The sequence below is a fragment of the Methylobacterium sp. Leaf456 genome (genome assembly GCF_001425465.1).
Classification (GTDB): Bacteria; Pseudomonadota; Alphaproteobacteria; order Rhizobiales; family Beijerinckiaceae; genus Methylobacterium.
Genome location: NZ_LMQV01000040.1, coordinates 1 through 113866, shown reverse-complemented (window position 1 = coordinate 113866; position 113866 = coordinate 1). Strand labels below are relative to the sequence as shown.

Here is a 113866-nt window from a genome sequence, read left to right as displayed (position 1 = left end):
CCGCGCCTGCCACAGGCAGAGCAGCGGCGCGAGGCCGAGTTCGAGCACCAACGCGGCCAGCATCGTGAACGAGGGAACGCCGGTCAGCGCCAGCCCGAGCAGGCGGGCGAGCCCACCGAGCACGACGACGAGGGTGAGGAACCGGAACAGCGTGGTCTTGCCCTCGATCCCCGGCACGCAGGTGAGGAACAGGAGTCCGAGGCCGGTCTGGAGCCCCGAGAGATAGCGGAAATGGCTGTCCGCCGAGACGTTGACCGTCGGGTTGGTACTGACGCCGTCGATGCCGGTCAGCACCCCGTAGAGCCCGGCCGCGACAGGCAGCAGCGCGACGAGCGCGACCGTGCGCTGGAGGAGACGGCGCTCACGCTGCATGCGTCTGGGACTCTTCGATGCGACCGAACCGGCTCCCAACCCGCGCGGATCGCGTCCGGTTCACGCGAGGCACCGAAGCGCGCCCGTCAGGCCTTCTTCTCCTTCAGGCGCTTGACGCATTTGCTGTAATATTGCGGCCACTTGGGGCCCTGAGCGGTCTTCTCGGCGGCGGTCAGCGCGCGCCACTCGGCGCCGCACTTCTTCTGCCGCTCGCGCGCCGCCGACTGGGCGACGCTCGGCTCCTTCGCATTCTCCTTGGGCGCGTCCTTGGCGGCCGGCGCCGCCGTCGGCGCGGCTTGTGACAGGACAGGCGTCAGCAGGAGCGGGGCCGCGAGCGCCAGCGCGGCGAAAAGGCGAGAGAGCATCGGGAAACTCCGGTGGTCCGAGCCGGCACAATGCGCCGCCCGTAGGACGCATCTCAGCCGTATCCGGGTTGAAAGCGCAAGCGCCCGCCAGGCTTGCGCACGACGATCGTTTTCGCGTGAAGCGTAGCCGGACTCTTGGGCCGGTGCTTGAGCCCTTGGCCCGAACCGCGCTACGTCCTGCGGTGCGCCCGCGATCGCGGGTGGGCGCCTTCAATCCGGGATGCCAGCATGGCGGTGACGACGGGCCAGCCGATCGAGGTCCACACCTGGAGCACCCCGAACGGGTGGAAGATCCCGATCATGCTGGAGGAGTGCGGCCTCCCCTACCGCATCGTGCCGGTCAACATCGGCAAGGGCGAGCAGATGGCGCCCGACTTCCTAGCGATCTCGCCCAACAACAAGATCCCGGCCATCGTCGATCCCGACGGGCCCGGCGGGCAGCCGATCTCGGTGTTCGAATCGGGCGCGATCCTGCAATATCTCGGGCGCAAGACCGGCTGCCTCTACCCCGCCGACGAGCGCGCCCGCGTGGCCGTTGACGAGTGGCTGTTCTGGCAGGTCGGCGGACTGGGGCCGATGCTGGGGCAGGCCCACCATTTCCGCATCTACGCGCAGGAGAAGATCCCCTACGCGGTCGATCGCTACACCGAGGAATCCAAGCGCCTCTACGGCGTGCTCGACCGGCGGCTGGAAGGCCGCGCGCACGTGGCGGACGCCTACTCGATCGCCGACATCGCCTGCCTGACCTGGGTGAAGTTCCACGAGAAGCAGGGCGTGGCGCTCGACGCGCTCCCCAACGTCCGCCGCTGGCGCGAGGCGCTGCTCGCCCGCCCGGCGGTGCAGCGGGGGTTTTCGGCGATCTGAGCGCGTTTCCGGTCGTCCGTCCCAGGCCACCCTCCCCATTCTGAGGTGCCCGCCGCAGGCGGGCCTCGAAGGAAGGCTCCAGTACGCACGCGATCCCTGGAGCCCTCCTTCGAGGCTTCGCTACGCTGCGCACCTGAGGATGAGGGTGAGGCTTGGAGCGATCGCAGCCTCGGACCGTCTCGCCCTCGAAGAGCGAAGCCGAACAAGCTCCGGCAGGATTTGGAGAAGCAGACGGGCCGGCGTCTCTGCCGAGGGGATATCGCATCGCGCCGGCCCGCCGGCCTGCCCCGCCTTCGGGGGAGAGGCAGCGGGGCCAAGTGGGAACCTGCGCCGCCAATGATGCTGGAATGTTTCGGGTCCATCGGCTTTTGAGCAAAGCCGCGTGACCACGCGTTGCCTCCATATCGCGCCCCAGTCGAGGGCGATCCCGGGAGGATTCTTCATGATGCATGCCCTGTCGTTGCCGGCCGCCGTCGGTCTGGCCCTCCTGCTTGCCGCCGGTCCCGTCCGGGCCGAGCCCGAGAAGGCCGCGGTGTTCGATTTCCAGTTCGCCCATGGCGGGCCGACCGCGCCGACCGAGGAGGATCGCGCCCGCCTGCGTCGGACCAGCGACACCCTGCGCACGCTGCTCACCGAGAGCGGGCGCTACAGCATCGTCTCGACCGATCCGGTGCGTGAGGACGTGGCGAAGAGTTCGGACCTGCGCGCCTGCAACGGCTGCGCCGAGGATTTCGCCAAAAAACTCGGCGCGGACGCGGCGATCACCGGCGAGGTCCAGAAGGTCTCGAACCTGATCCTCAACATCAACGTCTACGTGAAGCCGCTCAAGGCAGGCGCCCCCGAGCAGGCCTACAGCGTCGATCTGCGCGGAAACACCGACGAATCCTTCGACCGCGGCATCCGCTACCTCGTGAAGAACCGCATGCTGGACGGGCGGTGAGCCCTCGCAAAAAATCGCGTCGACCAAGTCGTTGCCGGCTCACGGTTTTCGCGCGTTCGGCCTGTGCAGGGCGAATTCTTAAGAGCGTGGCCGCGGATTTCCATCTTGACGCCGGGTTGATCCAGTCGCAACCTCATCAAGTGCTTCGCGACGCAAAGCACATCGGCCAGGAAACGGCGTTGTCCGCACGTGGTTGCTTGGCGAAAGCTTGGAGGAGACAGGGATGACTCCACCGCAGCAGGATGCCGCAACGAAGGCCCGGGATTGAGTTCGGTCCCGGACTGAGCGGCCCCATACGAGCACCGGACGGAAGCGGCTCCCTAGGGGCGCAGAAGCGGCCGCCACGGCACGTCTTCGAACACGCACCAGCCCCACCTGTGGAGCGCTTCCGCCGCGGTTGTCACCGCGGCGGTTTTCGTTTGGATTGGATCAGACGATCAGGAAATCGTGGGCGGCGACGTAGGGGCGCTCCCCGTCGATCGCGTCGAGCACCGCGAAGGCGACGGCCTTCACGCCGCCCTTGCCGTCCGCATCGTAGGACAGTTGACCGGTCTTGCGATCGTAGAGGATCCGGTCGTCGGCATCGATCGCCCCCTTCGACAGGTCCTTGAAGGCGCTCTCGGCAAGCTGACCCGTGGCCAGCCCGCGGAAGATCGCGTTCTCCAGCCGGATCGTGTCCGCCAGCGACGAGAAGTCGGTGATGCGATCGACGTTGCCTTTGCCGAGGGCGGCGTCGAAGGAGAACGTGTCCCGCCAGCCCGAGCCAGTCAGGATGTCGGCCCCTTCGCGGCCGTTGAGGATGTCCTCGCCGTAGCCGCCGACCAAGGTATTGGCCCGGCTGTTGCCGGTCAGCTCGATCGGCTTCTCGTAGGGCTTCACCGGCTGCTCGACCTGCACGATCTCGATCGATTGGCCCTCGCGCAGGCGGAAGCTCACGGTGGTGAACACCGTGTCGGTGCCCTGCCCGTCCAACTCGATGACGAAGTCGCGGGCGTCGTCCACGTGGTAGATGTCGTCGCCAAGCAGGCCGCGCATCGCGTCGCCGCCCGTGCCGCCATTGAGGAGGTTGCCGCCGTCATTGCCGATCAGCACGTTGTCGAGCGCGTTGCCGCGCCCGTCGATCGCGGCCGTGCCGGTCAGGATCAGCTTCTCGACATCGTCGCCCAGGGCGTAATCGATCGAGGAGCGCACCGTATCGAAGCCGCCCTTCGACGCCTCGATGACGATGTCGTCGAACTGGTTGACGTAGTAGATGTCGTCCCCCTTGCCGCCGACCATGGTGTCGCCGCCCTTGCCCCCGACGAGGACGTCGTTGCCGTCGCCGCCTTCGAGTCGGTCGTTGCCACCGTAGCCGAACAGCTGGTCGTCGCCGTCTGCGCTCTTGATGAGCTCGGCGCGATCGCTGCGGGCTTCGCCCTTGATGAGGTCGCTCCCGTTCGTGGCGACCCCGACCTGCGTCAGGGGCTGCGACGACAGCGAGAAGATCTGGACGCTGCTGTGCACGCCCTTCACGGCGTTGTCGAAATCGACGATCAGGGCGAAACGGCCGCCTTCGAGCGCGACCGCCCTGACTTGGTCGATTAGGTTCCAATGGAGGCTGTAATCCTCCTTGAAGTGGAACAGATCGAACGTTTCGCCCGAGTAGTTGCCCTTTGCGTCGTAGAGATGCCCCTTCACGACCATGTCGGGAAAGCGCTCGCCTTCGAGGAGGCCGTCGTTGCTGTATTGCACGATCTGCAGCATGCGCCCGTCGGACAGCGTGATGAGCGCCTTCAGGTCGTCGATCTGGAAGTCCTTGTCCTGATGGAACTCCCCGCTCGCCTTGAAGCCCTCGGTCCCGTTCGGGACCCAGGTCTGGCCGTAGAGGTACCGGACGTCCGGCTTGGGCTCGGTGCCGGGGAAGCGCGGATAGCTGTCCGAGATGGTCTGGCCCTGGTAGCTGAGGGCGAAGGCACCGTCCGGAAGGGCCGTGATCTCGTATTCGATGGCGCGCGGGCTGCCGTCATCGACGGTGCCGGCCACGAACTTCGCGCCGACCGGTTGGCCGGTGGCGGTGAGGATGCGGGCGACGATGTCGGCCCGGCCCTCTGTCGACTCGATCCAAGTGACCACGAAGCGGCCGTCCGAGAGCGCGGTTACGACCGTCGAGCCGGGCTCGTCCGTCCTCAGGTCGCGGTCGAGGACGACGGTGCGGGTGATCTTGAGGTTGGAATCGAGCAGATCGACGGCCCGGAACTTCCCGGCCGCATCCTCGTCGATGCGGGCGACGGCGATCGAGCCCTTCTTGCCGTAGGCGACGCCCCCGTCGCTCGTCGACATGGGGGGCGCCATGATCTGCGTCAGCTCGGTGTCGTAGAGCGTTGCGACCACGCCCTTCTTATCGACCGTGCCGATGGTGATGTGCGTCCGCATGCCGAACGACACCAGCAGCGTCCCGTCGGTACCAAGTGAGGAATGGCCGAATCTCAGATCTTCGGCGAGTTGCAGAAGGGAGCCCTTCTGCCCACCCGTCGCGCCGACCGTGGCGACGAAATCTTCTTCGAGCGGCTCCTGGCCGTCCCTCAAGGTGAACCGCTCGAAAATGGCCTTGTATCCGCCATCCACGGTCGGAATGAGTTCGTCGATCTGACTGTATTTCCCGAACTTGCCGGTGTCGTATACTTCGCCGACGTGGACGAGTTGCACAGCCATCAGAGCGGTCCTTCGATAAAGGCCGAAGATGGTTAAGTGATTTGCCTCACGTTCTGCAAGTCGAGAATGTCATATCATAGTTATTGCTCGTCTTCGTTGCAGGGCCGCCACAGCCACGGCGGTACAGCTTGGCCGGCATCGCCTGCGATGGCATTCGCGGCCAGGGCCGCTGCGGCGTTCAGCGCCCCGCCAGCAGCGGCGACCATGTCGGGTCGGAGGCGAAGGACGGGGTCGGGACCGGCTGCTCGACCTTGCCGGTGATGTCGACCATGTAGAGCTTGCCGCCGCCCTGGCCGCCGGGATCGCGGAAGAACATCACGTACTGGCCGTTGGGCGCAAACGTCGGGCTCTCGTTGTGGAAGCCCTCGGTCAGCACCCGCTCGCCCGAGCCGTCGGGCCGCATCACGCAGATGGCGAAGCCCCCTTTGCGCTGGCGGGTGAAGGCGATGAGGTCGCCTTTGGGCGACCACGCCGGCTGCGAGGCCGAGCCCTCGCCGAACGAGACGCGGCGCGGGTTCGAGCCGTCGGCGCCCATCACGTAGACCTGCTGCGAGCCGCCGCGGTCGGATTCGAACACGATCTGGCTGCCGTCCGGCGCATAGGAGGGCGAGGTGTCGATGGCGAGCCCCTGGGTGACCGGGGTCTGGGCCTTCGAGGCGATGTCCACCGTGACGATGTCGGCGTTGCCGCCCTGCTGCACGCTCATCACGAGGCGGCGCCCGTCCGGCGAGAACCGGGGGCTCGCACTCATGGAGGCGAAGTTGCCCACCGTCTGGCGCTGGCCGGTCTCGAGGTCGATCATCTGCACCTTGGGCTGCTGGCCGGTCGCCTGGGTCATGAAGGCGATGTCCTGGCCGGCCGGCGAGTAGCGCGGCGCCACCACGGCGACGTCGCCGCCGCCGGTGAGCGCGCGCACGTTGGCGCCGTCCTGATCCATCACCATCAGCCGCTTGCGGCGGTGCTCCTTGGGGCCGGATTCGTCCACGAACGCCACGCGGCTGTCGAACCACGGACCGAGACCGGTGATCTTGGTGTAGACCGCGTCCGACACGAGGTGCCCGGTGCGGCGCGCGTTGGCGACGTCGGTGCCGTATTGCTGGCCGGCCATCTGCTGGCCCGAACTCACGTCCCACAGCCGGAACGCCACGGTGAGGCGGCCCGAGGCGTCGCGCCCGACCCGGCCGGTGACCAGCGCCTGCACCCCCGTGCCCTTCCAGGCCTCGAAGTTCGGCGCGGCGTCGAAGCTCGGTGTCTCGGGGAAGCGCGCCTTCTCCAGCGGGGTGAAGTAGCCGGAGCGGCGCAGATTGTTGGTGATGACGCTGCCCACCAGGGTGCCGAGGCTGGCGTCCCCCGAGAAGTCCGCGACCGCGATCGGCATCGGCTGGAACGCGCCGCTTCCGATGCGCAGCTGAAGCTGGGCATGGGCCGGGGTCGCGGCCGGCAGCGTCAAGGCGAGGATACCGAGCGCGGCCGAGAGCGCCGGCAGGAGGGCGCGCCGGGTAATGGTTTTTCCAGGCATGGGAAGTCGTCCGAAGAGGTTCGCTGGGAAACGGTAAGGCGCCGGGCGTTCTGGCTCAGACGGGCGAGAACTCGAACTCGGCGTTGATGGCTTTCCAGTCGTTGTAATACGGCGCGTACTGGGCCGGGATCTTGTAGGGCGCGCAACGCCGCACGGCGCGCAAAGCCGCCTGGGCGATCGACTGATCGACGGCGTTGGCGCCGCCGCGCATGATCCGCGGCTCGTTGGTGAGCGAGCCGTCGGGGTTCAGGCGGATGTCGAGCATCGGCAGCACCACGCCCTGCGCCGCGCCGGGGGGCGCCGAGTAGCACCGCTCGATCTGTTGCTGCAGCATGCCGACCAGCGCGTCGCGCAGCGACGGCGACAGCTTTTGCGCGTTGCCGCTCGCCGCCCCGAGCGAGGCCGTGCGCTGCACCTCGCGCCCGGTCGAGCCGGTCGATTGCGAGGCGGCATTCGAGGCCAGCATCTGGCGGATGTCGCCCGCGTTGAATTTTTCGGCGAGCGCCGCCTGCTGGCGCGCCTTGGCTTCGGCGTCGGCCTTGGCCTTCGCGTCGGCCATCGCCTTGGCCTTGGCTTTCGCAGCCGCCTCGGCCTTCGCCTTCGCGTCGGCTTCCGCCTTGGCGGCCGCGTCCGCCTTGGCGTCGGCGAGCTGCTTCTGATGCTCGGCCTCGCGGGCCTTGGCCTCGGCTTCCGCCTTTGCGGCTTCTTTGGCCTCCGCGTCCGCCTTGGCCTTCGCCTCGGCCTTTGCCGCTTCCTTGGCTTTCGCGTCGGCCTTCGCCTTGGCTTCGGCCCTGGCCTTCGCTTCCGCCTTTGCGGCTTCCTTCGCCTCGGCCTCGGCCTCCTCGCGCTCGATCAGCTTCTGCAATTCCTCGCGCTTCTCGGCCTCGGCCTTGGCCGCAGCCTTCGCGACTTCCGCCTTGGCGGCGGCGTCGGCCTTGGCTTTCGCCTCCGCCTTGGCCTTGGTCTCGGCCGCTTTCGCGGCTTCGGCCTTCGCGGCCTCTGCCTTGGCGGCAGCCGCCTTTGCGGCGGCGGCCTCGGCCTCGTCCTTCACCGGGTCGGCGGTGTCGGAGCGCAGCGGCATCGCGTCGGCGGAGGCGACCTTCATGTCCGCGGTGCGGGTGGGCGCGGTCGGCGCATCCACCTTCGCGTTCTCGGGCTCGCGCTCCTCGATTTTTTCGGAGATGCGCTCGGCGCGGTTCGGCGTGTTCTCGGGCTTCTCGGCGTCGCGCTGTCCGCGCGTCATCTGCGAGAATTCCTGCTCGGTCATGACCTCGACCGGCACGCCCTCCTGCGCGTCGGGGAGCGCCGGCGCGGCGACGGCGAACAGGGCCGCGCCCAGCACCGCGGCATGCGCGGCGCCCGAGATCCAGACGCCCGGTTCCCGGCGATCGAAGTCCTTGAACGGCCAGCGCAGAGCCACGGGTCCGCGAACTCCCTAGTTGTCCGGCTCGGTGACGAGGGCGACCTTCTTGAAGCCGCCGCCGGTTACGATCGCCATCACCTGCGCGACGCGGCCGTAATCGACCCGCTTGTCGCCGCGCACGAACACGCGGTCCTCGGTGCCGGACTTCGCGTTCTGCATGAGCTGGGGGATGATGTCGTCGTCGCGCAATTCCGACTCGCCGAGATAGACCTCGCCGGAACGGCGGATCGACAGCGTGATCGGCTTCACGTCGGAATTGAGCGGGCTCGCCTTCGATTGCGGCAGGTCCAGCGGCACGCCGACCGTCATCATGGGCGCCGCCACCATGAACACGATGAGGAGCACCAGCACGACGTCGATGAACGGCGTCATGTTGATCTCGTTGATCGCTCCGGTGCCGCGGCGACCGCGGCGGCGGCGCTTGCCGCCGCCCTTCGCGCCGTGCGTCATGGCCATGGAATTGGCTCCGCTTCGGACGGGATCAGGCGGCGAGCGACATGCGCTCGTCGATCTGGCGGGACAGGATCGCCGAGAACTCGTCGGCGAAGCCCTCCAGCCGCGACTGCGACTTGGCGACCGAGGCCTGGAGCTTGTTGTAGGCGAGCACCGCGGGGATCGCCGCGAACAGGCCGATGGCGGTGGCGAACAGCGCTTCGGCGATGCCCGGCGCCACGACGGCGAGCGAGGTGTTCTTGGAGGCCGCGATCGAGGTGAAGGCGGTCATGATGCCCCACACGGTGCCGAACAGGCCGATATACGGGCCGGCCGAGCCGATCGAGGCGAGGAACAGGAGCCGGGAATCGAGCCGCTCGACCTCGCGCTGGATCGTCACGTCGAGCACCTTGTCGATGCGCTGCGACAGCGAGTGGATCTGCCGGCCCGAGCCCTCGAACGAGCGCTTCCACTCGCGCATGGCGGCGACGAACAGCGCGCCGAGCCCCGTCGGCTGGCGGTCGTTGAACGAGCGGTAGAGTTCCTCCAGCGAGCGGCCGGACCAGAACGCCTCCTCGAAGGCGTCCATCTCGGCCTCGACCCGGCGGAACAGCAGCGTCTTGTCGACGATGATCGACCAGCACCAGATCGAGGCGCCGAGCAGCCCCACCATCACGAGCTTGACGACGAAGTGGGCCTGCCAGAACAGGCCGAACAGGCTCATGTCCACGGCTGGGGCGGCCTGCATGGCGTCGGCTGGCGTCATCGAACGATCCCTCGCGTCGTCGGGGCCGCGCAGGTGCGCGCCGGACTGCCCGACCGATCCGTGGAGTGATGCTTTGAGATCACTCGCGAATCTGTCGAAAGTAAGGGTCGGATCGCGCCCTTTCGGGGCACCGTGCCGCCCTCACTGAGGGTTCGTTCAACACTCATCAAGGTTAAGAATCGGTTGCGATGCTGCGGTGCGTCCGCGACAGCGCCGCCCGCAGCCCCTCGGGCAGCCGGATCGCCCGGCCGTCACGCACGCAGGCGACGACGACCTCGGCCCGAACCAGGGTCTCGTCCCCGCGCCGCACTTCCTGGGCGAGATGCATGGAAGCGCCGCGCAATTCGCTCGACCACGTCACCACGTCGATCAGGTCGTCCATGCGGGCGGGCTTGAGGAAGTCGAGATTCATCTTTCGCACCACGAAGACGATGCCGGCGCCCTCCTGGTGCATCTCCGACTGGTCGCCCGCGAGGCCGCGCAGGAGTTCGGTGCGGCCCCGCTCCATGAAGCGCAGGTAGCTCGCGTGATAGACGAAGCCCGAGAAGTCGGTGTCTTCGTAGTAGACGCGGAGCGGCAGGCGGTGGGCGTAGGCGGGAGGCGTCGAGGTCATCCGGGTCCGTGAGGCGGCGCTACGTTGCAGGTCCGTGTAACGGGTCGATTATCGAAGAGCGACCGACGCACGGTGTCTCTTCTCCTCTCACGCCGTCATTCCGGGGCGCCGTAGGCGAACCCGGAATCCACGACTGGACGCGACGCCAAGATTAGGCCGCGTACCCTGGGTGGATTCCGGGTTCCGCTCCTCGGTCCCGGAATGACGGCAGGGGTGGTGTGAAATGACAAAAGGGCCGCCCCGAGGGGCGGCCCTGCCGTCGGCCGTACGTCTGAGAAGAATCAGCCGCCGATGCGGCCGGCGAGGCTGGCCGAGTGGGCGTGCTCATCGGCGATGTAGGGCAGCGCCTCGTTGGCGAAGGTGCGGCCGGCGGCGCTGTCGCCGTTGCGGGCGTAGGTCTGGTAGAGGGCGAGCGTCCGGGCGTCCGAGCGGGCCTGCTGATCCACGTAGGTGCGGTCGAACTCGCGGGCGGTGCGGGCGGAGCGCAGGCGCTCCAGGCGGTTCTGGCCGTTCGGGCCGATCGCCACGCGGCGGCCGGGTTCGGCCGGGCTGTTGTCGATCAGGCCGACGCCGCCGAGCACGCCGCCGACGATGCCGGTGCCGATGTTGGCCGCGATCGTCACCGGGGCGAGGACGAGACCGACCGGGTTGTCGAAGCGGGTCTCGATGCCCTGGTTGTCCGGGACGACGCGGCCGGTGGCCGAGAGCGAGGTGCCCTGCGGCAGCAGCGCCTTGGTGGTGGCCTCACGCTCGGTCAGGACCCGGTTGGCGTAGTTGCGCACGCGCGGGTTGCGGGAGCGCTCCAGGGCGATGCGGCTCGCCTCGATGCTGGTGGCGTCCGAGCGCAGGGCCTCGGCGCGGAAATCCGGGGTCGAGGTGGCGGCGGCCCCGATCGGGGCGTCCGAGCCGATGCGCAGCGGTAGGGCGTCCTGCGCGAGAGCGGGCGTGGCGAGGGCAGCGACGGACAGGCCGAGGGCGGCGAGCACGGTCGTCTTCATGGCGGGTTCTTTCTTCGAAGATCGGTGTCTGGTGTTCGTTTGCCAGCGCTTCCGAAACAGCGCAGTCGGGCCCCCAACCGGTGCGTGCCGTGCGTGTTCCGCATGCACACAAACCTGTGATCACAGGATCGTGAGAGCTTGGCCGCATGGGCCCCTCCCCCGTAATCTGCCGCAAACGCATTTTTCTCCAGTTACTTGTTCGTAGGGAAGGCGATACGCCGACCGAAGCCGCTACACGCAATACGGTTTCCGTCCTGTCCTGATCTCCGGTGAGTCATGCATTTTCGGCATGGGCTCAGGCCGCATCGTCTCCGAGATCGACCACGACGATCTCCGGCGGCACGCCGAGCCGCACGGGGGCGATGCTCATGCCGAGGCCGCCCGAGACGATGAGGTCGGCCTGCTCGCGGACATGGCCGTAGGCGTAGCGGGCGCCGTAGCGCGAGGGCACGACCGGCGCCCGGCCGAACAGCCGCACCTGCCCGCCATGCGTGTGGCCCGACAGCGTCAGGGCGATCCGCGGCGGCACTTTGGGGAAGATGTCGGGCTCGTGCGCCAGCAGGATCGCGGGCGCGCCGTCGGGGATTTTCGCCAATGTGCCGGGCAGGTCGTCGAGGCCGATACCCGCCTTGCCGCGGCGCTTGCGGCTCGGCTGGAACGCGAGCTGGTCGCCGAGCCCTGCGAGCCAGATCGTCTCTCCGCGCACGGTCAGCGGCAGCGCCTCGTTCTCCAGCACGCGGATGCCGTTGCGGGTCAGCGCCGCCCCGGCGATGGTCGGGCCGGCGCCGCGGCGTTGCGCCGTGCGGTCCTCCCACCAATCGTGGTTGCCGAGGATGGCGTAGGTGCCGAGCGGCGCCTTCAACCCGCCGAGGACGGGCGCCCACTCGGCGGCGTCCACGTAGCGCGTGACCGCGTTCATGCCCGACACGTAGTCGCCGAGCAGCAGGATCACGTCGCCGCCGAGCCCGTTGGCGGTGGCGACGATGCCGGCGATCCGCGGGAGCGGCATCCACGGCTCGCAGGCGTGCAGGTCGGCGAGCGCGACGATCCGCAGGCGAAACCCTGCCGGCCAGGGCCCGAGCGGACGCAACGCGTAGCGCGTCACGACGAGCCGCATCGGCTCGATGCCGACGGCGTAGGCGCCCGTGCCGAGGCCGGCGAACGCGCCGCTACCGATCCCCGTCAGCACCGTGCGGCGGGTGATGCGGACCGACACGGCTCGCTCACGCCTCCGGATCGTCCGAGCCGCCGAACAGGCCGAACTGGGTTGCCGGATCGCGCCGCGGTTCGGCAAAGCCCATGTGGCGGAAGGCGTGCGGGGTCAGCACGCGGCCGCGGGGCGTGCGCTGCACGAAGCCCTTCTGGATCAGGTAGGGCTCGATGATGTCCTCGATGGCGTCCCGCGGCTCGGACAGCGCCGCCGCGATGGTCTCGATCCCGACCGGGCCGCCGCCGAACGATGCGGCGATCAGCGTCAGGTACTTGCGGTCCATCACGTCGAGGCCGACGGGATCGACGTCGAGGAGTTGCAGCGCCCGGTCGGCGATCTCGCGGGTCACCGTCGGGGCATCCGCGACGATGGCGAAGTCGCGCACCCGGCGCAGCAGGCGCCCGGCGATGCGCGGCGTGCCCCGCGCCCGCTTGGCGATCTCGTTGGCGCCCGCCTCCGACATGCCGAGGCCGAGCACCCGGGCGCCGCGGCGCACGATGAGTTCGAGCTCGTCGATCTCGTAGAATTCGAGCCGGATCGGGATGCCGAAGCGGTCGCGCAACGGCGTCGTCAGCAGGCCGGCGCGGGTGGTGGCGCCGACCAGCGTGAACTTCGGCAGCTCGATCTTGACCGAGCGCGCCGCCGGGCCCTCGCCGATGATGAGGTCGAGCTGGTAATCCTCCATCGCCGGATAGAGGATTTCCTCCACCGCCGGGTTGAGGCGGTGAATCTCGTCGATGAAGAGCACGTCGCGCTCTTCCAAGTTGGTGAGCTGCGCCGCGAGATCGCCCGCCTTGGCGATGACCGGGCCCGAGGTCGAGCGGAAGTTCACCCCGAGTTCGCGGGCGACGATCTGGGCGAGCGTGGTCTTGCCGAGGCCGGGTGGGCCGACGAACAGCACGTGGTCGAGGGCCTGGGCCGTCTTCTTCGCCGCCTCGATGAAGATCTGCATGTTGGCGCGCGCCGCCCGCTGGCCGATGAACTCGGACAGGCTCAGGGGGCGGATCGACTGATCGGCGTCGTCCGGCCGGCGCTCCGGCGTCAGCAGGGTCTTTTCCGAGGGGCGGGCTTTGCTCACGGGGGTCTCGCGGGGCGGCCGGTGAGCCGGGTTTTGCACATCCCGGACGCGGGCACCACCGCGGCGGACGGCGCGTCGCGGCACAGTCGCGGATGACCCTCCGCAGGAAGATGGTAACCAACGCAGCCGACAATCGGTGCGTGACCCCGACGAGATCCGCGATGCCGCACGTTACTTTCGCTCCGCGCGGCGTTTCTTGCGCCCCACGCGGCTTGACCCGCGCCCGGCTCCTCGGCGGCACGGGCGCCGCCCTCGCCCTCCTGCTCGCCGCCCCGCTGCGGGCCGAGCCTGCGGAATCCCGCATCAACCTGCGGATCGAGCCCCGCGCCGAGAGCAAGGCGGAGCCGAAGCCCGAACTCAAGGCCGAGCCGAAGGCCGAAGTAAAATCGGACGCCAAATCGGACGCCAAGCCCGAGCCGAAGCCGGACCATAAGCCGGCGACCGACAAGGCCGAGGCCGTACCAACAGAGGCCGCGCCTGCGAAAAAGGTGTCGCGCGAACTGCCGCCGACCGTCTACGCGCGCGTCTCGGAGGACCCGCTGCCGACCTACACGGCGCAGACCTTCATGGACACGATGCGCGCCGCCGAGCGCTACCAGATCTACGCCGAGGCCGGCGGCTGGAAGGTGCTGCCCGGCGATTTCGCCCCGAAGCCCGGCGACAGCCATCCGGCGATCCCGTCTTTGCGCCACCACCTGACGCTGACCGGCGACCTGCCGCCGGACGCGCCCCCCTCCGACCGCTACGACCCGCCGCTGGTGGCCGCCGTGCGGGCATTCCAGGCCCGCCACGGCCTGCCGGATGCCGGCGTGTTCGGGCGGCTGACGCTGAATGCGCTGAACGTCCCGGCGGATGTGCGCCAGCGCCAATTGCGCGCCTCGGCGCAGCGGCTGATGGGCTCGGCCTTCCCGTTCGGCGAGCGCTACGTCGCGGTCAACATCCCGTCCGCCACCGTCGAGGCGGTGGAGAACGGTGCCGTGACGCGCCGCTACGTCGCGGTGGTGGGCAAGACCGACAAGCAGACGCCGACGGTGGAAACCCGCATCACCGACGTGAACCTCAACCCGACCTGGACCCTGCCGATCTCGGTGATCAAGAACGAGATCATCCCGACGATGCGCAAGAACCCCGGGTATCTCGCCAAGAACCGCATCCGCATCCTCGGCCCCGGCGGGGTCGAGGTCGATCCGACTACCATCGACTGGTCGACCGAGAAGGCCGCCAACTACACGCTGCGCCAGGATTCCGGCCTCGACAACTCGCTCGGTCAGGTGCGGATCGACATGCCGAACCGCCACGCGATCTACATGCACGACACGCCGTCCAAATCGCTGTTCGCAGGCTCGGGGCGGTTCCACTCGCATGGCTGCGTCCGCGTGGGCCAAGTCAAGGAGTTCGCCGCGTGGCTGCTCCAGGGCACCGAGGGGCCGAACGGGTCGGGCTCGGTCTGGGGGCCGATCGAGATCGAGACCGGCATCGCCATGGGGGATCGCCGCGACATCAAGCTGGTGAAGCCGACCCCAGTCGCCTTCGTCTACCTCACCGGCTACGCGACCTCGGACGGGCGCGTGCATTTTCGCGACGACATCTACGGCCTCGACAGCCCGGCTCCCGCCGCTGCGGCGGCGCCGGACGTGGCGACCACGGGGGCGATCGCGCCGCGGGCGAACCCGGCCCCACGCAAGCCCGACGCGGTCCCGGCGCCGCGCCCCATCCTCGCCAAGCCGGAAGCGCCCAAGCCCGCCGCCGCGCCGGTCGCGCCGCCGGCCCCGGTCGCCGTCGCGCCGAAGCCGCAGGTCCGAAAGGTGGCGCCGCCGGTGGAGCGCGCGCCCGCCATCGAGCCGGGCCTGATGCCGCCGGGCTTCGTCGGTGGGCGGACCTGACGGCTCACCCAAAAAGCCTGCGGCGCGGCGTTCCGTCCATAGGGGGGCTGCCATGCGTGCCGGAACAATCGCTGTGAATTCCTCATTCTGCCCGATGAGCGCCGGCGCTGGTTCGCCGGCCGCATGTCATGAACAGTTTCGAGGATTTTCCCGATGGCCAAGGCTAAGCTGCGCGTCGCCAGCGACCGTCTCAACACCCCGACCGATCTGAACCCCGAGGACGTGACGAAGATCTCTCACGGCCTGACGGTGCTGCTGTCGGACCTCTTCGCGCTCTACATCAAGACCAAGAATTTCCACTGGCACGTCAGCGGCCCGAACTTCCGCGACTACCACCTGCTGCTCGACGAGCAGTCGGAGCAGATCTTCGCGATCATCGACGCGGTCGGCGAGCGCGCCCGCAAGATCGGCGGCACCACGCTCCGCTCGCTCGGCCAGGCCGAGGGCCTGAAGCGCATCCAGGACAACAACGCCGACTATGTCGGCCCGCTGGAGATGCTCAAGGAACTGCGGGACGACAACAAGACGCTGACCGCCAACATGCGCGAGCTGCACGCGATCACCGACGAGGCCAACGACGTCTCGACCACGAGCCTGCTGGAGGAATGGATCGACCAGTCCGAGGAGCGCACGTGGTTCCTCTACGAGTCGACCCGCGAGGCGACCGAGAGCGGTCACTAATCGCCTGTTTTTAGTGTGAGACAGGGGCCGCCGATCCGAGAGGGTCGGCGGCCCCTTGTCGTTCCAGCATCGCCTCGATCCGGGCGACGGCGCCGGGCAGGCCCGACTCGCGGGTGAGCATCGCGCCGAGCCTGCGGGCGGCGTCGCGCATCGCCGGATCGCTCGTCGCCTGCGCGATGCGGGCGGCGAGCGTCGCCGGGTCGATCTTCGTGATCGGCACGGGCGCCTCGGCGGCGGCGCGGGCGGCCACCGCCCTCCCCCAGAACAGTTGGTCGGAGGCGACCGGCAGGATCACGCAGGGCAGCCCGCAGGCGAGCGCCTGCGCTGTGGTGCCCGCGCCACCGTGATGGACCGCCGCCGCGACGCGGGGAAACAGCAGGGCGTGCGGCAGGCTGCCGACGAACAGGATATTGGGCGGGACGATCTCCGGCCGCGCCAGCCCGCCGACCCCGGTCGCGACGATGGCGCGACCGCCCCAGAGTGCGAGCGCTTCCATGACGAGGCGGGTGTTGCGCCGGGCGCCCCACAGCATCGAGCCGAACCCCACGTAGACCGGCGGCGGCCCGGCGGTGAGGAAGGCTTCCACCGCCTCCGGCAGCCCCTCGCCGGGGCGCGGCGGGCGCAGCCAGAACCCGGTCTCGGTCGCGTCAGGAGAAGGGATCGGCTCGGCGAGCGTCGGGCTGTAGGCGCGGATCTGGTGCGACTGCGCCAGCGCGAGGCCCACCGGCGAGGTCCAGGGCCGGAGCCGCCGGCCCAGCCCGGTCTCGCGCCGGAAGCGGCGCACGGCGCCCCAGGTGAGGAGCGAGGCGCCGCGCATCAGTTCGTAGGACAGGCGGTTGAGCGGGGCACCGAAATCGCGCCCGCTCATCAGCACCGAAGAGAAGCGCCCGGTCGGCTCCAGCGGCTGGTAGGCGACGAAGACCGAAGGGACGCCGGCCTCTGCGGCCAGGGCGCCCGCGAACCATCCGAGCGTGGTGTAGACGACGAGGTCGGCGGCGCGCACCTCCTCGGCCAAGCGCGTCAGCACCGCCGGCATCCGCTCCGACATCCGCTCGCCGTAGCGCCGCACCGCCTCGAGCAGGGCGAGCGGCCGGCGATGGCGCTCCGTGAAGGCCTTCTCGAACGCGGCCTCGCGAAAGGTCTCGCCGAAAGAGAGGCCGACATCGACGTAAGGCACGCCGTAGCCCGCCACCGTGCGGGCATAGTCGCCGTTGGTCGCGACCCGGACGGCGTGTCCGGCCTCGGCCAGGGCATGGGCGAGCAGGCAGATCGGCTGAACGTCGCCGCGCGTGCCGAAGGCCACGAGCAAAATCTGGTTTCGCGGCGCACTCTGCATGCGAAACCGCGATAGAGACTGACGTCCGAAATGGAAAGTCACAATCACGGGTTCCCAAAGGACGTGTCCTTTGGCGGGGTCTCGGGGCGGAGCCCTGAGGATGGCTTTGCCGACCAGGGCTCCGTCCTGGACCCGCGAAAGGACTTGTCCTTTCGAAACCGGACTATCCGGCGACGCGGAGCTTGACCTTGATCAGGCCCGGCTCGTCCGGTGCGGGGCGCTCCTCGAAGCCGAGATGACGGCAGACCACGCGCATCGGCCGGTTCTCGGACAGCACGTCGCCCTCGACGCAAGCGATGCCCTCGGCCCGCGCCCAGTCGATCATCATCCGCATCAGCGCGATCCCGAGCCCGGTGCCCTTGATGTCGGAGCGCACGAGGATCGCGAACTCGCCGCGATCGTGGTTGGCGTCGGCGTGCAGGCGCACCGCGCCCAGCATGCGCCGGGCCTCGTCCGCGCCCTCCTCGGTCGCCACGAAGGCGATGGCGCGGGAATAGTCGAGCTGGGTCAGCCGGGCGAGGAAGGCATGGCTGAACTCGCGCACGGGGGCGAAGAAGCGCAGGCGCACGTCCTCCGGGTCCACCTGCCCAAAGAAGGCGTGGAATAGCCCCTCGTCCTCCGGCCGCACCGGGCGAACCAGCACGCGCCGGTCGCCCGCCACCATCCGCCGCTCCCACTCGATCGGATAGGGCCGGATCGCGAAGCGCGGATGCCAGTTGCCGCGGCTTTTTCCGGCACCGGTCTCGGCCTCGACCCGCACCCGCGCGTCGAGCGCGACGACGCCGTCCGCGTCGGCCAAGAGCGGGTTGATGTCGAGTTCGCGCACGGCGGGCAGGTCGGCGGCGAGCTGCGCCAGCTTCACCAGGGTCAGCGCGATGGCGTCCGAGTCGGCGGCGGGCACGTCGCGGTAGGCCGCGAGCCGCCGGGAGACGCGGGTGCGGCCGATCAGTTCTTGCGCCAGAGCGAGGTCGAGCGGCGGCAGGGACAGAGCCCGGTCGTCGATGACCTCGACCGCGGTGCCGCCGCGGCCGAACACCACGACGGGGCCGAAGACCGGGTCCTCGGCGAGCCCCGCGATCAGCTCCCGCGCCTGGGCGCGACGCACCGTCGGCTGCACGGCGAAGCCCGCGATGCGGGCCTCCGGCTGCATCGTCCGCACCCGCGCGATCATGGCGGTCGCGGCTTCGCGCACGTCGGCCTCGGAGGTGAGGCCGAGGCGCACGCCGCCGACCTCGGACTTGTGCACCACGTCCGGCGAGACGAGCTTGAGCGCCACCGTGTCGCCGGCCGCGATCAGCGGCCACGCGGCGGCGGCCGCGCCGTCGGGATCGGGGGCGAGCGTGCTCGGCACCGAGTCGATGCGGTAGGCGGCGAGCAGCGCCGCGACCGAGGCCGGATCGAGCCAGCTCTTGCCCTCGGACAGGGCAGCCTCGACGATCCCGCGGGCGGCGGCGACATCGGGTGAGAAGTCGCGCGGCAGGGAATCGGGCGTTCGCATCAAATCGTCCTGCGCCTCGCGATAGCGCACGAGATGCAAAAAGCCTTCGACCGCGTCGGCGTCGGTCGCGAAGAGCGGGATCTTGGCCCGCCCGTAGATCGCGCGGATCGCCTCGTCCTCGCCGATCGAGACGGCGAAGACGGGCTTGCGCCGCCCGGCGGCCCGGCCCGTCGCCACCGTGTCGGTGACGGTCTTGGCGACGTCCTGCGCCCCGGCCCGCGCGGTGGGGACGTGGATCGCCAGGAGCGCGTCGCTGCCGCGGTCGGCGAGCAGGGGTTCGAGGGCGCGGGCGAAGTCGCGCGGCAGCGCGTCGATGCCGAGATCCAGCGGGTTGGCGTGCGATCCGTGCCGCACCGGGTCGAGCTTCGATAGGGTCTCGTCGGAGGGTGCGCAGAGCGCTCCGCCGCGATCCGCCAGGGTGTCGGCGGCGAGCGCCCCGATGCCGCGCCCGTTCGAGACGATCATCAGCCGCTTGCCCGGAAACGGGCGTTGGCGCCCGAGCGTCTCGACCGCCGAGAACATCGCGTCGAGGCCGTCCACGGTGAGGATGCCCGCCCGCCGGAAGGCGGCCTCGTAGACGGCGCCGGGCCGAGCCAGCGCTCCCGTGTGGGTCTTGGGCGCATGGTCCGGGCCGTCATGACGGCCGGTGCGCAGGACCACCACCGGCTTGGCGCGCGCGGCGGCGCGGGCCGCGCTCAGGAATTTGCGGGCATCGGCGACGTGGTGGAGCGAGAGGATGATGGCGCGCGTCCGAAAGTCCTCGGCGAAATGGTCGAGGCAGTCGGCGACGTCCACGTCGGCCGAGCGGCCGAGCGTCATCACCGCCGAGAAGCCGACGCCGCGCCGCCCCGCCCATTCGGCGATGGCCGAGGCTACGGTGCCGGATTGCGAGATCAGCGCGAGGTCGCCGGGCGCGGGCGGGCGGGCCAGCAGGGTGGCGTTGAGGCCGTGCGCCGGCACGCTCAGGCCGACGCTGTCGGGCCCGATCAGGCGCAGGCCGTGGCGCCGGGCCGAGGCGCGGGCGGCACTGAGCGGGGCGGCCTCGCCGTGGCCGAGATGGGCCGAGAGCACCACCGCCGCCGCGGCGCCGACGCGGCCGGCCTCCTCGACGATGTCCGGCACCGCGAAAGGCGGCGTCGCGATCATCACGAGGTCGGGGGCCGCAGGAAGGTCGGCGATGCGGGGGACGCAGGGCAGGCCGTCGACGCTGGCCTCGCGGGGATGGACTGGCACCACCTCTCCGGTGAAGCCGCCGGCCCGCAGGCCGTCGATGATGGCGCGCCCGACCGAGCCGGGGCGGTCGCCCGCCCCCACCACGGCGATCCGGCGGGGGGCGAGCAGGGCATCGAATCGGTAGGTGCTCATCGCTCGCCAGCCGTTGGGACGCTCGGCGAGGGGTTACACCATCCGGCGGTGCGTTGGCACCGGCAAGCCCGCAGGATCAGGTGCCGCAGCTCGGGGCCAGCACGAAGGTTTCGTGAAGCCGGAACACTTTCGGCCAATGCTCGCGATCGGCCAGCGCGCGGGCCTCGATCACCGAAATTCCGCGCGCATCGGCCAGATCGACCAGGCTCATCCACGCGTTTTGCATCGTACGCTCCCCTGAATATTTGTTATGGGGCCAAGCTATCGATCGCCGACCTAACGGGACCTGAACGGAGAGGTTCCCGGCCCGGATCGCTTCCACCACCGTTAATCGCGAGCAAAACGGAGACGCACGTGGCCCCCTTCGCGACCCGCCAAGCCATCGTCGAGGCCATGCGCAGCCTGCTCACCACCGGGCTGAGCCAGGGCACGTCCGGCAACGTCTCGGTGCGCTGGGGGGGCGGCCTCCTCGTCACGCCCTCAGGGATTCCGGCCGAGCAGCTCGGCCCGGACGATCTCGTGGCGATGGACATGGACGGGGGCTACGACCACCCGCTCGCGCCCTCCTCCGAATGGCGGTTCCACCGCGACATCCTCGCGGCCCGGCCCGAGATCGGCGCCGTGGTGCATGCCCACCCGCCCTACGCCACCGCCTTCGCGATCTGCGGGCGCGAGATCCCGGCGGTGCATTACATGATCGCCATGGCGGGCGGGCCGAACATCCGCTGCGCCCCTTACGCGCCCTACGGCACGCAGGCGCTTTCCGAGCATGCGCTCCGCGCGCTCGACCGGCGCAGCGCGTGTCTGCTAGCCAACCACGGCATGATCGCCACGGGGCCGAACCTCGCCAAGGCGCTGTGGCTCGCCGTCGAGGTCGAGGCCTTGTGCCGCCAATATGCCCTCGCCCTGCAGGTCGGCGCGCCGGTCGTGCTGTCGGATGCCGAGGTCGCCGAGACGGTCGAGCGCTTCAAGTCGTACGGGCCGCGCGACAAGTCCGGTCACTGAGCAACGATCCGACGAGGTGGGAGTCGGTCTGTCGGAGAAAGCCGATGCGGCATTGTTCCAATTGCCTAAAAGAGTGACATTAGCCCGTTTGGCATTACAAAAAACAAGCAAAGGCATCGCCGGGCGCGACAGTGGCACTGGCGCCCGCGACGACCTTCGGCAAAGCCTAAGCCTTCGACCCGCAAGAGCCCGTTTTAGAACCGGCGGATTATGCCGTTCGGCCGATATGATTGAATACACCCCGTTGTGAGAAATCCAGCTTGCGAGCGGCGCAAACGACGTTTAAGTCATCAAGCAATCATGCAGTGACTTCGTCTCCGTCAACGGCCGCGTCGTCCTGATGACGCCGGCTGAAGACGGCGTTCGTGTGCTCGAACTGGAGGGTTGCTGCGGATGTCTCTGGAGGACGGCCTCGACGACGGCTATGTGTCGCTCACCGTCGACATCGTGGCAGCTTTCGTCGGGCACAATTCCCTGGCGGCCGGCGAGCTTCCGGGCTTGATCGTGGCGGTCCACGGGGCGCTCGCCGCCCTCGCGAGCCGCGCCGCCGAGCCGGAAACGCCGGCGCTGACGCCCGCGGTCTCGGTCAAGCGCTCGATCCAGCAGGATTATCTGGTCTGCCTGGAGGACGGGAAGAAGTTCAAGTCGCTCAAGCGCCATCTGCGCACGCGCTACAACCTCTCCCCCGACGAGTACCGCGCCCGCTGGAACCTGCCCGACGATTACCCCATGGTCGCGCCAAGCTACGCCCAGACCCGTTCCGAACTCGCCCGGACGATGGGGCTGGGCCAGCAGCGCCGCAAATGGCCGGGCAAGGCGAAGACGGCCGCCAGCGAGGGCTGATCGCTCGTCTTCTGTCCACAGGCGATCCTGGCGCACCCTACCCCATCGGCCCGGCCCGTTAGAGGTCGGGCAACCCTTGCCCCCAAGAGTCGCGGCTTCCGCCGGGCCGCGCGCCCGGCTCCCGTCAGGAGCCCCGATGTCCGGCCGGTCGCCCACTGCCGTCCGCCTGTTCTGGACGCTCGTCGCCGGCTCGTCCGCCGGCTTCTGGTACGGCGCGCCCGCGTTCGCAGCCACGGGGGCGGCCTGCCTCGCGATCCTGATCCACCGCCTCGACCGGCCGCGGCGCTTCCGTGCCCTCGTGCGCCGCGTCAGCCGTCGGCATGCCGAGACCCTGGCCTTGCGGCGGCGCCAGGAGCGCTTCGTCGACGCCTACGGCAACACCATCGAGGACGGCTGGCTGCGGGAGCGCGACTACTTCGTCGAGCGTACCCTGATGCCGCGGATCGAGGCGCGCGGTTTTTCCGATTACGCCGAGGCGCGATTCGAGGAGATGGCGGAGATCGTCGAGCGGGTCGCCCGCCGCCACGCCCTGCCCGAGACCGACGACAGCCCGGAGGACGGCATCGCCTACGAGCGGTACTGCGCCGAGCTGTTGCAGCAGGCCGGCTGGCGGGCGCGGCCGACGCAGGCCAGCGGCGACCAGGGCTGCGACGTGATCGCCGAGCGCGACGGATTCCGCCTCGTGATCCAGTGCAAGCGCTACGGCCGCCCCGTGGGCAACGCCGCGGTGCAGGAGGCCGCCGCGGCCGCCCTGCACTGGTCGGCCGACATGGCGGCCGTCGTCTCGAATGCCGGCTTCACGCCGGCCGCGCGCAAGCTCGCCGGCACCACCGGCGTGCGGCTGCTGCACCACGACGCGCTCGCCGACCTCGAACCCCCGCGGGAGATCGGCCGCCGGCTCCTGCCGGCCCATGGGCGCTGATCGCCCCGGTCCGGTTCGGTTAACACCCCCTTAAACCCGCCGCATTTAGGCTGCGGAAACGACGACGGAACCGCTCCGCCGCGAGGCGATGGTCCGCCCACCCGGAATGGAAGCGGGGACGCGATCTCGTTGAGATCGCTTTGCCCCACGCATGGATCGCATGGCGAAGACTGGCGGACGCAAACCCCGCAGCGAACCGAGCTTCGACATCCCGGAAGGGAGCGATCCGGCGCGCCTCGACGTGCGCCTGTCGCGCGGCGACCGCACCGGCGGCGGCACGCGCCAGGGCAGCGCCAAAGCCTCGGCCCCGCGCGCGACGGCCCGGCGCAAGTCGTCCGGCGGCGGGGGCAAGCCGCCGCGGCGGCGGCGCTCCTGGCTCGGGCGGATCGTCCACGGCGTGGTCGTGCTCGGCATCTGGGGCGTCATCGCGCTGGCCGGCCTCATCGCCTACCACGCCTCGCAACTGCCCCCGATCGATCAGTTGGCTGTCCCGAAGCGTCCGCCCAACATCGCGATCCTGGCCAGCGACGGCTCGCTGCTGGCCAACCGCGGCGAGACCGGCGGGCGCGTCGTCTCGATCAAGGAGCTGCCGCCCTACCTGCCGCGCGCCTTCGTGGCGATCGAGGACCGGCGCTTCTACGACCATTTCGGCGTCGATCCGGTCGGCATCGCCCGCGCCATCACCCAGAACCTGACCCGGCGCGGGCTGGCGCAGGGCGGCTCGACGCTGACGCAGCAGCTCGCGAAAAACCTGTTCCTCACCCCGGAGCGGTCCGCCTCGCGAAAGATCCAGGAGGCGATCCTGGCGCTGTGGCTGGAGCACAAATACTCGAAGGACGAGATCCTCGAACTCTACCTCAACCGCGTCTATTTCGGTGCCGGCGCCTACGGCGTCGAGGCGGCCGCCCAGCGCTATTTCGGCAAGCCCGCCAAGAACGTGACGCTGGCGGAAGCCGCGATGCTCGGCGGCCTCGTCCAGGCGCCGTCGCGGCTCGCGCCCAACCGCAACCTCAAGGCCGCGCAGGCCCGCGCCGCCCACGTGCTCGCCGCCATGGAGGAACTGGGCTTCGCCAAGGCCCCCGACGTGAAGGTCGCCTTGGCCCAGCCCGCGCGGCCCGCCTCGACCCGCGGCGGCGGCTCGCCGAACTACGTCGCCGACCTCGTGATGGACGTGCTCGACGACTTCCTGCCGAAGTTCGAGGACGACATCGTCGTCTCCACCACCGTCGATGCCGGCCTGCAGGCGACCGGCGAGCGCGCGCTCACCGACGAGCTGAACGCCAAGGGCGCCCGCTACAACGTCGCGCAGGGGGCGCTGGTCTCGATGCGGCCGGACGGGGCGATCCGCGCGCTGATCGGCGGGCGCGACTACGCGCAGAGCCAGTTCAACCGCGCGACGACCGCCAAGCGCCAGCCGGGCTCCTCGTTCAAGCCGTTCGTCTACCTCGCCGCGGTCGAGAAGGGGCTGACGCCCGACACGGTGCGCGACGACGCACCCGTGCGCATCGGCAACTGGGCGCCGGAGAACTACTCCCACAGCTACAGCGGCGCGGTGACCTTGCGCGAGGCGCTGGCGCAGTCGCTCAACACGGTGGCCGTACGGCTCGGCCAGGAGGTCGGCCCGAAAGCCGTGGTGCAGACGGCTCAGCGTCTCGGCATCTCCTCGCCGCTCCAGGCCAACGGCTCGATCGCGCTCGGCACCTCCGAGGTGACGCCGCTGGAGATGGTCGGCGCCTATTGCGCCTTCGCCAACGGCGGCACCGGGGTGATCCCCTACGTCATCGCCAGCATCAAGTCGGCGGGCGGCAAGGTGCTGTACAAGCGCGGCGAAGGCGGGCTCGGCCGCGTCATCGATCCGAACGCCGTCGGCATGATGAACGCCATGATGCACGACGTGTTCACCATGGGCACGGCGAAGAAAGCCGACATCGCGGGCTGGGAACTCGCAGGGAAAACCGGCACCAGCCAGGATTTCCGCGATGCGTGGTTCATCGGCTATTCGGGCACGCTGGTGACCGGAATCTGGCTCGGCAACGACGACGGCGAGCCGACCAAGAAGGCCTCGGGCGGCAGCCTGCCCGCCGAGATCTGGAAGACCTACATGAGCGTCGCGCTCAAGGCCGACAAGCCGGTCGGCCTGCCGGGCATCAACCGCTGGCGCCCCCGGCCCCAGGTGGCGAATGCGGGCGAGCGCGAGGGCCCCGGCGGCCTGATCGGCGCGCTCATCGGCGAGCCCGACCGCACCGCCTCCGTACCGCCCCCGCCGCGGCCGACCGGGCGCGGCCAGGGACCGAGCCAGGACGACCGCAACTTTCTGGAAAAGCTGTTCGGGGTGGGCGAGTAGGCCGACCGCTTCCGGATCGTCCCGAGGGTCGGGGCGACTCTCACCCGCGGGTGCCGGGCGTCGCACCGGCATGATCGCTTGCCACATTCGCGCCATGTTGCGGGCATGAGCCTTGGATGGCACGGGCGGTCGCGCCGCCCGTCGCGAGAGAAGGAGCCTCCGTGTCCTCCCCCCTGCCCGACCGCAGCCGCAGCGGCCTCCAGGCCCCCGCGCGCGGGCCGGGCGTGCCCCCCGCCGGACGCCGGAGCCGCGCCTGATGCTGCCGCACCATCGCTGGTTCTGGTTCCTGATCCTGCTCGCCACCGGCGGGGCGGGCCTGCTCTACAACGTGATCTTCGCGGGCGGCGCGAGCCCCGCGGCGGGCTTCACCTACGGCCTCTGCGTCGGCATCGCCGCGCTGGCCTTCGACCGGGGCGTGCTGCTCGCCGGCCTCCAGGCCCGTATCCGCCAACTGCCCGCCGGCTTCTACGTGGTGGCGGCCGAACTCTCCTACGTGGCGATGATCGTGGCCGGCAACGCGCTCGGCGGCCTCGTCGTCTGGCTGCTCGGGCTCACCACCGATCCGCTGGTGGAAGCGGTGCGTACGACGCCCCGCGTGCTGGCCTACGCGCTCGCGGTCTCGGCGCTGCTCGTCTTCGTGATCCGCATGCGCGACCTCATCGGCGGCGAGGTCTTCATCAACTTCCTCGTCGGGCGCTACCACCGCCCGGTGGAGGAGGAGCGCATCTTCCTGTTCCTCGACGTGGTCGGCTCCACCGCCTTCGCCGAGACCCACGGCGACCTGCGGGCGCAGGAATATCTCAGTGCGGTCTTCGCGACGATGGCCGAGCCGGTACGTCGCTTCCACGGTTCGGTCGACGACTATATCGGCGACCTCGCCATGATCACGTGGCCGATGGAGCGCGGCCTGAAGGATGCGCGCTGTGTCGCCTGCCTGTTCGCCGTGCGCGACCGGATCGAGGCCGACGCCGCCGCCTGGGAGGCCCGCTTCGGCACCGTGCCACGCCTGCGCGCGGGCCTGCATGGCGGCCCGGTGGTGACGGCGGAAGTGGGCGTGGATCGGCACAAGATCGCCTATTTCGGCGACGCGGTGAACGTCGTCGCCCGGGTCGAGTCGCTGTGCCGCCCGCTCGGCGTCGACATGCTGATCTCCGAGGATCTGCTCACGCGCCTGCCGGGCCTGCCGAAGGGGATCTCGGCGCGAGGGTTGGGCAACCACGCGCTGCGCGGGCGCGGCCGGCGTCTCTCGGTCGCGACGCTGGAACGGGCGGCAGCCCTGCCCAATTCGGAGGCACGCCCGCTGGCTCGCTCCCGCGAGGCCACCGGCTGACGCTCAAGTCTCGGGCAGACCGCCGTCTCGAAACGCATCTGCCCGCAAAAGCAGCCGTCTGGCGCGCGCCTTGCGTGCCGGTCCCGTGTCACGCGACAGCGAGGAACACGGGACCCCATGAAGCGCGAAGACCTCACCAAGAAGCTGCTCGACATCAAGCGCGAGAAGGGTTGGACCTGGAAGCACATCCAAGACGAGATCGGAGGGATCTCGCCGATCCTGATCACCGCCGCCTGCATGGGCCAGATGAAGCTGCCCAAGGCGCAAGCCGCCAAGGCAGCGGAGCTGTTCGGCCTGTCGAAGGCCGAGGAGCGGATGCTCAACGAGGCGCCCTATCGCGGTTCGATTCCGCAGATGCCGCCGACCGACCCGCTGATCTACCGCTTCTACGAGCTGGTGATGGTCTACGGCACGACGTGGAAGGAGCTGATCCAGGAGGAATTCGGCGACGGCATCATGTCGGCGATCGATTTCAACATGACGATGGAGCGCGAGCCCAACAACAAGGGCGACCGGGTGAAGATGAATCTCTCGGGCAAATTCCTGCCGTACAAGTATTACGGCAACGACGAGGGCGTGCCGGAATACGGCTTCAAGGAGCCGTAGGGCGGCGCCTGCTCGATCGCGCCAGGATGTACGCATCCCCTCTCCCCGCGTGCGGGGAGAGGGGGGAGCAAGCTCAATCTTCGAAGTGCCTCCGAACCCGTTCCAAATTCCGCGCGATCGCCGCCCGGCCGCTCGGGTGATGATCCAGCAGGTGGTTGTAGGCGATCCAGCGTTCGAGGTCGTCGCGGAGCGCGGCGCGGTAGCGGCGCTCGTCCCATTGCGCCGACAGGTCGATGCCGAAATCCGTAAGCCGCGCGATCAGCGCGCGCGGATCGAACAGCGTCAGCGCCCGGTCCCATTGCGGGCGGCCGTGGCGGTTGCGGCCGGTCATCTGGTCGAGGGTGCAATCCCAGTAGGCGAGCGAGGCCAGGCGGGGGCGCAGCGTCGCGCGGGCGAGGCGTCGGCCCGGCCGGCGCACGAGGATGGCGATGCGCGCCGGCAGGCGGCCGAGCAGTTGCAGGGCGTGCACCGCCGAGCCTTCGGAGAAGACGATCCGCTCGGCCCGCCGGTAGGCGTCGATCTGCTCCGGCAACGGCAGAGCCTCCGGCCGCATCACCGTGACGCCCGCCGCCTCGAGCCGCTCGGCGAGGTAGGGCTCGGCGGCGAGCCGCCCGTCGGTGAGGCCGGCCCGCGTCACGAACAGGCAAGGGATCGGCGCACCGGGCGGCCCGAGGGCTGCCGCCACCGCGTCCATGCGATCGAGGTGCCGTCGGCTCGGGCCCGTGCCGCCGAGGCGCTCGGCCTGCGGCGGCACGGCGAGTGTTTCGAAATGCGTCGCCTCGCCGACCAGCACGACCTGCTCCGGCGGGACCCCGAAATGTGAAAGGATGTCCCAGAAGAACGGCGTCGGCTCCGGCCGGGCCGCCGGCCCGACGCTGAAGACCAGCGGCCAGTCGGTCTCCGCGTGCGCGGCCTCGGGCAGGCGCATGGCGAAATCCGCGATCATGTGCCCGAAATGCGGGGAGGCCGGCCCGCACCAGATGCCGGCCGTCTTGTGATGGACCACCGGCTCCGACGTGGGCCGCAAGTCGTAGGGGAACGGGATCGGCCCGCGGCAATGGCGGGCGCGGACTTGCAGCGTGAAGAACGGCCAGATCGGGCCGCCGCGAAACAGGCCGCGGGTGAGGCGACCGGGCAATCGGCCCATCCCGTGCCGCAGCCCCTGCGTCGGCACCACGGTGATGTCGCGGAAGACCCGCATCCTGGGCGGCGCGTCCTTCATCGTCGGCACGCCGAATCCGCCACCGTCATTCCGGGGCCGCGCAGCGGAACCCGGAATCCACCTGTGATGCGCGGTTGCGGCCAGTCGTGGATTCCGGGTTCGCCTTCGGCGCCCCGGAATGACGGCGTGCTTTCATTGAGACCGCATCGATATCGCGTTGGCACCGCTCTTCATCCCAACTGCGATAGGCCCGAACGCCCTCCTACCACTCCCACTCGGCGCCGACGCCGACCGCGGTGCGGCCGTCGCTGCCGGCCTCGCCGTTGAGCTTGATCCGGCGGGTGACGTCGTAGTTGATCGTGGCGGCGGTGTCGGCGGGCTTGGCGCCGGCCTTCACGCCGACGCTGATGCGGTCGTTGATGTAGCGCGACGCGCCGACCGCCGGGCCGCCGCTGGCCCCGGTCGAGACGTCGAGGCTGTCGAGGCCGAGCCCCTTGCGGGCGGCCTCGAACACGTCCGGCCCGCCCGCCCCGCCGGAGAGCTGCGCCACGGCTTGGGCCAGTTGCAGCGCCTGGAACGGCGAGAGCCCGCCCGCCGCCTTCTTGAACAGGATGCGCGACAGCACCTCGTCCTGCGGCAGGCTCGGATCGGAGGACAGCGCGAAGACCGGCTGCGAGGCCGGGCCGCTGACGGCGACGCGGGCGGTGACGTCGCCGGCCTTGGTCTCGGCGACGAAGTCGAGATCGGGCTGGGCGAGGTCGCCGGCGAACGCGATGCGCCCGCGGGTGAAATCGAGCCGCTGGCCGACGAGGCTGAGGCGCCCGCGCCGCATCTCGAAATCGCCGTTGGCGCGGGGATCGCGCGAGGAGCCGGTGACGCGGAGTTCCCCGCCGAGTTCGGCGTCGATGCCGCGTCCGCGGACGAAGATGCGGTTCGGGGCGCTCACCAGCACGTCGAGGCTGGCGTCGAACGGCGCCGCGGATTTCTTGCGGCTCGCGGCCGCGATCTGCGCCTTGCGCTCGCCGCGCTTGGCCAGCCGCGCGCGGATCTCGGGCGTGGTGTTGACGTGGCGGATGCCGGGCAGCGGCTGGACGGTCGCCGGGAGCCGGTCGGGCACCGACACGTCGATCGAGACCACATCGACCCGGCCCGACACCTTCGGGGTGCGGGCGAGCGGGCCGGACAGCGCGAGGTTGAGGCTCGTCACTGCGGTCATCAGCGGGCTCGACACCAACTCGGCCTTCTCCGCGGTGATCCGGATCGAACCGGGGAAGCCCGAGGCCGGCTCGACCGCGACGCGGCCGTCGATGGCGATGCGCCCGCCGTTGCGGGTCGCGGCGGTGATCCGCTCGATCTGGATCGCGTCGCCGCGGCCGGTGATGCGGCCGCCGATGTCGGTGAGGCGGATGCCGTTGAGCGGATCGGTGAGGCTGCCGCCCGAGAGCGTCGCCGCGCCCTCGACGCGCGGCGCCGCGATGGTGCCGGTGACGCCGGCATCCAGCGCGACGCGGCCGGCCACGCGCTGGCCGCCGGTGCTGAGCAGCGAGTTGGCGAGCGCTGCGTCGAGGTTGCCGCGGGCCTTCAGGTTGAGCGCGCCGCCGGGCTCGACCGGAATCGCGCCGGTCACCGTCACCTCGGCGCCGCGACCGGCGGAGACGCGGCCGTCGATGGTCGCGGAGCCGTCGGCGAGCGTGCCGCTCGCCCGCGCATCGATCGGCGGCAGGCCGGCCTTGCGGGTCTCCGGCGTCACCAGCTTGGCGACGCTCAGCGCGTAGCGGCCCTCGGGACGGGCGGCGGTGCCGCGCACGTCCGCGTCGCCCTCGACCGTGCCGGAAAGCGCGAGGCTCGGGGAAGCGATGCGGGCGAGCGCCAGCGGCAGGGCGCGGATGCCGACCTTGAGGTCGAGGTCTTGCCCCGCCCGGCCCTGGACGCTGACCCGGCCGGAGCCGGCGGCGATGACTAAGTTCTCGATCAGCGCCGAGCCGTCGTCGAGGGTGATGGCGGCAGGGCCGGCCAGCGCGAGGCGATCCCCGCCGCGCTGGGCCGAGAAGCGGGCGATCTCGACGCGGGTGCGCTCGGCCGGGATCAGCCGGGCGGCGCCGTCGAGGTTGAACCCGCGGGCCTGCGCCGTGAGGACGAGGTCGCTCGCCTGCGCCGTGCCGGCGGCGGTGAGCCGCACGGTGTCGATGGTCTGGCCGGCGGCGACGATCCGGTCGAGGCTGGCCCGCCCGTCGAGGACCGGATGGGCGCGCAGATCGCGGCCGGTGAGGTCGGCGTCGAGCTTGTTAAGGCCAAAAGAATCGTAGCGCAGGTTGGCGCCGGTCGCGCGGATCGCGGCGTCCTGGCGTCCGCCCTCGCGCGACAGCGTCACGGTGGCGTCGAGGCTGCCGCCCATGCGGCCGAGCGCCAGAGCCGAGAGGTCGGCGAGGTCGCTGGCTCGCACCGTCAGGGCGCCCTCCCCCAGCAGGGTCTTGGCATCGACCACGGCGCGGCCGTCGATGGCGACGGAGCCCAGCGCGAAGGCGAGGCGGTCGAGGGCGTAATCCGCCTTGTTCGGCCGGGCGACATGCGCGTCGGCCTTGAGCGGCTTGCCGGCCACGTCGCCGGCGAGCCGCACGGTGCCGTCGAGCGCACCGGTGAGGTCGGTGAGCGTCGCGTCGAGGCGCAGATCCTGGATCGGCTTGCCGTCGGCCTGGGCCGCGGGGGCGCGCAAAGCCGCGGTGAGGTCGGGCTTGCGCAACGATCCGGTGAGCCGGGCGTCGGCGCTCGCTGCTCCGGTGAGCCGGGCGTCGAGGGCGGAAAGGTTCTTGAGGTCGAGGCGGGCCGCCACGTCGGCGCTGCGGGCGGTCGCCTGCCCCTGGAGCGTGGCGACGAGTTCGGCGCCCTCGAACAGCAGGCGGTCGAAGCCGTAGCCGTCATAGGTCTGGAACACCCGGCCCCTCAAGGACGGGGTGCGGCCGACGAGGCGGTCGGCCACGTCCTGGCCCAGCACCAGCCCGCCGCTGCGCAGGTCGAGGTCGGCAGCAAGCGCCTTGCGGGCCGGGTCGCCGCTTAAGCTCGCCTTGGCGTCGAGACGGCCGGCGAGATCGCGGCCCGTGAGGCCGGAGAAGGCGGCGAGATCGGTGAGCGCCGCCTGGAGCGTGCCACTGAGCGTGTTCTGGCCGACCTTGCCGACATAGGAGACGCGGGCGGTGTCGGCGTCGAGGGTGAGACCGGCGATATCGACGACGCCGTCGGCGCCGGCATTGGCCCGCAGCGTCAGCTTCGCCCGCTCGCCGATCGCCCGGTGGAGCGCCGGGTCGGCGAGCGACAGGCCATCCACGGTGCCGTCGGCGCTGATGGCGAAGCGGCGGGCCTTGTCGGTGCCGGTCGGCTCGACCGCGAGAAACGCCTCGACGCGTTCCAGGGTCGATCCCTTCGTGCGCAGGCCCGCGGCCTTGAGGGCGCCCTTCACCTGCGGGGCGGTGAGCGGACCTTTCAGGCTGCCGTCGAAGTCCAGCGTCCGAAGCTCGCTCTCGGCGGCCTTGGTCACGCCGCCCTCGGTCGGAACCGCGCGGGCCTCGATGCGGAAATCGGCCTTGCGGTCGGCGCTCAGCGTGCCGCCGATCCCGAGGCGGGCGGTGCGCGAGGTCAGATCGAGCCGGTCGATGCGGAAGGCGCCGGAATCGGCGAACGCCAGCCCGCCGTCGAGCTTGGTCGTGCCGGAAAAGATCGCCGCCAGCGGGCCCGGCACGAGGCCTTCGATCCGCGAGGCGAGGTCGAGGCTCAGGCGCCGGTCGCTGCCGATGCGCGACAGGTGGGCGCCGCCCTTGGCGCCGATCTCGGGGCCGGCATCGAAATCGAGCCGGGCGTTGAAGCTGTCCAGCGTGCCGCGGCCGTCGAGGTCGAACTGGATCGGCGGCGTGCCGGGGAGGTTCGCGGCCTTCGACAGCAGCCCGCCTTCGGGCTCGGTCAGAGCGGCCTTCAGTTCCAGCCGCTCGCCCTTCGGCACGAACAGCAGCTTGGCGTCGAACAGGCCGGCGGCGTCGAGGCGCCGGGCCGTCACCGCGAGGTCGAGACCTTCCGAGGGGCTGCCGAGCTTAGCCTTGCCATCGGCCGAAAGGCGGGCCGGCTGGCCGGCGACGGTTTCGCCGAGGATGAGTTCCGCGAGCCGGAAGGCCTTGATCTCGACCTTGACCGGGAGATCGGGCAGCAGCGAGCCGTCCGGCGGCTCGGCATCGACCGGGGGGATTCCGGGGACGGGCCGGCGCAGCACTTCGAGCCGGCCGAGTTCGAGGCTGTCGACTTCGAGGCGGCCCGACAGCAGGGCGAGGCGGCGCCACGCGAGGCGGGCGCGGTCGAGCTTCAGCCAGGGGCCGTCCGCGTCGCTGATGACGACATCGCGGATGGTCGCGTCGGAGGAGAGCGCACCATCGACCGCGCCGATGGAGACCTGGGAGGAATCGCTGGACAGCGCCTTGGAGAGGATGCCGCCGAGCACGGTCTTCTCGCCGTCGGCGGCGCGGAGGAAGTCGGTGGGTGTCAGCGTGGCGGCAAGGAGCAGGACCAGCACGGCGAGCGCCGCGAAAACTCCGCTCCCCCGCTGTGGGAGGAGGGCTAAGCCGCGAACCCGACAAAAGAATCCCATTCAGAAGGCCTGTCCGAGACTGATGTACAGGGCGACCGGGCGCTCGTGGTATCCCTTGATCCGGTCGAGCGGGAAGGCGACGTCCACGCGGATCGGGCCGATGCCGGTGTAGTAGCGGAGCCCGAGGCCCACCGCCTTGCGGATACGCTCATCGAAATCCGGCAGGGTCGAGGCGAAGGCGGTGCCGGCGTCGAAGAACGGCACGATGCCGATGGTGTCCGTGACCTTGATGCGGGCCTCGATCGACGCCTCCAGGAGGCTGCGTCCGCCGATCGGCAGGTTGAACGGCCCGCGCGGCCCGAGCGTGCGGAAGGCGAAGCCGCGCACCGAGCCGCCGCCGCCCGCGAAGAAGCGGAAATTGTCCGGGATCTCGTCGAGCCGTGCCCCGGAGACCGAGCCGAAGCCGACGCGACCGGCGAGCACGTAATTGGCGTCCTCGTCGAGCGCGTAATAGGTCGAGCCCTGGGCTTTCGCGACGAAGATGCCGGGGTCCGAGCCGAGGAAGCCCGGATAGGGCGCGGCCGAGGCCTGGAAGCGGAAGCCCTGCGTCGGGTCGAGCAGGTTGTCGGTCGAATCGTAGGTGACCGAGACCGGCACGCCGATCAGCCGGTATTTCACCGTGCCGAGCGCGTCCTGCGAGCGGCCGACCTGCCCGTCGAGGCCGACCTGCGCCGAGAAGGTGTCGGAGAAGCGGTGACGCACGGCGACCGAAGCCCCGGCGGCATCGACGAAGTAGCTCTGTTGCACCTCGCGGGTGACGAAGAGGTTGGCGAGGAGATCGTTGCGGCTGCCCCACAAAGCCGGCTTGACGAAGGTCGCCGACACGCGCCCGCCCAGCCCCGTGGTGTCGATGCCGGCGGCCTTGCGCTGCTGCGCGAACGGATCGTAGCCGAGGCCGAGATAGTAGATGTCGGCGTCGAGCCGGAGCGTCTCCATGCCGCCGAACAGGTTGCGGTTGGCGTAGTAGGCGCGGATGCCCGGCCCATCGACGGTGGAGTAGCGGGCCGAGACGCCGATGAGGTTGCGCTCGCGCTCGCTCACCTCGACGAAGATCGGCAGGTTGCCGGCGGCGTCCAGGCTCTCGCCCTCGCGCACGCGCACGGCGCCGAGCCCTTCGAGGCGGGCGACGGAGCGGCGGATGTCGGCGACCGCCTTCGGCGAGTACGGATCGCCAGGCTCGGTGTAGATGAAGGAGCGGATGACGGCCGGGTCGATCCCCTCGGACGCCTTCACGGCGACCTCTCCGAGCCCCGCCTTGGGGCCCGGATCGATGGTGAAGGTCACGTCCATGACGTGGGCGGCGTCGTCCACCACCGGATCGCGGGAGACCGCCTTGGCGAAGGGATGGCCGAGCGCGCGGAAGCGATCGACGATTCGCGCCTCGCGGGCCAGCACGGTGGCGGAGCGGGCCGGAACGTCGTCGCCGGGGCGCACGAAGCGCTCGGGCAGCACCTCGTCCGGGAACGGACGCCCTCGCGGATCGAGGGCGCGCACGGAGCGGACGGTGTAGGCGGGGCCGAGATCGACGACGATCTTCACCGGCACCAGGGCGCGGGCGCGCGAGCCTTCGGCCGCGCGCGCCGCGGCCAGGAGCGAGGCCTCGCCGGTCACAGGCACGCCGTCGATGCGGATCGAGACCGTGCCCTGGTAGTAGCCATAGCCGGAGAGCACGTCGGTGAGACGGCGCAGGTCGGCCTCGGCCCGGCGCACCAGTCCCTCGCCGTCCGGCGGAGCCTCCTGGCGCAGGCGGTAGAGGGTCGAGGTGTCCTGCAGGGCGGTCAGGACGTCGGAATCGTCGGTGCCGGTGATGCGGATGCTGTAGGGCAGCGCGCCCTGCGTCGGGGCGGGCGGCTCCTCTTCCGAGCCGAACAGGCCGAACAGATCGAAGGCAGCGGCCGGCTGCGGTAGGCCCGCGGCGAGGACGGCCGAGAGGAACACGCCACCGATCACGGGCGAACGCAGGGGGCGGTTCTTCCGGACGGTCATACGATGGGGCGGGTCCGTCTCTTCCGGCGGGGCCGATGCCTCACGAGAAAAGCATCGTTCGGTAAACTACCCGTCGATGACGGCCACGGCTACCCGGCCACGCTTGGGACGCCTCAAGATCGGGTTAGAACGTCAGCGCTGTCCCGCGCCTCGGTACGCCGGCCTCCTTACTCCTCGTCCTCAACCAGCCTGATCTGAGGCGGCAGCGGCAGGGTGATGGTGCAGCGCAGGCCCCCCGGCGCGTAGGCGAGGTCGGTCTCGGCCTTCAGCTCGTAGCGCAGGCTGCGCTCCAGCACCTCGCTGCCGAAGCCGCGGCGCGGCGGTTCGGGCGGCAGGTTGTCCAGTCCGGTCTCGGTCCAGACGAAGGTGAGCTGCCCGCCGACTGCCGGCGGCACCACCGCCCACGTCACCGCGATGCGTCCGTGCGGCACCATCAGGGCGCCGTGTTCGAGGGCGTTGACGGTGAGTTCGTGGATCGCCAGCGCGACGATCTCGGCTGCGCCCGGGCGCAGGCGCAAGTTCGCCCCGGAGATCGCGAATTGATCGCCCTCGCGGGCGAGATGGGCCAGCAACTCGTCGGCGATGAGCGCGTGGAGCGCCACGCCGTCGGGCACGCTGCGCATCAGCGCGCCGAGCACGCGGGCGATGGCGTCGAGCCGCCCGTCGAGATGCGCGGCGTAGGTCTCGACGCTGTCCGCGGTCTCGGCCGAGCGGCGGATGATCGCGCGCAGCATCGCCAGCGTGTTGCGGACCTGGTGGCGCTGCTCGGCGGGCAGGCCCTTCTCGTCGAGGAAGCGGCGCAGGCGCCTGTTCTCGGCCTCGAGTTCCGCAATGCGCGGATCCTGATTGTCCTGGGTCATCGACTCGCCATCCACCTCGCGCGCATGTGGCTGGCCCTCCCGCTCTGGCTCAAGTGTCGCCGACTACGGACGCTGCGATTTCACGCTCGTGATGCAGATAGGACGGATCGAACAGGGAAGCGGATTGCAACGCGGCGAAATCGGGAATCGTCAGCTGGCGCCCGCGCAGGCGGATCAGCCCGGCGGCGCGCAACTCCTTCAGGGTGCGGTTGATGTGCACCGTCGAGAGCCCCATCGCGTCGCCGAGGTCGGCCTGGGTGATCGGAAATTCGCAGGAGGTGCCGTTGGTGAGACCGACCGCTTCGAGGCGCTTGAACAGCTCGCAAAAGAGATGCCCGAGCCGCTCCGTCGCGAGGCGCTGGCCGAGGCTGACGGTCCATTCCCGCTGGATCGCCGCCTGGACCAGCATCTCCCACCACAGGGCCTCTTCGAGCCTGCGGCTCTCGGCGGTCACCTCGCGGATCGAGGCCTCCGACACCTCGGCGACGAGGCACGAGGTGAGCGTGCCGAGCGAGTGGTCCATGTTCTTCAGGACGAAGACGTGCGGATCGCACATGTCGCCGGGCAGGAAGATCGAGATCACCTGGCGGCGCCCGTCCTCCAACTGCTTGTAGCGGCAGGCCCAGCCTTCGAGGATCAGGTTGACGTGGCGCGGCCGGTCACCGTCGCGGACCACGTCTTCCCGCGGCCCGAGCCTTCGCGTGTTCTGAATGACGCGGTCGAGGGAATTCCGCTCCTCCGGCGAGAGGCGGACGAAGTTCTCCAACTTGCGAACGAGAGGGTTGACCACGACGCTTCCTTACGAATTCGCGGCAACCTAGCCGTCATCGCAGCCGTGGAAATTCAACAAAGTTATATCTTGCCGGCCGCCATAAACAGCGAATTCCGGTAACAGGTTCGGGAGCGCAGACTCATCCCGCGGCGCCGGGGCGCAGTCCGACCGTCATAGCCGAATAGGTGGGTTTGGTGGGGGAAGTAGGACTCGAACCTACGAAGCTTACGCAGCGGATTTACAGTCCGCCCCCTTTGCCGCTCGGGACATTCCCCCAAACCGCTGTCACCGCGGGCCAGAGACTGGCGCTCCGCAGCGGGCGTCGTCCTTATGGTGACGCCGCAGGCAGGTGTCAACAAGAGTTCTCGCCCGGCCCCAGGTGTGTGCATCCCCTCGGGCTTGTGCCGTTTCGGGGGGCGCCTTCCTCTTCGCGGCTGTCCCCTCCCCGCAAGGGGGAGGAGAAACCCGGCGGCGATCGTTCGAAACGGCCTCAGCCGCACGGCGCCAGATCGCAGATCCGCAACTGCGCCCGCTCGGCCCCGCGCCAGCGGTCGCAGGAAAGGGTGCCGGCGGCGTGGAAGGTGCGGCCGATGCCGCCGAGCAGCGCCGTGCCGACGGGCGCTTGCGCCGCCCGAAAGGCGATGGCGCCGAGCGTCTGGCCGTCGCCGCTGGCGAAGCGTGCGCGGACATGGCCGTTGCCGACGATGGCCGCATCGACGAGGCGGTGGCGCGGCAGCGCCATCACGGGCTCGGGCGCTCCTTGCCCGAACGGCCCGGCCCGCTGGATCAGCCGCACCAGTTCCGCCGTGGCCCCGCCCGCGCTCACGGTCCCGTCGATGAGCAGGGCCTCCGCCGCGCGGGCGCGGGCGACGGACTCGGACAGCACCCGGTCGAGCCCTGCCCCGAAGGCGTCGAGCCGGTTTGCCGCCAGCGTCACGCCCGCCGCCATGGCATGGCCTCCGCCCTTGATCGCCAGCCCATCCTCGACCGCGGCCCGCACCGCCGCGCCGAGGTCGGCGCCCGCCACCGAGCGGCCGGAGCCGACCGCGGTGCCGTCGGGCTTGACCGCGAAGGCGAAGGCCGGGCGGCCGAACCGCTCCTTGAGCCGGGCGGCGATCAGCCCGACGATGCCCGGATGCCATTCGGGCGAGGCGGTGACCAGCACCGGCCGGTCGGGATCGCGCGTCAGCCTCCGGTCCATCTCGGCTTCGGCTTCCGCCACGGCGACCGCTTCGATCGCCTGCCGCTCGCGGTTGAGCCGGTCGAGTTCGGCGGCGATGCCGCGCGCCTCGATCGCGTCCGTGCTGGTGAGGAGGCGGGCGCCCAATCCCGCATCGCCGATGCGCCCGCCCGCATTGATGCGGGGCCCGAGCAGGAAGCCGAGATGCCACGATTCCGGCGGCTCGCTGAGCCCGGCCGCATCGAGGAGCGCGGCCAGACCCGGTCGTCCGCGCGCGCGCATCACCGCGAGCCCCTGGACCACGAAGGCGCGGTTCAAACCTTTCAGCGGCACCACGTCGGCGATGGTGGCGAGCGCCACGAGATCGAGCGAATCGGTGAGCCGTGGCCCCTCGCCCGACCCGAAGGCGCCCTCCCCCCTGAGCCGACGCGCCAGCGCCACCAGCGTCATGAACACCACGCCCGCCGCGCAGAGATGGCCGAGGCCGGACAGGTCGTCGAGGCGGTTGGGGTTCACCACGGCCCGCGCCGTCGGCAGCTCTTCGGGGGCGCCGTGATGGTCGAGCACGATCACGTCGAGGCCGAGACCCGCCGCCGCCGCCAGCGGCTCGTGGCCGGCGGTGCCGCAATCGACGCAGACGAGGAGTTTTGCGCCCTCCTCCGCCAGCGCGGTCACGGCGGCGACGTTCGGGCCGTAGCCTTCGGTGATCCGGTCCGGGATGTGGATCCGCACCGGCACGTCCAGCGCCCGCAGATACTCGGCGAGCAGCGCCGCGCTCGCGGCGCCGTCCACGTCGTAATCGCCGAAGATCGCCACCGGCTCGCGGGTCCGCACAGCGTGCGCGAGGCGCTCCACCGCCGCCTCCATCGCCACCAGCACGGACGGGTCCGGCATCAGGTCGCGCAGGCGCGGCGCGAGATAGGCCTCCGCCTCCGCCGGCCGCACGCCGCGCCCGGCGAGCACGCGGGCGAGCAGGTCCGGCAGGCCGTGCGCTTGCGTCATCGTCGTGGCGAAGGCCTGCAGCCCGGCATCGCCGCAACGCTCGCGCCAGGGCCGCCCCAGCACGGAGGCGTCTACGCCGAGGATATTTCGGTCGGATTGGATGAGGGCTGCGGCGGACACGGGCGGGAGCATAGCGGCTTCTAGGCGCGAAGGCTGCGCCCTGTGGGCGACAGCAAGGCTCGTCATGTTGGCGGGCATCCGCCTGCCGTTTGACCGCCTCGGTGCGGCACGCTTCCCCTCTCACCGCATGCGGGGAGAGGGCTTCGGCGACCTCGTCGTCGCCGAAGCGAGGCGGCAGCCGATGGTGAGGGGGCGCCTCCGAGGGAGCCTCTTTCGTCGAGTCCCCCTCACCGCCGCTCCGGCTTCGCCTCTCGCTTCCTCCAGGGACGACGAGGTCCATGCAGGCCTCTCCCCGCGTGCGGGGAGAGGGGGAACGCGGCTGGTCTCGATGCGATCAGAGGGCCGGCGATCAGGCTCCGAAACGAAAAACGGGGCGGGCGATTCCTCGCCCGCCCCGCCGATTGTTCGACTGATGTGTCGCTCAGAGGTTCTTGAGGATCGAGTCCACGACCTTCTTGGCGTCGCCGAACAGCATCATGGTGTTGTCGCGGAAGAACACCTCATTCTCCACGCCCGCGTAGCCCGAGCCCATGCCGCGCTTGATGAAGAGCACGGTCTTGGCCTTCTCCACGTCGAGGATCGGCATGCCGTAGATCGGCGAGGCCTTGTCGGTCTTGGCGGCCGGGTTGGTGACGTCGTTGGCGCCGATCACGAAGGCGACGTCCGCCTGCGGGAACTCGCCGTTGATGTCCTCCAGCTCGAACACCTCGTCGTAGGGGACGTTGGCTTCGGCGAGCAGCACGTTCATGTGCCCCGGCATGCGGCCTGCCACCGGGTGGATGGCGTACTTCACCTCGACGCCTTCCTTCTTCAGCATGTCCACCATCTCGCGGAGGCTGTGCTGCGCCTGGGCGACCGCCATGCCGTAGCCCGGCACGATGATGACGCGCTCGGCGTTCTTCATGATGTAGGCCGCGTCGTCGGCCGAGCCCTGCTTGACGGGGCGCGTCTCGACCTGACCGCCGCCGGCCGCTGCGGCGGAATCACCGCCGAAGCCGCCGAGGATGACCGAGATGAACGACCGGTTCATCGCCTTGCACATGATGTAGGACAGGATCGCGCCCGAGGAGCCGACCAGCGAGCCCGTGATGATGAGCGCGAGGTTGCCCAGGGTGAAGCCGATGCCGGCTGCCGCCCAGCCCGAGTAGGAGTTGAGCATCGAGACGACGACGGGCATGTCGGCGCCGCCGATCGGGATGATGAGCAGTCCGCCCAGGGTGAAAGAAAGGAGCACGATCAGCCAGAAGACGAGCTTGCTCTCGTTGCCGATGAACACGGCAATCAGCACCACCAGGGCGATGCCCAGCGCGATGTTGATGGCGTGCCGCTGCGGCAGCATGATCGGCTTGCCGGACATGCGGCCGTCGAGCTTGGCGAAGGCGATGACCGACCCGGTGAAGGTGATCGCGCCGATCGCCGCGCCGAGCGCCATCTCGAACAGCGACTCCTTGTGGATGTGGCCGTTCTCGAGGATGCCGACCGCCTGGGGGGCGTAGAGGGTCGCTGCCGCACCCGCCACGGCGGCGAGGCCGACGAGGGAGTGGAAGGCCGCGACCAGCTGCGGCATCGCCGTCATCGGCACGCGCTTGGCGATCACCGCGCCGGCGCCGCCGCCGATGCCGAGGCCGAGCAGCACCAGGATCCAGGCGCCGAAGCCCGCCGGCGGATGGCCGACGAGCGTGGTGAGCACGGCGAGCGCCATGCCGATCATGCCGTACAGGTTGCCCTGTCGCGACGTGGTGGGGTGCGAGAGCCCCCGCAGCGCCATGATGAACAGGACGCCGGCGACGATGTAGAGAAGGGAAGAGACGTTTTCCGACATCGCCTCAGGCCTTCTTCTTGTACATGCCGAGCATGCGCTGCGTGACGAGGAAGCCGCCGAAGATGTTCACGGAGGCCAGCACGATACCGATGAAGCCGAAGAACCGGGCCCATCCGGTGCCCTTCTCGATGAGGGGCACGCCGGCGGCGAGCAGCGCGCCGACGATGATGACCGACGAGATTGCGTTGGTGACCGACATCAGCGGGGTGTGGAGCGCCGGAGTCACCGACCAGACCACGTAGTAGCCGACGAAGATCGCGAGCACGAAGATCGCGAGCTGGAACACGGTGGGATCGACCGCGCCGTGGGTGGCCGCCGACACGCCGTGGGCGAGGGAGTCGGCGATGGATTGCGCCTGGGCGGCGTTCTGCTGGGCGATTTCGGCCGCCGTCCTGGCGGCGGCCGCAGCGGCCTGGGCCTGCTCCGCGGCAGGAAGAGGTACGTTAGCCATGTCTCAGATCCTCCGCGATCGTCAGGCTTTGGGCTGGAAGTTCGGGTGAACCACCTGACCGTCGCGGGTGAGGTTGGTCGCCTTGACGAGTTCGTCGTCCCACTTGATCGCGAGCGCCTTCGCCTCCTTGTCGATGAGGGTCTCGACGAAGGCGTAGAGGTTGCGGGCGTAGAGGGCGGAGGCGGTGGCCGCGAGGCGGCCCGGCACGTTGGTGTGGCCGACGATCTTCACGCCCTTGTCGGTGGTGACGATCTCGCCCGCCTTGGCCCCGGCGACGTTGCCGCCGCGCTCGACCGCCAGATCGACGAGCACCGAGCCGGGCTTCATCGAAGTCACCATCTCCTCGGAGACGAGCTTCGGGGCCGGCCGGCCGGGGATCAGCGCCGTGGTGATGACGATGTCCTGCTTGGCGATGTGGCCCTTGACCAGCTCCGCCTGCTTCTTCTGGTACTCCGCCGACATCTCCTTGGCGTAGCCGCCGGAGGTCTCGGCCGACTTGAACTCCTCGTCCTCGACCGCGACGAACTTCGCGCCGAGCGACTCGACCTGCTCCTTGGTGGCGGGGCGGACGTCGGTCGCCGTGACGACGGCGCCGAGGCGGCGGGCGGTGGCGATGGCCTGGAGGCCGGCGACGCCGACACCCATGATGAAGATGCGTGCGGCCGGGACCGTGCCCGCGGCGGTCATCATCATCGGCAGGGAGCGGCCGTACTCGGCGGCGCCGTCGATCACGGCGCGGTAGCCCGCGAGGTTGGCCTGGGAGGACAGAACGTCCATGACCTGGGCGCGGGTGATGCGGGGCATCAGTTCCATGGAGAAGGCGTTCACGCCCGCCTCGGCCATGGCCTTCAGCTCGTCCTCATGGCCGTAGGGGTCCATGATGGCGACGACGGTGGCGCCTTTGCCGATCTTGCCGAGTTCCTCGGCATTCGGGCGGCGCACCTTGAGGACGAGGTCGGCCCCCGAAAGCGCCTCCTCGGCCGACGAGGCGATCTTGGCGCCCGCCGCCTCGTACTCGGAATCGGGGACGCCGGCCGTCGCGCCGGCCCCCGATTGCACCACGACCTCGCCGCCCAGACCGACGAATTTCTTGACCGTTTCCGGGACGGAGGCGACCCGCGGTTCCGCGGGATCCGCCTCCGTCAAGACGGCGATGCGCATTCGGTTTGCTCCCGTTCTTACAGCCGCCCATTCGGCGTGCCGGTATCCGAGCTATGTGGACGGCTAGACTGATATGCAAAGACCGGTCCGTGTCCGGACCGGCCCTCGATGGAAGGAATTCAGCTCAGGAAGAGGATAGCGAGAAGGACCAGGAAGAGGCCGGCCTGCGCCTTCCAGCCGATGGCCGGAACGAGGGCGCCGAGCGCGGCGAGGCCCCAGGAGACGAGGACGCCGATGATCGCGGTGATCCAGGCCTCGTGCACGCCGCCGATGGCCAGCGCCAGCACCCAGCAGAGCACCGTGACGGTGCCGATCTCGACGAAGCGGACGAAGCCGCGATAGGTCTGCTCGTGGGTCTTCTCGTCCATCGCCGGGCTGTAATGCAGGCCCGTGAGGGTCTTGGTGTCCGCCATTTGCGCGCCCGTTCCCTGACTTCGTTTTGCTTGTGTCGCGCGGATTTAGCGCAAGGCCAAGCGGGGAGCAATCAGCTTGACCGCCAGGGTGACATGCGGATGACGGGTTTTTGCCAAGATCGTCAGGTCGGTCGCGCGGCTTGCGCCGGTTGCGGCAACGCGGCTCGCGCCGGCTGCGGCAACGCGGCCTAGGCTGGCTGCGGCAACCCGGCCGCCTGGAGCGCGCTCGTCTGGCGTTCCGCCAGGGCGTCGAGGGAGAAGCGCTCGATCTCCGCCTCGAACAGGCGGTGGTAGTTCAGCTCCGAGCGCAGATGCAGGAACACCGCCCCGAGACCGACTGCCGCACGGTCCATGAACACGAATTCTTGAGGGATCGTGACCGGCCCGCGCTCCTTGAGCGCCTGATGCACCGAGAACGCCTCGCGCCGGCCGTAGGCGCCGGGCTCGATTCCGTCGGCGACGGTGCGGGTGCGATCCTCCAGCAGCGGGCCGTAGATGAAGCGGGCCCAGATGTTGAGGATGTCCACCGTCTCGCGGTCGAGCTTCTTGAAGCCCCAAACCTCGTAGGCGTGGACGACCCGGTCGCGGTCGCCTTCGAGCAGGCCGCGGTAGAGATCGACCACGCCGCCGACGAAGCGCGGGTGGAAGATGCGGACGCAGCCGTAATCGAGCAGGTTGATGCCCTGCGCCTCTCCCCCTTCGGCGAATACGGTGTAGTTGCCCAAGTGCGGATCGCCGTGGATGACGGCGGCGCGGCTGAACGGGTGCCACCACGCCTTGAACATCGCCTGCGCCAGCCGGTTGCGGACCTCGATCGGGCCTTGCGCAAAGTTCAGGATCCTCTCGCCATCGAGCCAGCCGAGCGTCAGCAGCCGCTTGGTCGAGAGGTCGGTGTGGACCCCCGGCACGCGCACCGCATCGATGTCCTTGAGGACGGCGCCGTACAGCGCGGCATGCTTGGCCTCGCGCTCGTAATCGAGTTCCTCGCGCACCCGCGCGCCGATCTCCTTGGCGATCTCGGTGGTGTCGAGCCAGGAATTCATGCGGCGGTGGAAGGCGAAGGCGACCTGAAGCTGCTTGAGGTCGGCCTCCACCGCCGACTGCATGTCCGGGTACTGGAGCTTGCAGGCGAGCGGCGTGCCGTCGAGCGACGTGGCGCGGTGGACCTGCCCCAGCGAGGCCGCGGCCGCGGGCTTCAGGTCGAAGCTTTGGAACCGGCTCTGCCAGTCGGCACCGAGTTCGGCCATCATCCGGCGCTTGACGAAGGCCGCGCCCATCGGCGGCGCATCGGCCTGGAGCTTTTGGAGTTCCGCCGCGTATTCAGGCGGGAGCAGGTCGGGGACGGTGGCGAGCAGCTGCGCCACCTTCATGATCGGGCCCTTCAGCCCGCCGAGGGCCTGCGCCAGCGCGGCGGCGTTGCTCGGCGCGGCGCCGTCCTTGCCGCCGAACAGGCGCGCGGCGGCCATGCGGGCGGCCACGCCCCCGACATTGGCGCCGACGCTGGCGTAGCGGCTCGCGCGGGCGGTGAAGCGGTTGGCTTCGCGATCGGTCTCGGCCATGGCCTCGGGATCAGTCCTGATGAGGATGTGATCCGAGATAGGCGCGCGGCCGCCCCGCGGCGAGGGCGCTGGGACGGCGCGCCGCGGTGGTTACGCCGACGGCCCCTTGTCGCGAATCCAGCGGGTGAGGCCGGCCCGGCCTGAGCGAGGCGGCTCGCTCACCGCAACGATCCTCACTTCTTCAGTTCGGTGAGGGCGACCCGATAGGTGTCCATCGCCTTCTCGGCGATCTTCATGCCCTTCCCGAAGGTCGGATCGTGCGGCGTGAGATCCAGCGAGCCATCGGCGTTCACCGTCGCGTAGAGCGAGGCGCCCTGATCCAGTTTGAGCCTGCCGACGAGGTCATCCGGCAGGATCACACCGAGGGAATCGCCGATCTGCTGAACTTCGAGCTTCATGGTCTCGGCTCCGTGCCTATCCGATCGAGCATAACACGCACGGAGCCGCCTTCATCCCGTAAAGGTTAGGCCGCCTCCATCGCCTCCAACTCGGCGATCATCCCCTCGATCATCCCCAGTCCGATCTGCCAGAAGCCCGGATCGCTCGCATCCAACCCGAACGGCTTCAACAATTCGCCGTAGGGCTTCGAGCCGCCCGCCGAGAGCAGCGCGAAGTAGCGCTCGACGAAGCCGGGCTCGGCCCGCGCGTAGACGCCGTAGAGCGAGTTCACGAGGCAATCGCCGAAGGCGTAGGCGTAGACGTAGAACGGCGAATGGATGAAGTGCGGGATGTAGGCCCAGAACGGCTCGTAGCCCTTGTCGAGGGTGATCGCCGGCCCGAGGCTCTCGGCCTGCACCGACATCCACAGGGCGTTGATCTCGTCGGCCGTCAGCTCGCCCTTGGCGCGGGCCAGATGCACCTTCCGCTCGAACGAGTAGAACGCGATCTGCCGTACCACCGTGTTGATCATGTCCTCGACCTTGGCGGCCAGCATCGCCCGGCGCTGGGTCGGGTCGGTGGTCTCGGCGAGAAGCTTGCGGAAGGTCAGCATCTCGCCGAACACGCTCGCGGTCTCGGCGAGCGTCAGCGGGGTCGGGGCCATCAGGGCGCCGTTGGGAGCCGCCAGCACCTGATGCACGCCGTGGCCGAGTTCGTGCGCGAGCGTCATCACGTCCCGCGGCTTGCCCTGGTAATTCACCAGCACGTAGGGGTGGGCCGAGGGCACGGTCGGGTGGGCGAAGGCGCCGGGCGCCTTGCCGGGCCGGGTCGGCGCGTCGATCCAGCCGCCGTCGAAGAACCTTTTGGCGATCCCCGCCATGTCCGGCGAGAAGGCGTTGTAGGCGTCGAGCACCGTGTCGCGGGCCTCCGCCCAGGGGATCGTGCGCTGCTCGACCTTCGGCAGCGGGGCGTTTCGATCCCAATAGGGCAGAGCGTCCACACCGAACCACTTGGCCTTGAGCCGGTAATAGCGATGCGACAGGCGCGGATAGGCGGCGCGCACCGCCTCGACCATGGCGGCGACGACCTCGGGCTCGACGCGGTTCGAGAGGTGGCGGGCGTCGGCCACGTCCTTGAAGCCGCGCCAGCGGTCGGAGATTTCCTTGTCCTTGGCGAGCGTGTTGGTGATCAGCGCGAAGACGCGCAGGTTCGCCCGGAGCGTGTCGCCGAGCGCGACCGCCGCCTCCTGGCGCACCGCGCCGTCGCGATCCTGAAGCTTGTTGAGGGTCGGCTCCAGGGTCAGCTGTTCGCCCTGCACCGAGAAGCGGAGGGACGCGATGGTCTCGTTGAACAGCCGGTCCCAGGCAGCGTTCGCCGTGACCGACTTCTCGAGGAACAGCTTTTCGGTGCGGTCATCGAGCTGGTAGGGCTTTTCCGCCCGCAGATCCTCGATCCAGGGGCGGTATTGCGCGAGCGGCCCTTCGGCCATGGCGCGATCCATCACGGCGTCCTCGACGCGGTTCAGCTCCAGCCCGAAGAACAGGAGGTCGCCCGAGGCCGCGGTCAGGCGCTCGCGGGTGTCGCCGTAGAACTTGGCGCGGGTCTCGTCGGTGGTGTCGCCGGAATAGACGAGGCCGGCGAACGACATCAGCCGGCCCATCAGATCCTCGATCGCTTCAAAAGCCGCGACCGCGCGTCCGAGTTCGACCGAAGCGTCGGGCCCCGCGGCGATTGCGCCGATGCGGCCGGCGTAACGCTCGGTGAAGGCGCGGGCCTCGGTCTCGGCCCGTTCGAGATCGTCGCGGAAGGCCGGGGCATCGATGCCGGAATAGAGGTCGCTCAGGTCCCATTCGGGCAGCGCGCCGAGGTCGGCCGCCTGCGCCGCGCTGCGGAGCGCCGCGAGACCGTCCGGAATCCGCACCGGTTCCGGGGACAGGGCAGCGGTGACGGCTCGGCTCGACATCGATGGGGCTTCCTCACGAAGAGACGGGTCAAGGCCGGCGAGCCCGCCCGTGTTCCGGATGCTTGATATCGAGCGCCGGGCGCCGCCGATCAACTCGGGTCCGCCATCGGCCCACAAAGCGGGCGGGACGCCGCCCGAAATTGCCTCGCAAGCCCCCCGAAAACCCTTTTGAACGGAATGTGAGGGCGTCGTTAAGCGCCGCTTTACGCATCTGGGCGACCTTGTGCGCCGAAACGAAACAGCCCGCTCCGCGCCCGATCGGCCCCGCTCACGCGGTGCGCCGCGCGCGGTCGGCCGGGAAAAGCGGAAAGCGAGGCGCCCCGCATGTCCACCACCGTCCTGATCATCGACGACGATCCCGTCCAGCGCCGCCTCGCCGAGGCAATGGTGCGCCGCCTCGGCTTCGAGGCCAGAATCGCCGAGAACGGTCTCGACGGTCTCAACCTGCTGCGCGCGGGCGAGGGCATCGACGTGGTGTTGCTCGACCTCGTCATGCCCGGCGGCATGGACGGGCTCGGCGTGCTGGCCGAGATGCGCAAGGCCGGCATCGACACGCCGGTCATCGTCCAGACCTCGAACGGCTCGATCGACGCTGTCGTCAACGCCATGCGGGCGGGCGCCGTCGACTTCGTGGTCAAGCCCGCGGGCGCCGAGCGGCTTCAGGTCTCGATCAAGAACGCGCTCCGCGTCGATCAACTGGAGGAGGAGGTGCGCCGCATGCGCCGCCGCGCCTCCGGCTCGCTCGGCTTCAAGGATCTGGCCTCGAAGAGCCCGGACATGGAGCGGGTCATCCGGCTGGCCGAGCGTTCGGCGAAGTCGAACATCCCGGTGCTGATCGAGGGCGAATCCGGCGTCGGCAAGGAGGTGCTGGCCCGCGCGATCCAGGGTTCGGGCGAGCGGCGCGGCAAGTCGTTCGTCACCGTCAATTGCGGCGCGATCCCCGACAACCTCGTGGAATCCACCCTGTTCGGCCACGAGAAGGGCGCCTTCACCGGGGCCACCGAGCGTCATGTCGGCAAGTTCGTCGAGGCGTCGGGCGGCACGCTGTTCCTCGACGAGATCGGCGAACTGCCCCTCGACGCGCAGGTGAAGCTTTTACGCGCGCTCCAGGAAGGTGAAGTCGATCCCGTCGGTGGCAAGCGGGCGGTGCGGGTCGACATCCGCCTGATCTCGGCGACGAACCGCTCGCTGCTCGACCTCGTCAAGCAGGGCAAGTTCCGCGAGGACCTCTATTACCGCCTCAACGTCTTCCCGATGACGCTGCCGCCCTTACGGGCGCGGCGCGAGGACATTCCGGACCTCGTGCGCTCGTTCTGCGCGCGTTTCGCGGCGGAAGAAGGCAAGCGCCTGCGCGGGATCACCCAGGAAGCGATGGCGCTGCTCTCGCGCTACCCCTGGCCGGGCAATGTGCGGCAACTGGAGAACGCGCTGTTCCGCGCCGTGGTGCTGGCCGACGGCGACGAGCTGACGGTGGCGGAGTTCCCGCAGATCGCCGCGCAGGTCGAGGGCTTCGACGTGCGCATCCCGCCGGCCCCGCACCAGTCCGCCCTGCCGGCGGGCGGGATGGAGCCGGTGCGCGAGATCGTCCGCGTCGAGGTGCGCGACCCGCACGCGATGTCGCTCGTCGTCGAGGACACCGGCGAGATGAAGACGATGGAGGCGGTCGAGGCGGAGACCATCCGCTTCGCCCTGCAATTCTACCGCGGCCGAATGTCCGAAGTCTCCCGCCGCCTCGGAATCGGCCGATCCACCCTCTACCGCAAGCTCAAGGAGTTGGGCCTCGACGAGGAGGAACGCTCCGAAGACGCGGCGTGAGGTCAATACAGCCGGCGCGACCACCGCACCGGCTGGCAAAGCCAGACCACGTTCCCGCCCGGATCGTGCGGCAGCCCCGTATCACCGGGCGCGAAGAGCGCTCCGCTAGATGCCTCGGCTCTCAGCCGAGGCATCTAGCGGAGCGAGAAGCCTAAGCCCGCGAACGCAGGCGCCGGCGCTTGAGGCCGACAAGCAGGAAAACCCGTGCGGTTGCGCACGGTCTCGCTTGGACCGATGATCTTTAACGACGGTAGCGGCAAACTCGGCCGTTTCCAGGGAGTGGCCGCCATGCACGCTGAAACCGGAGCCGGATCGAGCGTCCTGCGGACCCTGTCCGTCGCGTTCGCTGCCCTGCTCGCCCTGGCCCCGGCGGTGCGCGGCGAGGAGGCGGGTGCGCCCATCCGCAAGGCGGCGGTCGAGGCCCCGGCCGTGCCGGACGCGCCCGCGCCCGCCGTCGAGACGCCCCCCGCCGACGCCCCGGCTCAAGCCCCGACCCAGAGTTCGAACCCGGCTGAACCCCCCGCCACGGCCGCCGAGACCCCGGCCCCCGCGGCGGAAGCCCCGCCCGCGCCGGTGGCGCCGAGCGAGCCGCTGCCGGCCGCCGTGTTCGCCCGCCTCAACGATGCCGCGCCGCTGCTCGCGCGCCTCTCGGGCAAGGAGCGGGAGGCGATGCAGGCCTTCTACGCGCTCGGCAACTTCAAGCCGGCCTGGATCGAGAACGGCGCCTTCAACGCGGCCGCCACCGCGGCAATCGCGCGCCTGCGCGCGGCCGCCGAGGACGGGCTCGATCCGAACGCCTATCCGGTGCCGGTGCTGGGCAAGCTCAGCCGCCCCGACACCGACGCGGAACTGGCGGAAGCCGACCTGAAGCTCTCGGCGGCGATCGCCCTCTACGCCCGCGACGCGCGGGGCGGGCGGGTGAACCCGGCCGCGATCTCGAAGCTCGTCACCCCGACCCTCGACCTGCCGACGGCGGATGCGACGCTCGCCCGCGTGGCGAGCGCGGGCGAGAAGGCCGGCGAGACGCTGCAAGCCTACAACCCGCGCCAGCCCGGCTACCTCGCCCTCAAGACCCGGCTCGCTTCCTTGCGTGCCGGCCACGTGCCGGACGCGCCGTCATCCAAGTCGCCCAAGCGCCCGAAGGTGGCAGGCGGCGAGGCCGAGATCCTCGTCAACATGGAGCGCTGGCGCTGGCTGCCGTCCGAACTCGGGCCGGACTACGTCTTCGTCAACGTGCCGGAATTCAAGCTGCGGGTCTTCCGCAACGGCACTGTCAAGGACGAGACCCGCGTCATCGTCGGTAAGCCCGAGAGCCCGACCCCGACCTTTTCCGGGATGATGGAATACGCCGTCGTCAACCCGTCCTGGTACGTGCCGCCCTCGATCCTCAAGCAGATGCTGGCCTCGGGCCGCACCGCCGGGTTCGAGGTGGTGCGCCGCGGCGGCCAGATCTCGCTGCGCCAGCCGCCGGGCGAGCGCAACGCGCTCGGCTTCATCAAGTTCATGTTCCCCAACCAGCACGCGGTCTACCTGCACGACACGCCCAACCGCTCGCTGTTCTCGGCGTCCACGCGGGCCTTCAGCCACGGCTGCGTGCGCGTGGACGACCCTTTCCGCTTCGCCGACGCGGTGCTGCCGGACTGGACCGAGGAACGGCTCAAGAAGCTGATCGGCAAGGGCGAGCGTACGCTCCGCCTGCCGGCCAAGCTCCCGGTCCACCTCGCCTACTTTACCGCGTACGTGGACGATTTCGGTTCGTACCGCACGCTCAACGACCTCTACGGCTACGACGGCCCGATGAAGGTGGCGCTCGGCCTCGCTGCCCGCTCCGACGCGGTGGCCCGCGCCCCCGCGGGCAAGGCGAAGCCGGCGGCGGAGGCCCGCTCGGTGCCGACGCAGAACGCGGTGCGCGACATCCACCGCCCCGCCCCGCGCCCGGCGCCGCGCGAGGCCGTGCGGGCCGAGCCGCGGCGCAACGTCGACATGTTCGGCGAGCCCTGGCCGTCCGAGCCGGTGCGGCGGGAGACCCGCAGCTTCTGGTAGCCACAGGTCCGACAATTCACAGGAGCGTCGGCGCCCGCGTGCGCCGACGCTCTTGCGCGGCACTTTTCCGCCACGGTTGGCCCCCAGCATCGCCACGGTTGCCTCTTAGCCGTCAGTCCGACGGTCGGCGTGCGGCCCAACAGGGTGGGCGCGACCCGTCCCGGCGGAGGTGAGGACAATGCTGCAGGGTCGCTTGCGGAACCGCGTGCCTGCCCTCCCCGGCCTTCGTCGGGCGCGCCTCGCCGCGATCCTCGCCTCGGTCGCCGCCGCGCTCGTCGCCGGCACCGCCGACACCCAGGACGCGGTCGCCAACGGCGACACCCGCGAACTCTCGATGGTGCACCAGCACACGGGCGAGACCATCACGGTCACGTTCAAGCGCGACGGGCGCTTCGACCGGTCCGCCCTCGACCGGCTCAACTGGTTCCTGCGCGACTGGCGCGAGAACGAAGCCACCAAGATGGACCCGCGCCTGTTCGACGTGGTCTGGGAAGCCAAGCGCTCGATCGGCTCGACGGGGCCGATGTACATCGTCTCCGCCTATCGCAGCCCCAAGACCAACGGGATGCTGCGCCGCGCCTCCTCGGGCGTCGCCGAGACCAGCCAGCACATGGCCGGAAAGGCCATCGACTTCTTCCTGCCCGACGCCAGCATCGACCAGCTCCGCGGCGCCGGCATGCGGCTCCAGCGCGGCGGCGTCGGCTGGTATCCGCGCTCCGGCTCGCCCTTCGTCCATCTCGATGTCGGCTCGGTCCGCGCATGGCCGCGGATGACCGGCGACCAGCTCGCCCGCCTGTTCCCGGACGGCAAGACCGTCCACCTCCCCGCCGACGGCAAGCCGCTCGCCCGCTACGAGGAGGCCCGCGCCGAGATCCTGGCCCGCGGCGGCACCGTCTCCGGCCAGACCATGGTGGCGAGCGCCGACGAGATCGACGACGGCCCCGGCCTGAAGGGCTTCTTCGCCTCGTTGTTCGGCGGCGGCGCGGCGCAAGCGCCCGCCGCGACCGTCGCCAGCGCCCCCGCTCCGGCCAAGGGCCGCAAGGCGAGCGTCGTGGTGGCGAGCGCCGACCCGTCGGCCGCCATCGGTGCGGCGCAGCCCCCCGCGCAGGCGCTGGCCTATGCCGCGCCGAACGCCTCGGAGGCCCTGCGCGACGCCGCGCTCAAGCCCGGCACGCCCTCGGCCAAGGAGCTTCTCACCGGCATGAGCGTCCCGTCCGGCTCGGTCGTCGCGCCGCTGCCGCCGCGCCGCCCCGCCGACTTCGCCGCGGTCGCTGCCCTGCCCAGCGTGCCGCTGCCGCCGCGCCGTCCGGTCCAGCTCGCCTCGCTCGACGGCGCGGGGCTCGCCGGCATCGCCACCCTCGCCTCGGCCGAGGCGTCGCCCGTCGTCCCGACCACGGAGGCGTCCCCCGCCCCGCTCGTTCCGGCCGATGCCGACCTGCGCGAGCAGGTCCGCAGCCTGTTCGTCGCGACGGTCCAGCCCGCCGCCGCACCGAGCGCGCCGGTGCGCGTCGCCCAGGTGCGTCCGCTCCCCGACGCGACGCCCCCCGGCGCGCTCTGGACGCCGGACGGCGGCACGACGGCCGGACGTTTCTGGAAGGCGCTCGCGCCGAGCACCGTCCCGGCCGCTCGTTTCGACTATCCCGCCACGCAGCCGGTGCACCTGCGGCACTGATCGGCGTCTGACTACCCTCTCAGGGTACCGCCGCTCCCCCTCTCCCCGCCTGATCCTGGGCTTGCCCAGAATCAGCAAGCAAAGACCGACGTTGGGCCTGCCCAACTTCGGGCGGGGCGAGGGGATGCGCGGCGGCCTAGGCGGTCAGCCGGAAACCCGATCAATCCTTTCCCCGCACGAAGGTGACGATGCTGCGGGTTTCGCCCTTGTCGGCCCAGTTGGGCATGACGCGCCAGGGCGTCAGCACCCGCAGGCGCTCGCCCTCCAGCGTGAACATGCGGGTCTGCTCGGTGCCGACCCATTTCGGGTCCCAGGCCGTGTCGACCTTGGCGGTCCAGCTGTCGCCCTCGGTGCGGAAGGTGCCGCTGTAGGAAACCAGCGTTCCCATCAGGGCGGCGCGCTGAGCCTCGTTCTCGGCGGGCTTGCGGCCTTCGCCGGTGAGGACGAAGAAGAGGCGGTTCTCGGGAGTGAAGTAGGCGTGGCCGGTGGGTTTTTCGCCCATCACCGGCGCCTTGCTGCCGTCGGCGCGGACCTCGACCTCGTAGGAGACGAGCTTCCACAGCTCGGTCAGCCGCGGATCGGATTCCGCCCGTGCGAGGCCCGGCGCGGCGCAGGCCGCAAGCGCGAGGATGGCGGTGAAAGGACCCGAGTGGCGCATGAAGATTTCTCGTCCGATGTGCGGCGTGCACATCAACTCCGGACGAGGGCGTTCGAGGCCGCCGCTCTGAGACGGACGGCCCCGTTCGTAACCGGGTTCTACGCCATGCCGAGCGCCTGGAGGTACAGTTCCAGGATCGCCTCCTCCTCCTGGCGCTCGTCGTGGTCGCGCTTGCGCAGGGAGATGATCTTGCGCAGCACCTTCACGTCGAAGCCGTTGGCCTTGGCCTCGGCATAGACGTCCTTGATGTCGCCCGCGATGCCGGCCTTTTCCTCTTCGAGGCGCTCGATGCGCTCGATGATGCTCTTGAGCTGGTCGGCGGCGACCGAGGACGGGTCGACGGCGGGGGCAGGCGATGCGGCCATGGCGGCGCTCCTTCGTGCGGCAGGCGGACCGACCCCCACGGGCCGGCGCACCGGATCGTCCGGGGTTAGCCCATCAACCTTACCCAGCCGTTGATGCCGCCGCGCGACCCGCTCGAGCCCGCAGCGGATGCAGGCTGAACGCGCCTTCCCGGCCGAGGGCCAGGAGCGCGTCGGGGCGTGCATCCCGGCGCGCGTCGCCCGCGATGGGATCGGTGCCCGAGAGCATCGTCAGCCCTCCATCTGGTCCGCCAGAAAGGCGCCGGAGCGCAGGTCGGCGGCGATCTGCTGGGCGTCGTAATCCGGGGCGCCCGCCTGCCGGTGATAGGGGCAGACCCAATCCTCGGGCACCGCCCGGCCGCTGAACTGGCGCGCGGCGGAGCGCTCGCCGTGCTGGGCCAGCATCGGGTTCATCGAACCCGCCCAGGCGACGTCGCGCTCGACAATCGAATCGCGCAGGCGCTCGTAGCGGCCTTCCTCGCGCAGACGCTCGAACTGGTCGTGCAGGTTGAACACCAGCACCGGCGCCTCGAAAAGCCGCGCCTTGCGGCTGGCCCCCGGATGCAGGCCGACGATGAAGAAGCCCTCGCCGCCGAGACTCATCGAGAAGTGCGGATCGTCCGGATCGGCGGCCACCCGCGGGTCGTGGACATGGCCGAGCCCGCTGTCGCGGTCGGACAGCGACTGCATCCGCGCCCAGAGCGCCGCCTCGAACGCCTCCTCGGAGAGCGGGGACGTGTTCTCGAACAGGACGGCGAAGCTCTGGAACAGCTCGGGCTGGCGCCGGTATCGGGCGATGAAGGCCAGAAGGGCCGGGTAGAGGCGTCCGTCGTCGCGATCCGAGGCGATGTCGCGCGCGACCAATACCCGGAGGCGCCCGCGGGACAGGGCGGATTTGGCCCCGACACAGGGGAAGGGCTGTTGCCGGATGAAGTGCCGGAAGCGTTCGGCGAGCGGATGGCCGGCGTCGTCGTTGGGCAGAAGCATGGCACCTCGTGCGAGCAGGCAAGCGTCGTCACCGGACCGGGTGGAACGGCCGCGATGAAGCGATGGGGGAAGTCCTCCGACGGGGCCGCACGGCCGGCGGCCGGCTCGGGTCGGAGTGCTGGGGGAACCGCACGATTCTGCGGATGTTCCTCGTTTGATCGATTGTCCACAGGGTAGCCGCGACGCCGCGCGACGCTGCGTCGATCGTCTCGGATCCTGTCCGAAGCGGCTCCGCTCGCAGCGCTTGTTGCCCGCCTCCAACCGGTGTAAGACGCGCGCTCATCACGCATATCGTCCGTTCTGCCCGAGGAAGGAGCCGTTCGCATGGCTCGCGTCACCGTCGAAGACTGCATCGAGAAGGTCGAGAACCGGTTCGAGCTGGTTCTCCTCGCCAGCCACCGCGCCCGCCTGCTCGCCGCCGGCGCTCCGCTGACGATCGACCGCGACCGCGACAAGAACCCGGTCGTGGCGCTGCGCGAGATCGGCGACGAGACCATCACGGCCGAGGATCTCAAGGAACAGCTCATCCACTCGATGCAGAAATACGTCGAGGTGGACGAGCCCGAGGCCGAGACCGTTCCACTGCTCTCCTCCTCGCCGGCCGCCGCCGCGGTGGCGCCCCAGTCCTCCTCGGACGACAAGGACGTGCAGTTCGACCGCATGAGCGAGGACGACCTCCTCCGCGGCCTCGAAAACCTCGCCCCGCCGACCGAGACGGACGACGACGCCGAGTAGTTTTTTCGCATTCCTTGCGACGCGCGCCCGCCCTCGGTTTCCGAGCGGCGGGCGCTTCTCGTTTCGGCCCCATGCGTCACATGCGGGTTCTGGAACGCCGCCGCGCGCGTTCTGCGACGCCTTGCATCTGGCGCGCGGGGCCCCGATGCGGGACAGTGAAGCCTGGACGGCGCGGCCATCCCGGCCGCCTTGCGTGAACGCGTTTCGAGGAACCCTCGGCGGATGATGCGCCAATACGAGCTCGTGGAGCGGGTCAAGCGCTACAACCCGGCCACGAACGAGGCGTTGCTCAACCGCGCCTACGTCTACGCCATGCGCGCGCACGGCACCCAGAAGCGCGCCTCGGGCGATCCGTTCTTCGCCCATCCGCTCGAAGTCGCCGCCCTCCTCACCGACCTGCATCTCGACGACGCCACCATCGTCGCCGCCGTGCTGCACGACACGGTGGAGGACACCGCCGCCACGCTGGACGAGATCCGCGGCATCTTCGGCGACGAGATCGGCGCGCTGGTCGACGGCCTGACCAAGCTCAAGCGACTCGACCTCGTCTCGAAGCGGGCGGTGCAGGGCGAGAACTTCCGCAAGCTGCTGCTCGCCGTGGCCGAGGACGTGCGGGTGCTGCTGGTCAAGCTCGCCGACCGCACCCACAACATGCGCACCCTCCATTTCATGCCGCCGGAGAAGCGCACCCGGATCGCCGAGGAGACGCTGGACATCTACGCGCCGCTCGCCGGCCGCATGGGCATCCAGGAGATGCGCGACGAGCTGGAGGACCTGTCCTTCCGCGTGCTCAAGCCTGAGGTCTACGCCACCATCACCAAGCGGCTCGAAGACCTCTCGGCGAAATCCAGCAACGTCATCGAGAGCATCGAGCACGATCTCACGGCACGGCTGGCCGCGCAGGGGCTGACCGCGCAGGTGAAGGGCCGGCTGAAGCGCCCCTACTCGATCTGGTCGAAGATGGAGCGCAAGTCGGTCGCCTTCGAGCAACTCTCCGACATCGTCGGATTCCGCGTCATCGTCGGGACTTTGGCCGAATGCTACGCGGCGCTCGGCGTCGTCCACACCAGCTGGCCGATGGTACCGGGCCGCTACAAGGACTACATCTCGACGCCGAAGCAGAACGATTACCGCTCGATCCACACCACGGTGATCGGGCCGAAACAACGCCGCGTCGAGTTGCAGATCCGCACCGCGGCGATGGACGAGATCGCCGAATACGGCATCGCCGCGCACGCGCTCTACAAGGATGGCGCCCCGGCCGGCGAAGGCGAGGTACATCCGCGGCTCTCCACCGAGAGCGGTGCCTTCCAGTGGCTGCGTCGGACCATCGAACTCCTGGCCGAGGGCGATTCGCCGGAGGAGTTCCTCGAGCACACAAGGCTCGAGCTGTTTCAGGATCAGGTCTTCTGCTTCACCCCGAAGGGCCGGCTGATTGCGCTCCCGCGGGGCGCGACGCCGATCGATTTCGCCTACGCGGTCCACACCGATATCGGCAATTCGGCGGTCGGCGCCAAGATCAACGGCCGGCTCTCGCCGCTGCTGCACGAACTCGCCAACGGCGACGAGGTCGAGATCGCCTGCTCGGACGGCGCCGCCCCGCCCGCGGCCTGGGAATCGCTCGTCGTCACCGGCAAGGCGCGCGCCGCGATCCGCCGGGCGACGCGGGCCGCCGTGCGCCGCCAATATGCGGGGCTGGGCCGCCAGATTCTCGACCGCGCCTTCGAGCGGGCGGGCAAGAGCTTTTCCGAGGACAAGCTGCGCGGCGCCCTCCCCCGGTTGGCCCGCGCCTCCGCCGACGACGTGTTCGCCGCGGTCGGTCGCGGCGAGATGTTTTCCGGCGACGTGGTCAAGGCGGTCTATCCCGACTTCAAGGACGAGCGCCGCGGCAGCGGCCCCGCCGCCAACGGCGCCGCCGGGCGCCTGACCAGATCCGGCGACCAGACCATGCGCCTCAGCTTCTCCGGCGACGGCTCGGCGCAAGGGCCGATCCCGATCCGGGGGCTGGCGGGCGACCTGCCGGTGAGCTTCGCCCCCAACGGTGGCGCGCTGCCCGGCGACCGCATCGTCGGCATCCTGACGCCGGGCGTCGGCGTGACGATCTACCCGATCCAGTCGGCGGCTCTGGCCGCCTTCGACAACGAGCCCGAGCGCTGGCTCGACGTGCGCTGGGACGTGGAGGATTCGAACGAACGCTTCCCCGCCCGCATCGCGCTCGAATCGATGAACGAGCCCGGCACGCTCGCCCAGATTGCCCAGGTCATCGCCGAGCACGACGGCAACATCGACAACGTCTCGATGAAGCGCCGCACCCAGGACTTTACGGATATTGCCATCGACCTGTCGGTACCGGATCTGAAGCACCTCACCGCCATCGTGGCGGACCTGAGGGGGAAGCGCTCGGTGAGCCGGGTGGAGCGGATCAACGGGTAGGGTTTCTGGGGGCGATCGACGAGACGGCGTCCAGCCAGTCCTCCCACTGGGCCGGGTCGAGGGGGCCGATGCCGGCTTCGCGGTTTCGGTTCAGCGAGCCGAGCAGGACAGCGATGTCGTCCGACTTTGCGTCGCCCCGGTTCCAATAGGCCTCCAGGAAGACGCGCATCGCCTCGAACGCGTCATCGACAGTGATCGGGTCGCTCCCCTTGACGTCGCTGCGCTCGCTCGCCCGACGCACCAGCAGGAATGCCGGCGCGGCGCGACTTAGGACATCCAAGCATCCCCAGCCTGTGATGAAGCGATAGTGTTCGACCGGCTCCAAGCCGAACATCCAGGCTTCCGATTGGATGCGCGCGAAGCGTGCGCCCTCAACGCGATAGGCGAAGTTCTCGGCGATCAGTCCCTCATTCGGCGTGTCGTCGTCTTCGGTGCTCAATGGCATTTCGTCCAATAGGCGGACGATACAGGCTTGATCGAACGAGACGCGAAGCGCGAAGTTGGCATAGTCCGGCACGATGAAGTCGGCCGCGATCCCGTTCGTTCGCCACTGGAACGTCAGCAGATCGCTCTCACTTGAGCGGATCGGAACGCCTGTCTGGATCGGTATGTAGCGCGGCATCCCTTCACATTGGCTCCGCCGGGGAATGCTCGCAATCCATCAGCCTGACCGTATCCGCGTATGATGGAACGTGCCCGCATCAGAATCATGGACGCCGGCTTCACGCGGCTGAAACTTTTCCTCCCCCGGTCTCCGTAAAGGCCCATGACGCCCCCGCCGGAGGGGCGCTTTCATGGGAGACATCATGTCCAAGACCCTTCTTCGCCTCGCGCTCGGCCTCGCGCTCGCCACCGCCGCGGTCCCGGCGCTCGCCAAGAACCCGATGGTCGGCGGCGCGCCGATGTACGCCTCCAAGACGATCGTGGAGAACGCGGTCAACTCGAAGGACCACACCACGCTGGTCGCGGCCGTGAAGGCCGCGGGCCTCGTCGAGACGCTGTCGGGCCCCGGCCCCTTCACCGTGTTCGCGCCGACCAACGCCGCCTTCGCCAAGCTCCCGCCGGGCACGGTCGAGACGCTGGTCCAGCCGCAGAACAAGGCGCAGCTCACCGGCATCCTGACCTACCACGTGGTTCCGGGCGCCCTCACGGCCAAGGATCTGATGGCGATGGTCAAGGAAGGCGGCGGCCAGGCCACCCTCAAGACCGTCAACGGCGGTGCGCTCTCGGTCGAGGCCAAGGGCAAGAAGATCTACGTCACCGACACCAAGGGCAACACCGCCACGGTGACCGTGGCGAACGTCATGCAGTCGAACGGCGTGATTCACGTCGTCAACACCGTGCTCATGCCCTGATCCCGCTGATCGGGCTCCGGCATTCGCCGGGGCCCGGCTCGCCGACGATGCGCAGGCGCTGTGACGGGTGCCTGAGCCCCGGCTTGCGCCCCGCTGCGACAAGCGCTGGCCTCGGCCGCCAGATCCTGGATCGCGCCTTCGAGCCGGCCGGAAAAAGCTTTTCCGAGGAGAAGCGTGGTGCCCTCCCCCGCCTCGCCCGTGCCTCCGCGGACGACGTGTTCGTCGCCGTCGGGCGCGGCGAGATGTTCTCCGGCGAGGTGGTCAAGGCGGTCTATCCCGACTTCAAGGACGAGCGCCGCTACGGCGGCGCGATGCCGGGCGACCGCATCGTCGGCATCCCGACGCCGGGCGTCGGCGTGACGATCTACCCGATCCAGTCGGCCGCGCTCGCCGGTTTCGACAACGAGCCCGAGCGCTGGCTCGACCTGCGCTGGGACGTGGAGGATTCGAACGAGCGCTTCCCCGCCAGGATCGCGCTGGAATCGATGAACGAGCCCGGCACGCTCGCCCAGATCATCGCCGAGCACGACGGCAACATCGACAACGTCTCGATGAAGCGCCGCACCCAGGATTTTACCGACATCGCCATCGACTTGTCGGTGCCGGACCTGAAGCATCTCACGGCGATCGTCGCAGACCTGCGGGGGAAGCGCTCCGTGAGCCGGGTGGAGCGGATCAACGGGTAGGATCTTCGGCGCACAGTGCATGGAGATGGCCGCCCCGTACCGGTCCCAAGCGTCGGGCGATCCTCCGTCATCGGACCGATTTCGCGAGAGGCGGCCCGCCCCCGGCAGAAGGCGGCTCATCACAAGAGTGTCTCTCCCGGCTGCGGTCGGCCCTGGACAAAGGCCGGATACAAATCGGATGGCACAAGTCGATGGGCCGTTCGGATGAAATCTGGATCAAGAACCCCCGAGAGCCGAACCAATATTATAGTTGGGTCGAGCTGGATGCAGGGAAATCAAATCTCGCTTTGTGGCTTTTTAGCAACATTCGTCTCGCTTGCGACTAAAAAAATGATCTTTGAGTGTGGAATCCCTACATATGATAATCCGCACCCGCTAAGGCTTCGAACGTTGGCGCCGGTAGCTTCCTCGATCCAGCGGGAAGCGACATGACCCTCACCAACGCGTCGATCACGGCCGACGGCACGCAGGGCAATGGTTCGAGCTCGACTGTCGCGACCGGCCGCGTCCTCTCGGACGATGGGCGGTACGTCGTCTTCCAGAGCGCTGCCACCAACCTCGCGGGCACCGATGCAAACGGCACGTCGGTCGACATCTTCCGCAAGGATCTGACAACCGGCGAACTCGTCCGCGTCAACGAGACCGCCGCCGGCGCTCAGCCCAACAACGCCAGCGGCAATCCCACGATCTCCAGCGATGGCCGTTATGTCTTCTTCCAGAGCTCCGGCTCCAATCTCACGGGAAGCGACACGAACAATCAAAACGACATCTTCCGCAAGGATATGACCACCGGCGAACTCGTGCGCGTCAGCGTGACCGCTACGGGAGCCGAGGCCAACAACTTCAGCATCAATGCCTCGAGTTCGGACGACGGGCGCCACATCGTCTTCCAAAGCAACGCCACGAATTTTACAGCCACCGACGGAAACGGGACGACAACAGACATCATCCATAAGGATCTGACCACCGGTGCCGTCACGCGCGTCAACCAGACCGCCGCCGGGGTCCAGTCCAATGCTTCGAGCACCAATGCCGCGATCTCGGACGACGGGCGCTACGTCGTCTTCCAGAGCACTGCGACCAACCTCGTCGGCTCCGACACCAATGGCGTGTCCGACGTTTTCCGTAAGGATCTGACAACAGGCGAACTCGTCCGCGTCAGCCAGACCGCCGCCGCAGGGCAAGCCAATAGCGGCAGCTTTTTCGCAACGATCTCGGGCGACGGACGCTACGTCGTCTTCCAGAGCAATGCCACGAACCTCGCGGGAAGCGACGGAAACGGTTCGCTGAGCGACATCTTCCGCAAGGACTTGATCACCGGCGAAGTCGTCCGCGTCAACGACACTGCCGACGGAGTTCAGGCGAACAATACCAGCAGTAACGCCACGATCTCGGAGGACGGTCGCTATATCGTCTTTCAGAGCTCTGCGACCAACCTCGTGGGCAACGACACGAACGGCACGAACGATGTCTTCCGCAAGGACATGGTCACCGGCGAACTCGTCCGCCTCAGCAACGCCGTCGATGGCACGAGTTCGGGAAACGGTCAGAGCACCTCTGCCTCGATCTCCGGTGACGGCTCGCACGTCGCCTTCTCGAGCTCTGCGACCAACCTCGTGGCCAGCGACACCAACGCCATCCAGGACGTGTTCGTGACCAGCGCTGTCTGCTTTGCGCAGGGCAGCGCGATCCGCATCGTGCGAGACGGCGTCGTGCGAGAGGTGCCGGTCGAGGCTCTCGTCAAGGGCGATCTCGCGATGACGGCCTCGGGCGCACACCGTCCGATACGCTGGCTCGGCCATCGTCGCATCGACTGTGTGCATCATCCCGAACCGACCCAGGTCAGGCCGGTGTGCATCGCGGCACATGCGTTCGGCGCGGACCGTCCAATGCGTGACCTCTTCGTGTCGCCCGCTCATGCCATATGCGTCGACGTGCTCGGTAACGTGCTGATCCCAGCCGTCCACCTCGTCAACGGCACCACCATCACTCAGGTAGAGGTCGAGAGCGTCACTTACTGGCACGTCGAACTCGACAGCCACGATGTCCTGCTGGCGGAGGGACTGCCGGCCGAAAGCTATCTCGATTGCGGCAACCGCCGATTCTTTACCGGCGAGAACGTGATTGCCCTCGATGCCATGCCCGATCTTCGGGCGGAGGGGCCGCTTCCGTTCTGCCATCCGTTCCACGACGACGGCCCGGTGGTCGACCTCGTACGCGCCCGCCTTCGGGAGCGGGCGACGGCCAGCGGCTGGCGGCTCGTCGCGGATGCCTTCGCCGACCTCCACGTCGTCGCCGACGGTGAGATCATCCGACCCGACAAAGATGGACTGAGCGCCCGTTTCGTCGTTCCGGCCGACGCGCGCGCAGTGCGCGTCGTCTCGACCGTCAGCGTGCCAGCCCATGTCGTGCCCGGTGCGCGCGACCAGCGCCGCCTCGGCGTGCCGGTCGCCGCTCTCACGATCGACGACGGTCTGACCGGCGCCCGCATCATCGCCCCTGACGACGGGCGGCTCTCGCGAGGATTCCATCCCGCAGAGGGCGACGCAGCGTCCTGGCGCTGGACGAACGGAGTTGCGGAACTGCCGCCCGACCTGTGGGCCGACTGCCGGGGCGTCTTCTTCCTGCGGCTGGATCTGTCCGGGCCGGCCCTGCCGCGCTGGGTCGCGCCGGAGGTGGCTGGGCTGCTGGAGGTAGCCCCTTCGCGGCGGCGCATCTGAGAAGCCGCAGAGATCAAAACGGAAGACGGCAACCACATTTCGAGACGTCTCGCGCATCGCCTCGGCTCTCAGACAAAGGGGCTTCCCACAAGAAGCCCCCCGGCTTGCGCCCCGCCCGCCCCGCTGCGACAAGCCACGGCACGAGGGCTTGCAGGCAGGCGACGATGACCGCGAACGACGTCTTGGAAGAATTCCGCTCGGCGGGCGCGCTGCTCCAGGGGCACTTCATCCTGAGTTCGGGCCTGCGTTCGCCGACCTTCCTTCAGAAGATGACGATCTTCTCCGATCCGGTGCGGACCGAGCGGCTGTGCCGCGCGCTGGCCGAAGCGATCACGGCGCGGTTTGGAAAGATCGACATCGTGGTCTCGCCCGCCATCGGCGGCATCGTGCCGGGCTACGAGACCGCGCGGCATCTCGGCGCCAAGGCGATCTTCGTCGAGCGCGATCCCAGAGGGCCGTTCACCCTGCGGCGCGGCTTCTCCATCCCGGCCGGCACCCGCGCGGTGATCGTCGAGGACATCGTGACGACCGGCCTGTCGGCACGCGAATGCCTCGCCTCGCTCAAGGACGAGGCCGGCGCGGTGGTGGGCGCCGCCTGCCTGATCGACCGCTCCGGCGGGCGCGGCGAGATCGGCCTGCCGCTGGTGTCGCTCGCCGCCCTCGACATCCCGACTTACCCGGCCGACGCCCTGCCGCCCGAGCTGGCCGCCATCCCGGCGACCAAACCGGGCAGTCGTGCGACAATCAAGCCCTGATCGGATCGACTCGCGCGCGACAACCTGAAGTCAACTTCGGCTCTGCGCGCGATCATCGACGGTACGGTGAACTACAAAGCCGCAACCATGAGTGGGGCATTGTCGGACCCATTTCGCAAAAACGCCGCCGATACGAATTGCTTACCTTTTGTTGTTCTTGACACTTTGTCCAAGCTCGGCCAGACGAATTAGGTCAATTCCGTCGCGGATCGTCCGGTCTTGGAGTAGGCTGCTCCGGAGCCGGCGCGTCGGCGCCTCCGCGAGCGGTCCCACCGGGTCGCGAACGGTGTCGCGGAAGCGGCGGTTTTACGGAGGCCTGAGCGTCTTCTACGTTATGCGATTTGATCACGGACATTCTTTGCCGCGATTGCGGTCGTAATTCTTCTTTCAGCTCCAACGTATGGACAGTCCCATGAGTGAACGACAACGCACCGCGATTTTCATCGACGGTGCCAACCTCTACGCCACCACCAAGGCGCTGGGCTTCGACATCGATTACAAGCGGCTTCTGAAGGACTTCCAGGCCCGCGACAACCTGATCCGGGCGTTCTACTACACCGCGATGATCGAGGATCAGGAATATTCCTCGATCCGGCCGCTGATCGACTGGCTCGACTATAACGGCTACCGGGTCGTGACCAAGCCGGTCAAGGAATTCACCGATTCCTCGGGCCGCCGCAAGATCAAGGGCAACATGGACATCGAGCTGGCGATCGACGCGCTCGAACTCTCGGCCCATCTCGACCACATGGTGCTGTTCTCCGGCGACGGCGATTTCCGCTCGCTGGTCGAGGCGGTGCAGCGCAAGGGCGTGCGCGTCTCAGTGGTCTCCACCATCCAGACCCAGCCGCCGATGATCGCCGACGACCTGCGCCGTCAGGCCGACGAGTTCGTCGAACTCGCCCATCTCGCCGGCCGCATCGGCCGCGACCCGAGCGAGCGCACGATCCGCGCCCCCGGCGACGGCCCCCGCCGCGATTTCGCCGACCGCGCGCCCCGCGGCGACTTCGCCGAGCGCGGCCCCCGCGCCAATCCCGGCCTGGAAAGCCGCTACGGCATCCGCCCGCCGGCCCCGCCGTCGGACGATTCGGAGGTTTGATACTGAGTGCATGACACAGGACCGATGGTCCTGTGTCATGCGTCCGGCGGACGCCCGCCGCCGTGCAGTCGCACGGGCAATCGACGATGAGCGGTCATCGTCGATTGGGATGAGGTCCCGTCAGGCCGCGGCGTCGAGCCAGGCGATGACGGCCTCGGCGCTGCGGTCCGGCGGGAAGACCGGGTAGAACACCTTTGCGACGACGCCGTCGTCGATCACCAGCGTCAGCCGCTTCAGCAAAATCTCGCCGCCGGCCTCGAAGGTCGGCAGGCGCAAAGCCATCGCCAGCGCCCGCGAGCGGTCCGAGAGAACCGCGTAGGGCAGGTGCAGCCGTTCGGCCGCCTCACGCTGGTGCGGGCCGTCCTGGGTCGAGAGCCCGAACACCCGCGCGACACTGCGGCCGAGCAAGTCGGCATGGGCGTCGCGGAAGGCGCAGGCCTGCGGCGTGCAGCCGCGCGCGCCGGGGATCCGGTCCCAGTCCGCCGCGAGGTTCGGCTGGCCCGGCACGCCAGTGCGCGGGTAGGCGAACACCACCGTCCGGCCGGGCAGCCGCACCAGCGAGACGAGGCTGCCGTCGGTCGCCCGCAGGGCCACGTCCGGCAGCTTGAGGCCGGACAGATGATCGGCTGCACCGTCGTCGGAAGGCGCCGGAAGGTCGTCGGGCAATCGGGTAAAATCGGGTGCGGTCATTGAGTGCGCTCGATCAAGGCTCAGCCCTTGTCGCGCATCAGCCGGGCCTTGTCGCGCTGCCAGTCGCGCTCCTTCACGCTCTCGCGCTTGTCGTGGAGCTGCTTGCCCTTGCCGAGGCCCAGTTCGACCTTCGCCCGGCCCTTGTCGTTGAAGTAGATCTTCAACGGGATCACCGTGTAGCCCTGGCGCTGCGTCGCGCCGATCAGCTTGTTGATCTGGCGGCGGTGCAGCAGCAGGCGGCGGGGCCGCTTGGTGTCGTGGTTGAAGCGGTTCGCCTCCAGGTATTCCGGGATGTAGGCGTTGAACAGCATCAGGTCGTTGCCCGACGGGCCGGCATAGGATTCGCCGATTGTCGCCTTGCCGCCGCGCAGGGATTTCACCTCGGTGCCGGTCAAGGCGATGCCGGCCTCGAACACGTCCTCGATGGCGTAGTGGTAGCGCGCGGAACGGTTGTCGGCGACGACGCGCCGGCCGGGTTCGGGTTTGGGTGCCATTTTTTTCGTTCGGAGCCGTCAGGCGGTGGCTTCCCGATATGGGGAGCGCACCGCCCGGTGGCGAGGCTTCAGATCAACCCGGCATGCGCCAGCGCGGCATCGACCGCCTTGCGGCAGCCTTCGGTGGCCGGCACCAGCGGCAGGCGCACCTCCTCGGACATCAGGCCGAGGCGCGACAGGGCGTACTTCGCCGGCACCGGGTTCGACTCGTAGAACATGGTGACGTGCAGCGGCATCAGCCGGTCCTGGATCGACAGCGCCTTGACGTAGTCGCCCTTGAGCGTCGCCTCCTGTAGGTCGGCGCAGAGCCGGGGCGCGACGTTCGACACCACCGAGATGCAGCCGTGCCCGCCATGGGCGTTGAAGCCGAGCGCCGTCGCATCTTCGCCAGAAAGCTGGATGAAATCTTCTCCCAAAGCCTGCCGCTGGAGGCTGACACGGTCGATCTTGGCCGTGGCGTCCTTCACGCCGGCGATGTTCTTCAGTTCGAACAGCCGCTTCATCGTGTCGACGCTCATGTCGACCACGGAGCGGCCGGGGATGTTGTAGATGATGATCGGGATGCCGACGGCGTCGTTGACGGCCTTGAAGTGGGCGAAGAGCCCCTCCTGGGTCGGCTTGTTGTAGTAGGGCGTGACCGTGAGAACCGCGTCCGCGCCGACGCTTTCCGCATGACGGGCCCGCGCGACGGCCTCCGCGGTCGAGTTCGAGCCGGCGCCCGCGATCACCGGCACCCGGCCGTTGGCCTCGCGGATGCAGGTCTCGACCACGCGGTCGTGTTCGGAATGGCTCAGCGTCGGGCTCTCGCCGGTGGTGCCGGTGGGCACGAGCGCGTGAGTACCCTGCTCGATCTGCCAGTTCACGAACTTTCGGAAGGCCGCCTCGTCGAACGCGCCGTCGCGGAAGGGGGTCGCGAGCGCGGTCATCGAACCGCGGAGGCGGGCATGGGTCTCGGTCATCCTGGCGTTCCCGGCCGTAGGTCTCGTGCCGTCGCGCAAAGGCGGCTCAGGGGCCGGGTGCCGACGGGACGCGCAGACATAGGCGGTCCCTCGCGCGGGCGCAAACGCTTCGCTTCCGCGCCCGGCCGCCGAAGCGGGGCCGACGGGACGCGCCAGGGCTATGCGTCGATCCGCACGGGTCGGCACCCAATTCCCGGCGTGGTTTATCCCTTCTTAACGACCGTGGGCCCAGCTTGGGGCTTGGCCCTTCTTTCCCTTTGGCCTCACGAGTCGGGGTGTCTTCACACATGGCGTTCCCCGCCCGCTCCCTGCCCCTGCTTTTCGGTCTCGCGCTGACCGGCAGCGCCGTGCTGGCCGCCCAGCAGGGCGAGATCCGCAACCCGAACCCGGCCTCCGCCCCGGCCGTGCCTTTGAGCGACGCCACGGCGCCCGCCGCGCAGATGAAGGACGAGGCCAAGCCCGCCGCCGACCCGGTCGCGGCCGACGCGCTGCGCCTCGACCCGAAGGGGACCGGCGAGGCCACGCCCGACAAGGCGCTGCCCGCTTCCGCCTCCGGCTACGCCTCGACCGATACGGACGCGCCGGTCGCCTTCCCGCTGCCCGACGCCTCGGTCTCGCCCGCGGCGCCCGCCCCGGAGGTGCCCGATCCGAACCGCCCGGTGATGTCCGGCGACACCGATCTGAGCCAGTTGCGGCAGGCGATCGATCTCTACCGCAAGGGAAAGGTCTCCGACGGCGACCGGCTGGCCGCGGGCTTCACCGATCCGGCGGCGCGCGCGCTGCTCGAATGGGTGGCGATCCGCGCGGGCGCCGGCATCGGCTTCGAGCGGGTGGTGGCCTTCACCCGCGCCAACCCGGATTGGCCTGCGGGGCCGCTGCTGCGGCGGCGCGCCGAGGAGATGTTGCTCTCGGAGAAGAAGAGTCCCGCCATCGTGCGTGCCTTCTTCGCGACATCGAAGCCCGCGAGCGCGCCGGGCAAGTTCGCGCTCGCCCTGGCGCTGCGGAGCGAGGGCCTCGATGCGGATGCCGCCGCGCTGGTGCGCGACCTCTGGCGCGAGGAAAGCTTCGGCAAGACCCTCGAGTCCCGGGTGACCGACGCCTTCCCCGGCGTGCTGACCGTGATCGATCACCGCGCCCGAATGGAGCGCGCCCTCCTCAAGGAGGATTACACGGCCGCAAGCCGCGCCGCCGATTATGCGGGCGGCTCCTATGCCAGCCTCGTGCGGGCGCGCCGCGCCGTCGAGAACAAGTCCGGCGGGGCTTCCGCGCTCAACGCCGTGCCGCCATCGCTTCGCAACGACGCCTCCTACCTGCTGTCGCGGGCGCAGTATTTCCGGCGCGCCGAAAAGACCGAGGAAGCCGCCAAGGTTCTGCTCGCGGCGCCTTCCAACCCCGAAATCCTGATCGACGGCGACGAGTGGTGGGTCGAGCGGCGCATCGTCGCCCGCAAGCTGATGGATGCCGGCGACGCCAAGACCGCGCAGGCCGTCGCGGCGGGCCATTCCGCGCGCACCACGGAAAAGCGGATCGAGGCCGAGTTCCACGCCGGCTGGATCGCCTTGCGCTACCTCAACGATGCGGGCGCGGCCGAGCGCCACTTCGCCCAGGCCGCCACGGTCGCCGAGACGCCGATCTCGCTGGCGCGCGCCGCCTACTGGCAGGGCCGTGCCGCGGAAGCGGCCGGCAAGGCGGCGGAGGCCAAGGGGTTTTACGAGCGCGCCGCGCTCCAGCCGATCGCCTATTACGGCCAACTCGCGCGGGCCAGGCTCGGCCAGAACAGCCTGCCGCTGCGCACGGCCGCGACGCTGTCGGCGACGGCGCGGGCCGCCTTCGACGACCGGTTTTTCGTGCGCGGCCTCAAGCTGCTCGCCGCGGCGAGCCTGAAGGAGCTGGCGCTGCCGCTCTACATCGACGCGGCGAAATCGCTGGCCGACGAGGCGCAGGTGAACGCGCTTGGCGAGACGGCGGTCGAGGTGAAGGACGCCCGCGCGCTGGTGGCCATCGGCAAGCTCGCGACGCAGCGGGGCTTGGCGCTCGACACCCACGCCTACCCGACCATCGGCATCCCGGATTACGAGACCTTCACGGCGGTGCCGCAGGTGGAGCGGGCGATGGTGTTCGCCATCGCTCGCCAAGAGAGCCAGTTCGATCCCCGCGCCCAGTCGGGCGTCGGGGCGCGGGGGCTGATGCAGATGATGCCGGCGACCGCGCAGCGCACGGCGCGGCGCGTCTCGACCTCTTACGACACCGACCGCCTCACCAGCGATCCGGCCTACAACGCGCGGCTGGGGCAGGCCCATCTCGGCGAGCTGATGGAGGACTGGAAGGGCTCCTACATCCTCGCCTTCGCCTCGTACAACGCGGGCGGCGGCAACGTGAAGAAGTGGATCGACGCCTACGGCGATCCGCGCCGGCCCGAGGTGGACGCCATCGACTGGGTCGAGCGCATCCCCTTCACCGAGACGCGCAACTACGTGCAGCGGGTGATGGAGAACCTGCAGGTCTACCGCAACCGCCTCGACGGCAAAAGCACGCTCGCCATCGAACGGGACCTCGCCCGCGGCGCCCGCGCGGCGGTCAGCGCCGAAGCGCAGCCTTGATGTAATGGGATTCCGAAGGGCAAGCCCTTCGGCGGGGCGTCGGGGCAGAGCCTCGACATGACGGCGAAACGTTCCTTCCACTACAGTCCCGCCACCATGGCGCCCCCATCGATCCACCCGTCCGCCCTCCACGCCGTCCAGACCCGGCTGATCGCCCGGGCCGTCGCCTCTAACGCGGGTGAGGCCATCGTCACCGAACTGTGCGAGGGCCTGATCGCCGCCAGGATTCCGTTGTGGCGGTTCAGCCTCTCGGTGCCGGCGATCGATCCGCTGTTGCGCGGCATGAGCCTCGCGTGGCGGCGCGGCGAGGGGCTGGCGCTGTTTCCGGCGGCGCACGGGCCCGAGGGCGAGAAGAGTTTTGCCGACTCGCCGATCGCATGGCTGAAGGACAACGACCGGGAGGCGGTGCGCTGGCGCCTCGACGGCGCCGAGGTGCCGAACCTGCCGCTGCTCGCCGAGCTTCGGGCGGCCGGGGCCACGGATTACCTGCTCCACCTCGTCGGCTTCGCGCCGGGCAGCGCGATCGAGGGGGCCGGACTCTCGTTCGCCACCGACCGGGCGGGCGGCTTCGCGCCGGACGAACTCGACGCGCTGTCCGGGCTGGTGCCGACCATCGCGCTGGCGACGGCCAAGCTCACCGTCAGCCACACCCTGCGGGAGGTCGCCTCCACCTATCTCGGGCCGGCCGCCGCGGAGCGGGTCCTGTCGGGCGAGACGCGGCGCGGGCAGAGTGCGGTGGTGCCGGCGGCGATCCTGCTCGTGGACCTGCGCGGCTTCACCGCGCTCGCCGACCGCGACGACCCGCTCAAGGTGGTGGGCTGGCTCGACGAGCATTTCGATGCGCTGGGCAAGCCGGTGCGGCGCCACGGCGGCGAAATCCTCAAGTTCCTCGGCGACGGCTTCCTGGCGGTGTTTTCCGTGGCCGCTTCGGACGCGCCCGCCTGCCCGGCCTGCGCCGGGGCGCTCGCCGCCGCGCAGGAGGCTTTGGCCCGCAACGACGCACTCAACGCAGGCCGTCGGCGGCAGGGCCTGCCAGTGCTGGAGGCCGACATCGTGCTGCATTTCGGGCCGGTGGTGTACGGCAATGTCGGCACAGACCGGCGGCTCGACTTCACGGTGATCGGCCGGGCCGTCAACGAGGCGAGCCGGATCGAGCGGCTGTGCGACGCGCTTGAGCGGCCGCTGCTGATCTCCGATGCCTTCGCCCGCCGCTGCGCCGCCCCGCTGACGGAGGTCGGCGCGTTCGAGCTGCGCGGGATCGAGCGGGCGCAGCGCGTGTGGGCTCTGCCTCAGGACTGACGGCGGACCAGGGTGCGGCCCAGCGCACTGAACGCGCAGCCGGCGAGGTAGGCGGCGAGCACCAGCGTCGCGATCTCGATCCGCAGGCCGGCCCGGCCCGGCACCGTGCCGGTCGCGGCGAGCCCGACCAGAGCGGCGAGCGCCAGCAGCGGCAGGCTGGCGCCGAGCTGCGTCGCGCGCGTGCGCGGAAACCCGGCGAGCGCGCCGACACCCAGGCCGAGCGCGAGGGCAGCCGCAAGGCCGGGCCAGAGCGGGAGGACGACGATCACGAGCGGAGGGCGACGCCGACGCCCTGGCGCTCGCTCAGCGGCGCGGCGCCGTCCGCGGCGGTGGCGCGGTCGAGCGGCACGCCGGCCTTCTGCAGGTAATCGACCACGGCGAGCGCTCGCGCACGGGCGAGGTCGGCGCCGGTCTCGGCCGGGCTGGGCTCGGGCGTCGCAGGCGCGGCGGGCTTGGCCTCGGCCTTTTCGGTCTTGCCCGCCTTCTTGTCGTCCTTCCCCGCCTTCTTCGGGGGGGCGGGCTTGGGCTTGGGGGCCGATTCGCGGGCGGCGTCCGCGGCGACCGGATCGGGCTCGGCCGGCTTGGCGTTCGGCAGGTCGAGATGGCCGACGATCTCGATGCGCTCGGACGGGCAGTCGCGGGCGAGTGCCGCCACCGCATCGAGGACGGGGTAGAAGTCGGCGGCGAGCGCGGTGCTGCCGGGGGCGAAGCGCAGAGGGTGGGCGGCGACCCGCTCATTGATGCGGCGCCCGCATTCCCCCGCATCGAGCCGCACCGACGCCTCGCCGCCGGCGAGGGAGACGGTGGCGCTCCAGCCCGCGGGCATCGAAGCCGGCAGCGTGCGCGACAGGCGCGCGGCGGCCTCCGGGTAGAGGCTGGTGCCGGAGAGGCTCAGCCGCGTGCCGGAGACGGTGAGTGCGCCGCCCGACAGGGTCGTCAGCGCATCGAGCCCGGCTCCGGTCGCGGTCACGAAGCCGTCGGGCGCGCCGGGGGCGAGGCGCGACTTGTCCTGCACCGCCTCGCGGAACAGGCGCGCGCGAAGGCGGGCCAGCAGGGTCTCGCGGGTGGCCGCGTCGGGCAGGTGGCCGCTGACGCTGACCCGCTCCTCGCCGCGGCGGATGCGCAGGACGTAAGGACTGATCGGCTTGGAGGTGAGCGCGACCGATCCGGCTTTGACGCCGGCGGGGAGCCCGTCGCGCATCAGCGCCTCGATCTCATCGACCGCGCCGGCATCGAGCGCGTTGCCGGAGACCGAGACGAGGCCGCCCTCGTAGGCGACGCGGCCCTCGTGCAGCAGCGCGGCGAGCTTGAGCAGCGCGGTGGCGAGCGTCGGGGCGTCGAGCCCGAGGCCGCGGGCGTCCTGCATCCGGTCGTCGATGGCCGCACCCTCGGCGGCTTCCGCGGCGGCCGCGCGAATCGCTTCGCGGGCCTCGGGCGAGGCGACGTGGCCGCCGAGTTCGAGGCTGCCGTCGGGCCGGCGCTCCACCGTGAGGCGGATGTCGGCCACGACCGGCGGCAGGATCTCGATGGCGCCGAGGCTGAAACCTTCGGGCGGGCGGCTCAGCGCCGCGCGGAGCGCATCGTAGGCGGCCAGACTCGCGGCGGCGCCACGAATCGAGATCACGGTATCGTTGACGGTGGCGACCGAGCCAGTGGTGAGGTCGCCCATTCGCTCGACCGCGTAGGCCGCCGCGTCGGGGAAGTCCGGCGGGGCGCCGCGGGCGGCCCGCGTCCGGTCGTCCAGGGTCGCCTCACGGGGCAGGACGGGTTTGAGGCGCTGCGCCAACTCGAAGGCGCCGATCTCCGCCGGGCGGCTGCCGGCCGATTCGAGCCGGTCGGCGGCGGGACGCTCCACGGTCCAGACGAAGGGCGAGGCCTCCTCGATGATCCCGGTACGGTCGATCAGGCGGCGCGCGCCCTCGATGCCGGCGAGCCGCCCGAGGGCGGCCTCGCGGTCGGGGGCCTGCGGCGCCTCGCCCGCGGCGACGAGGTCGCGGCCCTCGACCTGGACCCGCAGCCACGGTTCGGGCTGCCCCTCCCCCGTGGTGCGGGCGACCTCGGCCGCCGCACGGGCGATCTGATCCTCGATGCTCGGCACAGCGAGATAGGCCGTGCCCACCCCGATCAGCGCGAGCGCGGGCAACCCGGCGAGCCAGCCGAGGCGGGTGCGGAGAAGCGTGAGCGGAGAAGGCAGGGACAAGAAAGCCGACCTCGCGTGCCGGCGCGGGCGCCCGGAAATGCACGGATGCGCGAGGATACGGGCCATCGGGGCGACTTGAAGGCCGCGCGTCCCGCTCTCGCCGGTATCCTCGGTGAAAGCGACGGACCGGTCGCCGAGATTGGGGACAAACGCAAAAACCCGGCCGCGAGGCCGGGGTTCGGAGGTTTGCCATCGAAGGCTCTCCCGTCCGCGAGGACGGGAGAGTTGTTCGGAATCCCCTTAGAAGTCGCGCTGGACGCGGAAGCGGGCCTGGTAGACGTCCTCGGAGGAGACCGTGAACGGGTTACCGCCGCGGTTCGCATCGAAGACGCGGCCGTTCTTGACGCCCGTCTTGATGTACTGACCTTCGACGCCGATATCGAGATCCTTTACCGGCGACCAGATCAGGCTCGCGCCGGTGACGACCTGGTAGGTGTCGCGGAGCGCGGCGCTGTTGGCGTAGCCGAACGGGTTGGTCAGGTAGGACGGTGGGGAGTTCGCCGCGCTCTGGTTGACGAGGCCGCTGGTCAGGCTGACGGCCTGACGGGCGCCCTGCGAGAACCAGATCTCGCCGTAGCTGGCGTAGAAGGCCGAGCGCCACTCCGGCGACCAGTAGTGCAGGAACGAGGCGACCGCGGTGAAGCTGTTCGACAGTTCGATCCGGCCCGACAGCGGGTTGACGATCGCGTCCGAGAAGAACTGGTTGAACGGGTTGCCGGTGTAGACGGCGGCGTTGCTTAGGTAGCCGGCGGTGAAGCGGTTGATGCCGGTGTAGAGCGAAGCGCCCTCGCCGTAGGCGCCCTGGAGGTACAGGCCGTCGCCCGGGGCGATGAAGGGCAGGTTGAACTTCGCACCCGCCTGCACGGCCCAGCCGTACTCGGTCTGCGAGCCGGCCGCGACGCCGCGAGCGGCCGTCAGGGCGGCGATCTGCGCGGTGGTGAGACCGCCGTTGCCGGTCACCAGACCCGTTGCCGGGTTCACCGGCGCACCGAGGGCGGCCGAGTTGGTGATGCCCGAGTTGGCGATCGGACCGCCGATGTTGATGTCCTTCACGGCGGCGGAGAGCTGAGCCGAGCCCCAGGGTGCATCGTAGCGAAGCGAACCGACGAAGTCGGGCATGCGCGAGCGCTGCACGGCATCGACGAAGTAGACCGCGGTGGCGTTGCCGGCGGCGTTGGTGGCGAGGATGATCGGGGTCGGAGCCGTCGTGAAGACGTTGTTGACGCCCGCGCCGCCGCCCGCGCCCGGCTGCGCCGTCGCCGCGAAGGCGTCGGAGAAGAGCGGGTTCTTGCGGTAGTTCGGGTCTTCCATCGAGATCGTGGCCGACCAGCCGCCGTCGAACTTCTGCGTCCAGGCGAGCAGGTTGGTGGAGGGCAGGTTGGAGCCCAGCGACGAGCCGATGATCTCGTAGTCGGCGGCGTAGAAGTCGAAGAACGAGGAGGCGCGACCGGCGGTCAGGCCGGCGAACTGCACGAACGCCTTGTCGACGTTGATGAAGTTCTGCACGCGGCCGCGCTGGTCCTGGCCGGTGCCGGAGAAGGCGTAGCCGATGCGCTCGTTGGTGCCCGAGGAGAACTTGGTGTGGCCGGTGCGGCTGGCGGCGTCGAGGCGCAGGAAGGCGCGGAGCGTGCCGTAGCCGGTCTGGGTGCGGGCGTCGATGTTGAAGCGCGCGAGGCCGTTGAAGCCCGAGAGGTCGCCGCCGCCTGGAACGTTGCGGCTGTCGGAGCCGATGTAGCCGTACTCGGCGCGGGCGCGGCCCGAGACGCGAAGGCAGGTGTCGGTGCCCGGGATGTAGAAGAAGCCGGCACCGTAGGCGGTGCAGACGCGGACGTACTCGATCGGGACCGCCTTCTTCACCGGCAGGTCGGCGGCCTGAGCCCCGCCCACGACGGTCAGCCCCGCCGCCGTCCCCAGGAGAAGGCTCTTGACGAGCTTCATAGTGAAACCTCCAGAAGTTTCGAGACCCACGGGATCGGACTTCTTCTGGGGCGCCCGCCTTCACGGCGAACCACACCCGCTTCGTCCTTATTTCCCTTGGTGCTTGGCCCTCCCCGCCGGGACATCGACCAAGCTCGCGCCGGGGTTCTCCCGTCCGCCGAGGCACCATGAGCGAGCGGGGCCGTACGGGCAACCGCGTCGAGTGCCCTAACCGCCTCCTAGACCGGCTTCGTCGGGGGCTGTTGCAGAGTCGCAACGTATTGTCCGGCTCAGCGACCGGGTTTTCCCCAAAACACGGAAGTTACAGGAGAAGTTTGCTGTCTAACCGACCGGCTTGACGTTGCGTCCGGGCATCACCGGGGGGGCGGCGAATCCCCCGGGCGGCGTCACGACTCGCGCAGCATCTCCAGGGTGAGCCAGCGATCCTCGGCGCTTGCGAGTTCGGTCTCGGCGGCGCCGAGCATCGCGGTCGCCTTGCGGAAGCGCTCGGGATCGCGGGCGTAGAGGCCGGAATCCGACAGGACCTCGCGCAGCTTGGCGATGCCCGTCTCCAATTCGGCGATGCGCTTCGGCAGGGTCTTGAGCTCGTGCTGCTCCTTGAAGCCGAGCTTCGCCTTCGATTCCTTCGGTGCCTCTTTCAGCGAATCGGTCTTCGGTGCCCGTTCGCGCGCCTTCTCCTTGGTCTCGCGCGCCTCGACGCCGCGCCCGCGCTGGGCCAGCATGTCGGTGTAGCCGCCGGCATACTCGACCCAGCGCCCCTCCCCCTCGCTCACCAGCACGCTGCCGGCGACGCGGTCGAGGAAGTCGCGGTCGTGGCTGACCAGGATCAGGGTGCCGGCATAGTCGCCGAGCATCTCCTGCAGCAGGTCGAGGGTCTCGAGGTCGAGGTCGTTGGTCGGCTCGTCGAGGACGAGGAGGTTCGAAGCCTGGGCCAGCGTCCGGGCGATCAGCAGGCGGTTGCGCTCGCCGCCCGACAGCACGCTCACCGGCGTGCGGGCCTGCTCGGGGGCGAACAGGAAGTCCTTGAGGTAGCCGACGACGTGGCGGCTGCGGCCGCCGACATCGACGGTGTCGCCGCTGCCGCCGGTCAGCACCTCGGCCACCGTGGCGTTCGGATCGAGCGAGGCCCGGCGCTGGTCGAGATGGACCATGTTGAGCCCGGTGCCGAGGCGCATCTCCCCGGAATCGGGGGCGAGCGCGCCGGTCAGCAGGTTGATCAGCGTGGTCTTGCCCGCGCCGTTGGGGCCGACGATGCCGAGGCGGTCGCCGCGCACGACGCGTAGCGACAGGTCGTCGACGATCGTCCGCTCGCCGTAGGATTTCGACACGCGCTTCGCCTCGGCGATGAGCGTGCCGGAGGATTCGCCCTCGGTCGCCGTCATCACCGCCTGGCCGACCGGGCGGCGGTGGTCGCGGCTCTGCTTGCGCAGGGAGTGCAGGTCGGACAGGCGGCGGACGTTGCGCTTGCGCCGGGCGGTGACGCCGTAGCGCAGCCAGTCCTCTTCCGCGGCGATCTTGCGGTCGAGCTTGTGCTTGTCGCGCTCCTCCTCCTCGAAGAAGGCGTCGCGCCATGCCTCGAAGCTCCCAAAACCCTGCTCGATCCGGCGGGTGACGCCGCGGTCGAGCCAGATCGTGGCGCGCGAGAGCGCCGTGAGGAAGCGCCGGTCGTGGCTGATGAGGATGAGTGCCGAGCGCGCGCGCTTCAGCTCGGTCTCTAGCCACTCGATCGCGGGCAGGTCGAGATGGTTGGTGGGCTCGTCGAGGAGCAGGATGTCGGGCTCGGGCGCCAGCGCTTGGGCCAGCGCGGCGCGGCGCGCTTCGCCGCCCGACAGCTGGGACGGGTCCTCTTCGCCGGTGAGGCCGAGGCTCTCCAGCAGGTAGCGGGCGCGATACGCGTCGTCGCCCGGCGCGAGGCCGGCCTGAACGAAGTCGAGGGTCGAAGCGAACCCGGAAAAGTCCGGCTCCTGCGCGAGGTAGCGGAGAGTCGTGCCGGGCTGGAGGAAGCGTTCGCCCTTATCCGGCTCGGCGAACCCGGCGGCGATGCGCATCAGGGTCGACTTGCCCGAGCCGTTGCGGCCGACGAGGCAGGCGCGCTCGCCCGGCGCGATGGTCAGTTCGGCCCGCTCGATCAGCGGGGTGCCGCCGAAGGTGAGCGCGACGTCTTGCAGGGTGAGGAGCGGGGGGGCGGCCATGCCGGGCTTATGGCAGCAGCCGCAGCCCGGAACAAACCCGATTCGGGTATGCCGCCCGCGCGCGTCAGGCGACCGGGTTGGCCGGTCCGGTCGGCGTCGAGCCCGGCAGGCCGGGGGCCTCCACAGGGATTTCCGTCGGCGTGTCGCCGGGCGCCTCGGCAGGCGCGTTGCCGGGAATCTCCGGCCCAGGGCCGGGCGGAGGCGCCTGCGGCGGCTCGACCGGCGGGGCGGGATCGGGCGTCGTCGGCTGCGGGGCTTCCGGGATCGGTCCGGGATTCGACATGAGCGGCACGCTTTGAGTTCGGCGGCCCGGATCGGACCGCGACCGGGGCCAACAGCCCCGGCTTCGCGCGAGTTCCGCTACTTCTTCGTGATGAGGAGGTTGTTGCCCTCGCGGCCGACGATCTTCTGGAGCTTGGACGCGAAGACCGAGAGCAGCAGCGGCAGGCGCACCTCGACCCGCACGCTGTCCTGTCCGACATCGATCTGGCCGGTCACCGTCTGATGCAGCGCCGTGACCGAATAGTCGAGGCGGTCGCCGGTCCAGTCGAGGGTGTTGATGGCGATGCCGCTCTTGCCCAGCGCGTCGCGCGCCTTGGCGGTGCCCTCCGCGATGCGGCGGCGGGCTTCCTCGCGGCCGAGCTCATGCGGAATCTCGACCACCATCGGCTTGGCCATCGCGACTTCTCCTCCTCAGTCCCAACACTCGTTGCGCCGGATTATGGGAAGAGGCCGTCCCCTCGGCAACGCCGACCGGGCCAAGTGGCCGCAAACGGGGTTGCCGAGGGGCTCCTAATCAGGAGCTGATCCGTTGGCGCGTCAGCGCACCACGGCGAGCGAGACGTAGCTGACGCCGCCGATGCCGATGGCGCGGGCCGAGCCGCGGGCCAGATCGATCACGCGACCGCCGACGAACGGACCACGGTCGTTGATGCGCACGACGACCGAGCGGCCGTTGGACCGGTTGGTGACGCGGACGCGGGTGCCGAAGGGCAGGCTGCGATGGGCGGCGGTGAGACCGTTGGGGTTGAACCGCTCGCCGTTGGCCGTGCGGTGCCCGCTTCCGTACCAGGAGGCCCGGCCCCCTTGGGCCTGGGCGGGCAGCGCCGCAGCGGTGCCGATCACGGTGGCGAGGCAGGCGGCGGCGGTCCAGCTGGTGACCTTCATCTTCGATCGCATTCCCTTGTTGTTGCCGTTCGTTGCGAGCCCCGCGGAAAATGAGCCCGAACCCGGCCAAAATAAGACAGGGATGTTGCGTCGCACAAACGCCCCGAATGTGACTACAGCCAGGGGTTTTCCGGGCGAGACTGCCGGAGAAGCATTGATTATTTGCCGATGCATGGGCTCGCCAGCGCGCCAAATCATCGTTGCTTGCCGCGAAAGCATTCGGCGGGCGGTGCGGGCGCACCGCTTGAGCCTGGATGTGCCGTCGCGCGGCCGGCCGCTCGCGGCGGATCAGCCCCGCGCTCGCCGCATGGCAAAACCCGGCAAAAACTGCCGCCCCATAGTGAGACGCGACTTTCCGGGAACGGCAAACGCGACCTTTACCGTGACCGCGGCATTGTCCAGTGGTCAGTTGCGTAACCGGTGTTTGCCATGGCTTCCCCGCGTACCGCGGTTGCCGGCGCCACCGCCCGGAAACAGGTCTCGCATACCGGGCGGATCGCGTCGGCGCCGCGGATGGGTCTCGCACCCTCCGTCCAGCGTCTCCCCAAGCTACCCCTCGACGAAATCCTCATCGGCGACTGCATCGCCGCCATGGAGCGCCTGCCGGCGGAAAGCGTCGACTGCGTCTTCGCCGACCCGCCCTACAATCTTCAGCTCGGAGAAGCCGGTCTCACGCGCCCCGACCACAGCGTGGTCGATGCGGTCGATGACGACTGGGACAAGTTCTCGAGTTTCGAAGCCTACGACGAGTTCACCCGTGCCTGGCTGAAGGCCGCGCGCCGGGCGATGAAGCCGAACGCGACCCTTTGGGTGATCGGTTCGTACCACAACATCTTCCGGGTCGGGAGCGCGTTGCAGGATCTCGGTTACTGGATCCTGAACGACATCGTGTGGCGCAAGGCCAACCCGATGCCGAACTTCCGCGGCAAACGCTTTACGAACGCCCACGAGACCCTGATCTGGGCCTCGCGTTCGCCCCAGGCCAAGTACACCTTCCACTACGACGCCCTGAAGGCCGGCAACGAAGACCTCCAGATGCGCTCCGACTGGTTCCTGCCGCTCTGCACCGGCGAGGAACGGCTGAAGGACAATTCGGGCCGCAAGGTCCATCCGACCCAGAAGCCGGAGGCGCTCGTCGCCCGCACGCTGCTCGCCGCGACCAATCCCGGCGACGTGGTGCTCGATCCTTTCTTCGGCTCCGGCACCACCGGCGCGGTCGCCAAGCGGCTCGGCCGTCACTTCATCGGCTGCGAGCGCGACACGACCTACGCTGCGGCGGCGCAGGCCCGGATCGACGCGGTCGAGACTCTGTCCTCCGCCTCGCTCGCTCTGGCGACGCCGAAGCGGGCCGAGCCGCGGATTCCGTTCCTCAGCGTGGTCGAGGCGGGGCTGGTGCGCCCCGGCGAGACGCTGACCGACGAGCGCCGCCGCTTCAAGGCGGTCGTGCGCCCGGACGGACAGCTCGGCATCGGCCCGGCGATGGGCTCGATCCACAAGGTCGGCGCCCTGGTTCAAGGCCTGCCCGCCTGCAACGGCTGGACCTTCTGGCACGCCGAGCGCGGCGGCAAGCTCGTCTGCATCGACGATTTCCGCACCAGGATGCGCGCGCAGACGCAAGGATAAGGATACGAAAGGACAAGTCCTTTCGCGGGTGCAGGGCAGAGCCCTGCGCTTGGTTCTTACCGGACCTTCGGAGGCCTCTTCACAACCCGCGCCAAGTCCGAAGGCCGCAACGACGGTGGCTTCGGAATAGGCCCGCGCCGCTTGACCGGCTCGGGCTCCGGCGGGGTCGCCAGATCGGGCTCCCGTACCGGCGGCGGCGCTGGTGCCGCGACCGGCACCGGGCCGGCGAGCGCGTGGGCCAGTACCTTCTTCATCGCGCCGGGAATCGGCTCCTCGTCGAGCTTTTCGCGCGGGGTGAAGCGCATGCCGTCCGGTGCCACTGTCCCGGCGGCGACGCGGGCGAAGAACACCGTCAGCTCCAGCGGGAAATGGGTGAAGCCGTGCTTCACCACGCCGGGCAGGCGCTTCCAGCGGGCATCGAGCGGCGCGTCGAGTAGGCCCTTGGCCGGATCGTAATCGGGCAGCCACGGGCTTCCCGGCGGCTCTGCCATCGCGCCGAGCAGTCCTTCCGGGGCGCGCGTGCGCAGGAGAACCGCCTCGTCGCCGGCCCGCAGCGCGACGAAGGCCGCGCCCTTCCGCAGCGTCCCCTTCTCCTTCTTCACCTTGCGCGGGAAGGTGTCCTGCAGGCCTTCAGAACGGGCGCGGCAGGGGCGCATCCAAGGGCACAGGGCGCAGGCCGGGCGCTTCGGGGTGCAGAGCGTCGCGCCGAGGTCCATCACGGCCTGGGCGAAGTCGCCGGGCCGATCATGCGGGACCATGCCTTGCGTCAGCAGGCGGATTTGCGGGCGGGCGGCCGGCAGCGGGGTCTCGATGGCGTGGAGCCGCGTCATCACCCGCTCGACATTGCCGTCCACCGCCGCCGCGGGCCGGTCGAAGGCGATGGCCGCGATGGCGCCCGCCGTATACGCGCCGATGCCGGGGAGTTTTCGCAAGCCCTCCTCGGTGTCGGGGAAGCGCCCGGCGGCGGCGACCGCCTTGGCGCAGGCATGCAGGTTGCGCGCGCGGGAATAGTAGCCGAGCCCGGCCCAGGCCGACATCACCGCCTCTTCCGGCGCGGCCGCGAGCGCCGTGACGTTCGGGAACAGCGTCAGGAACTTTTGGAAGTACGGCTTGACCGCCGTGACGGTGGTCTGTTGCAGCATCACCTCGGAGAGCCAGACCCGGTAGGGGTCGGGCCGCACGCCGGGGAGCGCACGCCAGGGCAGCGCCCGGCGGTGCCGGTCGTACCATGTCAGGAGATCGGCGGCCGTGGCGGCGGGCATGAGCCAGTCCATAGCGGGGCCGGACGGGCGGCAAAAGCGGCGCTGCGCCACGCCGGGGCGAGAAAGCCGCGCTTTCGCGATGAAGAGATCGGGAAAGGAACGTGCGGTATCGTCAGCGGAGCTGCAACGACTCCCGGCGCAGCCGACGCTCCGCTACACTGACACTCCATTCCCATTCGGGCAGCCGATGGCGCGCGCAAAACCCCTGGCCGACCTGATCGGTGCCTGCGTCGGCCCGGCCTTCGCGGCGCAGGGGTTCGCCTCGGCCGACATCATCGCGGTGTGGCCCGGCATCGTCGGGGCGCGGCTGGCGAACGCCTGCCAGCCGGTCAAGCTCGAATGGCCCCGCCGCGCCCGGCGCGATGCCGAAGGGCGGCCCGAGCCGGGCACCCTGGTGGTGCGGGTCGAGGGCGCCTTCGCGCTCGAACTCCAGCATCTCGCGCCCGTCGTGATCCAGCGGGTCAACGCGCATTACGGCTGGGCCTGTGTCGGCAAGCTGGTGCTGCGCCAGGACCGTCTGCTCCGGGCGCCCCGGCGGAAAGCCGCCCCGCCGCTCGATCCGGTGCGGCGCGGCGAGGTGGCGCTCGCGGTCTCGCGTATCGAGGACGATCCGCTGCGCGACGCCCTCGACCGACTCGGCATCGCCGTGGTGGCGGGCGATCCCGGTCGATAGGCAATCCCGGTCGACAGGGCTGCCTCGCGCGGCCTCCCGTGATAAGGGGCGCGAAACCCGTGCGGCGACGTGTGCGCGGTCCGCGCGACGCCGATCCGCCTATACCTCGACGCCTCTGGCCCTTCGTGGCCTCAACGGAGCCCGTCCCAGCCATGATCACCCGGCGCGACGCCCTCAAGACCACCGGCCTCGCCCTCGGCGCGGCTCTCCTGATGCCCCGCCTCGTCGCCGACACGCTGGCGCAGTCGGCCGACACGGCGGCCCTGCTGCAGCCCGGCCCGCTCGGCGACGTCTGGCTCGGGCCGGCGGACGCCAAGGTCACGATCATCGAGTACGCCTCGCTGACCTGCTCGCACTGCGCCCACTTCCACAAGGAGACCTATCCGGTCCTGAAGGAGCGCTACATCGACACCGGCAAGGTGCGTTTCACCCTGCGCGAATTCCCGCTCGATCCGCTCTCGACGGCGGCCTTCATGCTGTCGCGCTGCGACGGCAACGAGAAATACTACCCGATCTCCGACCTGCTGTTCGACCAGCAGCAGAACTGGGCCTTCGTGCGCAAGCCGCAATCGCCGGTCGATGCCCTGGAGCAGATCGTGCGGCAGGCGGGCTTCTCGAAGGAGAAGTTCGAGACCTGCCTCAAGGACCAGAAGACCTACGGGGCCATCAACGCGGTGAAGACCCGCGGCCTGGAGACCTTCAAAGTCGAATCGACCCCGACCTTCTTCATCAACGGCACCAAGTATAGCGGCGCGCTGTCGATCGAGGAGCTGGAGAAGATCATCAAACCGATCATCGGCGCGTGAGCCCATCCCGCGAAAGAGCCGTTGAAAGAAGTGGATTATGAAGCACCATCAACGGCTTAAGCTATGCGCTGCGCGCCTTGACTCGCCAGGATGGCGAAACTATGGTGCGCCGCGCCGAGGGGGCAGGCCTTATCCCTCCGCTCCCGACGACGTGTGGGGTCGCCCGTGAGCGGCAGCCCTTCAGGCGGCGGGAGTGGGCCGGGCGGGCCTCCCGACGAAGGCGATCTCTCCGCGAGGCTCAGACGTCTCGAGACGCAGCTCGAGGGCAAGCGGCCCAAGGCCGCCCCCGCCGGGCCTGCGCGCGCCGGCACGCCCGGCGGGTCGGCCCAGCTCGGGCAGGCCATGCGCCTCTCGACCGAGTTCATCGCGGGTGTGATCGCCGGGGGAATCCTCGGATACCTGTTCGACCATCTCCTCGGCACCAAGCCGTGGGGGATGATGGTGTTGCTGATGCTGGGCTTCGTGACCGGCATCTACAACGTCATGCGGGTCAGCGGCTTCAGCGGCCAGAAAGCTGAGAAAGATCGTCGGGATGGGTCTTGAGACTCGCCCGGCATCGTGTAAGGGCGACGCGCGACATGGGAGCCGCCAGGCACCCGGCGCGACTCGAAGAAGGGCGGAAGCGAGCCAATGGCGGTCAGTGTCGACCCGATCCACCAGTTCGAGCTGCAGCCGCTCGTCTCGCTGGGGCATATCGGCAACCAGCAGATCGCGTTCACGCAATCGGCTCTCTACATGTTCGCGGCGGTGGGCGTCATCGCGCTCCTGACCATCGCGGCCACCTCCAGCCGGTCCGTCGTGCCGGGCCGGCTCCAGGCTCTGGCCGAGACGCTCTACGAGTTCATCGCCGACACGGTCCACCAGGCCACCGGCGCCGACGGCAAGCGGTTCATGCCGCTCGTCTTCTCGCTGTTCATGTTCGTGCTCATCCTGAACCTGTTCGGGATGATCCCCTACGCCTTCGCGGTGACGAGCCATCTCATCATCACCTTCGGCCTCGCCCTGATCGTGATCCTCACCGTGGTGATCTACGGCGTCGCCAAGCACGGCAGCCACTTCCTCGGAGTGTTCGTGCCCTCGGGCGTGCCCAAGCCCCTGCTGCTCATCATGGTGCCGATCGAGATCGTGTCGTTCCTGTCGCGTCCGGTCAGCCTCTCGGTCCGTCTCTTCGCCAACGTCCTGGCCGGCCACATCGCGCTGAAGATCTTCGCCTTCTTCGTGGTGCAGCTGCTGGTGGCCGGCGCCTGGGGCGTGCTCTCGCCCCTGCCGCTCGCGCTGACCGTGGCGCTGACGGCCCTCGAATTCCTCGTCGCGGCCCTCCAGGCTTACGTCTTCGCGACGCTGACGGCGGTCTACCTCGCCGACGCCCTTCACCCCGGCCACTGATCCTCATCGGCCGGACCTTCCCCTCGAGACCATCGTTCGAACCTCAGGAGTGTTTCATGGATCCCGTCGCTGCGAAGTACATCGGCGCCGGCCTCGCCTGCCTCGGCATGGCGGGCGCCAGCATCGGCCTCGGCAACCTGTTCGGCCAGTTCTACTCGGGCGCCCTGCGCAACCCGTCGGCCGCCGATAGCCAGCGCACCAACCTCCTCCTGGGCTTCGCGCTCACCGAGGCGCTCGGCATCTTCTCGCTGCTCGTCGCCCTGCTGCTCCTGTTCGCCGTCTGACGCGTCGCCGATCGGGGGAGCGGGAGGCGGTCCGCGCGGCCGCTCTCCCCTCCCCCGCTTACTGATCCGGCCGCTCCGCCCGCGGAGCCGGCCTTCCGACGTCACCGGACAGGGCCATGGCCGAGAAGAATCCCCTCACGACTCCCTCCCCGAACGCGGACACCAAGATCGTTCCGCCCGGAAGCCCCCAGGCCCATACCGAGCAGGCGTCCGGCGGGCATCACGCCGCCTTCCCGCCCTTCGAGAGCCACACCTTCCTCTCGCAGCTGATCTGGCTCGCCCTGGCCTTCGGCCTGCTCTACTACCTGATGTCCAAGATCGCGCTGCCCCGCATCGAGGCCATCCTCGGCGATCGCGCCCGGCGCCTGTCGGCCGATCTCGACGAAGCCCAGCGGATGAAGTCCGAGGCCGACGCCGCCGGCGCCGCCTACGAGACCTCGCTGCGGCAGGCCCAGGCCAAGGCTCAGGCCATCGCCCAGGACACCCGCAACGCCCTCTCGGCGGAAGCCGACGCCAAGCGCAAGACCCTCGAGGCCGAGCTGAACCAGCGCCTCGCCGCCTCCGAGGCGACGATCCGCGCCCGGACCACCGAGGCGATGGGCAACGTCCGCGCCATTGCCGGCGAGACGGCTGCCGCGATCGTCGAGCGCCTGACCGGCCAGGCCCCCGACCAGGCCACCCTGGACCGCGCGCTTTCCGCCACCCCGGCGCTGAACTGATCCCGCGGGTCGGCCCCGAGCCGGCCCCGCTCATCGAACCGGACCCGCGCCGCCGCGCCGGGACAGGCCGACCAAGGGTTTGAGACCGACATGCTGTTGACCGCGGAATTCTGGGTCCTCGTCGCCTTCGTGGCGTTCCTGGCCATCGTGTGGAAGGTCGGCGGCTTCGACATGATGACCGGCGGTCTCGACACCCGCGCCAAGCGCGTGCGTCACGAGCTCGACGAGGCCCGTCGCCTGCGCGAGGAGGCCGCGAGCGTCCTCGACGATTACAAGCGCCGCCGCGCCCAGGCCGAGAAGGACGCCGAGGCGATCGTGGCCGGCGCCCGCGAGGAGGCCGAGCGCCTCAACGCCGAGGGCCATGCCCGCCTCAACGAGTTCGTCGCCCGCCGCACCAAGTCGGCCGAGGCCAAGATCGCCCAGGCCGAGGCCCAGGCCAGCGCCCAGGTTCGCGCCGCCGCCGCCGACGCCGCGGTGAAGGTTTCGGAGACGATCCTGAAGGAGCGTCTTCAGGGCGCCGCCGCCCAGGATCTGCTCCGTTCCAGCCTCGGCGACGTAAAGACGCGCCTCTCGGCCTGATCCGACTTTCGACGATCCGTTTTCGCGAACGCCCGGCCCCGTGCCGGGCGTTTTGCTATGCGCAAGAAGCTGTGCCGTGCTGCATCCGATGACGCTCCCGTGAAAATTTTTGACGGAAGGCGCAAAATCAGCTGCGCTTGGCCTGTCATGCTCCGCCGTGTAGGAATGACCCCGAAAAACACCCCCGTGCACGCAGACGAAAAACGGGCGGGTTTAATCAGGAAACATCAGAAGAGGCTCCTCACATGAGCGCCGGTACCGCGACCGACAACACCACCCTCGACACGTTCTTTTCCGCGCACCTGGAGCAGACCGATCCCGAGATCGCCAAGGCGGTCGCGCAGGAACTCGGACGCCAGCAGCACGAGATCGAGCTGATCGCCTCCGAGAACATCGTCTCGCGGGCCGTGCTCGAGGCGCAGGGCTCAGTGCTGACCAACAAGTACGCCGAGGGCTACCCGGGCCGTCGCTACTACGGCGGCTGCCAGTTCGTGGACATCGCCGAGGAGCTGGCGATCGACCGCGCCAAGCGCCTGTTCGATTGCGGCTTCGCCAACGTGCAGCCGAATTCCGGCTCCCAGGCTAACCAGGGCGTCTTCATGGCCCTGATGCAGCCCGGCGATACCTTCCTCGGTCTCGACCTCGCGGCCGGCGGTCACCTGACGCACGGCGCGCCCCCGAACGTCTCGGGCAAGTGGTTCAAGCCGGTCTCCTACACCGTGCGCCGCGACGACCAGCGCATCGACATGGAGCAGGTCGCCGCGCTCGCGGCCGAGCACAAGCCGAAGGTGATCATCGCCGGCGGCTCGGGCTACCCGCGCCACTGGGACTTCGCCAAGTTCCGTGAGATCGCCGATTCCATCGGCGCCTACTTCTTCGTCGACATGGCCCACTTCGCCGGCCTCGTCGCCGCGGGCCTGCACCCGTCGCCGTTCCCGCATGCGCACGTCGCCACCACCACGACCCACAAGACCCTGCGCGGCCCGCGCGGCGGCATGATCCTGACGAACGACGAGGCGCTCGCCAAGAAGTTCAACTCTGCGATCTTCCCCGGCCTCCAGGGTGGTCCGCTCATGCACGTCATCGCCGGCAAGGCGGTGGCCTTCGGCGAGGCGCTCAAGCCCGAGTTCAAGATCTACGCCAAGCAGGTGATCGACAACGCCAAGGCGCTGGCCGACACGATCATTTCGGGCGGCTACGACATCACCTCGGGCGGTACCGACAACCACCTGATGCTGGTCGACCTACAGAAGAAGAGCCTCACCGGCAAGGCGGCGGAAGCCGCGCTGTCGCGGGCCGACATCACCTGCAACAAGAACGGCGTGCCGTTCGACCCGCAGAAGCCGACCATCACCTCGGGCATCCGCCTGGGCACGCCGGCCAGCACCACCCGCGGGTTCGGCGTCGCCGAGTTCAAGCAGGTCGGCTCGCTCATCGTCGAGGTGCTCGACGGTCTCGCCGCCAAGGGCGAGGGCGGCGATGCCGCGGTCGAGGCCGAGGCCAAGAAGAAGGTCCACGCCCTGACCGACCGCTTCCCAATCTACCAGTAAGCGCATCCTCACCGGTGTGAGGCGCGGCCGCGGATCTCGTCGATCCGCGGCCGCTGCCGTTTCAGCTCGCTTCTGGCAATCCGGCGCCGGCTGGGGCACAGAGGCGTCCCGGCCCGCCTGGGCAGAGCAAGGGTGTCGAAACGCGCGATGCGGTGTCCGTTCTGCGGGGGTCCCGACACGCAGGTGAAGGATTCGCGGCCGAGCGAGGATTCCGCGGCGATCCGGCGGCGCCGCGTCTGCCCGGATTGCGGCGGCCGCTTCACCACATTCGAGCGGGTGCAGCTGCGCGAGCTGACCGTGCTCAAGCGCTCCGGCAAGCGGATGCCGTTCGACCGCGACAAGCTCCAGCGCTCCATCGACGTGGCGCTCCGCAAGCGCCCGGTCGAGCCCGAGCGGATCGAGCGCCTCGTCTCCGGCGTGGTGCGCCGCCTGGAGAGCACCGGCGACGGCGAGGTCACCAGCGAGGCGATCGGCGAGGCGGTGATGGAAGGCCTCAAGGGCCTCGACGACGTCGCCTATGTCCGCTTCGCTTCCGTCTACAAGAACTTTCGCGAGGCCCAGGACTTCCAGGATTTGCTTGGGACGCTGGGTGGGCGGCTCGCCGAGGACGGCGAACCGGCGCCCGAGCCCGTCGAGGAGATCGAGTCCCCTGCCCCGCCGCGCCGCCGTCCGGCGCGCTCGCGAAGCTGAGGGAGCCGCTTGTGAGCGAGTGGGACGCCCTCGACCATCGCGCCATGCGCCTCGCCCTGGCGCTGGGGCGGCGCAACCTCGGTCGCACGTGGCCGAACCCGAGCGTCGGCGCCGTGGTGGTGGCCGACGGCCGCATCGTCGGTCAGGCCGCGACCGCGCCGAGCGGGCGCCCGCATGCCGAGCCGCTGGCGCTGGCCATGGCCGGCGCGGCGGCCCGCGGCGCCACGCTTTATGTCAGCCTGGAGCCCTGCTCGCATCACGGCCGCACCCCGCCCTGCACCGACGCGACCATTGCCTCGGGCATCACCCGCGTCGTCAGCGCGATGGAGGACCCTGACCCCCGCGTCGCCGGCCGCGGCCACGCGCTGCTGCGTGAGGCCGGGATTGCGGTCGAGACCGGGCTGTTGCGCGAGGAGGCCCGGCGCGACCATCGCGGCCACGTCTCGCGCATCACGCGCGGGCGCCCGAGCCTGCATCTCAAGCTCGCCCGCACCCGCGACGGCTTCGCCGCGCCGTCCGGCGGCGAGCGGCTGAAGATCACCGGCCCTGTCGCCGACGGCGTGGTGCATCTGTGGCGGGCGCATGCCGACGCCATCATGGTCGGCATCGGCACGGCGCGGGCCGACGACCCTTCCCTCACCGTGCGCCTGCCCGGCCTCTCCGACCGCTCGCCCCTGCGGATCGTCCTCGACTCGACCCTGCGGCTCACGCCCTCGACCCACTTGGTGCGCGGTGCCCGCGACATCCCGACCCTGGTGGTCACCGGAAGCCACACCCCGGCCCATGCCCGGCGGATGCTAACCTCCTTCGGCGTCGAGCTTCTGCCGGTCGCCACCGACGCGTCCGGGCGCATCGATCTTCAGGCCGCTATGATCGCACTCGCAGAACGCGGCCTGACCCGCATCTGCAGCGAGGGCGGGCCGGCGCTTGCGGACGCGCTTGCCCGCCACGATCTCATCGACGCCTGCACGCTCGTCACCGGTCCGGTCGAACTCGGCGGCGCGGGCGGCCTGCCGGCGATCGGGCAAAACCTCGCCCGCCACCTGTCCGACGGCACGCTCCGCGAGGTCGAGGCGCACGACCTCGGTCCCGACACGGCGATCACCTACGAGAGGGTTTGAGATGTTCACCGGGCTCGTCACCGATGTCGGCCGCGTCGTCTCGATCGAGGGCGGCGAGCGACTCGTTCGCATCGTCATCGAGAGCGCCTACGATCCTGCCGGCATCGCGCTCGGCGCCTCCATCGCCTGCTCGGGCCCCTGCCTCACCGCCGTCGCCATCGAGCCGCACGGCACCGGATGCCGCTTCGCCGTGGACGCCGCCGCCGAGACGCTGGCGCGCACCACCGTCGGCGCATGGCGCGAGGGCACGCGGGTCAACCTCGAGCGCTCGCTCAAGCTCGGCGACGAGATGGGCGGCCACCTCGTCACCGGCCATGTCGACGGCGTCGCCGAGATCGTCGCCCGCGAGACGGTGACCGGCGAGGACAACCCGTGGGGCGCCAGCGAACGCTTCACCCTGCGGGCGCCCGCTTCACTTGCCGGCTTCATCGCCGAGAAGGGCTCAGTCTGCCTCGACGGTACCTCGCTCACCGTCAACACGGTGGACGGCACCGACTTCTCGGTGCTGCTGATCCCGCACAGCCTCTCGGTCACGACCTGGGAAGACCGCCGCGCCGGCGACCGGGTCAATCTCGAAGTCGATCTGATCGCCCGCTACGCCGCCCGCCTCGCCGAGGCGCGGGGGTTGATGCAGGGTTGATCCGACCGCTCCACAAATCCCCTCATCCTGAGGTGCCGCGAAGCGGCCTCGAAGGAGGGCCCCAGCGAAACGCGCGATCCGCTGGAGCCCTCCTTCGAGGCTTCGCTTCGCTCCGCACCTCAGGATGAGGGGGATGGGTGGGAGAGGCGTTCGATCAGCCTCCGCTGCTCACGTTCCGCAAAAAGTCCGATACCCCACCCCGCCGTTCTCCGGCGCCTCGGCGTAGCGGGCGTGCTCGGGCTGGTCGTCGTAGGGGCGCGCCAGCACGCTCAGCATCGTCTCGAACGGCACAAAGTCGTCCCGCTCGATCGCCGCCGCGATCATCTCCTCGACCCGGTGGTTGCGCGGGATGAAGGCGGGGTTGACCGCCCGCATCGCCGCCGCGCGCTCCGATGCGCTCTGCGGGTCGTCGGCGAGCCGGGTGCGCCAGCGCGTGGCCCAGGCGTCGTAGGCGGTCGGATCGACGAAGCCCTCGCGCACCGGGCCGTCGCCCTCCGACGATTCGGCGGCCGCGCACAGGCGGCGGAAGGTGAGCGTGTAATCGGCCTGATTCTCGGCCATCGCCATCAGCAGGTCGCCCGCGAGTTCGGCATCGCCCTCGCGCACTTCGAAAAATCCGAGCTTGCGCGCGAGCCCGCCGCGATAGGCGGCGTCGAAGCGGGGGCCGAAGGTGGCGAGTGCGGCCTCCGCCTGCTTCACCGCTTCGTCCTCGTCGGCATCGAGCAGCGGCAGCAGAGTCTCGGCGAAGCGGGTGAGGTTCCACAGGGCGATGCGCGGCTGCTGGCCGTAGGCGTAGCGGCCGTTGCGGTCGATCGAGCTGAACACCGTGCGGGGGTCGTAGGCGTCGAGAAAGGCGCAGGGGCCGTAATCAATGGTCTCGCCCGCCACCGACATGTTGTCAGTGTTCATGACGCCGTGGACGAAGCCGACGTGGAGCCAGCGCGCCACCAGCTCGGCTTGGCGCGCCGCCACCGCCTCGATCAGGGCACGGGCGCGGTCCTCCCGCCCCGCCAGCTCGGGGTAGTGCCGGGCGATCACATGGTCGGCCAGCGTGATCAGAGCATCGGTGTCGCCGCGGGTGGCGAAGAACTGGAACGTGCCGACGCGGATATGGCTCGCGGCGACTCGAGTGACGATGGCGCCGGGCAGCACCGTCTCACGGATCACCGCCTCGCCGGTCGCCACCGCGGCGAGTGCCCGCGTCGTCGGGATGCCGAGCGCGGCCATCGCCTCGCTGACGAGATATTCGCGCAAGACCGGCCCCATCGCGGCCCGACCGTCGCCCATGCGCGAGAACGGGGTGGGCCCCGAGCCCTTCAGCTGGATGTCGCGGCGGCGCCCGTGCCGGTCGATCACCTCGCCGAGCAGGATCGCCCGCCCGTCGCCGAGCTGCGGCACGAAGTTGCCGAACTGGTGCCCGGCATAGGCCGCCGCCAGCGGCTGCGAGCCCTCCGCTACAATGTTGCCGGCTAGCATCGCCAGCCCGTCGGGCCCGGCGAGCCAGTCGGGATCGATGCGTAGCTCCTCGGCCAGCGCCCGGTTGAGCCGGATCAGCCGCGGGACCCCGACCGGCGTCGGCGCGAGGCGCGCATGGAAGCGGTCGGGCAGCCGGGCGTAGCTGTTGTCGAAAGGGATCATGGCCGGGTCTTCGATGCGGGATGTCTCTGAAGGCGAACAGGCGCAGGCGCCGCGGGTTCACGCAAGCCCGCACCGCGCGTCGTCGCGGGCGCTTTTGTCGACTCCGCACCGGCGCGGTGCTAAAAGCCGGCTCGTTCAAGCCTAAGCGCCTGTCACACAAAAGTTTTGTCCGGGACGGGCCGGCGGCCCTCCCCCAGCCCGGTGCCTCCTTGCGGACCCTCCTCGATCTCCTGCGGGTGATGCGTCCGCGCGACCGCAGTCGCCTTGCGTGGCTCGGGCTCGGCCTGGGGATCGCAGCGCTCCTCGAAGTCGTCGGCATCGCCTCGGTCATCCCGTTCCTGACGCTGGTCGGCGATCCGGCCGCCGCCGCGCGGGTGCCGGCGCTGGCAGCGTTGCGCGAGGCGCTGGGCCTCACCGAGGAGCGCAACTTCCTCCTCGTCACCGGCTTCGCGGCGCTCGGCGCGATCCTGATCACCAGCGCGGTCAATGCCGGGCTCGCCTTCGGGCAACTGCTGTTCGCCCATCTCGTCGGCTACGATTTCGCCCGGCGGCTGCTCGCCCGCTACGTCGATCGCGAGCGGCTGTTCTTCGCCCAGGCCAACAGCGCGGAACTGGCCAAGAACGTCCTGTCCGAGACCGACCGCCTCGTCGTCGGCGTGCTGAGCCCGGCCCTGGTGATCGCCTCGCGGGCGACCTCGGCGCTCGCCGTCATCGCCTTCCTGATCGCCTACCAGCCCCGGCTGGCGTTGATCCTCGGCGGCGGCTTCGGCAGCCTCTATGTGGGGATCTACCTCGTGGTCCGGGCCCGCCTCGCCCGGATCGGCGCGCGGGCGGTGGCCGGCAACGAGGGCCGCTACCGCGTGGTGCAGGAGACGTTCGGGGCGCTCACCGAACTCAAGCTCTACGGCCGGGCCGAGACCTTTTCCGCCGGGTTCGACGCCCCGGCCCGCAGCTACGCCCGCGCGCTGGCCGAAGCCATGCTCACCGGCCAGCTTCCCCGCTTCGTCATCGAGGCCCTGGCCTTCGGGGGCGTGATCGCGGTGGTGCTGTTCGCGCTGACGCAAGGCATCGACACCGCCGGCATGCTGCCGCTGCTCGGCCTGTTCGCGTTCGCCGGTTACCGCATGCTGCCGGCCTTCCAGAACATCTTCACCTCGGTCTCGCAGCTGCGCTTCCACCTCGCCGGGGTGCGCCTGATCGTCGAAGCCCTCGACGGCGAGCGCCCGCCCGTTCCGCGCACGGCGGAGCGCCTGCCCTTCGCGAAAGACATCCGGGTGGAGGGCGTCGCCTTCGATTACGAGCCCGGCCGCCCGACGCTCCACGGCATCGACCTGACGATTCCCGCCCATAGTACCATCGGCCTCGTCGGCCGCACGGGTTCGGGCAAGTCGACCCTCGTCGGCCTGATCCTCGGCATCCTGACGCCGACGCGCGGGCGCATCCTGATCGACGGGGTGAGGCTCACCCCCGACACCCTGCCGGCGTGGCAGAACCGCATCGGCTACGTGCCGCAGGACGTTTTTCTGATCGACGGCACGGTCGCCGAGAACATCGCCCTGGGCCTCGCGCCCGAGCGGATCGACCGGGCCGCGGTCGAGCGCGCGGCGCGGCTCGCCGGCATCCACGAAACGATCACGGGCCTGCCTGACGGCTACGATACCGGCGTCGGCGAGCGGGGCGCGCGGCTCAGTGGCGGTCAGCGCCAGCGCGTCGGCATCGCCCGCGCGCTCTACCACGACCCCGACGTCATCGTGTTCGACGAGGCCACCAGCGCGCTGGATGGCGAGACCGAAGCCGCGGTGATGAGCGCGCTCGGCGCGCTGTCGGGCACCCGCACCATCATCATGATCGCCCACCGCCTGTCCTCGCTGCGCCGGGCCGACACGGTCTACGTGCTGGACGCTGGCCGCTTCACCGCTGCCGGGCCGCCCGCGCAGGTGATCCCAGGCCTGGAGGAAGCCGGCGCCGCGTCGTCGGGCGCCTGAGGCGGCTGGCCGATCCGCTGCGGCCCCGCTATCGATCGGGCAAGCGAAGCGGGGAGCGCAGATGAGCGAGACCATCGAGATCCAGGCCGAGGACGGCACCACGGCACGCATCGCGCTGCTCGGCGCCGAGCCGGTCTCCTGGCAGGTCGGGGGCCGCGACTATCTCTGGAGCGGCGATCCCGAGCACTGGAATCGGCACGCGCCCTGGCTCTTCCCCGTCGTCGGCGCGTCGGCGGGGGGCACGGTGCGCGTCGACGGTCGGCCCTATCCGATGGCTCAGCACGGTTTCGCCCGCGACCTGCCCTTCACCGTGGTGGCGCGCGGCGACGATTCCGTGACCCTGCGGCTGACGGACGATGCCGGCACGCGGGCGCATTATCCGTTCGGTTTCCGGCTCGACGTGACGGCGCGCGTCACGCCGCGCAGCCTCGCCTTCGATCTTGCTGTCACCAATTCCGGCGACACGCCCCTGCCCTACGGGCTCGGCTTCCATCCGGCCTTTCCCTGGCCCTTCGCCGGAGGCGAGCGGCGGGCCGGCGGCGGCTATGCCGTGGAATTCGAGGAGCCAGAGCGGCCGTTCGTGCCGGAGGTCGGCGAGGGCGGGCTGCTGGTGCGCTCCGAGCGCGAACTGCCGCTCGACGGCGCCCGCCTCGATCTCGACCCGGCCCTGTTCACCGAGGCGCTTGTGTTCCTGAACGCCAGGAGCCGGGCGCTCCGCTTCGTCGCGCCGGGCGGCGAGGCGATCGCGATGCGGGTGGAGGATTTCCCGCATCTCGCCGTGTGGACGCGCCCAACCGCGCCGTTCGTCTCGCTCGAAGCCTGGACCGGCCATGCCGACTGGGCCGGCTTCGCGGGAGAGCTGTCGGAGCGCGATTCGCAGCGCCTGCTCGCGCCCGGCGCCAGCGCCGGGCACGGGATCGTCCTGAGCCTCGAGGATTAATCGACGGCGATGATGACGTCGGAGCTCTTGATGACGGCGTAGGCCTCGGCTCCGACCGTCAGGCCGAGAGCATCGACCGATTCGTTGGTGATCGACGAGGTGACGGTCTGGCCGTTGGCGATCTCGATCTTCACGTGGGCGGTGGTCGTGCCCTTCTCGACCGACACGACCTTGCCCTTGAGGACGTTGCGCGCGCTGAGCTTCATCGGAGGTCCGTTTTCTGGGGGTGGAATGCGGTCTCCCTGCCCGAGCCGTCCCGGTGGGGCAAGCCGGTGGGCGCGCGCCTTCCTCACGAATCGGCTACCTCGTCCTCCTCCTCGGAGACGAGGCGGCGGCTGCCCCATTCGGCGAGCGTCGCGTTCATGTCGTCGAGGACGAAGTGGCGGGCGCTGTCGCGGTCGTAGCCCTCCGCGAGCAGGTCGTCGTAATCGGTGAAGGCGTGGCGGGTGAACGCCGTGAGCGCCAGCCACGCCGCGGTCTCCGGTGCGGCCCCGCGCAGGCCGGGGCTGCGCATCGCCCGGTCAAGCACGCTCTCGGCCTCGAACTCCGGCAGGCGCGGGACGAGCCGTTCCAGGGCCGCAGCCACGGCGGCGCGGCGGTCGCCGAGGGGGATGCGCTGGCTCATGCGGAATCGTGACCCCGAAACGAGAAAGGGCGGAGCCTCGCGGCCCCGCCCTTCTTTGGTAGCAATTTGTAACGCTTAGCGCTTCGAGAACTGGAAGCTGCGGCGGGCCTTCTTGCGGCCGTACTTCTTGCGCTCGACCACGCGCGGGTCGCGGGTGAGGAAGCCCTCGCGCTTGAGCGGGGAGCGCAGCTCCGGCTCGTAGTAGGTGAGCGCCTTGGACAGGCCGTGGCGCACGGCGCCGGCCTGACCGGAGAGGCCGCCGCCCTTCACCGTGACGGTGATGTCGTACTGATCGACGCGGCCGGCGATCTCCAGCGGCTGGCGCAGGATCATGCGCAGCACCGGACGGGCGAAGTAGGTCTCGACCGCGCGGCCGTTGACCACGACGGTGCCGTTGCCGGGCTTGATCCAGACGCGGGCGACCGCGTCCTTGCGCTTGCCGGTGGCGTAGGCGCGGCCTTGCGCGTCCAGCTTCTGGACGTGGACGGGCGCCTCGTTCTCCGGGTTGCTCGTCTGGGTGTTCGCCCGATTGAGGTCGGCGAGGGACTGAAGGGTCGCCATGATCAAGCGCTCACGTTCTTGCGGTTGAGGGAGCCGACGTCGAGCGCCTGCGGCTGCTGGGCCTCGTGCGGATGCGCGCCACCCTTGTAGACGCGCAGGTTGCCGAGGATCTGGCGGAAGAGCGGGCCGCGCGGGAGCATGCGCTCCACGGCCTTCTCGACGACGCGCTCGGGGAAGCGGCCTTCGAGGATGAACTTCGCCGAGCGCTCCTTGATGCCGCCCGGGTAGCCGGTGTGGTGGTAGTAGACCTTCTGGTCGTACTTGCGGCCGGTGAACTTCACCTTGTCCGCGTTGATGACGATGACGTTGTCGCCGCAATCGACGTGGGGCGTGTAGGCGGCCTTGTGCTTGCCGCGCAGGCGCATCGCCACGATCGACGCGAGACGGCCCACCACGAGGCCTTCCGCGTCGATCACGACCCACTTCTTGTCGACGTCGGCGGGCTTCAGCGAAGTGGTCTTCATGGCCGATTCCCGTGCCGGTGACGTTGAAAACGAGGCGCCGCCGCGTCGGGGACGACGCAGCGGCGTGCGGGATGGTGGATACGGAGGTTCCCTCCCCACGTCAAGGGGCTTTGAAGGGGCCGAATCACCGAAAAGCGCAGCAAATCGAGGGATTTGCGTGTTAAGGTATCATGATACCGCATAGGCCGAGGGCCGGTCTGCCTTGCCGAGGTGGCGCGCGGGCGCGCCCGGAACGAGAAAAGCCCGCCGCGGCTTGCACCGGAGCGGGCTGGAGTTTGGAGATTCGTCCCGTCCGAAACGGAACAATCAGACAAACGCGCCACCGCGCGGTCTAATCCCGACGATTTCGTCCGATCGGCCGGGCGCGCCTGCGCGGCAATATCGTGCCTCCGTGTAGAGACCCGCTTCCGTGACCGGCCCCATAAAGCCGCTTCGCCGCGCATTCGGCTCGATTCGCAAACGGTTAATGCCCTGATCCGGAACTGCGCGAACGTCGCGCCGCTGCGCGTGAAAGATGCGTGTGCGGCATCGGCTCGCATCAAAGTCGCGTAGTGCGCGGTGAAATGAGCAGGAAAATTCTTGATACAGCGCCTAATTAAATTTGCCTCCTCGACGGGCGTCACAGATTATTTTGCATCATCCATCCAAACGGCTCCGAGGGCCGATCCCGACGTTTCCCTAGGAAAACGATGGGTCCGACGGCTCCCGACGCCCATCCGTACGAATGAAACAGCTCGTTTAATCCGCACAATTTCACGTGTCGCTCAGAATTATTTCGCTTGCCCGCTCATCTGGTATACCAAATAATGCATGCCAAGGCGGCCTTGGGGGCATCCCTTGCGGGACCTGGACCTTGGCAGCCGAACCAAGTGCGGCGAAAGTTCATCACGTCAAACGAGTCAGGCCGGAAGTGCCGAAGCCTGATCGAGGGAGAGCGCCCATGGCAACGTCCTCTATCGCCCCAGATAGACCCGTCACATCATCGAATCGCTGGTTGCAGATCGTCCTCGGCGTCGCCTGCATGGTGGCCGCGGCCAACATCCAATACGCGTGGACGCTGTTCGTCCCCGAGATTCAGAAGACCTTCGGCTGGGATCGCGCCGCGATCCAGGTCGCGTTCACGATCTTCGTCGTCGTCCAGACCTGGCTGACGCCGATTGAAGGATATTTCATCGACAAGTACGGCCCGAGCAAGGTCGTCATGTTCGGCGGCCTCATGACCGGCCTGGCCTGGGTCGTGAACTCCTACGCCACCTCTCTGTCGGGCTTCTACCTCGGCTCGGTCATCGGCGGCATCGGCGTCGGCTGCGTCTACGCCACCTGCATCAACAACGCCCTCAAGTGGTTCCCGGACAAGCGCGGTCTGGCGGTCGGCCTCACGGCGGGCGGCTACGGCGCCGGCTCGGCCCTGACCATCCTGCCGATCGCCAAGATGATCGACTCGGGCAACTACTCCCAGGCGTTCTTCGTCTTCGGCCTGATCCAGGGCGCGGTCATCATCGCCGCCTCGATCTTCATGCGCGGTCCGCAGAAGGAAGAGGTGAAGTTCTCCAGCAAGGTGCTGCAGAGCCGCCGCGACTACACGCTGGGCGAGGCGCTCTCGACGCCGGTGTTCTGGGTCATGATGGTCATGTTCACCTGCACGGTGACCGGCGGCCTGATGGCGGTGGCGCAGCTCGGCGTGATCGCGCAGGATCTGGGCGTGAAGAACTTCCAGGTGAACCTGTACTTCTTCGCCATGGCCGCCCTGCCCTTCGCCCTGATGCTCGACCGCATCATGAACGGCATCTCGCGTCCGCTGTTCGGCTTCATCTCCGACCGGATCGGCCGCGAGAAGACGATGTTCATCGCCTTCTCGATGGAAGGCATCGGCATCGTGGCGCTCGGCTACTTCGGCTCGAACCCCTGGGCCTTCGTGATCCTCTCGGGCATCGTGTTCCTGGCCTGGGGCGAAGTGTACTCGCTGTTCTCGGCAACCGCCGCGGACACCTTCGGCTCGAAGCACATCGGCAAGATCTACGGCGTGCTCTACTGCGCCAAGGGCCTCGCCGCGCTGTTCGTCCCGGTCGGCAACCTGCTGATGCAGGCGACCGGCACCTGGGCGACCGTGCTCTACACCGTGGCGATCATGGACCTGATCGCGGCCTTCCTCGCCATCGCCGTCCTGCGGCCGATGCTGAAGCAGCACCACGCCGCCAACGAGGCCAGGATGGCCCGCGCCCCGGCGCTCGCCACGGCCTGAAGCCCGGCCCAATCGTGACGGAAGGCCCCGCCGGAGACGGCGGGGCCTTTTTCGTTCGTCTCGGAGCATCGGCCCGAAAGCCGATGCTCCAGCTTCAGGCCGCGAGCTTGGCCGCGAAGGCGGCGCCGCTCTCGGCCGGGTCGAAGCGACCGCCGGCGAGCGTCGCGTCGCTCGCCGGGGTCAGGCGGTCGGCCATGGCGATGACCAGCGCGATGTTGGCGGCGGCGGCGGTGACGACGAGGAGAGCGATCATCGGGAGGCGTCCACGGGGCTTCTGTGCTGCGTTGCGAGAGAGATGCCACCAAATGGCTGTATCTGGTATTCCACACGCCACATTCTGGATATGCGTCAGAAGCATGGAAGTTGGCCTCTAGCTCGTGAGGCGGAACTTTCATGCATATCAATTCCCGTCTTTCGACTGGTCGGCCCCAGGCGGTCGTGAACCCTGCACCTTTGTGCCGGAGAGGCCTGTCGAGCCCGCTCGATCCGAGAGCGGCTGCGGAAAGCGGAGATTGCCGAGCAAGAAGCGGGATGCGGGCCCGCTTTCCGAGGTGCACAAGATGACGACGTGAACGCCGCCACGGGCGCCTCGGACCGAACCATGGGCCGGGTTCCGGCAACAACCTATGCCGCGCGGGAACCGGACGACGCCCGGGCCGGAGGTAGCCACCATGCAGATCGCCGAGATCGAGAGTGCCGCCCCAACGGGCGAGGACGCCCGCTGGACGGCCCTCACCGCCCGCGACGCGCGCGCCGACGGGCGGTTCGTCTACGCGGTGCGGACCACCGGGGTGTATTGCCGCCCGAGCTGTTCGGCGCGGACCCCCAACCGCGCGAACGTCAGCTTCCACGCCTCCTGCGCCGAGGCCGAGGCGGCGGGGTTTCGGCCGTGCCTGCGCTGCCGCCCGAACGCGCCGTCGCGGGCCGAGCGTCAGGCGGACGCCGTGGCTCGCGCCTGCCGCCTGATCGAGGAGGCCGAGACCGCGCCGTCCCTCGACGCCCTCGCGGGGGCGGTCGGGCTGAGCCCGTTCCACTTCCACCGCGTTTTTCGCGACATCGTCGGCATCACGCCGAAGGCCTACGCCGCCGCGCGGCGGGCCGAGCGCGTCGCCGCAGCCTTGCGCGAGGCGGATTCGGTGACGCAGGCGGTCTACGAGGCCGGCTACAACGCCCCCAGCCGGTTCTATGCCGGCGCGACGGAACGGCTCGGCATGACTCCCACGGCCTATCGCAAGGGCGGGCTCGGCACCCGCATCCGCTTCGCGGTGGCGCCTTGTGCGCTCGGCACCGTGCTGGTCGCGGCGAGCGAGCGGGGCGTCTGCGCGATCCTGCTCGGCGACGATCCGGTGGTGCTGACGCAGGAGCTTGGCCAGCGCTTCCCCGGCGCCGAGCTGTCGCCGGGCGACGACGCGTTTGCCGGATGGGTCGCGCAGGTGGTCGGCCTGATCGAGGCGCCCGGCCGCGGCCTCGATCTTCCGCTCGACATCGGCGGCACCGCCTTCCAGCAGCGGGTCTGGACGGCGTTGCGGGCGATTCCGCTCGGCACGACCGCGACCTACGCCGACATCGCCCGCGCCATCGGCGCCCCCACGGCGATGCGCGCCGTCGCCCTCGCCTGCGGCGCCAACCGGCTCGCGGTGGCGATCCCCTGCCATCGAGTGGTGCGCTCCGACGGCGCGCTGTCGGGCTATCGCTGGGGCGTCGCGCGCAAGCGCGCCCTGCTCGACCGCGAGGGCGTGCCCGGTCCGGACGAGCGCTGAGCCGGTCTCGGGTCGCACCGCGGCATCGATCGAAGGCTCACGGGCGCCGGAGCGATGGCCGGGCGTCTCGCTTCCCGAACCATCGCAGCGCCGGCTTCTCGAAGGCCAAGTGATAGAGCACGCCGATTCCCGTGCCGAGCGCGGCGCACAGGGCGAGGCTGACGGGCCACGTGTTCAGCGGCTCGATCCGGGCCGAGAGCCTTGCGCCGAGGGAGGCCAGCGGATTGTGGACGAGGTAGATCGCATAGGAGCTGTTTCCGAGCAGCATCAGCCATCCGGGGGTCGTGAGGTGCCCTTGCGCCTCCAGCCGGACGAGGCCCGGCAACACGAGCGCGAGGGACAATCCGAACCAGACCCGCGCGTATCCCTCGCTCCCCAGCCAGATCACGGAGGCGGCGCTGCCGAGCGCGCCAACGACGAGCAGCGCGAAGCCCCCCCTCGACGGTAGCGACCGGGCCGCGATGGCGGCGACCATTCCGGCGATGAATTCGAGATTGATCGGTGCGAGGACGATGCCGCCTGCACCCATGATCCAGCCGCCGACGACGATCAGTACGGCCCATACGGCGACGATCGCCGAGAAGAATCGCGTGAAATAGAACGCGAGAAAAACCGTGTAGAACAGCATCTCGTGCATCAGGGTCCACGCGACCGACAAGGCCGGTGGTGCGGTCGTCGGGAACAGCGTCAGGGACGTGATCAGGCTCCAGTCGCGGGTGCTGGCGGAGAATCCCGGCAAGAGCGTGTAGAGAGCGATCAGCCCGATCGAGATCGGGAGGTAGGGGATGTAGATGCGCCGCAGCCGTTTCTTGGCATAGGTCCAGGCCGCGGCCCCGGTGCGGACATCGCCGCCGTGGGCGTGCAGGATGATGAAGCCGCTGAGGACGAAGAAGAAATCCACGCCGCGAAAGCCGTTCTCGAGCAGGACCGACAGCCAGCGCGGCAGCGGTTGAACGAAATCCTGCGTCGCGACCGTGGAATGGTGCAGCAGAACGGCCATCGCGGCGACGGCGCGTCCGGCCTGAAGAACCGTGATCGTTCGTTTCATCGATTCGTCATGCGCCTCGAAGCGCGTCAATGTCGGCGTTCATCGGTCGTCGCGATGGTGTCGGGAAACGGCTCCCGATTGGGCTTGAACCATCCGCGATGCTTCCGCGCAATCTGGATCGGGCTCGGCAGAAGGCCCGGAGGCGGGCATGGCGCCGCGAGGTCGCGACGTCAGCGCCGTGCCTCCGGGGCGGGCCTCCATCGTGGTATGACGCCGTGAAGCTCTTCGATGCGTCGCCATGATTGTCCGGCCTCTTCGCCGGCCAGGGACGACTCTGTCCGAACCGACGCGGCGGATCGCATACTCGCCTCCTTGGTCGCGATGAACGTGAACGCCCGCGAGCCGATCGATCCGCTGCCGGTCCCGGAGAGGCCCTCGCCGCCGGAATCGTCCGACTCGAACGAGAACTCACCGGTCGAGCGATCGTCGCAGCGTAGCTCGCCCCTGAACTCGGCTGGGGTGAAGCGTAGCGACCAGAATCCAATCGATGCTACCTTTAGTTGCATGTTGCCGACGCAGAACAGGGTTCTGTTCGCGTTGGTCAGGCGCACTTGTGCGGACTTCATACCGTCGTCGAAGTGGTACGTTCCGAGCAGGGGCTGAGACGAACCGGCCAAGTTCCCACGGATGTCGGCGCTCGGCATGAGCCAGCTGCATCCGGCGAAGGCTGCGCCGATCCCCGTCATCGTGGCAAGGCGGGACACCGTCTTGAGCGGGCGGGGAAGCATGTCGCGAAACCGAACCTCGATGCACACCGGATAGTGGCGGTATCGTCATCGGCGCTGCTTATAGGCGAAGTACCTTGCGAAAGGGTGGAGGCGCACGCGGCAGCCCTCGCTCTCCGCGATCATCCGGCAGACCTCGCGGACGGTCGCCTGGGGGGAGCGGCGGGCTCGCCGCTCAGTCCGACCGGGCGGCGCGGTAGCCCGAACTACGCCCGGCGCGCTCGCGGATGGCGGCGATCAGGGCGTCGAGGACCGGGGCGTCCAGCGCGCGGCTGGCGGCGAGGTAGTAGGTCTCCCAGCCCAACGTCACGAAATCGAGGCCGAGCCGCTCCGCCGCCGCCCGCACGCCGAGGCCCGCATCGGCCGCGCCGCAGGCGATCACCGCCGCCACCGCCTGATGAGTGAATTCTTCGACCGCGTAGCCCTGGATCGCGCCGGGCTGCAAATCGGCCTCGACCAGCATCCGGTCGAACCAGTCGCGTGTGCCCGATCCCTTCTGGCGGTTGACGTAGCGCACGCCGTCCTTGGTCAGATCGGCCACGCCGTTGATGCCGCGCGGGTTGCCGGGGGCGAGCAGAAGGCCTTGTTCCCGCTCGAACAGCGGATGGAGGGTGAGCCCCGCCCCCGCCCCGACCGCCGAGAACGGCGGGCCGGCCGCCGCGGACGCCCGCGTGCCGCAATGGAAACCCGCCACGTCGGCGCTGCCGTCGAGCAGGCGCTCGACCGCGGCGCTGCTGCCCATCACCGACAGGTCGATGCCGCCGCCCTCGCTCAGCACCTCGATCACGAGCGGGTCGTGGCTCGCGGCCAGGGTCAGCGCCCCGGCCCGCCCGGTCAGGAGACGGCGCAGGCGCTGCTCGACGGCGCGAGTCTCGCGCACGAAGCCGGCCTCCAGACCGAAGGCGGCGGCCGAGAACGCCTCGGCGAGCGCGGTGCCGAACTCGGTGAGCGCGGTGCCGTGGCCGCGGGTCTTGCGCACCAGCGGGCGGCCGAGCGCCGCCTCGTAGGCCTGAAGCCGCGCCCAGGCCGCCCGATAGGACAGGCCGAGGGCGTCGGCGAAGCCCTGGACCGAGCCGGTCCGCCCGATCGCCTCGAACATCACCGTCAGGTCGGACACGGCCAGCGCGTTGCCGCCGATCCGCACCGTGCCGCCGAGCCCGAGCGCGACGGCGATGTCGGCCCCATCGGATGAATTCTTCATATTGATGGCGTCACAGTGGTCGTTCACAACATGAATTCCCGCGTCCGAGGCCGTCTCGCCGCGAAGGGCGTCGCCGAAGCGTTGCCCTTTGCCCGAAACCGTCCGAGGGACGCGCCACCGACCGGCCGCGGATGTCCTCAGACCCGTTCGTTTCCTACCTCTCTCCCGTTCGGTCTGCCCAGGGCTTGTCCGATCGAGAGTCACAGCGGACCGCCATCGCCCGCCAACTCGGCCGGCGCGGGCGCCTCGTGGCGGAGGTCGTCGGCGACGAGGGCCGGCCCGACCTGAGCGCGGCCCTGGCGCTGTGTCGTCGGCACGGCGCGACGCTGCTCATGGCCGAACTCGGGGAATGGGGCGACGATCCGGCCTTCCTGCGCGCGCTCGGCGGGGACTTGCGCCGGTGGAACCTGCGGTTCTGCGCGCTCGACCGGCCGGAGGCCAGCGAGCTGACGCTCGGCATCATGGCCGCGGTCGCCGAGGCGGAGGCGCGGCTCGGCGTGGTCCGCACCCCCGACACGATGGCGCGCCGCCGCGAGTTCTACGCCCGCTTCACCGCCGATCGCCGCAAAAGGGCTTTGCCGGGGAACGGCGAAGGGCTTACCGTCGGTGGGGTGCGTCCGCTGGCGGAAGCCCGAGGCCCCGGCACCGCGCGCAGCCGCGAGCGGGCGGAGGACGTGGCGCCGATCCTCACCGAAATCCGCGCCGCGGGCGCCGAGACCCTGGAACAGGTGGCCCACGCCCTCAACGCGCTGGGTATCCCGGCCGCGCGGGGACGCCGCTGGTACCCGATGCAGGTGACCCGGATCGAGAAGCGTCTGGCGGCCGTGGGCTGAGGGTCCGCTCGTAACGGGAGAGGCTACGCGCCCGCCCCTTCCGCGAGATAACGCCGCCAGCCGCCGTATTCCGTGATGTCGGTGCCGCCGCCGATGCCCTCGGCCTCCACCAGAAACCCCTTCGGACCCGTGCCGTCGGTGAGCCGCAGGGTGCCGATGCCGAGCGGGGCGGGAATCGCGGCCACGAACCGGCCGAAGGCGGCGGGCTCCAGCGCCCAGACCTCGGTGGCGATGGCGGCGCCCGTGCCGTCCGCGACGCGCAGCAGGCCCGGCCGCCGGGGCGGGCCGCCGGGGAGCGCGTAGAGCCGGTAATCGGCCCGCGTCGTGCCCGCCCGCAGGAAGCGCGCGCCCAGCCCGGTCAGCTCGCCGTTGAGGGCCAATCCGGAGAGATGCGCGCCGATCACCGCAAGCTCGATCTCGCCCGGTCCCGCCGCGGCCGGGCCGGGCTCCGGGGCCGGCACGGACGCGCGGCTCGCGCCGATCGGGACACCGGCCGCCGCGTGCAGGCGGGCGCCGAGCGCGGCGAGCAGCCCGTCGCGACCGCGCGGCGCGATCAAAGTGAGGCCGGAGGGCGTCCCGTCGGAGCGGAACCGGCCCGGCACGGCGAGCGCGCAGAGATCGAGCAGGTTCACGAAGTTGGTGTAGGTGCCGAGTTGGCTGTTGGGCCCGATCGGGTCGGCGTCGAGTTCGGCGCGGGTGACGGGCCGCGGATAGGTCGGCACCACCAGCACGTCGATGCGGGACCACAGGGCCTCCGCCGCCCGGCGTAGCTCGGCCAGCCGGTAGAGGCCGGCGAAGGCGTCCGCCGCGTTGAAGCCCGCGGCCCGGCCGATCACCGCGTGGGTGGTCGGGTGCAGGGCGTCCGGGTTCGTCTCGATCAGCGATCGGATCGCCTGATAGCGCTCGGCGACCCAGGGGCCGTCGTAGAGCAGGGCCGCGGTCGCGAACATCGGGGCGAGATCGACCGCCTCGGCCGAGCCTACCAGCCCGGCGAGGTCGGCGAGCCCGGCCTCGAACGCGGCTTCCGAGAGCGGGTCGCCGCCGAACCGTCGGCTTCCTCCATCCGGCAGGCCGACGCGCAGGCCCGGCGGCAGGCCGGCGGGTGGGGCCGGCAACGGCAGGTCGCGGGAATAGGGATCGGCGGCGTCATAACCCGCCATGATGCGGAAGACTTGGTCGGCGTCCGCCACGGTGCCGGCGAAGACCGAGATCGTGTCGAGCGTCCGGCAGGCCGGCAGCAGGCCCCGGCTCGACACCGCGCCGAGCGAGGGTTTGAGGCCCACCACGTTGTTGAGCCCCGCCGGCACCCGGCCTGAGCCGGCGGTATCGGTCCCGAGCGCGAAGGCGACCAGACCGTGCGCGACGGCGACGGCCGAGCCGCTGCTCGACCCGCCGGGCACCCAGGCCGGGTTCAGGGCGTTGCGCGGGGCCGGATAGGGCGTGCGCATCCCGACGAGGCCGGTGGCGAACTGGTCGAGATTGGTCTTGCCGACCAGGATCGCACCCGCCGCGAGCAGGCGCGCCACCGCGGGCGCGGTCTCGCTTGGGACATACGAAAAATCCGGACAGGCCGCGGTGGTCGGCAGGCCGGCGACGTCGAGGTTGTCCTTCACCGCGAAGGGCACGCCCCAGAGCGGTTTTTCCGCCGGATCGAAGGCCCCGAGCGCGTCCGCCGCCTCAAAGGCCTCAGACTCCGGCACCAGGGCGAGGAAGATGCCCGGATCGTCGATCTCCGCGAGCCGCCGATAGGTCTCGGCCAACATCTCGCGCGGGGTGACGCCCTCGGCATAGGCGGCGTGCAGGGCGGCGATCGTGGGGAAGGGCGGCACGGTCCGGTCTCGCAGGGTTGCCACCGACCTTAGAAAGCGATGCTGTTGCCGGCGAGTGCTTTTTTGTGACTATGCCGTTGCGGATCGGGCAACAGATGCGGCTCGCTGGATCGGAGTCGATGAAGCATCTGCGCAGCCTCAACGCCGTCGCCGAGGTCGCCCGCTGCGGCTCGATCCGGCGGGCGGCCGAGCACCTCGCCCTCACGCCGTCGGCGCTGACCCGCCAGATCCAGGACATCGAGACCGAACTCGGCACGCCGATCTTCGAGCGGCTGGCGCAGGGCATGCGCCTCAACGCCGCCGGGGAATTGCTGGTGCGCCACATCCGCGACCGGGCGGCGGACCTCGACCGGGTGCGCTCGCAGATCGCCGACCTCTCCGGCGTGCGCCGCGGCCACGTCGCGCTGGCCTGCGCCCAGGCCTTCGTCACCCAGGTGATCCCGGAGGCGGTCGAGGCCTACCGGGCGCTATTTCCGCAGGTCGCCTTCTCGGTGCAGGTGCGCGACCATGCGCAGGCGGTGGCTGCGCTCACGACGTTCGAGGCCGACCTCGCCCTGGTGATCGAGCCGCCGCCCGCGGCGGAGCTGCATCCGCTCCACGACGGCCGCCAGCCCCTTTGCGCCCTGATGCGGGCGAGCCATCCCCTGGCCGGATCGGACGGGCCGGTGCGCCTGCGCGACTGCCTCGCCCATCCGTTGGCACTGCCCGACCCCTCCCTCGCCATCCGCCACCACATCGAGCGGGCGCTGGCGCGGCGCGGGGTGGAGATGCGGGCGGCGGTCGAGTCCGGCTCACTGGAATTCCTGCGCAACGCCGTCCTGCGGGAGGACGTGGTGAGCTTTCAGGTGCCGAGCGGCATCCCCGACGACCCGCGCCTGTGCCGCCGCCCGATCGATCCCCGCGACCTCGATCCGATGCGCGTTGTGCTGGCCCAGCTGCGCGGGCGCCTGCTGCCGGTCGCGGCCGCCAAGTTCGCCGACGGGCTCGCGGCCCGCCTGAACGATCGGGAGGGCACATAAGGAAAGGGCCACCCGAAGGTGGCCCCGTCCGACACGACACGTGTGAAAGCTTACCAGCCGTAGCCGTAGGCTGGCGCGTAACCGCCGCCGTAATAGCCCACCGGGCGGCCGTAGCCGTAGCCGCCGTAGTAGCCCACCGGACGGCCGTAGCCGTACCCGTAGCCGCGGTAGGAATTGGCCGCGATGGCGCCCGCCGCGAGGCCGGCGATGCCCAGCCCGATGGCGGCGCCGGAACCGATGCCGCGGCGATAGCCGTAGCCGCCGCGGTAGCCGTAACCGCGATACCCGACGTTGCGGTAACCGTAGCCGCCGTATCCGCCCCGATAGCCGCCGCCGTAGCCGTAGCCGCCGCCGCGCCATCCGGCCTCCGCCGACGAGGTCGAGGCCGCCATCGAGCCGAGGCCGAGCAGGGCGGCCGCGGAGAGAACGAGATGAGCCTTACGCATGAGGATCCTTTCGCGCGTGCGATACCCCTGTCCAACAGGGCCGCGAACGGACGGTTCCTGGGCGGGACACCTCCTCATTCTGTCGCACCGGCGTGTTCCGCGGCTCGACCGGTCAGCTCGCCTGGAGCGCGGCCTTCACCTTGGCCGGGGTGAACGGCACCGAGCGCAGGCGCACGCCGGTCGCATCGAACAGCGCGTTCGAGATCGCCGAGGGCACGATGGCCGCCGACGGCTCGCCCGCGCCCCACGGCTTGTCGTTCGGCCGGTCGATCAACTCGGTTACGATCTGCGGCACGTCGGGGAAGGTGAGGATCGGGTAGCTCGCCCAGTCGAGGCTGGTCACCGCGCCCCGGTCGAAGGTCACCTCCTCCATGAGCACGCGGCTCAGGGTCTGGATGACGTTGCCGTCGATCTGGTTGCGCACCCCGTCCGGGTTGATGATCTGCCCGCAATCCTGAACGACGAAGAAGCGCGACACCCGCACCCGCCCGGTCGCGCGATCCACCTCGATCTCGGCGACCCCTGCGACGTAGGTGCGGTACAGCTCGTACTTCACGTAGGAGATGCCGCGCCCACGCAGCACGTCCCCCGAGGCATCCTTCACCGGCGAGGGCCGGGCCTGCCATTTGGCGAGGTCCGCCACGCGTTGCAGCACCTCGACGCCGCGCGGGTCCTTGAGCGCCCGCAGGCGGTAGTCCAGCGGGTCGGCGCCCGCGGCCGCCGCGCATTCGTCGAGGAAGGCCTCGTTGGCGTAGGTGTTCTGCATTCGCCCCGGCGTGCGGATCCACGACGGGCGGAACGGCGTCGAGGCGAGCCGATGGCAGACCGTGCGGACGTTCGGGACGGCGTAGGGGATCGCCGAGTTGTGGACGATGTTGCCCGGCGAGAGCGCCGTCTCGTGCGGCAGCCCGGCGAGGCTGGCCGCCACCAGCGGCACGTTGCCGGCGGCCCCCTCGGGGATGAGGAACTGCGACGACCACGCCGCGACGTTGCCTTGCGCATCCAGCCCGGCCTTCAGGTCGACCAGCGTCGGCGGGCCCTTCGGGTCCCAGCCGTGCTCGTCGGCGCGCGACCACTGCACCCGAACCGGCCGACCGACCGCGCGAGCCAGCAGCGTGGCGTCGCCCGCCGCATCCTCGTGGCCGTTGCGGCCGTAGCAGCCCGAGCCCTCGACATAGATGCAGCGCACGACGTCCGGCTTGAGCCCGGTCATCGCCGCGAGCTGCTTGCGCAGGGCGTGCGTCATCTGCGAGGCGGTCCAGCAGGTCAGACGGCCGTCCTTGAACTCCGCGATGGCGCAGGACGGGCCGATCGAGCCGTGGGTGTGGATGGCGAAGTCGTAGCTCGCCTCCAGCACCTTCGCGGCCTGCCCCATCGCCGCCTCGGCGTCGCCGGTGTTGCTGGTGACGTCGTCCTTGGTGACCTTGGTGGCGCGCACGTGCTGCCAGAGTTTCTCCTGTTCGGGCAGGCCGGCCCAGGACGACCATTTGGCCTTCAACTTCTCGGCGGCCTTGATCGCCGCCCATTCCTTCTCGGCGACGACGGCCAGGAAGTCGCCCTCGCGCACCACCTTGATCAAGCCCGGCACGTCGGCGACCGAGGCCTCGTCCACGCTCTCCAGGGTCGCGCCGATGGCAGGCGGGCGGACCACGCGGGCATGTACCATGCCGGGCACGCGCATGTCCTGCATGTAGGTGAAGCGGCCGGTGATTTTTTCGGGGATGTCGAGGCGCGGCACCGGCTTGCCAACGAGGGTGAAGGCTGAAGCGTCCTTGATCTTGGCGGCCGGATCCACCTTCAGGTCGAGGCGACCGTCCTTCACGAGTTCGGCGTAAGCGATGCCGGGCCCGCCGGATTTCGGGCGCACGACGCCGTTCTCGCTCACCAGCGCGTCGGCGGGCATTCCGAGCCGTTCACCGGCGAGCTGCACCAGCCGGGCGCGGGCGGTCGCGGCCGCTTGGCGAATCTCGACGCCGCCCTTCTGGATCGTGAGGCTGCCGTAGGTCGGGCCCTGGTCGGGGGTCAGAGCGGTGTCGCCCTGCACCACGCTCACCCGGTCGAGGGGGAGATCGAGTTCGTCGGCCGCCATCTGGGCGAGCGCGGTCTGCACGCCGGTGCCGAGATCGACCTTGCCGGAGAAGATCGTGGCGCGTCCATCCGCGCCGAGCGCCAGGAAGCTGTCGACCTGATCGGGGGCGACGGGCTTCGGGAAGCCGTCGGTCGGCACCGCCGGGAAGGTGGCTTGGGCCAGCGCGCCACGGCCGGAGAGCGAGAAGCCGACCACGAGGGCGCCGCCCTGGAGCAGCAGGTTGCGGCGGGAAAGCGTATGCGCGTTCATGGCATCCCCCTCACAGCGTGCCGGCGGCGCGCTGGACGGCGCGCACGATCCGCAGATGGGTGCCGCAGCGGCAGAGGTTCTGCGCCAGCGCCTGCCGGATCGCCGCCTCGTCGGGCTTCGGGCTCTCGTTGAGGAGGGCGGCCGACTGCATGATCATGCCGTTAATGCAGTAGCCGCACTGCGCCGCCTGCTCCTCGATGAAGGCCGCCTGCACCGGATGCAGCCTGTCCGGCCCGCCGAGGCCTTCGAGGGTGACGATCTTCGCGTTCTTCGGGAGGCCGGAGACCGGCGTCACGCAGGAGCGCACCGCTTTGCCATCGACATGCACCGTGCAGGAGCCGCACTGGCCCAGCCCGCAGCCGAAGCGGGGCCCGTGCAAGCCGAGATCGTCGCGCAGCACGTAGAGGAGTGGGGTGTCCGTATCGTCGACGGTGACGCGCGCGGCGCGTCCGTTCACGTCCAGCGACATCTCCTGCGCCATGGCGCCTCTCCCTGGAATTATTCTCGTTTCCAGGGGGTATACCGGAGGCCGCGCTGCGGCAACGCGACCGATTCACGGGCAGGCGAAGGACAACGAAAAAAGGCCCCGTCTCCGGGGCCTCGAATTCGCGAAACCATCCCATCGTATGGGATGGTGGGCGCGACAGGGATCGAACCTGTGACCCCTACCATGTCAAGGTAGTGCTCTCCCGCTGAGCTACGCGCCCGGGCAGAAGCGCTTGGCTCCTGCGGTGCCGGGGCTATAGCCTGGAGCCCGTGGCTTCGCAAGCGGGCTCGTGGCGCTTTCTCGCGTACCGTCCGGCAACATTCCTCCCGCCGGGCCGAGCCGCTGCACGGCGCGGAAAAAATCGGCTAAGCCGGCGCGCGGCGCGTCCGGAATCCTCGCGGCTCCGGCGCCCGACCTGATCCGATAAGGACGACGATCGAGGATGCGGTTTCTGCTCGAGGGCGACGACGGGGCGATGATCCGCGGCTGGGTCGTCCCCGACGATCCCACGGCGATCAGCCGGGTCTACGTCACCGTCGAGGGGCGGCGCGTGGCCGAGGTCTCGGCGATCCACAAGGACCCGACCTTCATCGAGTACGGCTGGCACTCCACCGGCCAGTGCCATTTCGAGGTGCGCGACCACCACATCCCCGGCCTCGCCGGGATCGAGCGGCTCGAGATCTACGACGTCGACACCAACGTCCTGATCCACCGGCGCCTGCCGCAGGCCGGGCTCGCCAAGCCGAAGGCCGTGCTGGTCAACATGCACATCCGCCCGGAGACGGTGATCCAGACCGCGCTTTTCCCCCATTTCAAGCAGAGCTATTTCGGGATCGGCCGGTTCCCGGAAGAGATCCTGCTGGCAATGTTCGACACCGACATCCTGCTGTCGTGCCTGATGGCCGGCTCGATCATCCTGCCGCGCTACGAGGGGCACTTCGTCCAGGGCGAGGCCCTGACGATGCTGCTCCTGCACGATCCCTATGTGGAGATGGCGAGCCGCCTCGCATGGCTGCGCGAGCGCGCCGACATCGCCAACGATCCCAACCAGCGCTGGCGCCTCGGCCATCTCGCCGAGGCCGCGTCCTTCACGCTCGATTACGACTACACCGACGTGAAGAGCCTCAAGCGCCTGTTCCGGATGATGCCGGAGCCGGCCTACCACCTGCTCTACAATCCCTATACCCGCCAGCTCAGCACGACCCAGCCCGACGACCGGATCATCCCGGCCAACTCGATCATCGCCGTCGAGGTGCTCGCGCGCGCGGGGCTCGTCGGCCACCGCGACTACTTCGAGGCGTTCATGGCGACCGTGTTCGACCGCCTCGGGATCACGGCGCCGGTGCCGCTGCCGCTGCCGATCGCCAACACGACGCTCGAACTCGCCGAACGCCTGCGCGGGCTGCGCTTCGTGCGCGAATGGGTCGAGTTCGACATGGTGCTGAGCGACGCCGTCCACGCCTCCGTCTCGCAGAACTGGCGGGACTGACGCGATGGCGTGGCGCGCCCGCCGGACGCTGCCGGTGGCGGGATCGGACGGGCTGGATCACCGGGTCGATCTCGGTGACGGGAAACTCGGCGGTGCCTGGATCACGCTGACGTGGCGCGACCTCGGCAGCAGTGGGCGCCCGCGCGCCCTCGTCAGCGTCGTCACGGCGGACGGGGCGACGACGGCGCTCGCCGAGGAGCCGACGGTCGGCGACGGCTTCGCCTGGACCGGACGGCTGCCGGACGGCGCCGTCGCCTTGCGTTTCACCGCGCTCTCGCGCAGCGCGCCCTTCGCCCTCGACGGCCTGACCCTGCGCCGCCGCGCCCGCCTCGCCCTGACCCTGCGCGCGGCCCGGCGCCAGCCGGAATTGACCGCGCGAGCGGTGTATTGGCGCCTGCTCGGCCTCAAGCTGCGCGGCCGCGGGCTCTTGGCCCAGGCGCTCGCCTACCGTTCCGAGACCGGCTACGCCGCCTGGATCGCGCGCTTCGACCGCCGCGGACCCGAGGAGCGCGCGCGCATCCGCGCCGAGATCGCGGCCTGGAAAACCCCTCCCCTCGTCTCCGTGCTGATGCCGGTGCACGATCCCGATCTGAGGGTGCTCGACGCCGCGATCCGCTCGGTGCGGGATCAGATCTATCCGGCCTGGGAGCTGTGCATCGCCGACGACGCCTCGACCGATCCGGCGATCCCCCGCCTGATCGCCCGCCATGCCGCCGAGGATGCCCGTATCCGCACGGTGCGGCGGATCGAGAACGGCCACATCGCGCGGGCCACCAACGACGCACTTATGCTGGCCTCCGGCACGTTTTCCGTCTTCCTCGACCACGACGATCGGCTCGCCGACACCGCGCTCTACGAGGTGGCCAAGGCGGTGCGGGACGATGCCCGCCTCGTGCTGGTCTACAGCGACGAGGACAAGATCGACGGGCGCGGGCGCCGCTTCGAGCCGCACTTCAAGTCGGATTTCGACGGCGAGCTGCTCTATGGCCAGAACTACGTGAACCATCTTTGCGCCGTCCGCACCGACAACTTGCGGGCGCTGGGCGGCTTGAGGCCGGGCTTCGAGGGCAGCCAGGACCACGACCTGCTGCTGCGGCTGACCGAGACGCTTCCCCGCGAGGCCGTCCGTCACATCCCGAAGGTGCTCTATCATTGGCGCGCGGCGGCCGGCTCCGGCACCTTCTCCGACCGGGCGCTGGCCCGGGCGGAAGGCGCGCGGCTCGCGGCGCTCGCCGAGGTGGCGGGCCGGCGCGGCGCGCGGGCCGAGCGCGGGCCGCAGGGCTTCAACCGGCTGATCCGGCCCCTCCCTGAGCCGACTCCCCTGGTCTGCGTGGTGATCCCGACCCGCGACCGTGCCGAACTTTTGGCGGTTGCCCTCGACGGGCTTTTCCGTGGCACCGACTACCCGAACCTCGAAGTCATCGTCGTCGACAACGACAGCCGCGAGGAGGCGACCCACGTCCTGTTCGCCCGCCACGCCGACGAGCCGCGCCTTCGGGTGCTGCCGGTGCCGGGCCCGTTCAATTTTTCGGATCTGTCGAACCGGGGCGCCGCGGCGGCGCGGGGTGGCGTGCTCGTGTTCCTCAACAACGACATCGAGGTGCTGGAGCCGGGCTGGCTCACCGAACTCGTCTCGATCGCCTGCGAGCCGGATGTCGGCGCGGTCGGGGCGAAGCTCCTCTATCCCGACGGCACGCTCCAGCACGGCGGCATCGTGCTCGGCGTCGGCGGCATCGCCGGCCACAGCCATCTCGGGATCGCGGGCGACGCGCCGGGCTACTTCGCCCGCATGCAGTTGACGCAGGAGGTCGCGGCCGTCACCGGCGCCTGCCTCGCGATCCGCTCCGAAGTCTTCACGCAGGTCGGCGGTTTCGACGCCGCGGCGCTGGCGGTCGCCTTCAACGACGTGGACCTTTGCCTGCGCCTGCGCCGGTCCGGCTACCGCAACGTCTGGACGCCCTATGCCCGTCTGATCCACCACGAATCGAAGAGCCGCGGTCCCGAGGACACGCCCGAGAAGCGCGCCCGGTTCGAGGCGGAATCGCGGGTGATGCGCGAGCGCTGGGGGGCGGAACTGCGCTCCGACCCGTATTACAACCCCAACCTCTCCCGCGCCTCGGGGCATTTCCGGTTGTAGAGCATCGGCCCGAAAGGGGGGAACCGGCTTTCAAAAAACGCCGATGCGGCACGACGATCGAGAGCATGCGCCCGCAAGGCATGCGTCCGGGACATCCGCGCGGCTTCGACGCCGCCCCGGCGATTGCAACGCGGGCCGCAACGGCACTAGGACGGTGCGGCGCAGCATCAGGCCTGCGGTGAGCACACGGAGGCTTCGATGCGGATAGCGATGATTGGTTCGGGCTATGTCGGGCTCGTGTCGGGGGCGTGTTTCGCCGATTTCGGCCACGAGGTGATCTGCGTCGACGTGGACCCGAAGAAGATCGAGGCGCTGGAAGCCGGCCGCATGCCGATCTACGAGCCCGGCCTCGAAACGCTGGTGGCCGACAACGTCCGGGCCAAGCGCCTGTCCTTCACCACCGATCTCAAGCCCGCGGTCGCAGGCGCCGATGCCGTGTTCATCGCCGTCGGCACCCCGTCGCGCCGCGGCGACGGCTTCGCCGACCTCTCCTACGTCTACGCTGCTGCCAAGGAAATCGCCCAGGCGGTGACCGGCTACACCGTGGTGGTGACCAAATCGACCGTGCCGGTCGGCACCGGCGACGAGGTCGAGCGCATCATCCGCGAGGCCAACCCGAACGCGGAGGTGGGCGTCGCCTCGAACCCCGAGNCCCAGGCGGTGACCGGCTACACCGTGGTCGTCACCAAATCGACCGTGCCGGTCGGCACCGGCGACGAGGTCGAGCGCATCATCCGCGAGGCCAACCCGAACGCGGAGGTGGGCGTCGCCTCGAACCCCGAGTTCCTGCGCGAGGGCGCGGCCATCGGCGACTTCAAGGTGCCCGACCGCATCGTCATCGGCGCCGAGGACGAGCGCGCGGCGGAAGTGATGCGCGAGGTCTACCGCCCGCTCTACCTCAACGCCGCCCCGATCCTCGTCACCGGGCGGCGCACCGCCGAGCTGACCAAGTACGCCGCCAACGCGTTCCTGGCGACCAAGATCACCTTCATCAACGAGATCGCCGATCTGTGCGAGAAGGTGGGCGCCAACGTGCAGGAGGTCGCCCGCGGCATCGGGCTCGACAACCGCATCGGCTCGAAGTTCCTGCATGCCGGGCCGGGCTACGGCGGCTCGTGCTTCCCCAAGGACACGCTGGCGCTGGTCAAGACCGCGCAGGACTACGCCACGCCGATCCGGATCGTCGAGACGGTGGTCTCGGTCAACGACCAGCGCAAGCGGGCGATGGCGCGCAAGGTGGTGTCGGCGGTCGGCGGCTCGGTGCGCGGCAAGACGGTGGCCCTGCTCGGCCTGACGTTCAAGCCGGACACCGACGACATGCGCGATGCGCCCTCGCTGTCGATCATCTCCGGCCTTCAGGACGGCGG

97 protein-coding genes, 2 tRNA genes and 2 pseudogenes (1 of these 101 cut by a window edge) are annotated in these 113866 nt (G+C 69.8%); 44 read left to right on the top strand and 57 right to left on the bottom strand.

The genetic code is table 11. From position 1 onward, the window contains the following. Together ASG52_RS17675 and ASG52_RS17670 are read right to left on the bottom strand one after the other, a co-directional pair. Positions 1-372, bottom strand: partial view of a DUF4345 domain-containing protein gene (locus ASG52_RS17675; protein ID WP_056246097.1) — the 5' portion only. The gene continues 51 nt to the left of window position 1, outside the view; 372 of the gene's 423 nt are visible here — the first part of the coding sequence; it begins with the start codon at positions 370-372; its stop codon lies off the left edge, out of view. Positions 373-458: 86 nt separating this feature from the next. Further along, positions 459-737, bottom strand: a complete 279-nt coding sequence (locus ASG52_RS17670) for a hypothetical protein (protein WP_056246092.1) — start codon at positions 735-737, stop codon at positions 459-461. 228 nt (positions 738-965) lie between these two features. On the opposite strand from ASG52_RS17670, the gene ASG52_RS17665 reads away from it, so the two are divergent. After that, on the top strand, positions 966-1601 hold the full coding sequence (locus tag ASG52_RS17665) for a glutathione S-transferase N-terminal domain-containing protein (protein ID WP_056246088.1): 636 nt from the start codon (positions 966-968) through the stop codon (positions 1599-1601). A 442-nt stretch (positions 1602-2043) separates the two neighbouring features. Further along, positions 2044-2541, top strand: a complete 498-nt coding sequence (locus ASG52_RS17660; RefSeq protein ID WP_082552624.1) for a DUF3280 domain-containing protein — start codon at positions 2044-2046, stop codon at positions 2539-2541. Positions 2542-2970: 429 nt separating this feature from the next. Here the strand turns inward: ASG52_RS17660 and ASG52_RS17655 are convergent, their stop codons facing one another. The 9 genes from ASG52_RS17655 to ruvB form a co-directional block, all read right to left on the bottom strand. Further along, entirely contained in the window at positions 2971-5232 is a 2262-nt protein-coding gene (locus ASG52_RS17655) for a calcium-binding protein (RefSeq protein WP_056246085.1), read from the bottom strand. A gap of 178 nt (positions 5233-5410) precedes the next feature. Then, positions 5411-6751 (bottom strand): Tol-Pal system beta propeller repeat protein TolB, encoded by a 1341-nt coding sequence (gene tolB, locus ASG52_RS17650; protein ID WP_056246083.1) that lies wholly within the window; start codon positions 6749-6751, stop codon positions 5411-5413. A 55-nt stretch (positions 6752-6806) separates the two neighbouring features. Continuing rightward, entirely contained in the window at positions 6807-8171 is a 1365-nt protein-coding gene (gene tolA, locus ASG52_RS17645) for a cell envelope integrity protein TolA (protein ID WP_056246081.1), read from the bottom strand. A gap of 15 nt (positions 8172-8186) precedes the next feature. Continuing rightward, positions 8187-8630, bottom strand: coding sequence for an ExbD/TolR family protein (locus ASG52_RS17640; protein WP_056246078.1), 444 nt, complete (start codon positions 8628-8630; stop codon positions 8187-8189). A 25-nt stretch (positions 8631-8655) separates the two neighbouring features. Further along, positions 8656-9372: a protein TolQ gene (gene tolQ, locus ASG52_RS17635; protein ID WP_056246076.1), complete on the bottom strand. Its 717-nt coding sequence runs from the start codon at positions 9370-9372 to the stop codon at positions 8656-8658. A gap of 172 nt (positions 9373-9544) precedes the next feature. Beyond that, complete coding sequence (ybgC, locus tag ASG52_RS17630; protein WP_056246074.1) at positions 9545-9985, bottom strand: tol-pal system-associated acyl-CoA thioesterase; 441 nt, start codon at positions 9983-9985, stop codon at positions 9545-9547. A gap of 281 nt (positions 9986-10266) precedes the next feature. Continuing rightward, a complete protein-coding gene (locus ASG52_RS17625; protein WP_056246073.1) occupies positions 10267-10983 on the bottom strand; it encodes a DUF4142 domain-containing protein in 717 nt (238 codons plus the stop codon). A gap of 295 nt (positions 10984-11278) precedes the next feature. Next, on the bottom strand, positions 11279-12199 hold the full coding sequence (locus ASG52_RS17620; RefSeq protein ID WP_056246070.1) for a metallophosphoesterase: 921 nt from the start codon (positions 12197-12199) through the stop codon (positions 11279-11281). 7 nt (positions 12200-12206) lie between these two features. Then, entirely contained in the window at positions 12207-13271 is a 1065-nt protein-coding gene (gene ruvB / locus ASG52_RS17615; protein ID WP_056246067.1) for a Holliday junction branch migration DNA helicase RuvB, read from the bottom strand. A 161-nt stretch (positions 13272-13432) separates the two neighbouring features. Between ruvB and ASG52_RS17610 the strand changes: the two genes are divergently transcribed. Further along, positions 13433-15154, top strand: a complete 1722-nt coding sequence (locus ASG52_RS17610; RefSeq protein WP_056246064.1) for a L,D-transpeptidase family protein — start codon at positions 13433-13435, stop codon at positions 15152-15154. Positions 15155-15307: 153 nt separating this feature from the next. Next, positions 15308-15835 carry a Dps family protein gene (locus tag ASG52_RS17605; RefSeq protein ID WP_056246063.1) on the top strand — a complete coding sequence of 176 codons (528 nt, stop codon included), beginning with the start codon at positions 15308-15310 and terminating at the stop codon, positions 15833-15835. A 10-nt stretch (positions 15836-15845) separates the two neighbouring features. Here the strand turns inward: ASG52_RS17605 and ASG52_RS17600 are convergent, their stop codons facing one another. From ASG52_RS17600 to ASG52_RS28440, 3 genes are all read right to left on the bottom strand, one after another. Further along, on the bottom strand, positions 15846-17138 hold the full coding sequence (locus tag ASG52_RS17600) for a glycosyltransferase (RefSeq protein WP_162250011.1): 1293 nt from the start codon (positions 17136-17138) through the stop codon (positions 15846-15848). A gap of 196 nt (positions 17139-17334) precedes the next feature. Then, positions 17335-20034: a bifunctional acetate--CoA ligase family protein/GNAT family N-acetyltransferase gene (locus ASG52_RS17595; RefSeq protein ID WP_056246057.1), complete on the bottom strand. Its 2700-nt coding sequence runs from the start codon at positions 20032-20034 to the stop codon at positions 17335-17337. 76 nt (positions 20035-20110) lie between these two features. After that, positions 20111-20245 carry a hypothetical protein gene (locus ASG52_RS28440; RefSeq protein WP_286159091.1) on the bottom strand — a complete coding sequence of 45 codons (135 nt, stop codon included), beginning with the start codon at positions 20243-20245 and terminating at the stop codon, positions 20111-20113. A 143-nt stretch (positions 20246-20388) separates the two neighbouring features. Here ASG52_RS28440 and ASG52_RS17590 point away from each other — a divergent pair, with 143 nt between their 5' ends. The 6 genes from ASG52_RS17590 (at position 20389) to cynS (ending at position 27084) form a co-directional block, all read left to right on the top strand. After that, positions 20389-21039 carry a class II aldolase/adducin family protein gene (locus tag ASG52_RS17590; protein WP_156384019.1) on the top strand — a complete coding sequence of 217 codons (651 nt, stop codon included), beginning with the start codon at positions 20389-20391 and terminating at the stop codon, positions 21037-21039. 393 nt (positions 21040-21432) lie between these two features. Next, positions 21433-21882: a Ros/MucR family transcriptional regulator gene (locus ASG52_RS17585; RefSeq protein WP_056246054.1), complete on the top strand. Its 450-nt coding sequence runs from the start codon at positions 21433-21435 to the stop codon at positions 21880-21882. Positions 21883-22018: 136 nt separating this feature from the next. Next, complete coding sequence (locus ASG52_RS17580) at positions 22019-22804, top strand: restriction endonuclease (protein WP_056246052.1); 786 nt, start codon at positions 22019-22021, stop codon at positions 22802-22804. A gap of 160 nt (positions 22805-22964) precedes the next feature. Beyond that, positions 22965-25148, top strand: coding sequence for a transglycosylase domain-containing protein (locus tag ASG52_RS17575; RefSeq protein WP_056246564.1), 2184 nt, complete (start codon positions 22965-22967; stop codon positions 25146-25148). Positions 25149-25404: 256 nt separating this feature from the next. After that, the gene (locus tag ASG52_RS17570) at positions 25405-26478 is read left to right on the top strand and encodes an adenylate/guanylate cyclase domain-containing protein (protein WP_056246048.1); all 1074 of its coding nucleotides are present in this window, start codon (positions 25405-25407) and stop codon (positions 26476-26478) included. A gap of 117 nt (positions 26479-26595) precedes the next feature. Then, entirely contained in the window at positions 26596-27084 is a 489-nt protein-coding gene (cynS, locus tag ASG52_RS17565; RefSeq protein WP_056246046.1) for a cyanase, read from the top strand. A gap of 73 nt (positions 27085-27157) precedes the next feature. Here cynS and ASG52_RS17560 read toward each other — a convergent pair whose 3' ends face one another. The 14 genes from ASG52_RS17560 to ASG52_RS17495 all read right to left on the bottom strand — a co-directional run bounded on the left by ASG52_RS17560 (position 27158) and on the right by ASG52_RS17495 (position 46540). Further along, positions 27158-28306 carry a glycosyltransferase 61 family protein gene (locus ASG52_RS17560; protein ID WP_082552622.1) on the bottom strand — a complete coding sequence of 383 codons (1149 nt, stop codon included), beginning with the start codon at positions 28304-28306 and terminating at the stop codon, positions 27158-27160. 202 nt (positions 28307-28508) lie between these two features. After that, complete coding sequence (locus tag ASG52_RS17555) at positions 28509-32873, bottom strand: translocation/assembly module TamB domain-containing protein (protein WP_056246039.1); 4365 nt, start codon at positions 32871-32873, stop codon at positions 28509-28511. Then, a complete protein-coding gene (locus ASG52_RS17550) occupies positions 32874-34859 on the bottom strand; it encodes an autotransporter assembly complex protein TamA (RefSeq protein WP_056246037.1) in 1986 nt (661 codons plus the stop codon). It abuts the gene before it with no gap. 167 nt (positions 34860-35026) lie between these two features. Beyond that, positions 35027-35719: a sensor histidine kinase gene (locus tag ASG52_RS17545; protein WP_056246034.1), complete on the bottom strand. Its 693-nt coding sequence runs from the start codon at positions 35717-35719 to the stop codon at positions 35027-35029. A gap of 49 nt (positions 35720-35768) precedes the next feature. Continuing rightward, positions 35769-36509: a Crp/Fnr family transcriptional regulator gene (locus ASG52_RS17540; protein ID WP_056246031.1), complete on the bottom strand. Its 741-nt coding sequence runs from the start codon at positions 36507-36509 to the stop codon at positions 35769-35771. Between the two features lie 174 nt (positions 36510-36683). Continuing rightward, positions 36684-36767 (bottom strand) — tRNA-Tyr (locus tag ASG52_RS17535). A gap of 214 nt (positions 36768-36981) precedes the next feature. Further along, the gene (gene recJ / locus ASG52_RS17530; protein WP_056246029.1) at positions 36982-38805 is read right to left on the bottom strand and encodes a single-stranded-DNA-specific exonuclease RecJ; all 1824 of its coding nucleotides are present in this window, start codon (positions 38803-38805) and stop codon (positions 36982-36984) included. Positions 38806-39214: 409 nt separating this feature from the next. Then, on the bottom strand, positions 39215-40615 hold the full coding sequence (locus ASG52_RS17525) for an NAD(P)(+) transhydrogenase (Re/Si-specific) subunit beta (RefSeq protein ID WP_056246026.1): 1401 nt from the start codon (positions 40613-40615) through the stop codon (positions 39215-39217). Between the two features lie 4 nt (positions 40616-40619). After that, complete coding sequence (locus ASG52_RS17520; protein ID WP_056246023.1) at positions 40620-41066, bottom strand: proton-translocating transhydrogenase family protein; 447 nt, start codon at positions 41064-41066, stop codon at positions 40620-40622. Between the two features lie 21 nt (positions 41067-41087). Further along, entirely contained in the window at positions 41088-42227 is a 1140-nt protein-coding gene (locus ASG52_RS17515; RefSeq protein WP_056246020.1) for a Re/Si-specific NAD(P)(+) transhydrogenase subunit alpha, read from the bottom strand. A 119-nt stretch (positions 42228-42346) separates the two neighbouring features. Then, positions 42347-42640 carry an aa3-type cytochrome c oxidase subunit IV gene (locus ASG52_RS17510; protein WP_056246019.1) on the bottom strand — a complete coding sequence of 98 codons (294 nt, stop codon included), beginning with the start codon at positions 42638-42640 and terminating at the stop codon, positions 42347-42349. 188 nt (positions 42641-42828) lie between these two features. Further along, complete coding sequence (locus ASG52_RS17505; protein ID WP_056246016.1) at positions 42829-44199, bottom strand: ABC1 kinase family protein; 1371 nt, start codon at positions 44197-44199, stop codon at positions 42829-42831. 173 nt (positions 44200-44372) lie between these two features. Beyond that, positions 44373-44597, bottom strand: coding sequence for an AbrB/MazE/SpoVT family DNA-binding domain-containing protein (locus ASG52_RS17500; protein WP_056246013.1), 225 nt, complete (start codon positions 44595-44597; stop codon positions 44373-44375). A 65-nt stretch (positions 44598-44662) separates the two neighbouring features. Continuing rightward, on the bottom strand, positions 44663-46540 hold the full coding sequence (locus ASG52_RS17495; protein ID WP_056246010.1) for a M3 family oligoendopeptidase: 1878 nt from the start codon (positions 46538-46540) through the stop codon (positions 44663-44665). Between the two features lie 324 nt (positions 46541-46864). Between ASG52_RS17495 and ASG52_RS17490 the strand changes: the two genes are divergently transcribed. The 3 genes from ASG52_RS17490 (at position 46865) to ASG52_RS17480 (ending at position 52070) form a co-directional block, all read left to right on the top strand. Further along, positions 46865-48355 carry a sigma-54-dependent transcriptional regulator gene (locus tag ASG52_RS17490; RefSeq protein WP_056246007.1) on the top strand — a complete coding sequence of 497 codons (1491 nt, stop codon included), beginning with the start codon at positions 46865-46867 and terminating at the stop codon, positions 48353-48355. A gap of 288 nt (positions 48356-48643) precedes the next feature. Further along, the gene (locus ASG52_RS17485) at positions 48644-50398 is read left to right on the top strand and encodes a L,D-transpeptidase scaffold domain-containing protein (RefSeq protein WP_056246561.1); all 1755 of its coding nucleotides are present in this window, start codon (positions 48644-48646) and stop codon (positions 50396-50398) included. A gap of 178 nt (positions 50399-50576) precedes the next feature. Continuing rightward, a complete protein-coding gene (locus ASG52_RS17480) occupies positions 50577-52070 on the top strand; it encodes a peptidoglycan L,D-endopeptidase MepK (RefSeq protein ID WP_056246004.1) in 1494 nt (497 codons plus the stop codon). Positions 52071-52230: 160 nt separating this feature from the next. Here the strand turns inward: ASG52_RS17480 and ASG52_RS17475 are convergent, their stop codons facing one another. The 3 genes from ASG52_RS17475 to gntA form a co-directional block, all read right to left on the bottom strand. Continuing rightward, on the bottom strand, positions 52231-52728 hold the full coding sequence (locus ASG52_RS17475) for a lipocalin-like domain-containing protein (RefSeq protein WP_082552621.1): 498 nt from the start codon (positions 52726-52728) through the stop codon (positions 52231-52233). 98 nt (positions 52729-52826) lie between these two features. After that, positions 52827-53093: a DUF2312 domain-containing protein gene (locus tag ASG52_RS17470; RefSeq protein WP_003601858.1), complete on the bottom strand. Its 267-nt coding sequence runs from the start codon at positions 53091-53093 to the stop codon at positions 52827-52829. Between the two features lie 228 nt (positions 53094-53321). After that, positions 53322-54077 (bottom strand): guanitoxin biosynthesis heme-dependent pre-guanitoxin N-hydroxylase GntA, encoded by a 756-nt coding sequence (gene gntA, locus ASG52_RS17465; RefSeq protein WP_056246002.1) that lies wholly within the window; start codon positions 54075-54077, stop codon positions 53322-53324. Positions 54078-54401: 324 nt separating this feature from the next. On the opposite strand from gntA, the gene rpoZ reads away from it, so the two are divergent. After that, positions 54402-54812, top strand: coding sequence for a DNA-directed RNA polymerase subunit omega (gene rpoZ, locus ASG52_RS17460; RefSeq protein ID WP_056245999.1), 411 nt, complete (start codon positions 54402-54404; stop codon positions 54810-54812). A gap of 222 nt (positions 54813-55034) precedes the next feature. Further along, on the top strand, positions 55035-57245 hold the full coding sequence (locus tag ASG52_RS17455) for a RelA/SpoT family protein (RefSeq protein ID WP_056245996.1): 2211 nt from the start codon (positions 55035-55037) through the stop codon (positions 57243-57245). Here the strand turns inward: ASG52_RS17455 and ASG52_RS27945 are convergent. Beyond that, positions 57235-57867: a hypothetical protein gene (locus ASG52_RS27945; RefSeq protein ID WP_200945629.1), complete on the bottom strand. Its 633-nt coding sequence runs from the start codon at positions 57865-57867 to the stop codon at positions 57235-57237. The genes ASG52_RS17455 and ASG52_RS27945 overlap by 11 nt on opposite strands. Before the next feature lie 184 nt (positions 57868-58051). On the opposite strand from ASG52_RS27945, the gene ASG52_RS17445 reads away from it, so the two are divergent. The 5 genes and pseudogenes from ASG52_RS17445 (at position 58052) to ASG52_RS17425 (ending at position 63860) form a co-directional block, all read left to right on the top strand. Further along, positions 58052-58600, top strand: a complete 549-nt coding sequence (locus tag ASG52_RS17445; RefSeq protein WP_056246555.1) for a fasciclin domain-containing protein — start codon at positions 58052-58054, stop codon at positions 58598-58600. A gap of 104 nt (positions 58601-58704) precedes the next feature. Continuing rightward, a pseudogene (locus ASG52_RS17440) lies at positions 58705-59286 on the top strand (RelA/SpoT AH/RIS domain-containing protein); the annotation flags it as partial. 428 nt (positions 59287-59714) lie between these two features. Then, complete coding sequence (locus ASG52_RS17435; RefSeq protein ID WP_056245991.1) at positions 59715-62006, top strand: Hint domain-containing protein; 2292 nt, start codon at positions 59715-59717, stop codon at positions 62004-62006. Positions 62007-62170: 164 nt separating this feature from the next. Next, on the top strand, positions 62171-62761 hold the full coding sequence (pyrE, locus tag ASG52_RS17430; RefSeq protein WP_056245987.1) for an orotate phosphoribosyltransferase: 591 nt from the start codon (positions 62171-62173) through the stop codon (positions 62759-62761). Positions 62762-63173: 412 nt separating this feature from the next. After that, positions 63174-63860 carry a LabA-like NYN domain-containing protein gene (locus ASG52_RS17425; RefSeq protein ID WP_056245984.1) on the top strand — a complete coding sequence of 229 codons (687 nt, stop codon included), beginning with the start codon at positions 63174-63176 and terminating at the stop codon, positions 63858-63860. Positions 63861-63980: 120 nt separating this feature from the next. Here the strand turns inward: ASG52_RS17425 and ASG52_RS17420 are convergent, their stop codons facing one another. The 3 genes from ASG52_RS17420 to dapA all read right to left on the bottom strand — a co-directional run bounded on the left by ASG52_RS17420 (position 63981) and on the right by dapA (position 66003). Next, positions 63981-64550 (bottom strand): peroxiredoxin, encoded by a 570-nt coding sequence (locus ASG52_RS17420; RefSeq protein WP_056245981.1) that lies wholly within the window; start codon positions 64548-64550, stop codon positions 63981-63983. A gap of 20 nt (positions 64551-64570) precedes the next feature. Further along, positions 64571-65044, bottom strand: a complete 474-nt coding sequence (gene smpB / locus ASG52_RS17415) for an SsrA-binding protein SmpB (RefSeq protein WP_056245979.1) — start codon at positions 65042-65044, stop codon at positions 64571-64573. A 68-nt stretch (positions 65045-65112) separates the two neighbouring features. Further along, positions 65113-66003, bottom strand: coding sequence for a 4-hydroxy-tetrahydrodipicolinate synthase (gene dapA / locus ASG52_RS17410; RefSeq protein WP_056245977.1), 891 nt, complete (start codon positions 66001-66003; stop codon positions 65113-65115). Between the two features lie 287 nt (positions 66004-66290). On the opposite strand from dapA, the gene ASG52_RS17405 reads away from it, so the two are divergent. Further along, positions 66291-68603 (top strand): lytic transglycosylase domain-containing protein, encoded by a 2313-nt coding sequence (locus ASG52_RS17405; RefSeq protein WP_056245975.1) that lies wholly within the window; start codon positions 66291-66293, stop codon positions 68601-68603. 96 nt (positions 68604-68699) lie between these two features. Continuing rightward, positions 68700-69902 (top strand): adenylate/guanylate cyclase domain-containing protein, encoded by a 1203-nt coding sequence (locus ASG52_RS17400; RefSeq protein WP_056245973.1) that lies wholly within the window; start codon positions 68700-68702, stop codon positions 69900-69902. Here the strand turns inward: ASG52_RS17400 and ASG52_RS17395 are convergent. From ASG52_RS17395 to ASG52_RS17365, 7 genes are all read right to left on the bottom strand, one after another. After that, entirely contained in the window at positions 69893-70171 is a 279-nt protein-coding gene (locus tag ASG52_RS17395; RefSeq protein WP_056245970.1) for a hypothetical protein, read from the bottom strand. The genes ASG52_RS17400 and ASG52_RS17395 overlap by 10 nt on opposite strands. Then, positions 70168-72102, bottom strand: a complete 1935-nt coding sequence (locus tag ASG52_RS17390) for an OmpA family protein (RefSeq protein WP_056245967.1) — start codon at positions 72100-72102, stop codon at positions 70168-70170. Before ASG52_RS17390 ends, ASG52_RS17395 begins: the two co-directional genes overlap by 4 nt. Before the next feature lie 240 nt (positions 72103-72342). After that, positions 72343-74040: a porin gene (locus ASG52_RS17385; RefSeq protein WP_056245964.1), complete on the bottom strand. Its 1698-nt coding sequence runs from the start codon at positions 74038-74040 to the stop codon at positions 72343-72345. A gap of 386 nt (positions 74041-74426) precedes the next feature. Further along, a complete protein-coding gene (locus ASG52_RS17380) occupies positions 74427-76232 on the bottom strand; it encodes an ABC-F family ATP-binding cassette domain-containing protein (RefSeq protein WP_056245962.1) in 1806 nt (601 codons plus the stop codon). Positions 76233-76296: 64 nt separating this feature from the next. Continuing rightward, complete coding sequence (locus ASG52_RS17375) at positions 76297-76515, bottom strand: hypothetical protein (protein WP_056245960.1); 219 nt, start codon at positions 76513-76515, stop codon at positions 76297-76299. 77 nt (positions 76516-76592) lie between these two features. After that, positions 76593-76910, bottom strand: coding sequence for a polyhydroxyalkanoic acid system family protein (locus tag ASG52_RS17370; RefSeq protein ID WP_056245957.1), 318 nt, complete (start codon positions 76908-76910; stop codon positions 76593-76595). A gap of 141 nt (positions 76911-77051) precedes the next feature. Then, positions 77052-77399, bottom strand: coding sequence for a septal ring lytic transglycosylase RlpA family protein (locus ASG52_RS17365; protein WP_056246551.1), 348 nt, complete (start codon positions 77397-77399; stop codon positions 77052-77054). Between the two features lie 429 nt (positions 77400-77828). Between ASG52_RS17365 and ASG52_RS17360 the strand changes: the two genes are divergently transcribed. Next, positions 77829-79022 (top strand): site-specific DNA-methyltransferase, encoded by a 1194-nt coding sequence (locus ASG52_RS17360; protein WP_082552637.1) that lies wholly within the window; start codon positions 77829-77831, stop codon positions 79020-79022. A 56-nt stretch (positions 79023-79078) separates the two neighbouring features. Here the strand turns inward: ASG52_RS17360 and ASG52_RS17355 are convergent, their stop codons facing one another. Beyond that, positions 79079-80284 carry an A/G-specific adenine glycosylase gene (locus ASG52_RS17355; protein WP_056245952.1) on the bottom strand — a complete coding sequence of 402 codons (1206 nt, stop codon included), beginning with the start codon at positions 80282-80284 and terminating at the stop codon, positions 79079-79081. A gap of 187 nt (positions 80285-80471) precedes the next feature. On the opposite strand from ASG52_RS17355, the gene ASG52_RS17350 reads away from it, so the two are divergent. The 11 genes from ASG52_RS17350 (at position 80472) to ASG52_RS17300 (ending at position 88732) form a co-directional block, all read left to right on the top strand. Further along, positions 80472-80957 carry a DUF721 domain-containing protein gene (locus tag ASG52_RS17350; protein ID WP_056245951.1) on the top strand — a complete coding sequence of 162 codons (486 nt, stop codon included), beginning with the start codon at positions 80472-80474 and terminating at the stop codon, positions 80955-80957. 152 nt (positions 80958-81109) lie between these two features. Next, positions 81110-81763 carry a DsbA family protein gene (locus ASG52_RS17345; protein WP_056245948.1) on the top strand — a complete coding sequence of 218 codons (654 nt, stop codon included), beginning with the start codon at positions 81110-81112 and terminating at the stop codon, positions 81761-81763. 165 nt (positions 81764-81928) lie between these two features. Further along, on the top strand, positions 81929-82306 hold the full coding sequence (locus ASG52_RS17340) for an AtpZ/AtpI family protein (protein WP_056246548.1): 378 nt from the start codon (positions 81929-81931) through the stop codon (positions 82304-82306). 87 nt (positions 82307-82393) lie between these two features. Next, the gene (locus ASG52_RS17335) at positions 82394-83149 is read left to right on the top strand and encodes a F0F1 ATP synthase subunit A (protein WP_056245945.1); all 756 of its coding nucleotides are present in this window, start codon (positions 82394-82396) and stop codon (positions 83147-83149) included. Between the two features lie 56 nt (positions 83150-83205). Continuing rightward, positions 83206-83433 (top strand): F0F1 ATP synthase subunit C, encoded by a 228-nt coding sequence (locus tag ASG52_RS17330; protein WP_012455237.1) that lies wholly within the window; start codon positions 83206-83208, stop codon positions 83431-83433. Positions 83434-83549: 116 nt separating this feature from the next. Next, positions 83550-84152, top strand: a complete 603-nt coding sequence (locus ASG52_RS17325; protein WP_056245942.1) for a F0F1 ATP synthase subunit B family protein — start codon at positions 83550-83552, stop codon at positions 84150-84152. Between the two features lie 93 nt (positions 84153-84245). Further along, positions 84246-84731 carry a F0F1 ATP synthase subunit B family protein gene (locus ASG52_RS17320; RefSeq protein ID WP_200945635.1) on the top strand — a complete coding sequence of 162 codons (486 nt, stop codon included), beginning with the start codon at positions 84246-84248 and terminating at the stop codon, positions 84729-84731. Between the two features lie 245 nt (positions 84732-84976). Next, positions 84977-86281: a serine hydroxymethyltransferase gene (gene glyA, locus ASG52_RS17315; RefSeq protein WP_056245935.1), complete on the top strand. Its 1305-nt coding sequence runs from the start codon at positions 84977-84979 to the stop codon at positions 86279-86281. A gap of 147 nt (positions 86282-86428) precedes the next feature. Further along, positions 86429-86971 (top strand): transcriptional regulator NrdR, encoded by a 543-nt coding sequence (gene nrdR / locus ASG52_RS17310; protein ID WP_056245932.1) that lies wholly within the window; start codon positions 86429-86431, stop codon positions 86969-86971. 44 nt (positions 86972-87015) lie between these two features. Further along, complete coding sequence (gene ribD, locus ASG52_RS17305; protein ID WP_056246545.1) at positions 87016-88092, top strand: bifunctional diaminohydroxyphosphoribosylaminopyrimidine deaminase/5-amino-6-(5-phosphoribosylamino)uracil reductase RibD; 1077 nt, start codon at positions 87016-87018, stop codon at positions 88090-88092. 1 nt (position 88093) lies between these two features. Further along, on the top strand, positions 88094-88732 hold the full coding sequence (locus ASG52_RS17300) for a riboflavin synthase (protein ID WP_056245929.1): 639 nt from the start codon (positions 88094-88096) through the stop codon (positions 88730-88732). 168 nt (positions 88733-88900) lie between these two features. Here ASG52_RS17300 and ASG52_RS17295 read toward each other — a convergent pair whose 3' ends face one another. Then, positions 88901-90370, bottom strand: a complete 1470-nt coding sequence (locus tag ASG52_RS17295) for a protein adenylyltransferase SelO (protein WP_056245926.1) — start codon at positions 90368-90370, stop codon at positions 88901-88903. Positions 90371-90579: 209 nt separating this feature from the next. Between ASG52_RS17295 and ASG52_RS17290 the strand changes: the two genes are divergently transcribed. After that, positions 90580-92355 carry an ABC transporter ATP-binding protein gene (locus ASG52_RS17290; RefSeq protein ID WP_056245923.1) on the top strand — a complete coding sequence of 592 codons (1776 nt, stop codon included), beginning with the start codon at positions 90580-90582 and terminating at the stop codon, positions 92353-92355. Between the two features lie 61 nt (positions 92356-92416). Then, positions 92417-93295 (top strand): aldose 1-epimerase family protein, encoded by an 879-nt coding sequence (locus tag ASG52_RS17285; protein ID WP_056245920.1) that lies wholly within the window; start codon positions 92417-92419, stop codon positions 93293-93295. On the opposite strand, the gene ASG52_RS17280 is transcribed toward ASG52_RS17285, so the two are convergent. The 4 genes from ASG52_RS17280 to rplM form a co-directional block, all read right to left on the bottom strand. Further along, positions 93292-93501, bottom strand: coding sequence for a TOBE domain-containing protein (locus tag ASG52_RS17280; protein WP_056245918.1), 210 nt, complete (start codon positions 93499-93501; stop codon positions 93292-93294). The genes ASG52_RS17285 and ASG52_RS17280 overlap by 4 nt on opposite strands. Positions 93502-93584: 83 nt before the next feature. Next, a complete protein-coding gene (locus tag ASG52_RS17275) occupies positions 93585-93920 on the bottom strand; it encodes a DUF2293 domain-containing protein (protein ID WP_056245915.1) in 336 nt (111 codons plus the stop codon). Positions 93921-93995: 75 nt separating this feature from the next. Beyond that, positions 93996-94481 carry a 30S ribosomal protein S9 gene (gene rpsI / locus ASG52_RS17270; protein ID WP_056245912.1) on the bottom strand — a complete coding sequence of 162 codons (486 nt, stop codon included), beginning with the start codon at positions 94479-94481 and terminating at the stop codon, positions 93996-93998. 2 nt (positions 94482-94483) lie between these two features. Further along, a complete protein-coding gene (gene rplM, locus ASG52_RS17265; protein WP_056245909.1) occupies positions 94484-94945 on the bottom strand; it encodes a 50S ribosomal protein L13 in 462 nt (153 codons plus the stop codon). Positions 94946-95885: 940 nt separating this feature from the next. On the opposite strand from rplM, the gene oxlT reads away from it, so the two are divergent. Next, positions 95886-97187 carry an oxalate/formate MFS antiporter gene (oxlT, locus tag ASG52_RS17260; protein ID WP_056245907.1) on the top strand — a complete coding sequence of 434 codons (1302 nt, stop codon included), beginning with the start codon at positions 95886-95888 and terminating at the stop codon, positions 97185-97187. Positions 97188-97281: 94 nt separating this feature from the next. Here oxlT and ASG52_RS27350 read toward each other — a convergent pair whose 3' ends face one another. After that, positions 97282-97440, bottom strand: coding sequence for a hypothetical protein (locus ASG52_RS27350; protein ID WP_156384017.1), 159 nt, complete (start codon positions 97438-97440; stop codon positions 97282-97284). A 418-nt stretch (positions 97441-97858) separates the two neighbouring features. Here ASG52_RS27350 and ada point away from each other — a divergent pair, with 418 nt between their 5' ends. Further along, entirely contained in the window at positions 97859-98947 is a 1089-nt protein-coding gene (gene ada / locus ASG52_RS17255; protein WP_056245906.1) for a bifunctional DNA-binding transcriptional regulator/O6-methylguanine-DNA methyltransferase Ada, read from the top strand. Between the two features lie 37 nt (positions 98948-98984). Here the strand turns inward: ada and ASG52_RS17250 are convergent, their stop codons facing one another. From ASG52_RS17250 to ASG52_RS17240, 3 genes are all read right to left on the bottom strand, one after another. Continuing rightward, positions 98985-99995: an acyltransferase family protein gene (locus ASG52_RS17250; protein ID WP_156384016.1), complete on the bottom strand. Its 1011-nt coding sequence runs from the start codon at positions 99993-99995 to the stop codon at positions 98985-98987. A 170-nt stretch (positions 99996-100165) separates the two neighbouring features. Continuing rightward, the gene (locus ASG52_RS17245) at positions 100166-100750 is read right to left on the bottom strand and encodes a hypothetical protein (RefSeq protein WP_056245901.1); all 585 of its coding nucleotides are present in this window, start codon (positions 100748-100750) and stop codon (positions 100166-100168) included. A 145-nt stretch (positions 100751-100895) separates the two neighbouring features. Beyond that, on the bottom strand, positions 100896-101921 hold the full coding sequence (locus ASG52_RS17240) for a substrate-binding domain-containing protein (RefSeq protein ID WP_200945628.1): 1026 nt from the start codon (positions 101919-101921) through the stop codon (positions 100896-100898). Positions 101922-102106: 185 nt separating this feature from the next. Between ASG52_RS17240 and ASG52_RS17235 the strand changes: the two genes are divergently transcribed. Further along, complete coding sequence (locus tag ASG52_RS17235; protein WP_286159090.1) at positions 102107-102754, top strand: recombinase family protein; 648 nt, start codon at positions 102107-102109, stop codon at positions 102752-102754. A 23-nt stretch (positions 102755-102777) separates the two neighbouring features. Here the strand turns inward: ASG52_RS17235 and atzF are convergent, their stop codons facing one another. After that, positions 102778-104583: an allophanate hydrolase gene (gene atzF, locus ASG52_RS17230; protein ID WP_056245891.1), complete on the bottom strand. Its 1806-nt coding sequence runs from the start codon at positions 104581-104583 to the stop codon at positions 102778-102780. Positions 104584-104702: 119 nt separating this feature from the next. Between atzF and ASG52_RS17225 the strand changes: the two genes are divergently transcribed. Beyond that, positions 104703-105602, top strand: coding sequence for a LysR family transcriptional regulator (locus ASG52_RS17225; RefSeq protein WP_056245889.1), 900 nt, complete (start codon positions 104703-104705; stop codon positions 105600-105602). A 50-nt stretch (positions 105603-105652) separates the two neighbouring features. Here the strand turns inward: ASG52_RS17225 and ASG52_RS17220 are convergent, their stop codons facing one another. The 4 genes from ASG52_RS17220 to ASG52_RS17205 all read right to left on the bottom strand — a co-directional run bounded on the left by ASG52_RS17220 (position 105653) and on the right by ASG52_RS17205 (position 109093). Further along, positions 105653-106048 (bottom strand): hypothetical protein, encoded by a 396-nt coding sequence (locus ASG52_RS17220; protein ID WP_056245886.1) that lies wholly within the window; start codon positions 106046-106048, stop codon positions 105653-105655. A 112-nt stretch (positions 106049-106160) separates the two neighbouring features. Next, positions 106161-108386 carry a xanthine dehydrogenase family protein molybdopterin-binding subunit gene (locus ASG52_RS17215; RefSeq protein WP_056245883.1) on the bottom strand — a complete coding sequence of 742 codons (2226 nt, stop codon included), beginning with the start codon at positions 108384-108386 and terminating at the stop codon, positions 106161-106163. A 10-nt stretch (positions 108387-108396) separates the two neighbouring features. Next, the gene (locus ASG52_RS17210) at positions 108397-108867 is read right to left on the bottom strand and encodes a (2Fe-2S)-binding protein (RefSeq protein WP_056245880.1); all 471 of its coding nucleotides are present in this window, start codon (positions 108865-108867) and stop codon (positions 108397-108399) included. A 151-nt stretch (positions 108868-109018) separates the two neighbouring features. Next, positions 109019-109093 (bottom strand) — tRNA-Val (locus ASG52_RS17205). A 222-nt stretch (positions 109094-109315) separates the two neighbouring features. Between ASG52_RS17205 and ASG52_RS17200 the strand changes: the two genes are divergently transcribed. From ASG52_RS17200 to ASG52_RS28430, 4 genes and pseudogenes are all read left to right on the top strand, one after another. Next, positions 109316-110362 carry a hypothetical protein gene (locus tag ASG52_RS17200; RefSeq protein WP_056245877.1) on the top strand — a complete coding sequence of 349 codons (1047 nt, stop codon included), beginning with the start codon at positions 109316-109318 and terminating at the stop codon, positions 110360-110362. 4 nt (positions 110363-110366) lie between these two features. Further along, the gene (locus ASG52_RS17195) at positions 110367-112499 is read left to right on the top strand and encodes a glycosyltransferase family 2 protein (protein ID WP_056245874.1); all 2133 of its coding nucleotides are present in this window, start codon (positions 110367-110369) and stop codon (positions 112497-112499) included. 198 nt (positions 112500-112697) lie between these two features. Further along, positions 112698-113150, top strand: a pseudogene (locus ASG52_RS28435) (3-hydroxyacyl-CoA dehydrogenase NAD-binding domain-containing protein); the annotation flags it as partial. 1 nt (position 113151) lies between these two features. Next, on the top strand, positions 113152-113866 hold a 715-nt coding region (locus tag ASG52_RS28430; protein ID WP_286159099.1), incomplete at both ends, for a UDP-glucose dehydrogenase family protein.

Excerpts from the sequence above, each read along its gene's own strand:
- ASG52_RS17485 (WP_056246561.1), top strand. The coding sequence starts at position 48,644 with ATGCACGCTGAAACCGGAGCCGGATCGAGCGTCCTGCGGACCCTGTCC.
- rpsI (WP_056245912.1), bottom strand. The coding sequence starts at position 94,481 with ATGGCGACCCTTCAGTCCCTCGCCGACCTCAATCGGGCGAACACCCAG.
- ASG52_RS17515 (WP_056246020.1), bottom strand. The coding sequence starts at position 42,227 with ATGCGCATCGCCGTCTTGACGGAGGCGGATCCCGCGGAACCGCGGGTC.
- ASG52_RS27945 (WP_200945629.1), bottom strand. The coding sequence starts at position 57,867 with ATGCCGCGCTACATACCGATCCAGACAGGCGTTCCGATCCGCTCAAGT.
- ASG52_RS17215 (WP_056245883.1), bottom strand. The coding sequence starts at position 108,386 with ATGAACGCGCATACGCTTTCCCGCCGCAACCTGCTGCTCCAGGGCGGC.
- ASG52_RS17335 (WP_056245945.1), top strand. The coding sequence starts at position 82,394 with ATGGCGGTCAGTGTCGACCCGATCCACCAGTTCGAGCTGCAGCCGCTC.
- ASG52_RS17470 (WP_003601858.1), bottom strand. The coding sequence starts at position 53,093 with ATGGCCGCATCGCCTGCCCCCGCCGTCGACCCGTCCTCGGTCGCCGCC.
- ASG52_RS17660 (WP_082552624.1), top strand. The coding sequence starts at position 2,044 with ATGATGCATGCCCTGTCGTTGCCGGCCGCCGTCGGTCTGGCCCTCCTG.
- ASG52_RS17380 (WP_056245962.1), bottom strand. The coding sequence starts at position 76,232 with ATGGCCGCCCCCCCGCTCCTCACCCTGCAAGACGTCGCGCTCACCTTC.
- ASG52_RS17625 (WP_056246073.1), bottom strand. The coding sequence starts at position 10,983 with ATGAAGACGACCGTGCTCGCCGCCCTCGGCCTGTCCGTCGCTGCCCTC.
- glyA (WP_056245935.1), top strand. The coding sequence starts at position 84,977 with ATGAGCGCCGGTACCGCGACCGACAACACCACCCTCGACACGTTCTTT.
- ASG52_RS17210 (WP_056245880.1), bottom strand. The coding sequence starts at position 108,867 with ATGGCGCAGGAGATGTCGCTGGACGTGAACGGACGCGCCGCGCGCGTC.
- ASG52_RS17250 (WP_156384016.1), bottom strand. The coding sequence starts at position 99,995 with ATGAAACGAACGATCACGGTTCTTCAGGCCGGACGCGCCGTCGCCGCG.
- ASG52_RS17295 (WP_056245926.1), bottom strand. The coding sequence starts at position 90,370 with ATGATCCCTTTCGACAACAGCTACGCCCGGCTGCCCGACCGCTTCCAT.
- ASG52_RS17350 (WP_056245951.1), top strand. The coding sequence starts at position 80,472 with ATGGCGCGCGCAAAACCCCTGGCCGACCTGATCGGTGCCTGCGTCGGC.
- oxlT (WP_056245907.1), top strand. The coding sequence starts at position 95,886 with ATGGCAACGTCCTCTATCGCCCCAGATAGACCCGTCACATCATCGAAT.
- ASG52_RS17445 (WP_056246555.1), top strand. The coding sequence starts at position 58,052 with ATGTCCAAGACCCTTCTTCGCCTCGCGCTCGGCCTCGCGCTCGCCACC.
- ASG52_RS17200 (WP_056245877.1), top strand. The coding sequence starts at position 109,316 with ATGCGGTTTCTGCTCGAGGGCGACGACGGGGCGATGATCCGCGGCTGG.
- ada (WP_056245906.1), top strand. The coding sequence starts at position 97,859 with ATGCAGATCGCCGAGATCGAGAGTGCCGCCCCAACGGGCGAGGACGCC.
- ASG52_RS17355 (WP_056245952.1), bottom strand. The coding sequence starts at position 80,284 with ATGCCCGCCGCCACGGCCGCCGATCTCCTGACATGGTACGACCGGCAC.
- ASG52_RS17195 (WP_056245874.1), top strand. The coding sequence starts at position 110,367 with ATGGCGTGGCGCGCCCGCCGGACGCTGCCGGTGGCGGGATCGGACGGG.
- ASG52_RS17325 (WP_056245942.1), top strand. The coding sequence starts at position 83,550 with ATGGCCGAGAAGAATCCCCTCACGACTCCCTCCCCGAACGCGGACACC.
- ASG52_RS17420 (WP_056245981.1), bottom strand. The coding sequence starts at position 64,550 with ATGACCGCACCCGATTTTACCCGATTGCCCGACGACCTTCCGGCGCCT.
- rpoZ (WP_056245999.1), top strand. The coding sequence starts at position 54,402 with ATGGCTCGCGTCACCGTCGAAGACTGCATCGAGAAGGTCGAGAACCGG.
- ribD (WP_056246545.1), top strand. The coding sequence starts at position 87,016 with ATGCGCCTCGCCCTGGCGCTGGGGCGGCGCAACCTCGGTCGCACGTGG.
- ASG52_RS17400 (WP_056245973.1), top strand. The coding sequence starts at position 68,700 with ATGGCGCCCCCATCGATCCACCCGTCCGCCCTCCACGCCGTCCAGACC.
- pyrE (WP_056245987.1), top strand. The coding sequence starts at position 62,171 with ATGACCGCGAACGACGTCTTGGAAGAATTCCGCTCGGCGGGCGCGCTG.
- ASG52_RS17505 (WP_056246016.1), bottom strand. The coding sequence starts at position 44,199 with ATGGCCGAGACCGATCGCGAAGCCAACCGCTTCACCGCCCGCGCGAGC.
- ASG52_RS17330 (WP_012455237.1), top strand. The coding sequence starts at position 83,206 with ATGGATCCCGTCGCTGCGAAGTACATCGGCGCCGGCCTCGCCTGCCTC.
- ASG52_RS17545 (WP_056246034.1), bottom strand. The coding sequence starts at position 35,719 with ATGACCCAGGACAATCAGGATCCGCGCATTGCGGAACTCGAGGCCGAG.
- ASG52_RS17670 (WP_056246092.1), bottom strand. The coding sequence starts at position 737 with ATGCTCTCTCGCCTTTTCGCCGCGCTGGCGCTCGCGGCCCCGCTCCTG.
- ASG52_RS17240 (WP_200945628.1), bottom strand. The coding sequence starts at position 101,921 with ATGAAGAATTCATCCGATGGGGCCGACATCGCCGTCGCGCTCGGGCTC.
- ASG52_RS17280 (WP_056245918.1), bottom strand. The coding sequence starts at position 93,501 with ATGAAGCTCAGCGCGCGCAACGTCCTCAAGGGCAAGGTCGTGTCGGTC.
- ASG52_RS28440 (WP_286159091.1), bottom strand. The coding sequence starts at position 20,245 with ATGAGCCTGGTCGATCTGGCCGATGCGCGCGGAATTTCGGTGATCGAG.
- ASG52_RS17300 (WP_056245929.1), top strand. The coding sequence starts at position 88,094 with ATGTTCACCGGGCTCGTCACCGATGTCGGCCGCGTCGTCTCGATCGAG.
- ASG52_RS17490 (WP_056246007.1), top strand. The coding sequence starts at position 46,865 with ATGTCCACCACCGTCCTGATCATCGACGACGATCCCGTCCAGCGCCGC.
- ASG52_RS17550 (WP_056246037.1), bottom strand. The coding sequence starts at position 34,859 with ATGACCGTCCGGAAGAACCGCCCCCTGCGTTCGCCCGTGATCGGTGGC.
- ASG52_RS17275 (WP_056245915.1), bottom strand. The coding sequence starts at position 93,920 with ATGAGCCAGCGCATCCCCCTCGGCGACCGCCGCGCCGCCGTGGCTGCG.
- ASG52_RS17435 (WP_056245991.1), top strand. The coding sequence starts at position 59,715 with ATGACCCTCACCAACGCGTCGATCACGGCCGACGGCACGCAGGGCAAT.
- tolQ (WP_056246076.1), bottom strand. The coding sequence starts at position 9,372 with ATGACGCCAGCCGACGCCATGCAGGCCGCCCCAGCCGTGGACATGAGC.
- ybgC (WP_056246074.1), bottom strand. The coding sequence starts at position 9,985 with ATGACCTCGACGCCTCCCGCCTACGCCCACCGCCTGCCGCTCCGCGTC.
- ASG52_RS17500 (WP_056246013.1), bottom strand. The coding sequence starts at position 44,597 with ATGAAGCTCGAAGTTCAGCAGATCGGCGATTCCCTCGGTGTGATCCTG.
- ASG52_RS17220 (WP_056245886.1), bottom strand. The coding sequence starts at position 106,048 with ATGCGTAAGGCTCATCTCGTTCTCTCCGCGGCCGCCCTGCTCGGCCTC.
- cynS (WP_056246046.1), top strand. The coding sequence starts at position 26,596 with ATGAAGCGCGAAGACCTCACCAAGAAGCTGCTCGACATCAAGCGCGAG.
- ASG52_RS27350 (WP_156384017.1), bottom strand. The coding sequence starts at position 97,440 with ATGATCGCTCTCCTCGTCGTCACCGCCGCCGCCGCCAACATCGCGCTG.
- ASG52_RS17525 (WP_056246026.1), bottom strand. The coding sequence starts at position 40,615 with ATGTCGGAAAACGTCTCTTCCCTTCTCTACATCGTCGCCGGCGTCCTG.
- recJ (WP_056246029.1), bottom strand. The coding sequence starts at position 38,805 with ATGCTCCCGCCCGTGTCCGCCGCAGCCCTCATCCAATCCGACCGAAAT.
- ASG52_RS17475 (WP_082552621.1), bottom strand. The coding sequence starts at position 52,728 with ATGCGCCACTCGGGTCCTTTCACCGCCATCCTCGCGCTTGCGGCCTGC.
- ASG52_RS17425 (WP_056245984.1), top strand. The coding sequence starts at position 63,174 with ATGAGTGAACGACAACGCACCGCGATTTTCATCGACGGTGCCAACCTC.
- ASG52_RS17510 (WP_056246019.1), bottom strand. The coding sequence starts at position 42,640 with ATGGCGGACACCAAGACCCTCACGGGCCTGCATTACAGCCCGGCGATG.
- ASG52_RS17345 (WP_056245948.1), top strand. The coding sequence starts at position 81,110 with ATGATCACCCGGCGCGACGCCCTCAAGACCACCGGCCTCGCCCTCGGC.
- ASG52_RS17365 (WP_056246551.1), bottom strand. The coding sequence starts at position 77,399 with ATGAAGGTCACCAGCTGGACCGCCGCCGCCTGCCTCGCCACCGTGATC.
- ASG52_RS17575 (WP_056246564.1), top strand. The coding sequence starts at position 22,965 with ATGGCGAAGACTGGCGGACGCAAACCCCGCAGCGAACCGAGCTTCGAC.
- ASG52_RS17375 (WP_056245960.1), bottom strand. The coding sequence starts at position 76,515 with ATGTCGAATCCCGGACCGATCCCGGAAGCCCCGCAGCCGACGACGCCC.
- ASG52_RS17360 (WP_082552637.1), top strand. The coding sequence starts at position 77,829 with ATGGCTTCCCCGCGTACCGCGGTTGCCGGCGCCACCGCCCGGAAACAG.
- dapA (WP_056245977.1), bottom strand. The coding sequence starts at position 66,003 with ATGACCGAGACCCATGCCCGCCTCCGCGGTTCGATGACCGCGCTCGCG.
- ASG52_RS17640 (WP_056246078.1), bottom strand. The coding sequence starts at position 8,630 with ATGGCCATGACGCACGGCGCGAAGGGCGGCGGCAAGCGCCGCCGCCGC.
- ASG52_RS17580 (WP_056246052.1), top strand. The coding sequence starts at position 22,019 with ATGTCCGGCCGGTCGCCCACTGCCGTCCGCCTGTTCTGGACGCTCGTC.
- ASG52_RS17570 (WP_056246048.1), top strand. The coding sequence starts at position 25,405 with ATGCTGCCGCACCATCGCTGGTTCTGGTTCCTGATCCTGCTCGCCACC.
- smpB (WP_056245979.1), bottom strand. The coding sequence starts at position 65,044 with ATGGCACCCAAACCCGAACCCGGCCGGCGCGTCGTCGCCGACAACCGT.
- ASG52_RS17655 (WP_056246085.1), bottom strand. The coding sequence starts at position 5,232 with ATGGCTGTGCAACTCGTCCACGTCGGCGAAGTATACGACACCGGCAAG.
- ASG52_RS17585 (WP_056246054.1), top strand. The coding sequence starts at position 21,433 with ATGTCTCTGGAGGACGGCCTCGACGACGGCTATGTGTCGCTCACCGTC.
- nrdR (WP_056245932.1), top strand. The coding sequence starts at position 86,429 with ATGCGGTGTCCGTTCTGCGGGGGTCCCGACACGCAGGTGAAGGATTCG.
- ASG52_RS17225 (WP_056245889.1), top strand. The coding sequence starts at position 104,703 with ATGAAGCATCTGCGCAGCCTCAACGCCGTCGCCGAGGTCGCCCGCTGC.
- tolB (WP_056246083.1), bottom strand. The coding sequence starts at position 6,751 with ATGCCTGGAAAAACCATTACCCGGCGCGCCCTCCTGCCGGCGCTCTCG.
- gntA (WP_056246002.1), bottom strand. The coding sequence starts at position 54,077 with ATGCTTCTGCCCAACGACGACGCCGGCCATCCGCTCGCCGAACGCTTC.
- ASG52_RS17405 (WP_056245975.1), top strand. The coding sequence starts at position 66,291 with ATGGCGTTCCCCGCCCGCTCCCTGCCCCTGCTTTTCGGTCTCGCGCTG.
- ASG52_RS17560 (WP_082552622.1), bottom strand. The coding sequence starts at position 28,306 with ATGAAGGACGCGCCGCCCAGGATGCGGGTCTTCCGCGACATCACCGTG.
- ASG52_RS17595 (WP_056246057.1), bottom strand. The coding sequence starts at position 20,034 with ATGAGCACCTACCGATTCGATGCCCTGCTCGCCCCCCGCCGGATCGCC.
- ASG52_RS17520 (WP_056246023.1), bottom strand. The coding sequence starts at position 41,066 with ATGGCTAACGTACCTCTTCCTGCCGCGGAGCAGGCCCAGGCCGCTGCG.
- rplM (WP_056245909.1), bottom strand. The coding sequence starts at position 94,945 with ATGAAGACCACTTCGCTGAAGCCCGCCGACGTCGACAAGAAGTGGGTC.
- ASG52_RS17555 (WP_056246039.1), bottom strand. The coding sequence starts at position 32,873 with ATGGGATTCTTTTGTCGGGTTCGCGGCTTAGCCCTCCTCCCACAGCGG.
- ASG52_RS17385 (WP_056245964.1), bottom strand. The coding sequence starts at position 74,040 with ATGAAGCTCGTCAAGAGCCTTCTCCTGGGGACGGCGGCGGGGCTGACC.
- ASG52_RS17665 (WP_056246088.1), top strand. The coding sequence starts at position 966 with ATGGCGGTGACGACGGGCCAGCCGATCGAGGTCCACACCTGGAGCACC.
- ASG52_RS17495 (WP_056246010.1), bottom strand. The coding sequence starts at position 46,540 with ATGTCGAGCCGAGCCGTCACCGCTGCCCTGTCCCCGGAACCGGTGCGG.
- ASG52_RS17605 (WP_056246063.1), top strand. The coding sequence starts at position 15,308 with ATGGCCAAGGCTAAGCTGCGCGTCGCCAGCGACCGTCTCAACACCCCG.
- ASG52_RS17370 (WP_056245957.1), bottom strand. The coding sequence starts at position 76,910 with ATGGCCAAGCCGATGGTGGTCGAGATTCCGCATGAGCTCGGCCGCGAG.
- ASG52_RS17480 (WP_056246004.1), top strand. The coding sequence starts at position 50,577 with ATGCTGCAGGGTCGCTTGCGGAACCGCGTGCCTGCCCTCCCCGGCCTT.
- ASG52_RS17285 (WP_056245920.1), top strand. The coding sequence starts at position 92,417 with ATGAGCGAGACCATCGAGATCCAGGCCGAGGACGGCACCACGGCACGC.
- ASG52_RS17610 (WP_056246064.1), top strand. The coding sequence starts at position 13,433 with ATGCCGCACGTTACTTTCGCTCCGCGCGGCGTTTCTTGCGCCCCACGC.
- ASG52_RS17455 (WP_056245996.1), top strand. The coding sequence starts at position 55,035 with ATGATGCGCCAATACGAGCTCGTGGAGCGGGTCAAGCGCTACAACCCG.